The organism is Komagataeibacter diospyri (assembly GCF_043995075.1).
In the GTDB taxonomy this organism is placed as follows: domain Bacteria; phylum Pseudomonadota; class Alphaproteobacteria; order Acetobacterales; family Acetobacteraceae; genus Komagataeibacter; species Komagataeibacter diospyri.
Genome location: NZ_CP171836.1, coordinates 2,872,501 through 2,987,843, shown reverse-complemented (window position 1 = coordinate 2,987,843; position 115,343 = coordinate 2,872,501). Strand labels below are relative to the sequence as shown.

Here is a 115,343-nt window from a genome sequence, read left to right as displayed (position 1 = left end):
ATGCGCAAGCATGGGGTGGACCGTGACGCGCTGGTGGCGGAAAATGGCTTCTGGGTACTGCATCGTGAGATCGCTCCCATCCCGGCGGTCCAGCAGGTGGCCAACGTCCTGCCCGGCCTGCTGCGCCGTTTCCCGTGGCCCAAATCCATGCGCTGGGGTGTTGGCAGCGCCTTTACATGGGTGCGCCCGCTACGCCGGATCGTATGCATCCTTGATGGTGCGGTCGTGGACTTCGCGCTGGCGGAAGGCGAGGATAACGGCCATGGCCTGAAGGCTGGCAACCTGACCGAAGGCCACCGTTTCACCGCGCCCGGCGCGTTTGCCGTCAGCAGCACGAAAGAATGGCTGGATGGCCTGCGCGCCCATCAGGTCGAGCCCGACGCCGCCGCACGGCGCACCATCATTGCCGAAGGTGTGGCACGCCTTGCGGCCGAGGAAGGGCTGAGCGTCGTGACCGATCCCGGCCTGATTGACGAAGTCGCGGGCCTGACCGAATGGCCGGTGCCATTTCTGGGCCAGATCGACGACGAATTCATGACCCTGCCACCCGAAGTAATGCAGGTTTCCATGCGCGTGAACCAGCGCTACTTCGCGCTGCGCAATACCGATGGCTCTGCGGCGCCCCGTTTTGCCTTCGTCGCCAACCTGCTGCCCCGTGATGGCGGTGCGCTGACCATCGCGGGCAATGAACGCGTGCTGCGCGCGCGTTTTGCCGATGCACGGCATTTCTGGGATCTTGACCGCGCCCACACGCTGGAAAGTCGCGTGCCCGCGCTGGACAGGATCGTGTTCCATGCATCGCTTGGCAGTCAGGGTGCGCGCGTGCAGCGCATTGTTCGCCTTGCCGGGCTACTGGCCCCGCTGACAGGTGCCGACACGGCACAGGCCGAACGCGCGGCACTGCTGTGCAAAGCGGACCTGACCACCGGCATGGTAGGGGAATTCCCGGAACTGCAGGGTATCATGGGGGGCTATTACGCCCGTCATGATGGGGAAGCGGATGCGGTAGCCGATGCCATTGGCGCGCATTACATGCCCCGTGGCCCGCAGGACGACGTGCCCCATGCCCCGGTTTCGGTCACGGTCGCTCTGGCGGACAAGATCGACATGCTGGCCGCCTTCTTTGCCGTGGGTGAAAAGCCGGGTGGGTCGGGCGACCCTTACGCCCTGCGTCGCGCGGCGCTGGGGGTAATCCGCATCATCCGTGAAAACGGGCTGCGGCTGGATCTGGCCAAGGTATTCTGGGAAGCGGCACAGGGCCTGCCCGAAGCCCTGCGCCTTGCACCCGATCTGGACGTTCTGCCAGAATTCGTGGCTGACCGCCTGCGCGTGCAGCTGCGTGGCGAAGGCGCGCGGCATGACATCCTTGCTGCCGTATCGGCTGGCAACACGGATACGGACATCGTGCGCCTGCTGGCGCGTGCAAAAGCCATTGCCGACATGCTGGAGACCGAGGACGGGCGCAACATGCTGGCGGCGACCAAGCGCGCGGCCAATATCCTGCGCATCGAGGACCGCAAGGACGGCCCGCATGAGGGCACGCCCAACCCGGCGCTGTACACCCAGACCGAGGAAAAGGCGCTGGCCGAGCAGTTGCAGAAAACCATACCGGCCGTCGAGCAGGCCATCGCACAGGAACGCTACGAAGATGCGATGCGTGACGTGGCGGCCCTGCGCCCGGCCCTTGACCAGTTCTTTGACAAGGTCACTGTGAACGACACCGATCCCGCCGTGCGCGCCAACCGCCTGCGCCTGCTATCGGAACTGTGCCGCATGACGGTGCTGATCGCCGATTTCAGCCAGATTGAAGGCTGATACCAACTGATAAAAATAAAGTAGTAAAAGTTTTTGGGTGCCGCCTTTTTTCAAAAAGGCGGCATTCTTTTTAAGCTTTTTGCAAAAAGCTTAACCAAAAACTTCTTTCCTTACGCCAGATACACCAGCCGCGCGGGTCGCGTGCCATGCAGCACGACCACCGCATTCTGCCGGAACAGACGCGCAAGCCGCAGCCCGCGCGCCAGCGGCACCCGCACCGCGTAAAGCGGTTCGGACCATCGACCTGACCGCCCTTCGCCCAATGCATGGGGCACGCCACGCAGATGGCGGGCCAGTTCGCGCATCATCCGCCGGTTCCAGCCATCCGCACGCAGTCGCCCACCGGGATTACATGCGCTCAGCAGCACGATGTCACCTTTCGGTGCCCTGCCCCGCCAGCGGGGCGGCTGGTCAATACGGATAACCGGCAGGCCATGCGCATGGTACGTACTCAGCCGATAGGCACGGTGAACAGCGGCCGTAGGCGGGACAATGCCCGTCATCAGTCCCTGTTCTCCACCGTTTCGCCAAATGTATCGTTGCGATGCACCCATGCGGACATGAGCAGCCCGAAACCGAACATGACCATCAGCATGGCCGAACCGCCATAGGAAATCAGCGGCAGCGGCACGCCCCCCACGGGGATCGCACCCATCACCATGGACAGGTTGACCGCGCAGTACAAGAAGAAATTGACTGAAATGCCCAGCCCCAGCAGTCGCCCGAACTGGTTGCGGCTGCGCATGGCGATCAGCATGCCGCCAAAAACCAGCAGCAGCAGCATGCCGATAACGGTAATGCCACCGACATAACCCCATTCCTCGGCAATCATGGTGAAGATGAAGTCGGTCTGCTTTTCAGGCAGGAAATTCAGCTGCCCCTGCGTGCCATGCAGGTAGCCCTGCCCCCACATGCCTCCCGACCCCAGCGCGATCTTGGACTGGATGATGTTGTAGCCCGCCCCCAGCGGGTCACTTTCGGGATGCAGGAAGGTCGTGACACGCGCCTTCTGGTAATCATGCAGGTGGCCATAGGCAATCTTGGCCAGAAACGGCATGGGCAGGATAAGCAGCGCGATCTGCCACAGCCGCATACCTGCGGCAAAGAACATGCTGGCCCCCACCGTGCCAATGATGACGGCGGTGCCAAGGTTTGGCTCCTTGAGCACAAGGGCGACCGGCACAAGCACCATAAGGGCGGGCGGCAGCAGAAACAGCGGATTGCCCATGCGGCGGTAACTGATCTTGTGAAACCATGCCGCCAGCATGAGGACGAGGGCGATCTTGGCCAGTTCCGATGGCTGCACCTGCAGCCCCCCCAGCATGAGCCACCGCTCCGCCCCCTTGCCTACATGCCCCATGCGCAGCACGGCAACGAGCAGGATGAGCGAGAAGATATAAAGCGGCCACGCCATGCGTACCAGTATGCCGGGACTCATCAATGAAATGCCCAGCATCATGACCACGCCAAAGCAGAAGCGGATGGATTGCGGCCCCGCGAACGGACGCGACGTGCCACCGCCCGCGGAATACAGCGCCCCATACCCCACAACCGCCAGTGCGCAGATCAGCAGCACATACAGCCAGTTGACCTGCCACAGCTTGGTCAGGATCTGGAAATTGGGTTCGGCGCGCAGCAGGCGCTTCTGGAATTTCATTCCATTCTCCACAACAGGCACGGCAATGGCATGGCCCCAAGCGGGGTTACCGGCGGGTGGGTCAGTCCACCTCGGCCTGCGCCACTTCCTGCCCCGGCGGTTCACGGTGGTTGACCGGATCACGACGCAGGGTATCGGTCATGATATCACGCGCAAGGGGGGCGGCGACATCTGCACCCGCATTGCCATGCTCGATCACCACCGCCGTGGCGTAGCGCGGTGCGTCATACGGGGCATAGCAGATGAACAGCGCATGCGGGCGATATTCCCATGGCAGGTTGGCGGAATTGAAGTGCCCGCTTTCGCGCATCGCGCGCGAGACGCGACGCACCTGCGCCGACCCGGTCTTGCCCGCCATCTGTACGCCCGGAATGTCCAGCCGGGCCTTGGGGGCCGTGCCGCCTTCCTCATTCACCACGGCGAACATGCCCGCACGGATGTCCTGAAAGAAGTGGTCAGGCATGTCCATGCCCGACGCATGGCCAAGATCGGTCAGCGCCGCCGTGCGCCCCGCGATGGAACGGATCAGGTGCGGCTGCACTTCACGCCCAGTGGCGATGCGTGAGGCATAGGTCGCCAGTTGCAGCGGCGTGACCTGCACGAATCCCTGCCCGATGCCACTGACAATGGTATCACCGCCATTCCAGTGGTGCCCGTGCCTGCGCCGCCACGTCGGCGTTGGGATCAGGCCCTGGCGCACATGGGGCAGTTCGATTTCGGGCAGCTTCGCCCCCAGCCCGAACAGTTCGGACGTGGCCGCGATCGCGTCCATGCCGGTGCGGCGCGCGACTTCGTAAAAGAAGACGTCACAGGAATACTTGAGGCCCTGCCGCAGGTTGATCGACCCATGCCCATAGCGTGACCAGCAGTGGAAGCGCGTGCCGCCCACATCAATGTAGCCGGGGCAGGAAATCCGGTCGGATGGCGACAGCGTGCCCGCGCGCAGCGCCGCCATGGCCACGGCGGGCTTGAAGGTGGAACCGGGCGGGTACAGCCCCGATACCGCCTTGTTGATCAGCGGGGTCTGGCTGTTGTTGGTCCATTCGATCCACTGGGCCTGGCTTACGCCACTATCGAACAGCGAGGGGTCGAAGGACGGGTTGCTGACCATGGCCAGCACTTCGCCATTGCGGCAGTCCATCACCACCGCACTGGCTGACTGGTCGGCAATGCGGCCAAGCACCTGCTGCTGCAGGCCGCTGTCGATGGTCAGGGCGATCTCGTCACCTGCCAGTCCCTCGTCACGGTCCAGTTCGGCCATGACTCGGCCAACGGCGTTGACCTCCATCTCGACCGAGCCAACCTGCCCGCGCAGGTTGCCGTCCTGTGTCTGTTCGATCCCCGAACGGCCGACACGCATACCCGGCAGCGCCAGTTCGGCATTATGCACCACGTCCTTTTCCGCGGGCGGGGCAACATAACCCACCACATGCGCCAGCAGCGGGCCAAAGGGATAGACGCGCGTCGTGCCCACATCGATCAGCACGCCGGGCAGCGAGGGCATGTTCAGTTCCAGCCGCGCCATGTCATCCCATGACAGGAAATCACGCAGCATGATCGGGATGAACCGCCGCTTGTGCCGCAGTTCATGCTCGATACGCGTAAGGTCACGCGGTTCCAGCGGCACAAGCTGGCCAAAACGTTCCAGCGTCCCGGCAATGTCGGTGGTTTCTTCCGCCAGCAGAAGCGCGCGCCAGTTGATGCGGTTGGACGCGACCGAAATGCCGAAACGGTCCGTGATCCGCCCGCGTGGCGGCGCGAAGAAGCGTTTGCTCAGACGGTTGTTTTCCGCAAGCTTCGCATAATGGCTGCCGTTGAGAACCTGAAGCCCGTACAGGCGTTCCCCCAATGCCCCCAGCACCGCGCCCTGTGCCGCCATAAGCACAAGCGCACGACGGGTGAATACGCCACGGGAAGGGTTCTTGCCTTCCTCGGGACGGGACATGAGCCGGTTGCCGGATTTCTTCTTACGAAACTTCATTCATTTATCCGGCGCGAAGGCACGATCGCATCCGCTTCAGGAAGGGTCCGCGTTGTTGACGACAAAACGGTAGGTCCAGACAAACCCCGTATACAGGACAGGAAAACTGCCGAAGGCCAGGACTGTCTCGAAAACAAAGGGGAGAAACTCCACAATATGCAATGCCAGTGCGGAACACATTACCCATTGTAGCGCCGTAACGCCCACCATCACCACGCCAAACACAAACCAGAGTACAAAAAAATTGACCCGTGCCAGTGTGTAACGTCCCGACAGCGCGATCCCATGCACGATCAGCATCGTAAGCAGCATGACCCCCGCAGGTCCGAAGCTGAGGATATCCACCCATATGCCCAGCATGAACACGGCGATAGAGGGCATGAGCACCGGCACGAAAACCGACCACAGGAAAATCGCCGCCATGATGATGGCGGGCATCAGCTCCACCTGTCCCGGCAGGTTAAGCGGTGCGGACAGCACCAGCGCCACGAAAAACACGAACAGGCACGGCACGCTGCTGCGCATGCCATGATCGATGCGGTAACCCAGCCCTGAACGCGGGTGGATACCGGGCCGGATGGGGGGCGGCGTGAAGTTTTTCATCCATGCAGCCCCTGATCGGGACGGGACTGGAACTGTGATGGCAGGGACATGGTCCGCCCGACATTGGGCAGTGGCACGCGGCCCGGGGCATCGGGCGGGGACACGGTATCCTCATAATCGAATATGCGCAGGATATCGATATGATCCAGCGCCGCCGCCGGTACCACCACCGGCTGCCCCGGCCGCACGTAATGCACATGCCCCACCGGCAGGCCCGCCGGCAGGCTTTCGATTTCCCCGTTGGTCACGACACGTTCCCCTTCGATCGGGACGTTATCCTGCGGATAGAAGATGATGCGCGGCAGGGCGGTATTGTCCCCCGCCATGATCGCCGCCGCATGGCTGGATTCCAGCGTGACCGGCAGGCGACTGGACGAATCGGTAATCAGCAGCACGCGGACCGAACGCTTGCCGACTTCGGTCACCCGGCCCACCAGCCCCGATCCATCCAGCGCGATCCCCCCCTTGCGGACCGCCGTGTCGGGATTGATCGCCAGCAGGACAGCGCGGGCGTACAGCCCACTGGTGTCACGTACCACACGCCCGGTGACAAAGGCGGGCGCGTTATCGGGAATCCAGTGCAGGTTTGATTTCAGCGCGGCATTTTCATCCGCCAGCGCTGCCGCCACGTCATACCAGTGGCGCAGCGACACGTTTTCGGCGCGCAGGCGGATATTCTCGGCCTCAAGGTTGCGGATATCCTGCAGATTGCCTGACAGCCAGCGCAGCTTCGCCTGCGGCCACGCCACCAGCCCGTAGGCCGGGGCCAGCAGGTCAGCGGTCTGCATGCGCAGTTTCTCAATCAGTGGACGGTCCGCCTTGCCCAGCAGGATCACGCCACAGGCCACAAGAATGAGCGCGGGCAGCACCAGCTTGCCAAGCGCCTGACGGAACTGGATGGAAACAGGCATCACCTTACCCTTCCACGCGCAACGGTTACGTCACGCCTGCCGGGCCGTCCAATACTGCCTGGTCGCCGGACCTGCATCGTCCTGCGTCTCCCCCATCCGCACGCTGCCCTCCCTACGCAGCAGGCAGCGCACCTGTCCCGTTCGTCAGTACATACTTGTCAGTACGTTGCGCAGGCGCTTCATTTCCTCAAGCGCGCGGCCGGTGCCCATCGCCACACAGGACAGCGCGTCCTCACCCACCGTAACCGGCAGGCCGGTTTCACGCCGCAGCACTTCATCCAGACGGTAAAGCAGCGCCCCGCCACCGGTCAGGACAATACCCTTGTCCACAATATCGGCTGCCAGTTCCGGGGGCGTATTTTCCAGCGCGGTGGTCACCGCATCCAGAATCTGGCTGACCGGCTCTGCCAGGCTGTCGGCAATCTGCGCCTGCGACACCACGACTTCACGCGGGACACCGTTGATCAGGTCACGTCCCTTGACCTCACGCCACGGACCCGGGTCATCCGGGTCATCCGGCGGCATGGCGGAGCCGAGGTGGATCTTGATCTGCTCGGCCGAGCTTTCACCGATCAGCAGGTTGTGGTTGCGGCGGATGTAGGAAATGATCGCCTCATCCATCTTGTCGCCACCCACCCGCACGGACCGGGCGTACACGATGCCACCAAGCGAGATCACGGCTACTTCCGTCGTGCCACCGCCGATATCGACGATCATGCTGCCCGAAGGCTCGGTCACCGGCAGGCCCGCACCTATGGCGGCGGCCATGGGTTCCTCGATCAGGAAAACCTTGCGCGCGCCAGCACTTTCAGCACTTTCCTGAATGGCGCGACGTTCCACCGCGGTCGAGCCTGATGGCACACAGACGATGATGAGCGGGCTGGCAAACATGCGGCGGTTATGCACCTTGCGGATGAAATGCTTGATCATTTCTTCCGCAACTTCAAAATCCGCAATCACGCCATCACGCAGGGGGCGGATGGCCGTGATGTTGCCGGGGGTACGGCCAACCATCTGCTTGGCTTCCTCACCGACCGCAAGAACCTGCTTCTTGCCCCGTACCTCTGCCAGCGCGACGACCGACGGTTCATTCAGGACGATACCACGTCCCTTGACGTAAACCAGCGTATTCGCCGTGCCGAGGTCGATCGCCATGTCAGCGGAAAGCAGACCCAGTACACGAGCAAACATCCAGAACTCCCGACATCAACACCAGACAGGACTGTCCCACATCCCGACCGGCAGTGCATGCCCTGATGACATGCCTTGCGTACTGTCGAAAACCGTCTGGATCAGCTTGAGGGATTACCGGCGCAGACAGGGAGGGGCAAGGGGCCAGACAATTTTAATTTGTTAAAATCTTCACACTTTTGGCGATTGTTACAAAATGCCCCGCTTTCGTCATGGCCAAACCATCTATGCCATACCATTTTGTAGCGACAGGCGGCTGGGGTGTCATCGTGCCACCCATGTCCGCAATACCGGAAAAGACATACATGAAAACGACATTTCCCCGCATGACCTTCCGCCCGACGGTACTCCTTGCCGCGGGGCTGTGCCTTGGTCTTGGCGCGTGCGAGGACACCCGTGACCCCGGCCAGCGCGCCATTGGCGGCGGCCTGCTGGGGGCTGGGGGCGGTGCACTGATTGGCGGCCTGGCCGGTGGCGGACGGGGGGCGGCCATTGGCGCACTTGCCGGTGGCGCAGGCGGGGCGGCGATCGGGGCGGCGACGACGCCGCCACGCCGCCCCCGTGCCGAAGCCCCGTCCACCATATGCCCTGACGGACGCGTACTGCCGCCGGGCTATTCACCCCAGTCCTGCCCGCAGCGCGCCGCCTACCCCGCACAGCAGGGTGGATATGGCTATGCCCAGCCCGGCTATCCCCAGCAAGGCGGGTATTACGGCCAGCAGCAGGGTGGCTATTATGGCCAGTCTGGCGGATACGGTCAGGAAGGCTACCCGCAGCAGGGCGTCTACCCGCAGGAAGGTGCCTATCCCGAAGGATACGGCGGGTACTGAACGCCCCCACCTGCCCCGACAGCAAAACACCCCGCCACGGACCATTCCGTGACGGGGTGTTTTTTCATCAATGCGGCGGGATTACCCGCGCCCGCGGAGATCAGGCATCCAGGGCCGCGGGTTCGGCACGGTCACGCTTGACCAGCAGCTTGTTCAGCGCATGGACATAGGCCCGCACGGCGGACACCAGCGTATCGGCATCCGCACCCTGACCATCCACCAGCTTGCCACCTTCTTCCAGCCGGACCGAGGTCCGGGCCTGCGCATCGCTGCCTTCGGTCACGGCACCAACGGAATAAAGCTGCAGCGTGGCGTCATGGGTGACGATGGCGCGGATGGCATTGAACGCGGCGTCAACCGGCCCCTGCCCTTCGGCACGACCTTCCTCACGCTTCCCGTCGACCTCCAGCACCAGATCGGCGGTGGCGGGGCGGCGGGAACCGGCGGTCACATCCAGCGAAACGAAGCGGATGCGGGCGTGATCGCGCACTTCATCATCAACCAGGGCCACCAGATCCTCGTCGTAGATGACCTTCTTGCGGTCAGCCAGATCCTTGAAGCGTGAGAACGCTTCGTTGAACTGCGCTTCTTCCAGGTTGTCGTAGCCCATCGCCTTCAGCTTGTCGCGGAAGGCAGCGCGCCCCGAATGCTTGCCCAGCACCAGCGATGACCGGGTCCAGCCCACGCTTTCAGGCGTCATGATTTCATAGGTGGCGGCGTTTTTCAGGATACCGTCCTGATGGATGCCACTTTCATGCGCGAACGCGTTGCGGCCCACGATGGCCTTGTTGGGCTGCACGTCAAAGCCGGTAATGGTGGCCAGCATGCGCGAGGTGCGCAGCAGGCGTTCGGTATGGATGCCGGTGGTGAACGGCAGCACGTCATGGCGCGTGCGCAGCACCATGATGATTTCCTCCAGCGCCGCATTGCCCGCGCGTTCGCCAATGCCGTTGATGGTGCATTCCACCTGCCGCGCGCCCGCCTTCAGCGCCGCGACCGTGTTGGCCACACCCAGCCCCAGATCATTGTGGTTGTGGGTGGAGAAAATGACGCCATCCGCACCCGGCACGCGGGCGCGCAGGTCGGCAAAGATGCGGGCCATGTCCTCGGGCGTGGAATAACCCACGGTATCGGGGATATTGATGGTGGTCGCACCCGCGCGGATGGCGGTTTCCACACAGCGGCACAGGAAATCGGGATCGGTCCGCGAACCGTCTTCCGCCGACCACTCCACGTCATCGGTAAACTGGCGGGCAGCCCGGTTACCGGCCTCGATCACCTCCAGAACCGTTTCGGGCTCCATGCGCAGCTTGTATTTCATGTGCAGCGGCGAGGTGGAGATGAAGTTGTGGATACGCCCGCGCTTCGCCGGCCTGATCGCCTCACCTGCACTGGCGATGTCGTTCTTGCCCCCGCTGCGCGCCAGTGCGCACACGACGGTGTTCTTCACCTTCTGCGCGATCTGGTGGACGCTGTCGAAATCTCCCCTGGACGCCACGGGAAAACCCGCCTCCATCACGTCCACGCCCAGTTCCTCCAGCGCTTCGGCCATGCGCAGCTTTTCCGCGAGGTTCATGGAAAAACCGGGCGACTGTTCCCCATCACGCAGGGTGGTGTCGAAAATGATGACGCGGTTGGGGTCGATACGGCCAAAGGAAGGATGGTCGATGCTCATGGTAATAACCTCGGACTTGGTCCTGTTGTGTGACGGGAGGCGGCACGGCTGTCACGTGCCCCTGTCATATTCGTGTTCGCAAACCGGCGTGAGACGGCCTGATCAATCCCCTGGGCGCGCCGGCACGCAGCCGGCCCTGATCGCTCAGGGGCGGATAAGTCGAAGACGAAGAAGCCCGGCACCGGCACATGCGCGCGTGGACAGGTGCGCATGTGCGCCCGTTCCAGCCCCAGCAATGTGCGCTATCGTTACCATGGCGCGCACAATACAGGCCCAAACCCTGATTGCAACCGTAAAAGCACGCCCGCACCATCACGCGGATGGACGGACGGACCGCCATGCGCCATTTCAGCCCGTGGCATGGGTCACCATGCTGTCGGTCGCGAAATAGCGGTCGATCGCCTGCACCATCGCCCCCGCCACCACCATGCGGTGGGCCGCCTGCCGCAGGGCTGCCTCGTCCATATGGTTGGACATGAACCCCATCTCCACCAGCACGGAAGGGATATCGGCCGATTTCAGCACCACGAACGAGGCATGCCGCGACGGGTGCTGCAACAGCCCGATGCGCGGACGGAAGGATGTGACGATACTGCTGGCCATGTGGGCGGCGCCGTGGCGCGTTTCCTCGGTCACGAGGCTGGCGAGGATTTCCTGCACTTCGGGCGAATCCGCGTGCACCTGCGGGCCGCCATAGCGGTCGGCGCTGTTTTCCGTCTGCGCCAGCATGGCGGTCTGCCGGTCCGACGCCTTTGACGACAGGGTATAGACACTGGCCCCGCGCACGGCGCGGTTGGTCAGGGCATCGGCATGCATGGATATGAACAGCGACGCCTTGTGGGTATGGGCGATGTCCACCCTGCCTTCCAGCGGGATGAAGCGGTCATCCGCGCGGGTCATCGCAACACGGTAGCGCCCGCTGGCTTCCAGCTGGCGCTGCAGTTCGCTGGCCGCTGCTTCCGCCACATGCTTTTCATATGTCCCGGAAACGCCGATCGCGCCGGGGTCCTTGCCGCCATGGCCGGGGTCCAGCATGACCAGTGGCTTCGGCGGGGCGGCCCGGCCGACAATGGCGGGAGCATGCAGCGGCGCATGCGCCACGTGGGCGGCATGATGTGTGGCCCCGGCATGGACCGGGACATGCGCCACAACCCGCGCCAGTGCCGTCGTGGGCGCAAGCCCCGCCAGCCCGCCCACCAGCATGCGCCGCGTCAGATCGGGCACGCCTGCACCATCGTGCCGTGACATTGACTGCAGGGCATCATTTCCATCCGGCCGGCCTTTGGGCATGCATCTTGTTCCGGTCAAAACAGTTACGGGTCTGTCCGCTTTCCTTATCACCGTACGGGCTGGCAGTCAGCGGGATAAACGCAAGGCCCCTTGCAGGAATGGATTCATTGCGCCATGCTGCCCAGCCGTGATGGACCACGCCAAGTCCGGCTGCCTTGCGGGCATGTCCGAAACGGCCCGATGCCAGCTGGCATGACTTTCTCCATCCGGCATGCATCATGCATGCGCGGCATACGCTTACCGGCCTTTCATACCGGCCACGCCACGGCGTGGGGGCAGATGCCACGCACGACCTGACGCTGCCGCGCCGGTGTTCCCCATCGACAGGAAACCGGATGGCATACCAGTCGATACGGAAGGTCCCGCCCCGGCAATCAGGCCGGGCCGCGCCCTCCCCAGCCATGACCGAGGATGGATTGAACACCACGCGGGTTTCCGCCGCACATGCGATGACACCATGCCCCGCCGCGGGCGGCACGAATACGCCGCATCCGCAGGGCAGACATGGCCTGTCCGCCCGCGCGCCGCGCGGTGGTGTTCCGTCCGGGTCCGGTCGCCTGTTTTTTTATGTTTCTGTCCGTTCCCCCTGCCTCCCCCTGCCGCCACGGATCGCGCGCGCAGCCCGGATGCCGGAACGTGACATACCGGAGTGCGCCTATTTATGAGCAAACGCATGCTGATCGACACGACCCACGCGGAAGAAACCCGCGTGGTCGTGATGGATGGTAACCACCTGGAAGATTACGATGTTGAAGCTGCATCCAAGAAGCAGCTCAAGGGCAACATCTATCTGGCCAAGGTTATCCGCGTGGAACCCAGCCTGCAGGCTGCGTTCGTGGATTACGGCGGCAACCGCCACGGGTTCCTCGCCTTTAGCGAAATCCACCCCGACTATTACCAGATACCCGTAGCCGACCGCGAAAAGCTGCTGGCGCTGCAGGAAGAGGAACGCCGCGCGGAAGAAGAACGCCGCGCGCGTGATGACGAGGAAGAAGACGCCCCCCGCGCCGAGGACGAGGCCGACGCCCCGACCGGCGAGGAAGGCGACGAGCCCGAAACCGTGGGCGGTGAAAACGACACCGGCGACGAAGCACAGGCCCAGCGCCGCATCGCGCGCTTCCTGCGCAACTACAAGATCCAGGAAGTCATCCGCCGCCGCCAGATCCTGCTGGTGCAGGTGGTCAAGGAAGAACGCGGCAACAAGGGTGCCGCGCTGACCACATACGTATCGCTGGCGGGCCGTTACTGCGTGCTGATGCCCAACTCGCTGCGTGGCGGGGGCGTATCACGCAAGATCACGTCGGTTACCGACCGCCGTCGCCTGCGTGACATCATTACCGAACTGCAGATCCCGCGCGGCATGGCCATGATCGTGCGCACCGCCGGCGCCCAGCGCCCGCGCGCCGAAATCATGCGCGACTGCGAATACCTGCTGCGCCTGTGGGACGACATCCGCCAGCACACGCTGGAATCGGTCGCACCCGCGCTGATCTATGAAGAAGCCAGCCTGATCAAGCGCGCCATCCGCGACATCTATACGCGCGAAGTGGGCGAAATCCTGATCGATGGCGAGCCGGGCTGGAAGTCCGCGCGTGAGTTCATGCGCATGCTCATGCCCCAGAACGCGCAGAAGGTGCGGCTGTGGCAGGACCATGAACAGACCCTGTTCTCCCATTACAAGGTGGAGGGACTGCTGGATTCCATGCTTTCGCCGTCCGTACAGCTGAAGTCAGGTGGCTATCTGGTCATCAACCAGACCGAGGCGCTGGTTGCGATCGACGTGAACTCGGGCCGCGCCACGCGTGAGCGCAATATCGAGGAAACTGCGCTGCGCACCAACCTCGAAGCCGCCGAGGAAGTCGCCCGCCAGTTGCGCCTGCGCGATCTGGCCGGCCTGATCGTCATCGACTTCATCGACATGGAAAGCCGCAAGCACAACGGCATGGTCGAGCGGAAGCTGAAGGACGCGCTGCGCACCGACCGCGCGCGCATCCAGGTGGGCCAGATCTCGCATTTCGGCCTGCTGGAAATGTCGCGCCAGCGCCTTCGTCCCTCCATTGCCGAATCCGCCTTCATGCCCTGCCCGCACTGTCAGGGCACCGGCATCGTGCGCGGGATCGAAAGCTCGGCGCTGCATGTGCTGCGCGCGATCGAGGAAGAGGGCATGCAGCGCAAGGCCGCGGAAATTTCCGTGGGCGTCGCACCGGAAATCGCCTTCTACATCCTCAACCACAAGCGCAGCTGGCTGTCAGAAATCGAAACCCGGCACAAGATGCAGGTTGCCTTCGCACCCGACGCTGCCCTGCAGCCGCAGGAATGCAAGATCGAGCGCGTGCGCCAGCAGACGGCCCGCTTTGACGCGCCCGTAGTCGAACAGGCCCCGGCTGAAACCAGTCATGTGCGTGAAATCCAGATCCAGGCCGAACCGCCCGTGACCGACGCCGCCCCCGAGGCCCCGACCAGCACGGAAGAGGACGAGGATATCGCGTCAGGCACCGACCATCGTCGCCGTCGTCGCCGCCGTCGCCGCCGTCGCCGTCGTGGCAATGGCACCGCAGCGCAGGGCACCCAGACACAGGCAACCGAGGATACGGCACAGGAAGCACCCGCTCCGGTCGCAGCCTCCACACCCGCGCCTGAACCCGCACCGCGTGAAGCCTATCGTGGTCCTACCCCGGCCGATCCGTATGGCGATGCGATCATCGACATCTTTGACGTGATCGAACAGACGACCGCACCCAGCGAAGTGGTTGTGGAAGCCGATCCGGTCGTGGTCGAAGTGGAAGAAGCCGCTCCGGTGGCCGAGGAAGAAAGCGCCAAGCCGCGCCGTACGCGTCGCCGCACGCGCCGTCGCGCCACCCCGGTGGAAAACGAGGCGGCACCGGCAGCACAGGAAGCCGAGGCCACACCCGCCCCGGTCGCCGAGGCAGCAACCCCTGTCGTGGAACCCGAAGCCGCCCCCGCACCTGCGGAACCGGCAGCGGAAGAAGCGCCCAAGCCACGCCGCCGCCGTGCTGGCACGACCACCACGCGCCGTACCAGCACACGCCGCAAGGCCGCTGATACGGCCGTAGAGGCTGAAACCCCGGTAACGGAAGCCGAAGCGAAACCGGCAGAAGAGCCGGCAACCGAGGAAGCCGCCCCCGCCAAGCCCGCGCGCAAGCGTGCGGCCAGCCGCAGCACGGGCACGACGGCCACCACGCGCCGCCGCACCACCCGCACGGCGGCAAAGGCTGCGGACAAGGCCGAGGAACCGGCGGTGGAAACACCCGCCACGACCGAAGCCGAAGCTACGGTTACGGAAGAAGCCCCCAAGCGTCGTCGCACCACGCGCCGCAAGAAGGCTGAACCCGCGACGGAAGCGGCCCCTGTGGAAACCGTAACCGAAACGGCGGAAACCGCACCGGAAAAGGCTGCAAAGCCGGCCCCGAAAAAACGGACCACAACCCGCAAGACGGTCACGACCACGACGGCGACGGCGACCCGTCGGCGCCGCAAGAAGGCCGATGAGGGAACCGAACCCACGGCGGATACCGCCCCCGCCCCGATCGACGTGGACGCCACCCCGACCACGCACCGTCGGACGGGATGGTGGAAGCGCTGAGCAGCCTCAGCCCGCCAAAAACAGAAAACCCTGCCTTCGCAAGAAGGCAGGGTTTTTTATTGGCCCGGCATCCCTGCCGGAAACCGGTCCATCGCTTCATACACACGACAGGCAGCAGGCTTTGGCTTGGCCTGATAAGGCTTTTTCAAAACAACATATTGATAAAAATAAAAGTTTCCGGGTATCGCCTTTCCCACAAAGGCAGCGTTCTTCGAAACTTCCTGAAAAAAGCTTCACCTAAAACTTTTATTATTTTTCACCATTTCCATCCGGCATCGCAGGGGCGGTTTCCCAGCCCGGGCCGATAATGGCGGCGCTACGGCGGCCCAGCCCGTCATTACGCAGGACGATCATGTTCTGCTCCTCCAGATAGGCCAGTTGCCGCCGGGCGCGACCCAGCGAATGGGTGCCATAGGTACGGGCAATCAGGCTGTCGGACGGGCAGGGCTCGCCATGCAGGGCGGCGCGGGCAATCAGCAGGAAAATACCCTGTACATCATCAGGCAGCACGCCTGCCATCTGTTCAGCCTGCCGCCACTGCCCGCTTTCCGCGGTCTGGGCGTCTACCCCGGCCTTGGCCACCGCCAGAAGGCGGCGGAAGCGCGGCATGTCCAGCGCGTCGCGTCCCATACCCTCGATCCGGCAGCGGACAAGGAAATCCTGATACAGCACATGCACGGGACGAAAACCCGCATCCTCGTCGCGCAGGATATCACTCAGGATCTCGATGAAGCGCAGCCTCTGGGCCGCCGCGTCCACAGGTGGGACATCCGGTTCTTCTTCCACTGTGTCCACGGTCGCGGTTTCGGCGTGGGCGGCAAGCTGCGACAGGATATCGGGTGGCGGACTGAAGCTGCGCGGGGGGCGGGCGGGGATTTCGCGTTCAGGCACGGGGGTCAGGATCAGTTCACGGATCTCATCACCCGCAGGTACCGGCTCGAACGGCATGAGTGTGGGACCGGCCGAGCGGCTTTCGGTTTCCACCGGGCCGATCTTCACCGCCAGCGGTCTGCGCGATACGGCGGGGCCAAGGGCCACGAAATATCCCCGCTCCAGATCGCGGAAACTCTCGGCCTGCCGCCGTTCCATACCCAGCAGATCGGCAGCACGCATCATGTCGATATCGAGAAAGGTGCGGCCCATGAGGAAGTTCGAGGCTTCGGCCGCGACATTCTTCGCCAGCTTGGCCAGGCGCTGGGTCGCAATCACCCCGGCCAGTCCCCGCTTGCGCCCACGGCACATGAGGTTGGTCATGGCGCCCAGTGATGCCCGACGTGCCTCGTCCGATACCTCGCCCGCCGCCGCAGGCGCAAAAAGCTGGGCTTCATCCACCACGACCAGCACGGGGTACCAGTAATCGCGCGGCACCTCGAACATACCGCCGAGGAAGGCGGCGGCACGACGCATCTGCACCTCCGCGTCCACGCCTTCAAGGTTCAGCACGACGGAGGCCCGGTGCATGCGCATCCGCTCACCCGCCGCCTGCAGGGCGGCTTCGGTATGTTCGGCCGCATCAATGACCAGATGGCCGTAACGTTCGGCTATGCTGACAAAATCGCCTTCGGGGTCAATGATCGCCTGCTGCACCATACGCGCGGACTGTTCCAGCAGGCGGCGCAGCAGGTGCGACTTGCCCGACCCGGAATTGCCCTGCACCAGCAGGCGGGTAGACAGCAGTTCCGCCAGATCCATCGTCACGGGGGCATCCGTCGCCATGGCCCCGCGCCGTTCACCAATCGTGATTGCAACACTCATGGCGCTGACGGATACCGCCCGCGCTGCGAGTCACGCAACCATTCCCATGCGCCCTGCCCCGCCATGCGGCCGGTCGCAACACAGCCCTGCAACAGGTACCCGCCGGTAGGCGCCTCCCAGTCCAGCATTTCACCGGCGGCGAAAACGCCGGGCAGCGCGCGCAGCATGAAGTGATCATCCAGCGCGGACCACGCGATTCCCCCCGCCACCGAAATGGCATGGTCCAGTGCCGCCGGCGCACGCAGCACCACTGGCACGGCCTTGACCAGACGGGCAAGGGCTGCGGAATCACGCGGCGGTGGTCCTTCCTTCCCTTCACGCAGCAGGGCAACAGCCACGGGCGGCAATCGCAGCGCCTTGCGCAATGTGTTGGACAGACTTTCACGCGAGCGCACGCGGGCGATGCGGGTGGCGATTTCCGCCACATCCAGCGCAGGCCGCAGGTCGATATGGACCTGCGCATGGCCGTCACGGGCGATCCGGTCGCGAATCGCAGCCGACAGGGCATAGACCGCGCCGCCTTCAATCCCCGTGCCGGTCACCACGGCCTCACCCCGCACCGTGTCAGCGCCATCCAGCGTAAGCGCAATGCCCCGCAGCGGCGTGCCGGCAAAGCGGGCGGTGAACGGATCACTCCACCCGGTTACGAAGCCACAATTGGCAGGGGCAAAGGACGTGACATCAACACCCAGCCCCAGCAGACGTTCCCGCCATGCGCCATCCGATCCCAGCCGCGCCCAGCTTGCGCCACCCAACGCCAGTACCGTGGCGTTAACCCGCCACGACGCCGGACCACCGGGGCCTGATACAAGCAGCCTGCCATCCACGTCCCACCCATCCCAGCGGTGGCGCGTCAGCAGCCGCACGCCGCCTGCGGCAAGCCGCGCCAGCCATGCCCGCAACAGCGGCGATGCCTTCATGGCGCGGGGAAAGATACGTCCGCTGCTACCGGTAAAGCAGGGCTGGCCCAGTCCTTCGGCCCACCGCACCATGTCCTGCGGGGTAAAGGCCCGCAGGGCGCGTTCCATCATCGGGCGGGCATTACCGTAACGGGCGGCAAAAGCATCAGCCGGTTCGGAATGGGTCAGGTTGAGGCCGCCCCGCCCGGCCATGAGCAGCTTGCGCCCCATGGTAGGCATCTGTTCCACCACGCTGACGCCACACCCGTGAGCGGACAGGATTTCGGCTGCGGCAAGGCCTGCGGGGCCGCCGCCAATGACCGCCACATGTGGCCTGAAAACGAATTCGGTCATCAGATGATATAATCGATCGGCGGCAGCATCTGGTCCATGGTGAAGGCTGGCAGGCTGGAATGCCGCGTGCCCACGATACGGGCCGGATTACCCACCACGGTGGTATAGGCCGGCACGGATTCCAGCACGATGGAGCCAGCGCCAACCTTCGCCCCCTCGCCGATTTCGATATTGCCCAGGATCTTGGCCCCGGCCCCGATCAGCACGCCACGGCGCACCTTGGGGTGGCGGTCGCCCACGTTTTTGCCGGTACCGCCCAAGGTCACGCCCTGCAGCAGGGACACGTCATCTTCCAGAACCGAGGTCTCGCCTATGACGATACCCGTGCCGTGGTCCAGCAGGATACGCCGTCCCAGCCGTGCCGCGGGATGGATGTCGACGGCGAACAGTTCAGAACACCGGCTTTGCAGGTGCAGGGCAAGGTAGCTGCGGTTGTTGTGCCACAGCCAGTGCGCCACGCGGTAGCTCTGCACCGCGTGATACCCCTTGAAGAACAGAAAAGGGGTGACGTAATTGGCCGTGGCCGGGTCACGTTCACGAATGGCCACAAGGTCCGCCGCCGCCGCACTGACGATATCGGGGTCGGCATCAAATACCTCGCTCACCAGTTCGGCCAGTGCGTCATCCGCCACCGAACGGTCCCCCAGCTTGCGCCCGATCAGGGCGGCCAGCGCACAGCGGAAGGACGCATGGTTGCGGATGCCGGTAGCCAGCAGCCCCTTGACCAGCGGGTCATTGCACCCGCACGCGCCGTTCACGATTTCCTGCCACAGCGCAATGGGGTCCACATGCCCCAGTGTTGGCGGCATGACGGGGCGTGTGCGTGTATCCATGGGAATGCCAGCAGGCTGCTTTTCAGACATAAGCCATCCGTTCCGGCCCTTGGGCCTGTTAATCGTCGCGATCTCCGTTTTACAGGCCCATGGCGTGCCGGGCAAAGCTGCGGCGCAGCGGGGTGATGCGGTTGACGGTCGCAAGCCCCACGTCACGCGCCAGACGCAGGACCGGGTTATCATTGCCGAACAGGCGTTCCAGCGCATCGGTCGCCACCAGCATGAGCATGTTGGCGGGACGGCAGCGGGCCTGATACGTGCGCAGCACATCCGCAGCCCCCACATCCCCACCGCCGGCATGCACGCGGCCCAGGATATCGGCCATGGCAATCACGTCACGGAAACCGAGGTTCAGCCCCTGCCCCGCGATGGGGTGGATACCATGCGCCGCATCCCCCACCAGGGCGAGACGCGTATCAATATAACGCTGCGCGTACTGCGCGGAAAGCGGATAGACCCACCGCCGCCCCACCGGGTTGATGGCACCCAGCCAGTCGTCGCCCATGCGACGGCGGATTTCGTGCGCAAACGCGTCATGTGGCAGGTCGGCCAGACGGTGGGCGACCTTCTCGCTTTCGGTCCAGACAAGGGCGGACAGGTTGGGATGTTCGGCCGTTCCCGCCATGGGCAGTTGCGCGAACGGACCGGCGGGCAGAAAATGTTCCAGCGCGCGGCCTTCATGCGGGCGTTCATGGGCCACGGCGCACACGATGCCACACTGGTTGTAGGGCAGGCGCGTAACCGTAATGCGGGCCTGGTCACGCAGCGGGCTGCGCCGTCCTTCGGCCGCGACCACCAGGCGTGCGTGGATGACACGACCGCTGGTGGTGCGGATCACCGCGCCATCGGGGCTGCGCGTCACGACCCCTTCGTCAGGGGCGAAAACATGCAGGCCGGGCGTTGCGTGCAATGACGCATTCAGCGCCACGCGCAGGGCACGCGCCTCGATCATGGCACCGAAGGGCTGGTCGGCATCGCCACGCCCGAATTCAAGGAACAGGCGAGAGGGCGGCTGCCCCGGCCTGCCATCGGTCACGCGGATTTCGCGTATGTCGCACGATTCCATGGGCAGGCGCTGCCACACGCCGGCTTCTTCCAGCAGGCGGCGCGAACCTGCGGCGATGGCATAGGCGCGGCCATCGAAGGCGGGATGTTCCATCGGCGGCAGGGCCGCACGGTCGATGATCGCCACCTTCATGCCATCAGCGGCAAGACGGCAGGCAAGTGTCGCACCCACCGGCCCCGCCCCCACGATGCAGACATCGACCTCAAGCGGTCCGGGCGCGGTGTGGGATGGCATGTTCGCGGTCATTTCGTTTCCTGTTCTGGCCCGTGCGGGCAGGGACGGCAAGCCTGCCGGATTTACGCCCCTCCACGGGGCAGGCACAAGCGCGCTTAACACATCAGGTAAGCCAAGGCGGATGACATGCATCACCCGATCAGGGTATAGACGGGATGTTACTTTATCTTTCACACACGGTCAGCCCGGCCGGACAGCAGAATGGAGACGCGGTGAGATGAAGCTTGTCACAGCCATCATCAAGCCTTTCAAGCTCGACGATGTGCGTGAGGCCCTGACCCCGTTGGGGATACAGGGGCTGACCGTATCGGAAGTCAAGGGCTTTGGCCGACAGAAAGGCCAGACCGAAATCTATCGCGGGGCGGAATACCACGTCAGCTTCCTGCCCAAGATCAAGATCGAGGTCGCCGTGACCGACGATCTGGTGGAACAGGCGGTGGAAACGATTCTGGAAGCCGCCCACACTGGCAAGATCGGCGATGGCAAGATCTTCATCTCCCCCCTCGACAGCGTCATCCGCATCCGCACGCGGGAAACGGGCGACAGCGCCCTGTAACCTCTCTTTTTTTTACAACCATCATTTCAGGACCGACCCACTCCATGGCCACATCCTTCCGTTTCAAGGTCGCAACCGCGTCCGTACTCGCCCTCGCACTGTCCACCGGTGCGGCACACGCCCGCGAAACCTCCAAGTCATGCCACCAGAAGTTCACTACAGCCCGCACCGCAGGCACGCTGAACGGGCAGAGCTACAAGGATTTCAAGACCGCCCAGTGCGGTGACGCCGCCAACGCGGATACCAGGACCGCCGAAACGGCTGCCCCCGCAGCCAGCCCCGTCGCGGCACCAGCAGCACCCGCCCCCAAGGCTGCGGCCCCAGCTGCGGCCCCCGTATCCACCAGTGCAACGCTTCCCGACGCCATTTCCGCGAAATACAGCAAGGAAGCTGCGGGCAAGGCCCGCATGCACACCTGCCTTGACCAGTACAACGCCAACAAGGCCGCCAACGCCAATGGCGGCCTGCGCTGGATCCAGAAGGGCGGCGGCTATTACAGCGTATGCAACGCCAAGCTGAAGGGCTGATCCACCCGATCACCCCCGACGGTTATATCTCAGGCCCGGCAGAGCATGCCGGGCCTGATTTGTTTAGGGACTGCTTGAAAACAGCCTGTTTTTCAATTCATCCCTTATCTGGTGACCTGCCGTGGCGCGGGCCGGATGAAAATCTGGTTCGTGGCATAGGATATCCACACCCGGTGGGTGGCAAACCAGTCCGACCCCAGCAGCATTTCCAGATGTTCGCGCAGGGGGGCCACGGTCAACGTGACATTGCGCTCCAGTTCATGACCGACCTGCAGGCTGTCAAAACGGTGCCAGTGATAGATATCCCTGTGCCCGTCCACGCTTGCGGTCACGCCGCCGGGATCGCGGTCAAGCTGTGACTGGCTGACACCGGCGCGACGTGCGACTTCTGGCGAGACAATGCGCGACCGCGCGCCACTGTCCAGCAATGCCGTAACCGGCCTGCCATCCAGCCTGACTTCCAGCAGGAAACGGTTGTCCTGCCTGCGCAGCGGCACGGTTTCATACGGTCCGTCCCATGCCGGTGGCGGCGCGCAGGCCATGGAACCATGCTGAATGTTCCATAATGTCAGCATGCCACCGGGTACATCCATATCCAGATCGAAGCGCGACAGGATATCTCCGCCCAGCAGCCCCGCCACGGGTGGATGGATCATCGGCTGTCCCGGCAGTTCGCCCACCGGCACCGAACGTGCGCCGAAATCGACATTCCCCACCCGCAGGTCCGGCACCAGGGCGTTCGGCGTCGCCTGCGCCGTCCCGCCCGTGCCATGGATGATGGTTTCATGGTCGGGATCAAGCCGCAGCCGCAGGTAACCGACCATGTCAGGTGTCAGCAGCCCGCCATCCGATCCCGTATCCACCAGCGCGCTGAGGTCATGGCCCGCAATGCTTATGACAATGGACAGGTAACCCCCGTCATCACGCAGCGGCACCTGGGCCACGCGTTCATGGTTACACAGGCGCGGCACGGTATCCTGTGCTGCCATGGCCGATGTCACCGGCGCCCCGCAGCCCAAAAGGGCTGCGGCAATGCCCCATGTCGCAAGCCATGTACGCATTCTGGCCACTACGCCAGTCGCCCGGCCATGGTGTCGGTTGCATCCAGCAGGGCGGACAGGATACCCGGCTCAGTCATGGCGTGGGCGGCCGTATCGACAATCCGGAAATCCGCTTCGGGCCACGCGCGGTGCAGGTCCCATGCAGTGCGCATGGGCGTCGTGACATCATACCGTCCCTGCACGATGACGGCGGGAATATCGCGGATACGCCCCACATCACGGACAAGCTGGCCTTCGTCCAGCCATCCGGCATTGATGAAATAATGATTTTCGATACGTGAAAAGGCCAGCGCGTAACGCGGGTCGGCATGCTGGATGATGGTATCGGACGCAGGACGCAGGGTAATGGTGCGCCCTTCCCATACACTCCACGCAATGGCGGCCTTCATCTGCACATCCGCATCAGGACCGGTCAGCTGGCGGTGATAGGCCGCCATCAGGTCGCCACGTTCAGCCGGGGGTATAGGTGCTACAAACTGTTCCCACAGGTCAGGAAACAGCCATGATGCACCGTCCTGATAATACCACAGCAGTTCCGCCCGGCGCAGGGTGAAGATACCGCGCAGCACCAGAGCGCTGACATGGTCGGGATGTGTCTGTGCATAGGCCAGCGCCAGCGTGGACCCCCACGACCCGCCGAACACCATCCATTTTTCCGCACCGGTCATGATACGCAGCCGTTCGATATCGGCCACAAGATGCCATGTCGTGTTGTTGACCAGTGATGCATGCGGGGTTGATCGCCCGCAGCCACGCTGGTCAAACAGCAGGATGCGGTATAGCGCGGGGTCGAACATCTGGCGCTGGAAGGCCGAACAGCCGCCGCCGGGACCACCATGCAGGAAGACCACCGGGATGCCATCGGGATTGCCGCACAGCTCCCAGTAAATGCGGTGTCCCTCGCCCGTATCAAGCCAGCCGTGATCGTAGGGGGCGATCGGGGGATAGGGGAACCGCTGGGACATGGGCAATCCTGTTCATCGTGCAGTATCGGGCGGGGTATCGGTGGCATGGGGATGCGCACGTGTCCAGACATCCATAAGCCTGGCTTCGTCCGCCAGCGTATAACGCTGTGTGGTGGACAGGCTGGCATGGCCCAGCAGGTCCTGTATCACGCGCAGGTCGGCGCCACCTTCCATAAGGTGGGTGGCGAAGGAATGCCGCAGCGCATGCGGGGTTGCATGGTCGGGGAGGCCCGCCATGTGTCGCCATGTCCGCATGGCGCGCTGGGCAATACCCGCCTGCAGGCGGCCACCACGCACGCCCACGAACAGCGGCGCATCGGGCTGCGGCAACGGATGCACGCCCCGCCAGCGCGCAAGGGCCTGCATGACCTGTGGCAGCACGGGCACCATGCGCTCCTTGCCACCTTTGCCGCGTATGCGCAGCACGCCGTCGCCTTTCGCGCCATCACCAAGGGTGCGGGCCTGATCCAGATCGCGTACATCCAGCGTCAGGGCTTCGGAAATACGCAGGCCACATCCATACAGCAGCATGAACAGCGCCCCGTCGCGCACCTGCGCCATGGGGGTACGGGCGATGTCCGATACCCCTTCGGGCACCTCCAGCGCCTGTGCCTGTGGCAGCGGGCGGGGCAGCGGGCGGCGCGTGCGCGGCGTTGCCAGCAGGCCCGGCGCGGGGTTATCGACACCATGGTAACGCGCAAGATAACGGTAAAAGGACCGCAGCGCCGAAACCCGGCGTGCCCGTGTCCGCGCGGCACGATCCTGCGTGGTGGGGCGGCGGCCGCTCAGAGCCATGGCATGTTCATGGGCAAGCCACGCACGCAGGTCGGCCAGCGACAGGCCCGCCAGCGTCCCCATATCCGGTTCCGCGCCCAGATGCATGGTCAGGAACGCAAGAAACCGGTCCAGATCCCCCCGATAGGCCGTAAGCGTCAGGGCAGAGGCACGGCGTTCGGTTTCCATCCATTGCAGGAAGGCGTCACGTGCTTCGGTTGCCATCATGTCCTGCACCCTTTCATCCTGCTGCCATGTAACCCGGAACTTTCTTGAAAAACGCGATGATAAAAATAAGAAAAGTGTCCAGGCGCTACCTTTTTTCAACAAGATACTGTTTTTCGAAGCTTTCTGGAAAAAGCTTCACCAAAAACTTCCTCATGATTGCAGGATGTCTGAAAGACAGGCCTTTCACACAGTTTCTTATGACGGTGTGTGCGCCATGCGCAAATGATGGACAAGACACGGACGATGCCTGACGGTAGAAAAACACATGCCGCATCGCAATCCTTCACAACCGGACCTGCTGCCCACCCCTGTTGATGGTCGGGTGCGGGTCATGCTGACCCTGCCTTTTGCCGGGCCGCTGGACTACCTGCTACCGCCCCGTCTGGCCGATGTGCGGCCTGGTGACATCGTAAGCGTCCCACTGGGGCGCCGCACCGAAACGGGCGTGGTATGGGACGCGACATCCCGCCTGCCGCCCGAATTTACCCCCCCACCCCAAAAGGAAGTGGCGACAGCGCGCCTGAAACCCGTGGTAGCCCGTCTTGACCTGCCGCCCCTGCCCGCGCAGTTGAGACAGTTCGTGGACTGGGTGGCGGCCTATACCCTGTCGCCGCCGGGCATGGTGCTGGCCATGGCGTTACGGGCCAATGCGCTGGCCCCGCTGCCGCGTCCTGCCTCCGGGTGGGTAGCTGCCCCGGCGTTGTCTGCGGACCTGCGCCTGACACCCGCAAGGCGGAAAGTGCTGGATACCGCTGCCGAAGGCCCGCCCTTGACCACCACGGAACTGGCCCGCCGGGCAGGCGTGGGCGCTGCCGTCATACGCGGACTGGCGCAGGCGGGCGCATTGCAGGCGATTGAAATCGCCCCGCCACCGCCCTTCAGTATTCCCGATCCCACGCATTGCCCCCCGGTGCTGGAGGGCGATCAGGCGGCGGTCGCCACCGAACTGCGCGCCCGCGTGGCGGAAGATGGCTTTTCCATCACCCTGCTGGAAGGGGTAACCGGGTCCGGCAAGACCGAGATTTACATGGAAGCCATAGCCGCCTGTATCGCCGCCGGACGGCAGGCGTTGGTGCTGCTGCCGGAAATTGCGCTGTCGGCCCAGTGGACCGGGCGGTTTGCCCGCCGCTTTGGCGCGGAACCCGCCCTGTGGCATTCCGACCTTGGATCGCGCCTGCGCCGGGTAACATGGCGGGCGGTAGCCGACGGCACGGCACGGGTGGTGGTCGGCGCGCGGTCGGCGCTGTTCCTGCCCTTTCACCAGCTTGGCCTGATTATTGTTGATGAGGAGCACGAAACCGCCTTCAAACAGGAAGATGGCGTGACCTACCACGCCCGCGACATGGCGGTGGTCCGCGCGCGCATGAGCAGCGCGCCCGTCGTGCTGGTCTCGGCCACCCCCAGTCTTGAAAGTCTCGCCAATGTCGGCGCGGGCCGTTACCGGCACCTGAAGCTGGGCGCACGCCACGGTAATGCCAGCATGCCCGATGTGGAAACGCTGGACATGCGCGCGGACCCGCCTGAACGCGGGCTGTTCCTGTCGCCTGTGCTGACGGGTGCGATCAATGATGCGATCGGGCGCGGGGAACAGGCGATGCTGTTCCTCAACCGCCGGGGCTACGCGCCGCTGACGCTGTGCCGCACCTGTGGCCACCGCATGCAGTGCCCCAACTGCACCGCGTGGCTGGTGGAACACCGCGCGCGCCATATCCTGACCTGCCACCATTGCGGGTATGACGAACCCATTCCCCAGACCTGCCCCAAATGCGCCGATGCCGACAGTCTGACCCCCATCGGCCCCGGCGTGGAGCGGATAACCGAAGAAGCACGCGCCACCTTCCCCGATGCGCGGATACTGGTCATGGCCAGCGATACGCTCAATGGTCCCGCGGCCACCGCCGCCGCCGTCGAGCGCATAGCACGGCGCGAGATCGACCTTGTGATCGGCACGCAGATCGTGGCCAAGGGCTGGCATTTCCCGCACCTGACGCTGGTGGGAATCGTGGATGCAGATCTGGGCCTGGGCGGTGGCGACCTGCGCGCATCCGAACGCACGGTGCAGCTGTTGCATCAGGTCGCGGGCCGCGCGGGCCGTGCCGAGGCACCGGGCCGCGTGCTGCTGCAAAGCTACGTGCCTGACCACCCGGTCATGCAGGCGCTGGTATCGGGCGATTTCGCAAGCTTCATGGAACAGGAAGCCGAACAGCGCCGTCCCGGCTTCTGGCCACCTTATGGCCGGCTGGCGGCCCTGATCGTCAGTGCCGAAATGCCCGATGCGGCAGACCTGACCGCGCGTGCGCTGGGCCAGAATGCGCCCCGGATGGATGGCGTGCAGGTGCTTGGTCCGGCACCTGCGCCACTGGCCATCCTGCGCGGGCGGCACCGTTTCCGCCTGCTGCTGCGCGCGCGGCGCAATATCGCGGTGCAGCCGATCATGCGTGAATGGCTGTCGCGCGTGAAGCCCGAACGCGGGGCACGGATCGACGTGGATATTGATCCGGTTTCGTTTTTATAAAAAACTGAAAAAAAGAAGTTTTTGGGTGCTGCCTTTTTAAAAAAAGGCAGCGTTCTCCGAAGCTTTTTTGGGGGCTGTTGGGAATTGAGTTTTCTAAAGGGCCATGATGTGTTTCAAAGACCATATGGATCGCTTCATACTGACGGATGCCCAATGGGCGAAAATGGAACCGCTGTGCCTTGGCAAGAAGACGGATCAGGGACGCAGCGGGAAGGATAACCGCCTCTTCATCGAGGCGGTCCTGTGGATCGCCCGGACCGGTAGTCCGTGGCGGGACCTGCCGACGTATTTCGGACATTGGAACTCGGTTTATTCGCGCTACAGCGACTGGACGAAAGCCGGTGTTTTCCAGAAGATTTTCGAGGCTGTCTCCGATGATCCCGACATGGAATACGCGATGATTGACGGCACGGTGGTCCGGGTTCACCGCCACGGCCAGGGCGCAAAAGGGGGACCCGAAGCCAGGCGATAGGGCGGAGTGTAACGGGGTGGTCAACGAAGATCATCGCCATGACCGACGCCTTGGGTAATCTGGTCCGCTTCACGCTTATCCCCGGCCAGCATTACGATACGGTCGGCGTTGCGCCTCTTCTCGAACCAGCTGATTTTAAAGGAATTCTTGCTGACAAGGCTTTCGATGTCCACTGGATCGTGGACGCCATACGCGCGCAAGGGGCCTGCGTGGCCATCCCCCAGCGCAAAAACCGCCTCGACAGACGCCCGTTCGATGGGGCCCTGTTCAAAGCACGCCATCTCATTGAGAACTTCTTCTGCAAGCTCAAGGAGTTCAAGCGCATCGCCATGCGCAGCGAAAAAACAGACAGATCATTCGAAGCCATGATCTATCTCGTTGGCGCAATCATTAATTCAAGATAATTCCCAACAGGCCCTGAAAAAAGCTTCACCCAAAACTTTTATTTGTTTTCATTTACTGCGCATCGGTTGCGTGCGTCATGTCGCGCTGCATGGCCTGCTCAACCGGGCGACCAGCCAGTGACAGGGCCACAGCTTCGGCAATGCGGATACCGTCAATTCCCGCCGACAGGATGCCCCCGGCATAGCCTGCCCCTTCACCCGCCGGGAACAGGCCGCGCATGTTCACGCCCTGCCCGTCCACCCCGCGCGGGATGCGCAGGGGGGAGGACGTGCGTGTTTCCACCCCCGTCATGACGGCATCCCGCATGGAAAAGCCCGGGATCTTCCGCTCGAACGCGGGCAATGCCTCCCGCATGGCGGCCACCGCGAATTCCGGCAGGCAGCGCGCAAGGTCGGTGGGGGTAACACCGGGTTTGTACGATGGCACGACATCGCCCAGCGTGGTGGACGGCCTGCCGTCAAGAAAATCCCCCACCGTCTGCGCCGGGGCGAAATAGGCGCCGCCGCCAGCCTCGAACGCCTTGCGTTCCCACTCACGCTGGAAGGCGATACCGGCCAGCGGGCCCCCGGGATAATCGCGTTCCGGTGTCACGCCCACCACAATGCCCGCATTGGCGTTGCGTTCGGCGCGGGAATACTGGCTCATGCCATTGGTCACCACCTGCCCGACCTCCGACGTGGCTGCAACCACCGTGCCGCCGGGGCACATGCAGAACGAATAGACCCCGCGCCCGTTGGTCGCATGGTGCACCAGCCTGTAATCTGCCGCCCCCAGCAACGGCACGGTTTCGGGCTGGCCATAACGCGCGGTATTGATGACGGATTGCGGGTGTTCGATCCGCACGCCGATCGAAAACGGCTTTGCCACCATGTTCACACCTGCCGTGTGCAGGGATTCAAAGGTGTCACGCGCACTGTGGCCAATGGCCAGCACGACGTGGCCTGCCGCAATTTCATCCCCGTCCGCCAGCCGCAGGCCAGTGATACGCTGGCCACCCGTGCCATCACCCTGTGTCACGAAATCGGTCACGTGCGCGCCAAAACGGTATTCGCCGCCCAGGGCCTCGATCTCGGCACGGATATGTTCCACCATCGAGACAAGGCGGAAGGTGCCGATATGCGGGCGGGAGAGGTAGAGAATTTCCTCCGGCGCGCCCGCGCGCACGAATTCCGTCAGCACCTTGCGCCCGTAATGCCGGGGATCGCTGACCTGGCTGTACAGCTTGCCGTCCGAAAACGTTCCGGCCCCCCCTTCGCCAAACTGCACGTTACTTTCAGGGTTAAGGATGGATTTGCGCCACAGGGCAAAGGTATCGACCGTACGCTCACGCACCACCTTGCCACGCTCCAGCACCAGCGGGCGCAGTCCCATCTGCGCCAGCACCAGTGCCGCCATCAGTCCGCATGGCCCGGCACCGATCACCACCGGGCGCACGAAACCCGCCCCCCGCGCCATGGCGGGTCCATCATCCACCACGAAATGATAGGACGTATCGGGGGCGGGCATGATGTCACGCGCGCCGCCATGCGCCGCAAGGACGCTGGCTTCATCCCGCACGGTGCAGTCCACCGTATAGACCAGCACGATACGGTGCCTGCGGCGGGCGTCATGCCCCCGGCGGAATATGCATATGTCCGTAATATCCGTGACAGGCACGCCCAGCCGTTCGGCCACGGCCTGCGTCAGGGCAGCGTCATCATGGTCGATGGGCAGGCGCAGTTCGGTCAGTCGGATCATCGGGTCGCGTTTCCATGGCAATGGGGCTGTGGCGATGCCATATCACGGTGGCCCCCTGCACAAAATGCGCTAAGTGCTGGTGACGTGCCGCAACCTTCTGCTAGGAAGGCGGCACACTTTCAATCCCACTGCTGAATGGATGCTGCCCCATGGGTGAGTGCCAGCACAATCATGGCGACCATGACAGCCATGACCATAACCACGATCATGGCCATGATACCCACAGCCACAACGGCCATGCGGGCCACGACCATAATGACCATGACCACGCGGACCATGACTGCGGGCATGCCCATGGCGGACTGTTTGGCCACCATCATGTCCACACGCCTGCATCCTATGGCCGGGCGTTTGCCATCGGGATCGCGCTCAACCTTGTCTATGTCATCGGGGAAGCGGCGTGGGGCGTGCGCAGCCATGCGCTGTCGCTGCTGGCGGATGCGGGGCACAACCTGTCGGACGTGCTCGCACTCGGGGCAGCCTGGCTGGCGGAAATCCTGTCGCGCCGTTCCCCCAGCCGCAATTTCACGTACGGGCTGCGCCGGTCGTCCATCCTCGCCGCCCTTGGCAACGCGGTGGCCCTGCTGGTCGTGACCGGCGGCATCATGTGGGAAGCCGTGCTGCGCCTGATCCATCCGCACCCGGTTGCCGGCGTCGCGGTCATGGTGGTGGCAGGCATCGGCATCGCGGTCAACGGGATGACGGCCATGCTGTTCGCAAGCGGCGGGAAAACCGACCTGAACCTGCATGGCGCGTTCCTGCATATGGCGTCGGATGCACTTATGTCGCTGGCAGTAGTAGCCGGTGGGGGGCTGATCCTGATGACGGGATGGCTGCGAATCGACCCCATCATCTGCCTCGTCGTGTCAGTGTCCATTATCGTCGCGACATGGTCGCTGTTGCGGGATTCGCTGGACATGGCGCTGGACCGCGTGCCGCGTGGCATCAACGCAGCCCAGGTGGATGCCTTCCTGCGCACCCTGCCCGGCGTGTGCGACCTGCATGACCTGCATATCTGGCCGATCAGCACCACCGAAACCGCGCTGACGGTCCACCTGGTGCGCAATGCCAGTGAAAACGGCCATGCCCCCGACGGGCTGCTCAACCGCGCCGCGCGTGAACTGCGTGAACGTTTTGGCATCGTCCACCCCACTCTCCAGATCGAAACACTGGGCGATGCCGACCACTGCGTCCTTGCCGACGCCCATACCGTCTAGGTTTCAAGAGTCCCCTGTCCGATATGTTTTCCAACACCAATACCAAGATACGCGCGGCATGGTGCAGCGTTGTGGTCAGCATCATCGCGCTGGGCATGAAATACGCGGCATGGCGGGTGACAGGCAGCATCGCGCTGTATTCCGATGCGATCGAGACGATCATCAACGTGGTTTCCGCCGTGGCGGGGCTGTGGGCGCTGCGGGTGGCCAGCCTGCCGCCCGACCACAACCATACCTATGGGCATTACAAGGCCGAGTACCTGTCCGCCGTGGCGGAAGGGGTGCTGGTGGTCATCACCGCCTTTACCATCGCGCATGAGGCATGGGTGGGCTTTACGCACATGCACCCGCCCGAGGATTCGCTAACGGGCATTTCGCTCAATGGCGGGGCCGGGCTGCTCAATCTGGGGTGGGGGCTGTTTCTCATGCGCATGGGACGTGCGCATCATTCCCCCGCCCTTGTCGCCAGCGGGCACCATGTGCTGTCCGATGTGTGGACGTCGGCAGTGCTGATTGGCGGCTTCATCCTGATCCCGCTGACGGGATGGCTGTGGCTGGACCCGCTGCTGGCCGCGCTGATCGCAGTGAACGTGCTGCGCACGGGATGGGACATGATGCGCACCTCCATCGCGGGGCTTATGGACGAAGCCCCCGATTCCGGGACGCTGGCGGAAATCCGTTCGATCATTTCCCACACCGCCACCGGCGCGATCGAGGCCCATGACATCCGCGCGCGTATCGTGGGCGCCATGACATTCATCGAATTCCACCTTGTGGTGCCGGGCACCATGAGCGTAGAGGATGCCCATCATATCTGCGACCATATCGAGGACGGCCTGCGCGCGGGCGTGGGTGATGCGCTGATCAACATCCACGTCGAACCCGAACGCAAGGCCAAGCACACCGGCGTGCTGGTGCTGCCCTGATCCCCCCGTCCCATGCCCCTGACCGGGCGGCCACGGGCCGGGAAACCACAGGCCGGACGTGTCAGGAATGGCCGTCCGGGTTGCGATAAATGCTATCCTTGTCCCGCAACCGGACTGTTCCCGCCCGGTTTTAACTGTCAGTGCCGTTGCTGAAAGTACATTACCGGTAATGCGAACCGACCTTACTGAAATCCGCAGGAAGCATATGCGCCACCTGCGTCGTTCCGCCCGCATCACCACCGAACAGTGGCGGCGCAAGCTGGCGTGCTGGGCGGCGGCCGTGGTGGTCGGCGTGGTCGCGGTGGGCTTCGCCATGGCGGCGGACGCGGCGGCCACGGTGCGTAACCACATCATCGCCATCAGCCCGTGGATCATGCTGGTCCTGACACCGGGGGGGCTGGCGCTGTCCACGTGGCTGACACGCACATGGTTCCGGGGCGCGCAGGGCAGCGGCATCCCGCAGACCATCGCCTCCCTGCACCTTGAAAACTTTGCCATCATCGACCGCCTGCTGTCCCTCCGGGTGGCGGCGGGCAAGATCGTGCTGACCACGCTGGGGCTGGTGGCGGGTGGCTCCATCGGGCGTGAGGGGCCGAGCGTGCAGATCGGCGCCGCCATCATGCATGCCTGCGGGCGGTGGCTGAACCTGTCCACCGTCAGCATGCGGCGCGGGCTAATCCTGGCCGGCGGGGCGTCTGGGGTATCGGCTGCGTTCAATACGCCGCTGGCCGGTATCGTGTTCGCGATCGAGGAACTCAGCCATTCCTTCGAACAGCGCACCAGCGGCACCATGCTGACCGGGGAGATCCTGTCGGGTGTGACGGCCATCGCCCTGGTGGGAAACTACAGCTATTTCGGGCATACGGACGTGGTGGTGCCGATTGGCATAAGCTGGATCGCGGTGCCGACCTGCGGCATCCTTGGCGGGATCGGGGGCGGCGTGTTCTCCGCCATCCTGATCCGGGCCACGCGTGGCCTGCCCGGCGGACTGGGACGCTTTGCCCGTAGCAGGCCAGTGGCGTTCGCCGCCACCTGCGGGCTGCTGCTGGCGGTGATCGGCATCGCGTCGGACGGGATCACCTATGGCACCGGTTACGAACAGGCGCATGAAATCATTGAAGGCAAGACGCATTATCCTGCCTCCTTCTTCATCCTGAAGTTCATCGCCACCATCATTTCCTACTGTTCGGGCATTCCGGGTGGACTGTTTGCGCCGTCGCTTGCCATCGGGGCGGGATTTGGGGGCTGGGTCGCGCAGTTCCTGCCGCATACCACGCCGGGGGCGGTGGTACTGCTGGGCACGGTGGCCTATTTTTCCGCCGTGGTGCAGTCGCCGCTGACCGCATCCGTCATCGTGATGGAAATGTGCGACAACCAGCAGGTAACGCTGGCGCTGCTGGCCACGTCGTTCCTGGCCTATGGCGTCTCGCGCATGATCTGTTCACAGCCGCTTTACGCAGCCCTGGCCGAAGCCTTCCTTGACGGCATGGCCACTGCACCCAAGCCCCCGATCGTGACGCCCCGCCCGCCGCCTGCGCCGCCGCTACCTGTCGCGCGCTGACAGCACGCGTTCATACAGCGCAAGCCACTGTTCCGTTACGGCCTGACGGGTAAAACGCGCCTGATAATCCTGCCTGCCGCCCGCCACGATGCGTGCGGACAGCACCGGGTCATCCAGCACGCACTGTATGGCGGCAGCCAGCGCGGGCGCGTCATCAATCGGCACCAGCATGCCATTATCACCATCACGCACATGCGCCCGGGGACCGGCGGCGGCACACGCCACCAGCGGCACATCCGCCGACCATGCATCCAGAATGACGGTACCAAAAGGTTCATAACGCGACGGCAGCACGCAGATGTCGGCCGCCGCCAGCAACGCCCCGCGATCGGACCGCCAGCCAAGGAAGTGCACCCGGTCCGCAATGCCCAGACGGACCGCCTGTGCTGCAAGCGCGTCCTTCAGTTCCCCTTCCCCCGCCAGCCACACATGACAGCGCGGCAGCAGGGTCAGCCCATCCAGCAGCGTTTCCAGCCCCTTGGCCGGATGCAGCCGCGACAGCACCAGCAGCACCGGCGCATCATCCGGTGTATCCAGCGACCGGCGGGAGACCGGCTGCCGGGCCGTGACAGAGGAAAAGGTAGGCACATAGGCCACCCGGTCTTCCGGCGCGCCGCGTTCGCGCATGGACTGCGCCATGTCGGGCGTGCAGCCCACAAACCAGTCACAATGCGCGAAAGGGCGCAGGTCCTTGTAATTGCCAAACCAGCCAATAACCGGGACACCCGTATGCGCGGGCACCAGTTCCGCCGCACGGCGCAGCCAGCAATGGATCAGGTCGGGCTGCATGCGTTCGATCAGGCCCCGCAGCGCATGGCGGATCAGGGGCCGCAGCGGCAGGCGCAGCGGCCATGTCTCCACCGCCATTCCTGCCTTTTGCAGTTCCCTGCCGCGGGGGGCAGCAGGGTGCATGACCACACATTGCATAAGCCCCGCCGCATGCAGGCTGAGCATGACATCAGTGGAATACAGTTCAGCGCCACCATTGCCCCGGGCCGCCATGATATGGAGTACGCGCATAACGCCCCGCAATTCATGAAAAGTTTTTGGTGAAACTTTTTTTAGAAAGCTTCAGCGAACGCCGCCTTTTTGAAAAAAGACGGCATCCAAAAAAACTTTTATTACTTCTTATCCGGCTTTATTTGGCGCTCAGGTCCACCACGCACGCGCGGCCATCTTCCGAGCCAAAGGCAAGGCAACAGCCATCGGGGCTGAATTCCAGCGCCGTTACCGCGCCGGAACCCCCAATGCATACCGGCAGGATACGCTGTGCCCCGGTATCGGCCATCAGCACCGACCCGTCGGCAAACCCCGCCGCCACGATATCGTGGACGGGGTGGCAGGCGACACGGGTGCACATGACACCCGGCAGGCCACCGGCCTCCGCCGGGGGCTTGCCCATCGGACCGCCGCCAAAGAACGGCCACATCACGATCGTGTCCGCCCCGCTGGTCACCAGCCATTTGCCATTACGGGTAAAGGCCATGGACTGCACCTTGGACGGATAACCGCTCATGCGCATGTTGTGCCCGTCCGACAGCCGCCAGCCATGCAGTTCCGATTCCTGCATGGAGGTCACCAGCGCCTCGCCCGCCGGGTGAATGGCGATGCCGATATGGCTGCCTTTCCATTCCAGCGGCCGCACGGTGTCCACCTTAGCCTGTACAAACCACATCGACGCGCCGTTGTAATGCGAAGCCGCGATGCGCTTGCCCTTGGCGTCGAACACGATGCCGCTGACGGTGGAGGGATGATCCAGCACCTTCAGGGTCGTGTGCCCGTCGGCGTCGCGCAGTTCGACCTGCTTGCCCGATGAAAAGGCAATCACGCCGCCCTTGCCGTTGCTCCATGTCGTGATGTGCTCGACCCAGCGGCGACCTTTCGCAAGGTCGCTTACGCTGCCATCAGCAGCGACGCGGCGCAGGGCATTGTCATCGCCACCGGTCAGGAAGCCGGTAGGGGCGGCATCAGGCGCAATGGCAAGGATCGCGCCGTCATGCACGGTCATGACATTCCATGCATCCGACTGTCCCCAGTCGGCCCGGTCCGCCACGGCGATATCGCCCTCACCGGTGGCGAAGGCCACCTGCTGGCTGTCGCGTGAGATGGTGCAGCCGGTGATCTGGCCTTCCAGCTGGCGCATGGCCCCACGGCGTTCCAGCAGGCCGGTGGCGGGGATGGTATCATTCACGGTATCGCTCATTTCGCACGGCAGCTTTCAAAACCGCGGCGAAGCTGCGGACGATTGAGATTGCGGCCAATGAAAACAAGGCGGGAGACACGCGGCTCGCCTTCCTTCCATGGACCGATGAAGCCGCCATCGGCCATCATGTGCACGGCCTGAAAGGCGAAGCGCTGGTCCTCGCCCGCATAATTCAGGATCCCCTTGGCACGCAGGATATCGGCCCCCTGTTCCTGCAGCACCGCGCCGATCCATGCCTGAAACTTGGCCGCGTCCAGCGGTTCTTCCACTTCATAGGACAGGGAGGTCACGTCCGCTTCATGAGAATGGCTGGTGTCCTCAAGAAAACGCGGCGCATGTTCCAGCGCGCGCTGCAGGTCGAAGCCGCCCTGATCCAGCACATCGGACAGCGGCACGTCGCCGCGCTGCGCACGATGGAGGCGGGCGACAGCGTTGATGGACCGGATGCGCGATTCGATGGTCGCCAGCGCCACTTCATCCACAAGGTCGGTCTTGTTGAGGATGATGACATCGGCAAACGCGATCTGGTTCACCGCTTCAGGGCTTTCATCCAGCGTCTGGATGACGTTGTAGGCATCAACCACCGTAACCACGGCGTCCAGCCGGGTCTTGCCGCGCACGTCCTCGTCAACAAAGAAGGTCTGGGCGACGGGGGCGGGATCGGCCAGGCCGGTTGTCTCGACAATGATGCCGTCAAACTTCGCCCGACGTTTCATGAGGTTGCCGAGAATGCGAATCAGGTCGCCGCGCACGGTGCAGCAGATGCAGCCGTTGTTCATTTCGAACACTTCCTCATCGGCATCCACCACGAGGTCGTTGTCCACGCCGAGTTCACCGAACTCGTTCACCACCACGGCGTATTTGCGGCCATGTTGTGCCGTCAGGATATGGTTGAGCAGCGTCGTCTTGCCAGCGCCCAGGAATCCCGTCAGCACCGTAACCGGCACAAGGGTGTTCTGGGCTGCGGCGTCGGGCGACGCCTGAACGGTATCGGACATGTGGCCTCCGGTCTTTTCAAATTGCCTGCATCATGCGTGGCGTAAGCCTTGTCTGCCCAGATATAGGGCCATGGGGCGGCGTGTCCCATACCCGGCAGCACAGAAAAACGGAAAAGAAGGTCAGGCCCCGCGCCGGTGCAGGGCTGCATCGCGCATAGCCGCCCGGCATGCACGGGCGTGTTCGATACTGAAACGCGCGGCCTGCACCCGACCGCGTGCGGCAAGGTCTTCACGCGCGGGCAGGCTGTCCATCAACCCGGCCATGGCACGGGCCAGCCCCGTTGCGGGTTCGGGCGCATACAGCAGGCCGCCATTGCCCACCACTTCGGGCAGGCCGCCCACCGGGGCCGCGATCAACGCCGCGCCGGCAGCCATGGCTTCCAGCGCCGTCATGCCGAATGGTTCGGGCCAGCGGCTGGGCACGACCACGATGGCAGCCTGCCCCATGGCCGCCAGCACATCCGCATGGGGCCTGTATCCTGCCATGTCCACCCCAGCCGCCGCAGCCCCGGGCCACAGGTCGGACACGAACGGGGTCAGTGGTGCATCGGCGCGGAAACGGTCGGCGCCGATCATGCTGAAACCCCAGTCAGGATATTGGGGCGCAATCTGCGCGCAGGCCGCGACAAACAGGTCCGCTCCCTTGTCCGCCACCACGCGCCCGGCAAACAGCACCCGGCGCGCACGCTGCGCCATGGGGGGCACCATTGCAGGCAATATCACGCCATTGGGGGACAGCCCGACCTGTCGGGCGCAGGCTGCGGGCAGACCATCAAGAAACCGGCTACGCACCCAGCCAGATACGCAGGCCACATCCATCAACCGCAGCAGATCGCGGCGCGACAAAGGAGTTTCGGCCCCGCGCATACCCTGCGGGTCATTATGCAGCACCAGCAGCACGCGCTGTCCGGGTCGGTGACGGGCAATGTACCGGGCGGTATCGGGGCGGTTATGGACCTCCACAACGGCGGCACCCATGTCGGCCACCGCGCGCGCAGCAGCCGCGGCATAACGCACGCTGCGACGCCCCGGTGGCCACAATCCGGGTGTGACCGCACGGTATTCATGGTCCGGCAGCAGGGATGGCCCATCCAGCGGAGGCCCCACGATCACATCCTGCGTCCCCGCAAGGGCTGCCACCTGCAACCCGATCGCCCCCACGGCACCGGGAGAGAATCCTTCTCGCGCGGGCAGTACCACCGCCACGCGCCATGGCATGATCATGGACGGGTCTCAGCCAATGTCCTCAAAACGGGACTGCTGCCATTCCTTTGGTTCCTGCAACGCCTTCTGGTACCAGTCATCCACCAGCGGATGGGCGCGCACGGCGGTCATGTAAGCCCGCGATTCCGGTGACGGGCTGATGCCATAGGACAGGAAGCGCGATACGATGGGCGCAAACATGGCATCCGCCATGCCGAACGTCGCACCGAACAGGAAGGGACCATCCTTGCCAAAGTCCAGACGAGCCTCGGTCCAGATGGCGTCAATGCGGGCGATGTCGGCATCAATGTCCGGCGTGGTGCCCGCCGCAAGCGGTCGGTTGTCGCGGCCGATATTCATGGGCATGGCCTGCCGCACCGCGCGGAAGCCTGCATGCATTTCAGCCGAGATGCTGCGGGCATAGGCGCGCTGGCGCACATCACCCGGCCACAGGCCGGGGGCCTGTTCGGCGCAGTATTCACAGATCGCGATGCTTTCCCACACCGCAACGCCGTTATGTTCCAGATAGGGCACCTTGCCATTGGGGGAAATGGTGCGGATGGCCGGGGTTTCCCCGTTATCGGCCAGCGGGATCAGTTGTTCGCGCACGTCCAGCCCCGCCAGACGCACCGCCAGCCACCCGCGCAGCGACCATGACGAATACCGTCGCGTGCCAATGACCAGAATACCATCACTCATGACGCCGCCTTCCCTTCACTTCCGGCCTGCACAGCTTCCGCCCGGCGGATGAAGCCACCGCCCAGCACCCGTGTGCCATCATACATCACGCAGGCCTGTCCCGGTGCGGGCACGGCCCCATCATCCAGTTCCACCCGCGCGCCATTGCCGGCCGCCTGCCATACGGTGGCAGGGCGGGCGGCTTCACGCGCGCGGATCTGCACCGCACAGCGCATGCCCTGTGGTCCCGGCGGGGGCACCAGCCAGTTCATGTCACGCAGCATCAGCGTATGAGCCACGGCCTGCGCCCGCGGGCCAATCACCACGCGCCTGCTGGCGGGCTCGATTCCCACCACCATCTGGCGCGCGCCATCGCGCATGGCGGCGTTGCCCAGCCGCCTGCTCTGCCCCACGGTGTAGCGGGTCACACCTTCGTGCTGGCCCACGACATGGCCGGACTGGTCCACGATTTCACCACCCCCCATTACGTCCGGGCGCAGTTTTTCAACCAGTCCGGCATATGAGCCGTCGGTTACGAAACACAGGTCCTGACTGTCGGGCTTGGCTGCGACCGCCAGGCCAAAGCGTTCGGCTTCCGCCCGCACGGCGGCCTTATCGGGCATGTCACCCAGCGGAAAGCGCAGGAAATCAAGCTGGTCGCGGGTTGTGGCAAACAGGAACCATGACTGGTCACGCCCGGCATCAACGGGGCGGTGCATTTCCACGCCATCCGGCCCGTCCACGCGGCGGACGTAATGACCGGTCGCCATGGCGTCCACCCCAAGGTCGCGCGCCATGCCCAGCAGGTCGGTAAACTTCACGCCCTGATTGCATGCAACGCACGGCACCGGGGTTTCGCCCGCCGCATACGCATCGGCGAAGGTGCCGATGACGCTGTCATGGAAGCGACGTTCGGCATCGATGACGTAATGGGGAATGCCCAGCCGGTCGGCCACCCGCCGGGCGTCGTGAATGTCGCGACCCGCGCAGCATGCGCCCTTTTTCGTACTTTCGCGCGAATCATACAGCTGGAGGGTCGCGCCGATCACCTCGTGCCCCTCGTCCACCAGACGGGCGGCAACGACAGAGCTGTCCACCCCGCCGGACATGGCCACAAGAATGCGCATGGCTTGGTTCCACTTCCCAATGACAGGCAATGCCCGCAGGACTATCCGCCCCCGGGCATCGCACGTCAAACATCATGTTGCGCGCATCTTATGACGCGCGGTGTATCATCAGGCCGCCGGTCAGGACGTGCGCGGCAGGCGCACCACCAGACCGTCAAGTGCCTCGGTCATCACGATCTGGCAGCCCAGACGGGATGTCTTTTCCAGACCGAAGGCCAGGTCGAGCATATCTTCCTCGTCCTCGGTCGGCGGTGTCAGCTTCGGCGCCCATTCGGGGTCCACCACCACATGGCATGTGGCGCAGGCCAGCGAGCCTTCGCATGCGCCCTCAAGGTCGATCCCGTTCTTGTGGGCGATTTCCAGAACCGACAGACCCAGCGGGGCCGCAACTTCGCGGCGGGTGCCGTCACGCTCGATGAATGTTATATGCGCCATCTTTGTCATCCTGCCTGCTACCATTCGCCCGTTACTCATGGCGAAGAACTGCCATCCGCGCGGCAGCGTGCCACAGCCTGGCACAGGATCGCCGCCGCGCGATCCACGTCGGCGGCTGAGGTATAGCGTCCGACGGCCAGACGCAAGCCTCCGGCGGCCTGAACTCCATCCAGCCCCATGGCCGTCAGCACGTAGGATGGCATCATTTCGGCCGAGGAACAGGCCGATCCCGTGGACAGGCACAGCCGTGGCGCTGCCGCCATCAGGTCCAGCGCCCGCACACCGTCAAAGCGCAGGTTCAGGTTACCCGCCAGCCGCCCACCTTCCGACATCGCGCCATGGACATGCACACCGTCGCATCCCGCCCTTAACGCCGCCAGCAGCCGGTCACGCAATTGCGCAACCCGCGCGCGTTCCGCGGCGCCTTCGTCACGCGCTATGCGGCATGCCGCCCCGAATCCGATCACAAGCGGCGCGGGCAGCGTGCCCGAACGCAGCCCGCGTTCCTGCCCGCCGCCGGAAAACAGCGGGGTCAGCCGCACGCGCGGCCTGCGGCGCACGAACAGCGCCCCCACCCCTTTCGGCCCGTACAGCTTGTGTCCCGACACGGACGCCAGATCGAGATCCCATGCCCGCACGTCCACATCCACCTTGCCCACCGCCTGCGCCAGATCACTGTGCAGCAGCGCGCCCGCCCTGCGGACAATGGGCGCAAGGGCCGCGATGTCCTGGACTACCCCGGTCTCGTTATTGGCGGCCATGATGCTGACCAGTAGCGTCGGCACGGACAGCGCTTCGGCCAGCACGGCGGGGTCCAGCGTGCCATCGGGCCGGACCGGTAGGATCACCGGCTCGCATCCTTCACGCGCAAGGTCACGCACCGATTCCAGCACGCATTTATGTTCGGTCGCAACCGTGATGACCCGCCTGCGCGCATCCCCGCGCTCCAGCAGGTGACGCACCGCGCCCTTGATGGCGATGTTGTTGGCTTCCGTCGCACCGGATGTCAGCACGATTTCACGCACGTCCGCACCCAGTATCGCAGCCACGTCGGCACGGGCCTGTTCCACCGCGTCATGCGCCGCACGCCCCGCCGCGTGGTCAAGGCTGTGGGGATTGGCGAAGCTGTCGGTAAACCACGGCATCATTTCCGCCACCACGCGCGGGTCGCACGGCGTGGTGGCCTGATAATCGAGATAAATCAGGTCGGAAGATACAGTCATGCCGCCCCCGCCTGCAGCGCGGGCAACCGGGCGGCCATGGCCGTATAGGCCGCGATGAAGCCATCCACCTGCCCCTGTGTCACTGACCATGGCAGGGACACACGGATTGCGCAGCCTGCGTCATCCCCGAACCCCATGGCATCCAGCACATGTGAACGCGTGACCTTGCCCGATGAACATGCCGACCCGGCAGAGACGCAGTACCCCGCCATATCCAGCGCGATCAACTGCGTCTGCGCCCGCCGCCCTGGCAGCAGCAGGCTGGTGGTATTGGCCAGACGTGGCGCGCTTTCACCGCACACCTGCGCGCCAGCGGCCACCGCCGCCGCTTCGATCCGGTCGCGCCATGTGGCAAGCCTGCCAGCCTGCTGCGCCATGTCCGATACCGCCATTCGGGCTGCGGCAGCCATGCCGGCAATGGCGGGCAGCGCGGGAGTACCGCCGCGCCGTCCCTGTTCCTGTCCCCCCCCGGCCAGAAGCGGGGTCAGGGCATGGAACCGCGACCCGGCCAGCAACAGCGCGCCAGCCCCCTTGGGCCCGCCGAATTTATGGCCTGAGATCGCGATGCTGTCCGCGCCCAGTTCCCCGATGCTGAAGGGAATGCGCCCTGCCGCCTGCACAGCGTCCACATGCACCAGCGCGCCATGGGCATGGCACAATGCTGCGATTTCCCGCACGGGGTTGATGACGCCGGTTTCGTTATTGGCCAGCATGACACAGACCAGCGCGGGCGTGCCCCCATCGGCCTCCAGCATACGTTCCAGCGCCCCGTGCTCCAGCACGCCATCGGGCCGCACCGGCACCACCTGCGCCCGCACGGCACCGCGTACGGCGTCGTGTTCGGTCGCCCCCACCAGCACGCGCCTGCCCTGTGCCTGACCGGTAACGGCCAGCACGTTCGCCTCCGTCCCGCCGGAGGTCAGGACACAGTTTTCAGCCGCTACCCCGAACAGGGTGGCCAGATCCTCCCGCGCGGTTTCCAGCACGGCGCGCGCGGCCCGTCCCGCACGGTGAACGGATGACGGATTACCCACCACTCCAGCCGCCGACACCATGGCCGTCAGGGCCTGAGCCCGAAGCGGTTCGGACGCGTTGGCGTCAAGGTAGGTCAAACTGTCGCGTCGGGTGTTCATGCTGTCCAGCCATATGGTTACGCCAAGTCGTTTTGCGAGGTGGATTACGATTTATCTGGCATTTTGTGAATCCACACCGCTATAAGGCAGCGCAACATAATATTTATTGCAACGTGTTATGGTGGGTGTCAGCACCTTTCCCATACCGCTGCCTCAATGTCGCCCGCCCGTGATCCGGGCCATGGCAAGGAGAGCGAACCGACACGACACACCCGGCCCGACACGGAAAACCTTTCCCCCTGCCGGGTGAACACGACGCATTACCATATCTGCCCCCCGCGCAGGGCACGCCTGCCAAAGACGCACTTTATGTCAGGTAGGCAACAGGCCCATTATCTGGCGGGTTGGTATACTTTCGGTCTGGCTGACCAGACCGGATCAATTCTGTTTTTCGTGCCACCACCACCGGACGAATACACGGCGTATTCCTGCTTCCGGCACGGATGACACCGGAAGACAGCATTTTCTCTGCCTGCCGACCTGACGGGGCATCGCCGGTCGGGCGGGCTGTAACAGCAACCTTTCCCGCTGCAATGCCTGGAATGCGCGGGGAAATGCAAATGCGGGATACCTATGCCTGAGGTCATGTTTGCCGGCCCTGATGGCCGCCTGGAAGGTCGATACCATCATTCAAGCGCGCCCAACGCGCCGCTTGCGCTGGTACTTCATCCCCACCCGCTGCATGGCGGAACCATGAATAACCGCATCACCTATGCGATGTACCGCGCGTTCGAGAAAATGGGCTTCTCGGTCATGCGTTACAATTCGCGCGGCGTTGGCCGCTCGCAGGGGCGTTATGACGGTGGCATTGGCGAGATTTCGGATGCTGCAGCAGCCCTTGACTGGATGCAGATGGTCAACCCGAACGCCAGCGGCCTGTGGATCGCGGGATATTCGTTCGGTGCGTTCGTCGGCATGCAGCTGCTCATGCGCCGCCCCGAAATCACGGGCTGGATCAGCGTGGCGCCCCCCGCCAACCACTATGATTTCGGCTTCCTTGCGCCGTGCCCGTGTGGCGGGCTCATGATCGCGGGGGAAAACGACGAACTGGTGCCCGAACCCGCCGTGCGCAAGCTGGTTGACAAGCTGAACACCCAGAAGGGTGTTACCGTGGACTATCGCATATTCAAGGGTGCCGACCACGTCTTCGCCAACCATGCCGATGAGGTGGCCGAGGCGCTGGAAGACCATGTCAGCACGGTCATGAACCGCAAGGCGCTGGCGCTGGCCGCTGACTGACGCCCATAACCCATCCCGGTCGGGCCGGGCTGTTCCATGATGGGCCGTGAACATGCTAGAGGCTGGTCCGCGCCGGGGCGGCCCGGCCAGCGATGCCTATCACAGCGCGGAACAGATCATGCCCAAGAGTGAATTCCTCCGGGAAGCCGAAGCACGCGGCTTCATTTTCCAGTGCACCGACATGGATGCGCTTGACGCCGCCATGCAGGCCGGTCCGGTGGGGGGCTATATCGGTTTCGATCCCACGGCGGACAGCCTGCACGTGGGCAGCCTGATCCAGATCATGATGCTGCGCCTGATGCACCGCCATGGCCACCGCCCCGTGGCCCTGGTGGGGGGCGGCACGGCCAAGATCGGCGATCCCTCCTTCCGGGAGGAAGCGCGCAAGCTCATGACGGTGGAAACCATCGCCACCAACATGCGTGGGGTGGAAGCCTGCCTGAGGCAGTTCCTGCCGCTGGGAACAGGCCCTGCCGACCCCTTGCTGGCCAACAATGCCGACTGGCTGGACAGACTGTCCTACATCGACCTGCTGCGTGATGTGGGCATCCATTTTTCCGTCAACCGCATGCTGTCCTTCGACTCGGTCCGGTCGCGGCTGGAGCGTGAGCAGGGGCTGACGTTCCTGGAGTTCAATTACTCCATCCTGCAGTCCTACGATTTCCGTGAGCTCAACAGCCGTCATGGCGTGACCCTTCAGATGGGGGGATCGGACCAGTGGGGCAACATCGTATCGGGTATCGACCTGGTGCGCAGGATGAATGGCGCGCAGGTATTCGGCCTGACAACGCCACTGCTGACCACAAGTTCCGGCGCAAAGATGGGCAAGACGGCGCAGGGCGCTGTCTGGCTGTCGGCACAGCGGCTGCCCATATTCGATTACTGGCAGTTCTGGCGCAATGTGGAAGATGCGGATGTCGGTCGCTTCCTCAAGCTGTTCACCGAACTGCCAATCGGGGAATGTGACCGTCTGGCCGCCCTTGGGGGCGCGGAAATCAATGAAGCGAAAAAAGTCCTCGCCACCGAGGCCACCGCCCTGTGCCACGGCCGTGCCGCCGCCGAAGAAGCCGCCGAGGCCGCACGCCGCACGTTTGAAGAAGGGGCCGTGACCGCGAGCGCCCTGCCCACCGTTCATCTGCCCGCCGCCCTGCTGACCGAAGGCGTGCCCGCCTTCCGCCTGTTTGTGGAAGCCGGTTTTGCCGCAAGCAACGGGGAGGCCCGTCGCCTGATCCGTGGCGGGGGGGCGCGGGTGAATGACGTGGTGATCAAGGACGAGGCGCAGGTCGTGTCCGACAGTGACCTGATTGACGGGTCGCTCAAGCTGTCATCGGGCCGCAAGCGCCATATCCTGGTCCAGCCGGCCTGAACGGCACGGCCATGACACGCAGGCGGGCAGGACGGGACAGGGCGCAGGCGCAACAGCCCGACCTGTTCGCACCCGCCGCGCCACCGTCCCCTGCCCCACCACAAAGCCCACGCCCGGCCACGCCTGACCTGCTGTCCCTGCCTGCCGTGCCACGGGAATTGTGGGACCGACTGGCCCATTCACGTTTCCGCGCACGCTTTCACCTTGGGGCAAAGGAACGGGATTATCTGGCAAAGCGGGGACTGCCGGAAGTCATGGCGCACGCGGCGGATTTCATCGCCACCCGACTCGCCCCCGCCCACCCGGACAGGGACGGCCGGCAGACCCCGTGGCGGGGACACCCGGTCTTCATTGCCCAGCATGCCACCGGCACCTGCTGCCGGGGCTGTGTTGCCAAATGGCACGCCATGCCCGCGGGCCAGCCACTGGATACGCAGCAGCAGGCCTATATCCTGTCGGTCATACAGGAATGGATCAGACATGATGCGGCAGCCCCTACGCCCCAATCCGCGCCCAGACCTGATCCCCGCTGATCCAGCATTCGTATGATTGCGGCATCGGTCCTGCCGCCTCCATCCGGCCACCGGGGGCCTGCGCACGTCCATCGGGGCCGAAGGTCCACATATGCAGCGGGCAGACGATACGGCCATACAGCACGTAACCGGCGGAAAGCCGGGCATTGCCGTGGGGGCAGCGGTCATCCAGCACGGCAGGACGGTCGTCTTCCACCATCCACACCACCAGCGCCCGGCCATCGCATATGACCCGCCGGGGTTCTTCCCGCGCGGCGGATACTGCGCACAGGGGACGGGAACCCGGTAACGTCTGTTTCATTGAACTCATGCCTTCCGCCTGCTGCGCAGTTACCATCTTACGTGAATGGGGTGCGTCGTCTATCGTGCCTGCGCCCTGTCGCAGGCATGCGGCGTACCGGCCAACATTAACAGGATATGATGACGCATGGTTCTTTCCCCCCAGCATGAACATCTTCTGGACCGTCTGGCTGAAGTCGCCGTCCGGGTTGGCGTCAATATCGCACATGGTCAGCAGTTGCTGATTACGGCCCCGCTGGACGCCGTGCCGCTGGTCCGCCGTATAACCGAACATGCCTACAAGGCAGGCGCATCGCTGGTGACGCCATTCTATGCCGATGACGTGGCGACACTGGCCCGCTTCCATCACGCCGCCGACGATACGCTGGATACCGCCGCCGACTGGCTGCAGGATGGCATGGCCAATGCCTACCGCAAGGGGGCCGCGCGCATGGCGATCACGGGGGCCAACCCCGTGCTGCTGGCCAATGAAAACGCCGAACGCGTCTCCCGCGTTGGCCGCGCCGCATCGCGCGCGGGGCGTCCGGCCATGGAACTCATCACCCGCTTCGCCATCAACTGGAACATCGTGGCCTTCGCCACGCCCGCATGGGCGCAGCAGGTCTTTCCCGACCTGTCGGCAGATGCGGCGGTCAGCCGGTTGTGGGATGCGATTTTCCAGGCATCCCGCGTCATGGTGGATGACCCGGTGGCCGAATGGAAAACCCATAACGCCCGCCTGCACAAGCGCGCGACGTGGCTGAACGAACGTCGTTTCGCGGCCCTGCATTTCAGCGGGCCGGACACGGACCTGACCGTGGGACTGGCCGACGGGCATGCATGGGCCGGAGGCGCGGAACCTGCGGGCAACGGCATCATATGCAACCCCAACATCCCGACCGAGGAAGTGTTCACCACCCCCCACGCCCGCAAGGTCAGCGGGACAGTGCGCGCGACCAAGCCGCTGTTCCACCAGGGTACGCTGATTGACGATATCGCCGTACGTTTTGAAGACGGCCGCATTGTCAAAGCCCACGCCCGCACCGGGCAGGATGTGCTCGAACGCATACTGGATACCGATGACGGCGCGCGCAGGCTGGGTGAAGTAGCACTGGTGCCCGCGTCATCCCCCATTTCCGAAAGCGGCATCCTGTTCCGCAACACGCTGTTTGATGAAAATGCGGCAAGCCACATCGCCCTTGGCCAGTCCTATGCCAAATGCATGCTGGACACCGACAACCTGACCGAAGCCCATCTGGCGCAGCAGGGAGCCAATACCAGCTTTATCCATATTGACTGGATGATCGGGTCCAGCAAGATCGATGTGGACGCCATCAACCATGACGGCACCCGCGAACCCCTGATGAGACAGGGCGAATGGAGCAACCAGCCATGACTACTTCCTTCGTGCGCAAGGCGCTTTTGGCCACCACATGCGCCCTTGCCCTGACCCACATGCCTGCTGCCATGCACCCCGCCATGGCCCAGCAGCCCACGCAGCAGATGACGCAGCAGGCCCCCAGCGCCGCACAGCAGGCCGCCATCCAGCATGACATGGAAACCGTGGCGCGGTATAAACTGCCCAGGGATTTCTTCACACGCATGACACCGGTGATGGAACAGATCCGCAATTCGCGCATCTCGCCCCCTGAAACACCGAACATGTCGCTTGAAGACACCATCAGGCGCACGGAAGCCATGCCCCAGCTTGAGCCAATCCTGAAGCAGGGACACATGACGGCGCGTGAATTCGTCATGGGCATCACCACCTTTGGCATGACTGCCGCCGTGATGCAGCACCCCGCGCAGGACAGCAAATCAATGCCGCCGCTGAACCCGGACAATGTCAGCCTGCTCAAGTCCCATGCGGCACAGACGCAGGCGCTGATCCAGATCATGGGCGGCGGTGACAGCCAGCAGCAGCAGACCCCGGAGCGTTAAACCGAATCCTGCAGGACAATCTGTTTATAAAACACAGTAAACGTTTTTAGGTGCCGCCTCTTTTCCAAAAGGCGGCGTCTTCCTGACGCTTTTTGAAAAAGCTGCACCAAGAACTTCTTTATGACTGGCGGGATATTCCCTGATCTGCAGGACACCCCGCCGTCAGCAGGGCCGTGGTACGCACCATGATGTCGGCCTGCACATACCGCTGCAGCGCACGTATCCGCCCTGCTTCACCCATGCGCTGACGCAACGCGCCATCATGCACCATAAGGTCCAGCGCAGCAGAAAGCCGCGCGACATCGCCCGGTGGCACCAGCAGGCCGGTCTCGCCCGCCACCACCTGCTCGCACGGGCCGGAAATGTCGCTTGCCACCACCGGCAGGCCACACAACATGGCTTCGATCACGCTCATCGGCAGGCCCTCGAAATGGCTGGGCAGGACGAAGATGTCCGCAGCCGCCATGATCGACGCCACGTCCTCGCGGTATCCAAACATGACCATCCTGGCGCCAGGGGCCGCACGGGCCGCAGCAAAACATGCGCCAAGATCCACGCCGCGGTCACTGGGCAGGCGTGTGCCCACCACCCACAATACCGCGTTATCGGGCAGGCCGCGCATGGCCGCCAGCAGTTCGGGATAGCCTTTTCCCCGCACCAGACGGGAGACGGCCAGGATGACAACCTGCCCAGTTTCCACCCCCATCCGCGCCCGCATTGCCGCGCGCTGTTCGGGCATGGGGTGGAAAATGGCCGGGTCGCGTCCGTTACCAATGGCCGTGGCATGGGGGTGAATATGCAGCCTGCGGGCATCGCGGGCTTCCCTGTCCGACACGGTCAGGTAGATGTCGGTCACCCGTCCCGCCAGCCATTCCAGCGCAAGGGCCATGGCGCGCCGCGCCCCTGATCCCGGCTGGTTGAACAGGAAACCATGGCAGGTATAGGCAATGCAGGGCACACCACACCACCATGCTGCGAAACGAGCCAGCAGGCCGCTTATGGGCATGTGGGCATGGACCATATCAGGCTTTTCCGCCCGGATCAGGCGCACCAGTCCCCGCCACGCCCGCCATTGCGCAAGGGGGGACAGGGTACGTGACATGGGCACGGTTTCGACCCGCAGGCCGTGTGCCCGCACGCCATCCAGCAGGGGGCCATCGGCACAGACCCCGACTACATCATGCCCTGCGTCGCGCAGCGCCCGCATGAGAGGAAAGAGAAACTGGCGTAACGAGAAATCAACATTCGTGATTTCAAGGATCTTCATGCCAGCAGCAGCAGCTTTTCACGCCTGAGCGCCCAGCGCACCACCTGCCGCACCTTGCCCGGCGGCCCATCAGCCTGCGTGATCCGGGTGTCGTCGCCGTCCCCTTCCCCGGCCTGCCGGCGCGCGGTGGGATCAACACGCACGACCAGTTGCACGGTAGGCTGCGGGACCTGGCCGCCGGAATAGACGCTGTCCTCGATGGTGACATCACCACCCGCCGCACGGAAGCGCCAGTGCTGTTCACCCGCCTCCAGCAGGATGGAGCCATCCTGCGCATCGACCGCCGTGACCGATGGATGCAGATGCAGACGCAGGACGAAGGCGACCTCGCGCTCGCCTTCCAGCATTTCCTCCCCGCGCAGGACTTCGCCATCCCCACCCAGGTACAGCCTGCGGTAATACGTAACCCCGGCCGAGGGATGGTAGCCATCATGTGACAGGTTCAGCCAGTGCGCGCCCTCGGCCACGGCATGGTCCACGTCCACATGGGCCGGCCTGCGCCGCACCGTCCCATCCGGCCCGAATTCGGACGACGACATGTCTTCCACCACCACGACGGAATGGGCGGCTGTCTGGCGCAGGGCCTCTTTCCACGCTGGCAGCACGCCACCGCCGCAGTTGACGATCAGACGCTGGCGCGCACAGGAAAATTCGAATGAAAGCGTACCAGCATGCGCGTTACGGTCATATTCAGGGGGTGCGGGAATCCCCACATCCACCAGCAGCAGCGACCGCATGGCCTGCATGCGCATGAAACCGCCATCCGGCATGGAATGGGCCACGACGCGGGTACGCGTGGCCTGTGACAGCACCATCTCAATCAGTGTTGCGCTACGTTCATGGCTGCCGTTGAACAGGGCAAGTCCCCCGTCCCCATGCCGCATTGCACGCAGCACGGGACTCATCTTGTCCAGTGCGATGGCCACCGAATGTGGCAGCGCATGCTGCACCGCCTGCATCATGGCCCGCATTTCCGCCAGTTCCCGCACGGCGCGCAACTGCACTTCGGGGCTGCGTTCGATATGCCAGCCATCGGGCAGGATCTGGCTTTCCACCTCGTTATCGATATAGCGGCGGTACCGGGTCAGGAAACCGGTATATTCCGGCATGGCCACGGCCACAGCCAGCAGTCCCTTCAGCGCGGTCAGGGACTGCCAGCCATGCCGTTCGGGCGGCATGAGGGCGGCAATGGTGCGCCCTTCGACCAGGATGCGGGCCATGAGGCGCTGGCGGAAGGAATCGCTGGCCGACGCGGCAAAGAAATCGTAATGCCCCAGCCACGCCGCGACACGTGCGCCAATCACGCCGCATTCCAGCGCCAGCGGATCCTGCGCGGGATGGTGCAGCCAGTCATCAACCAGCGCGCGCGCCTTCAGCCGCGCGGCATCGGTGCCCACCGCGCGCAGGTCACGCAACCAGCGGAAACTGAGCAGCCCTTCGCGAAAAGCGGGTTCGAAATCAGGCGAATTCCACTGCCCGGGCCCTACGGGGTGGGTATAGCCCGCCCATGTCAGGCTGCCACGGGCAAGCTGCGCACCCGCCGCCGGGTCGCCCGGCCACAGGTCACGCACGTTATGGACGGGTGCGACAGGCAGGCGCCTGCCCCCCCCCAGCAGGGGCATCCGCGCAAAGGACAGGCGCGCGCCCCGCGCCAGACGCTTCAGCGGCATGGGGCCTTATCCCTCCGATACATCAGGGACCATACCCTCACGCCGGGTTATGCATCCCGGTCCGTAGGTTCTTTATGGCGGCGGCGTAATCATCCTGCCCGTACACGGCCGTGCCTGCGACCAGCATGTCAGCGCCAGCGGCAACAGCCAGCGGCGCGGTCTGTGGCGTGATGCCGCCATCGACCCCGATGCGGATGTCACGTCCCGTCGCATCCGCCATGCGGCGCAGGGTCTCGATCTTGCGCAGCTGGCTGGTCAGGAATTTCTGGCCACCAAAACCGGGGTTGACCGTCATGACCAGGATCATGTCCACCAGGTCCAGCACCTCACCCACCGCTTCGGGCGGGGTGGCTGGACAGATGGCGATACCGGGCTTCACCCCATGATCACGCACATGCTGGAGCGAACGGTGGGTATGGGGACCGGCTTCCACATGCAGATGGATATGGTCGGCCCCGGCCTTCGCGAAGGCTTCGATATACGGATCGACAGGTGCAATCATCAGGTGCACGTCAAACGGCAGCTTCGATTTCGGACGAAGCGCCTTGATCAGTTGCGGCCCCATGGACAGGTTGGGCACGAAATGCCCATCCATGACATCCAGATGCAGCCAGTCCGCGCCAGCATGTTCGACAGCGGCGACTTCTTCCGCCATGCGGGAGAAATCGGCCGACAGGACGCTGGGGGCAATAAGGGGTGTTTCGAGAGCAGCCATGCCTGTTTTTTAACAGCAATCAATGACTAACGCGAATCTTTCCTCATTCACCCCGTCCGGTCAGGCGCGACGGAATCGCGCGGCGAAGAAGCCGTCCATCCCACCATGATCCGCCAGCATGCCCGGATGGGTGCGCAGCCAGCCCTCCGGCGTGCGGGCCTGCGGCAGGAAGGCCAGTTCCTCTGGCGTAAAGGGATCGGGGACCAGCCCCATCGCAGCTGCGGCCAGCGCACGCTGTTCCCCTTCCTCGGGTTGCAGCGAGCATACTGCATAGACCACGCGTCCGCCCGGTCGCAGCATATCGCGGCTGGCGGCCAGCAGCCGGTCCTGTCCTTCGGTCATGGTGGTGATGTCGCGCGGGCGTTTGATCCACATGGCGTCGGGATGGCGGCGGATGGTGCCGGTGGCCGAACACGGCGCATCCAGCAGGATTGCGTCCAGCGGGGCATCTGGCCGCCACTGCGCCGCGTCTTCATGGATCACCTTCACGCCCGACAGCCCAAGGCGTGCCAGATTCGCACGCAGGCGTTCGATACGGCGGCCTTCTCGTTCAATGGCGAACACCTCCGCCCCTGTAAAGGCCAGCTGGGCGGTCTTGCCACCCGGCGCCGCGCACAGATCGGCCACGCGTTCCCCCGGCTGTGCGGCCAGCAGCCGCGCGGGCAGGCTGGCCGCCATGTCCTGCACCCAGAATGCCCCTTCGGCAAAGCCGGGCAGGTCCACGACCTTCACCGCCCCTGCCGCAAAGCGCACGCTGCCACCCGGCATGACCTCGCCACCCGGCGGGGCTTCGGCGTCGGGGCGGATGGTCAGGTCCAGCGGCGGCTCATGACCCAGCGCACGGGCGATGGGACGCGCAAGCTTCCCCCACGACTGCCACAGCCACGGCGGCACATCCAGCCGCGCCTGGTCCAGCCCCTCCAGCGCCTGCGTCCCGCCTGCGGCCACGCGCCGCAGCACCGCGTTGACCAATCCTGCGAACGGCACCAGCCCCCGCCTGCGCGCAAGGGCGACGGATGTCGCCACGGCGGCATGTGCGGGCGTATCAAGGAACAGGAGCTGCGCCACCCCGATCAGCAGCACCACGCGCACCGGTTCGGGCGGTTCACGCTTCAGGAAAGGGGACAGCACTTCATTCGCGGTGCCCATGTGCCGCAGCACGGTGGCGGCCAGCCTGTGGCCGGCTGCACGGTCACGCGGTTCCGCCGTGCGGGCGGCGACCGAGTGATCCAGTGACGTATCAAGCATGCGGCGATGGACGATCACGCCCTCGATGATATCGAAAGCGATGTCCCGCGTGGGATCAGGGGCGACCTTGCCACCGCGCCGGTCGGGGCGGCCTTTATCGGGACGGCGGCCAGCGGGGCGGGGTGACGGGGACGGGGAAGGCTTCATGTAATCCTGACCTGAAAGCTGCGACATGCGGGGGCTTGACCGGGGAGGTATTCAGGCCAAGCCTAGAGCCATGTCAACATCCACATCCATAGCGGATGCCCTGACGGGTATCCATGCCCGCATCGCCGCCAGTGCACAGGCGGCGGGCCGCGACCCTTCCACCATTGAACTCGTGGCTGTTTCCAAGTTCCATCCACAGGCCAGCGTCATCGCGGCGCTGGAGGCGGGACAGCGGATATTCGGTGAAAACCGCGTGCAGGAAGCCGCCGCGAAATTCCCTGACCTGCGCGAACGCTGGCCCGACCTGCGGCTGCACATCATCGGTGGGCTGCAGACCAACAAGGCGCTGGAGGCTGTCAGGATCGCGGACATGATCGAAAGTCTGGACCGCCCTTCCCTGGCGGACGCGATTGCGCGCGCGGGTGAGAAGGCAGGCCGCCTGCCCGACCTGCTGGTGCAGGTGAACACCGGCGACGAGACCCAGAAATCGGGCGTGAGGCTGGAAGAAGCCGATGCCTTCATCACCGCCAGCATGACACGCTTTGGCGACAGGGTGCGTGGCCTCATGTGCATCCCGCCGCATGACCAGGATCCGACAGCGCATTTCCGGCTGCTGGCGGACATGGCGGCGCGGCACGGGCTACCGGTGGTATCCATGGGCATGTCGGCCGATTTCGAACGCGCGATTGCCTGTGGCGCGACACTGGTGCGGGTGGGCAGTGCGATTTTCGGTGCCCGTCCGGCCCATGCCTGAACGTGCCTGAATGGCACCTGAGCGGAGACGGCCCTTGCTGCGCATGGGGCGAGACGGTAATGCGAAACTATCCGGTCGCGATGTGATGCCGGTTTTCTGTCTTCATTGCCGCGGAGCCGTCACGACATGACGCAACCCACGGGGCCTTCTGCCCCCGGATCCCCGACGACGCCGGATGGCGCAGGTCATCCCGCAACTGCCGTGGACAACAAGGCCACGACCGCGCCCAAGATTACCGAATATGGCGCGGACCAGCACGAACACGCGGCCAATCCCGTGGGCTTCGCCGCCCTGCTGGGCGTGCTGGGCGTGGTGTTTGGTGATATCGGCACAAGCCCGATTTACGCCCTGCGTTCGACCATCATGGTCGTATCGCAGCACCACAGGATCGAGCCGTGGGAGGTGCTGGGCGTCCTGAGCCTGATCATCTGGTCGCTGCTGCTGATCGTGACGGTGAAATACGTCATCCTGATCATGCGCGCCGATCATAATGGCGAAGGCGGGATCATCTCGCTCATGTCCCTTGCCCAACGTGTCGCGCCCAGCAACCGGCTGCGCATCGCACTGGGCATGGTTGGCATTGGCGGGGCCTGCCTGTTCTTTGGCGATGGCATGATCACCCCCGCCATTTCCGTGCTTTCGGCGGTAGAAGGGCTGGAGGTCAGCTTCCCCGCTGCCCGTGACCTTGTCATCCCCATCGCGCTGATGGTGCTGGTCGGGCTGTTTTCGGTCCAGTGCTACGGCACGGGCAAGGTGGGCACCATATTCGGGCCGATCATGCTGGTGTGGTTCAGCCTGCTGGGCATACTGGGGGGGCTGCAGATCCTGCATCACCCCGCCGTACTGCTGGCCATATCGCCCACCTATGCGGTGCAGTTCATCGTCTATCACGGGTGGCTGTCGTTCATTGCCCTGGGGTCGGTCGTGCTGTCGGTCACGGGGGCGGAAGCACTATATGCCGACATGGGGCATTTCGGCCGCCAGCCCATCCGGTATGCGTGGCTGTTCTGCGTGCTGCCCTGCCTTGCGCTGAATTATCTGGGCCAGGGCGCGCTGATCATTTCGGACCCCAAGGCGCTGGCCAACCCGTTCTTCCTGCTTGGCCCCCACTGGCTGCAGGTGCCGATGATCATCCTGTCCACCTTTGCCACCGTCATTGCCAGCCAGGCAGGCATTTCGGGCGGGTTCTCGCTGTGCCGCCAGATCATCCAGCTGGGCTACCTGCCGCGCATGCGCGTCACCCACACCAATGCGGAAGAAGAAGGCCAGATCTACCTGCCGGAATTCAACCGCTTCCTGATGGTCGGTGCCCTGCTGCTGGTGCTGGCCTTCCGCAGTTCGGACGCGCTGGCTTCGGCCTATGGCATTGCGGTGACGGGCACGTTCATGTGCACCTGCGTTCTGGCGATGGTGGTGTTCCGCAGGCTGTACCACTGGTCACGCGCCGCCTCGATCGCGACATTCGGCGGCTTCTTCCTGCTGGATACGACATTCTTCGCATCCAACGCGCTCAAGATCCCGCAGGGCGGCTGGGTGCCGGTGCTGCTGGGCATCGTGCTGACGCTTATGATGACGACGTGGAAAAAGGGCCGCCAGCTGATCATGAACCGGCAGAAGCAGGACAGCATGCCGATGAACTCGTTCCTGGCCCGCCTGCCACAATCACGCATCATCCGCGTGCCGGGCACGGCGGTGTACATGACCGGGAACCCGGATTTCGTGCCTGCCTGCCTGCTGCACAACCTCAAGCACAACAAGGTGCTGCACGACCACGTGCTGTTCGTGACCGTGCAGACGCTGGACCAGCCCGAAGCCGACCACGGCCACCGTGTGGCGTTGCAGGAACTGGCCCCCGACATCTACCGGATCATCCTGCGCTACGGTTTCATGGAAATGCCCAACCTGCCCCGCGCGCTGGAGGACCTGAAGGCCAGCGGGCTGGATTTCGATGCGTTGCAGGCATCCTATTTCACCAGCCGCGAACTGCTTGTACGCTCGTCCGTGCCCAAGCTGTCGCGGTGGCGGATGTCGCTGTTCCTGTTCATGGCGCGCAACGCGACGCCGGCTACGGAATTCTTCCGTATTCCGCCTGACCGCGTGGTGGAGCTGGGCGTGCGGCTGGCGATCTGACATTCCTGAACAGAATAATAGTTTTTGGGTGCCGTCTTTTTCCAGGGGCTGTTGGGAATTGAGTTTTCTAAAGGGCCATGATGTGTTTCAAAGACCATATGGATCGCTTCATACTGACGGATGCCCAATGGGCGAAAATGGAACCGCTGTGCCTTGGCAAGAAGACGGATCAGGGACGCAGCGGGAAGGATAACCGCCTCTTCATCGAGGCGGTCCTGTGGATCGCCCGGACCGGTAGTCCGTGGCGGGACCTGCCGACGTATTTCGGACATTGGAACTCGGTTTATTCGCGCTACAGCGACTGGACGAAAGCCGGTGTTTTCCAGAAGATTTTCGAGGCTGTCTCCGATGATCCCGACATGGAATACGCGATGATTGACGGCACGGTGGTCCGGGTTCACCGCCACGGCCAGGGCGCAAAAGGGGGACCCGAAGCCAGGCGATAGGGCGGAGTGTAACGGGGTGGTCAACGAAGATCATCGCCATGACCGACGCCTTGGGTAATCTGGTCCGCTTCACGCTTATCCCCGGCCAGCATTACGATACGGTCGGCGTTGCGCCTCTTCTCGAACCAGCTGATTTTAAAGGAATTCTTGCTGACAAGGCTTTCGATGTCCACTGGATCGTGGACGCCATACGCGCGCAAGGGGCCTGCGTGGCCATCCCCCAGCGCAAAAACCGCCTCGACAGACGCCCGTTCGATGGGGCCCTGTTCAAAGCACGCCATCTCATTGAGAACTTCTTCTGCAAGCTCAAGGAGTTCAAGCGCATCGCCATGCGCAGCGAAAAAACAGACAGATCATTCGAAGCCATGATCTATCTCGTTGGCGCAATCATTAATTCAAGATAATTCCCAACAGGCCCCAGAAAGGCGGCATTCTTTTTGAAGCTTTTTGAAAAAAGCTTCACCAAAAACTTCTGATAGTTTGCAAGGAGTCGCCTTGGCAGGGTTTTTACACAATCCCGCATCCAGCATGGCGGAACCGCTGGCGCTGTATGTGCACTGGCCGTTCTGCCTGTCCAAATGCCCGTACTGCGATTTCAACAGCCATGTGCGCGATGAAATCCCCCGTGCGCGCTTTGGCGCGGCCCTGCGGCGCGAACTGGCGCATGAGGCTGCGCGCATGGGCGACAGCCGGAGCGAACGCCCGACCATAGGCTCCATTTTCTTTGGTGGCGGCACGCCGTCGCTCATGGCGCCCGAAACGGTGGCCGGGCTGATTGGGGATGCCCGCGCCCTGTTCGGCCTGACGGACAATGTCGAAATCACGCTGGAGGCCAACCCCACCAGCGTGGAAACCGGCAGGCTGCGCGCCTTCCGTGATGCGGGGATCAACCGCATTTCCGTCGGTATCCAGAGCCTTGATGCCGAAGCCCTGCGCTTTCTGGGTCGCGAGCATGACGCATCACAGGCCATTGCCGCACTGGAGACGGCGCGCAGCCTGTTCGACCGGATATCATTCGACCTGATCTACGCCCGCCCCGGGCAGGATGAAGCCGCATGGCGCACGGAGCTGGAGGCGGCGCTGTCGCTGGTGTCTGATCACCTGTCACTGTACCAGCTGACCATTGAACCCGGCACGAGATTTGAAAGCCTGTACCGTCAGGGCCGCTTCCGCCTGCCGGATGGGGATGACGCGGCCCGGCTGTACGAACTGACGGCTGAAATAGCCGGTCGCCACGGGCTGCTGGGGTACGAAATATCCAATTACGCCCGCCCCGGTGCTGAAAGCCGCCATAACCTGACCTACTGGCGGTATGGTGACTATCTGGGCATTGGTCCGGGCGCGCATGGGCGATTGACCCGTAACGGCGTAACCTGTGCGACGCGCCGCCACCGCGCACCCGAACCGTGGGCGGAACGGGTGGAGCACACCGGCACCGGCGCCCATGCGGAAGAACGGCTGGATAACCGCGACCGGGCACGCGAAATGCTGCTGATGGGGTTACGTCTGGCGGAGGGGATTTCCACCACGCGGTTTACCCGCCGCACCGGCATGACGGTGCGCGACGCGACCGATGCCGACATCATGACGGCTGCGATCGAGGAAGGCTATCTGGTCACTGATCCCATCAAGCATACCCTGCGGGCCACGGAAGCGGGCAGGCTTCGGCTGGAAAGCCTGCTGGCCGCGCTGGTGCTTTAGCCATTTTGGCAATACGATGGCTTCCTGCCACCCGAAAGCCAATGGAGTACGCCGCGTGTTTTCATCCGCCCTTTCGCTGACCGCGCGGCTTGCCGCATGCGCCACGGCAATCATGCTGGTCACCACCTCCGCCTTTGCCGCCCCGGCTCCCGCCACGACGGGGCCGGAACTGGTGATCGAGGATAATGACTTCCTTGGTCCGGGCGGGTCGGACCAGCTTTCCATCATTCCGCTGCTGGCCAACCCGCATGTGCGCGTGCTGGGCTTCACGGTCGTAAGCGGGGATGGATGGGAAAACGCGGAATCGGCGCATCTGCGCCGCCTGCTGGAAATCATGGGTCGTACCGACGTGCCGGTGGCTGATGGCGCGGTCTATCCGCTGGTCAACACACGCGCCGAAATGAAGCTGCATGAACTGCAGTATGGCAGCATTCCGTGGAAAGGCGCATGGGGTGCGCTCGGCCCGATCGACAAGGCCCCCGATACCCAGCCCGTCATTCCGGCCATGAAGGAAGGCGCCCCGCACCTGGCCCCCGTGGCGCAGAGTGCGGCGCAGTTCCTGATCGAGCAGGTGCATGCCCACCCGCATGAGGTCACGATTGTCGCAGCAGGTCCGCTGACCAACCTTGCGCTGGCGATCCGCCAGGACCCGACCTTTGCCGAAACGGCCAGACAGCTTGTCTTCATGGGCGGCATGCTGGACACCAGCATGATGTCCATTACCGGCAATGCGGATTTCGCCTCCGATTTCAACATGATCTTTGATCCCGAGGCCGCCCATATCACACTGACCGCGCCGTGGAAGCAGATTACCGTGGTGGGCAGCGTTTCCAACGACCTCATGCTGTCGAAACAGTACCTGGCGCGGCTGACGGAAAAGAAGACCGCGCTGACCGACTATATCGGGAAATATTACGATCCCCTGCCCATGTGGGATGAAATGACGACCGCCATCGCAGCCGACCCTTCGCTGGTGACATCAGCCGTGGACGCCCGCATGGATATCGACACCAGCCGTGGCCCGCATTACGGCCATGCCTTCGTCGTTCCCGATTCGCTTGCCCCGCATGACAGCCCCATCCGCACCATGCATATCGTGCGCAGCATTGACGCCGACCGCTTCCGTGACACCTTCGCACGGCAGGCACAGGCTGACCTGCCGCTGCAGGGCCACTGAGGGGCACGCACCGCATGCTGCACATGGTCAAGCTGGCGGTTGGCATCCAGTCCATCGAGGATCTGGCCGCGCGCCAGTCCCTCCAGACCCCGCCAGTCGATGATCTGGACGGCACCAGTGCTGCCGGCATGCCATGGTTCCGCACGCGCATGTATCCCCGCCGGGCTGCGGAAATACTCGATGGAGGATCGATCTACCGCGTAATCGCGGGGCGCATCCTGTGCCGCCAGCGCATTACCGCCATCCAGCCAGATACGCGTGAAGACGGCACGCCCTGCGCGCTGGTGGTCATGGCGCCCGACATCATTCCCGTCCAGCCCCGCGCCATGCGTCCCTTTCAGGGGTGGCGCTACCTGCGGCCCGAAGACGCGCCGGCCGACCTGCTGGCCAACAGCCATACGGGCGACGTGCTGCCCGAAGCCCTACGCAACGAACTGGCGGAACTGTGCCTGATCTGAACATGCCCTTAACCTTTCCCTCCCTCCGGGGCATGACGCGCCTTGGCCTGCTGGCGCTGACCGGCATCGGCCTCGCCGCCTGCGCCAGTTCAGGGAGTGGGGGAAGCAGGACATCCCATTACAACAGCTATTACCAGGGCAAGGCCGCCTATCGCGCGCCTGGTCCCGAGACGGACCCGTGGCAGCCCTACATTGCCGATGCCTCCACCCGTTTTGCCGTGCCGCAGGAATGGATTCGCGCCGTGATCCAGAAGGAATCCGGCGGCCATGAATATATCGACGGGCACCTGACCCGTTCGGCCAGCGGGGCAATCGGCCTCATGCAGCTCATGCCACCGACCTATGCCGACATGCAGCGCCGCAACCACCTTGGTTCCGACCCGTACAACCCGCATGACAACATCCTTGCGGGCACGGCCTATATCCGCATCCTGTACGGCCTGTATGGCGCGCCGGGGTTCCTTGCGGCCTATAACGCAGGCACGCAGCGGGTGAATGACTATCTTGAAAACGGGCGTCCCCTGCCCAGCCAGACGGTGCGCTACCTGCGCATCATTACCCCCAACCTTGGCAACGAAGTGGCACTGAGCGGACCACTGGCGGTCTATGGGGGCGCAGGCCAGCGCATTGCAGCCAACCCGCCAGCACTCGGCCCGGTCAATACCAAGATCCAGCCCGACCATACCTATATCCAGTACGCCACCCTCAACCCGCCCGCTCCCGTGCAGCACCGTACCGCCTGCGTGCAGGACGCCAACCTGGCGTATGACCCTTCCAACACCACATGCCATACCGATGCCCGCACCGCCGCCGCACCCGCGCCCAGCGCCGGGACCGGTTATGGCGCATGGATGGTGCAGGTCGGGGCCTTCACCGCCGAAGGGCAGGCCCGCTTCGCCACAACCATGGCACGGCAGGGAGATTTCGCTGCCCTGCAGGGCGCGCGCAGCATGGTCATCCCGGTCAACAAGCCTGCTGGCGGCGTGATCTATCGCGCGCGCCTTGCCGGCCTGTCACAGGCAACGGCCACGCAGGCCTGCGCCACACTGAAAAACCAGGGGCTGCCCTGCGCCGTGATCCGGCCGGGACAGTAAGGGTACGCCCGAATCTAATTTATTGATGAAAAAGACAAAAGTTTTTGCCCCCTTTTCCCAAGGCGGTGTTCCTCGAAGTTTTTGAAAAAAAGCTTCTCCAGAAACTTCTTAATTTTCAAACAGACGTCGCATCAGCGCAGGCCACCTTATCGCCTATTCAGCCGTTACAGCCGGGGCGGGCGTGCTGTCCAGCGCACCGGGCACATGCAGCGCGGGCAGGTGCAGCGTCGCATGCCGCATCATCATGACGGAAGACAGCCCGAGCGAAAGGGTATAATCCCCCGCCGCCACGGTCCAGTTACCACCCGCCGGGTTCCACTGCCCCACCAGCCGCAGGCTGACCGGCACGCTCAGCCGCACTGTATGGCCCGGGGCCACCATGACGCTGCGCCAGCCGGCAAGCCTGCGACCGGCACCGGGCAGGTCATCGGGCATTTCCACATAAAGCTGCGGCACCGCGCGCACCGGCGCATCATCGGGATTGGTGACGGCGAAGCTTGCGATCATATGGTTCCCGTCACGCACGACACGCAGATCGCTTAACGTCAGGTGCCCATGCGTTGACAGGCCATAGCCAAACGGGAACAGCGGGATGACATGGGCGCGTGTGAATGCGCGATAATCAGCATCCGCCATGCCCGGCGGGTAGAATCCACCCGTCAGCGTGACCGGCAGGTGACCGGAAAAATCCTGCTGTCCCGACAGCAGGGCCGCCAGCGGCTGGGCATATTCATCCCGCCACGCCCATGCCTGCACCACGCTGTCTACTGTATCCAGCCATGGCATCTGCCGGTCAGGGTCATCAGCCACCAGCACGACGGCGACATGGCCGCCCATTTCCGCCAGCGTGGAAATCATCCGGTTGTCGTCATTACCGTCACTCAGCACCAGCGTGCGCGCGGCCTGTGCGGTGGCGGGCGGCAGGGTGCCCGGGGCGCCCGCCCCTTCCGTCGTGACGGACAACGTCACGTTCAGCCCCGTATGGCGCAGCGCGTCCGCCAGTTTTTCAGCAGCCGGGCGCAGCGCGGGACGGACCAGCATCAGGACAGGTCCCCAGGCGGGATCAAACGGCACGACCCTGTTTTCATTCTGCAGCAGGACCGCGCCCTGTGCCTCCACATCCGCCATCAGCGTATCGGCGGATGTGGACTGCGCTCCATTATGCACACTGGCGAAAGAGGGAGGATGATCGAGACTGCCCGACATGTAGAACGAGGCGAGGATATGCATGACCATGGCCTGTACCTGCGCCGGTTTCACGCTGCCATCGCGCACCGCCTGCCGCAGGGCGGCGCCGAAGACATCATGACTGCCCTCGTCCTGTGCCACCTGTTCCATATCCACCCCCGCCGCCACGGCGGCCAGCGTGGGGGCGATATCCGCATCCCTGATCATGCCGGCCCCACCGGGCGGCGTCATGACCATACCGGGAAAACGCCATGCATCATGCACCATGGCCCCAAGCCCGGTTACGGTCTGGCATGGTGCCAGGCCACCGCACAATATTGCGCCCCCATGGGCGGTTTCCAGCGCCATGGCGACGCCAAGCAGGCTCTGTGATGCAAGGCGGGCCACGGGCACCTGCGTCGTGCGGTCGGGCACGGCGCCATCGGCACGGGCATGTTCTTCCCTGGTGACCGAACCGAATACCGGCAGGACATGCCCCGCCAGCAGTCCCGCGCCGATCATGCCCACCATGCTACCGGCCAGGACCTGGTCCTCGCCTGCCTGCAGGCGTCCTGATGGCAGAAGGTCAACACCGCCAACGCGCAGCACCGCACGCGCCTGCTGCCATTCAGACCTTGCCCGTGCGCTGCCCGCACGGCGGGCGAGGTCGGGATCCCATGTCGCGGCCAGCGCCAGCCATGGCAATGGCGGGAGGGAAGCGCCAGCAGCGGGCGCGGCAGATGCTGCAAAATCAGGCATCCGCAGTACCGGCAGTCCCAGCCGGGGTACGCCCGGCCATGCCAGCAGGTCAGCGGCCCCCCCCGTCCCGGGTGCCGGGGCGGGACGGGCCTGCACCACCGCCTGCTGTTCCGCAGGTTGCATACGTCCCGCCATGTCCGCCGCGTGGGACGCCCCCGTGCCACCACCCGCCACCGCGGCCGCGTGGGACTGCATGACGTATGGCGGCAGAAAAACAGCACCCATGCACAGGGTGGCGACGTACCATTTGGCTGAATGTCTCAATTCATGTCCCATTGCTGTTGAAAGATGACGCCATTTTTGCGCCTGTGGGCACGGATTGTCACGCAACGCAGGGTAAAGTGGCCGTGCGACTTGGCGGGACAGGCGGGGCAGGATATGAAGAACGGATAACGCGACAGGCCAGAACGTACCCTGCCCGGCATGGCCGGCAGTTCAGGCGCATGGCTGGATTACCACATGCGGGGGCCATCCCCGGCGTCCATAGAGGCATCATGACCCTTCGTCCGCCCAGTTTTGCCCCTCCCGCCGCCCTTTCGGGCCACCACCTGCTGCCACGCGCGGCAGCCCCTGCACTTCTGGCCATAAGCCTGCTGGCGGGCTGTGGCAGCGCGCCACAGCACGACAAAAGCGGGCTGGCCATTCCCCAGAATCGCCTGCTGAAAGAAGACCGGGGCGCCAATGGCGGCTCAACCCCGCTGGAAAGCAACGGGGTCAATGCCTTCCTGTGGCGTGGTGCGCTGGATACGCTGTCCTTCATGCCCTTCGCTTCCGCCGATGCAGTGGCGGGCGTGATCCTGACGGACTGGTACACGCCGCCCGCGACCAAGGATGAACGGTTCAAGATCACCTGCTTCATCCTGTCGCGCAGCCTGCGTTCGGACGCGGTGCGCGTATCGGTGTTCCGTCAGGTGTTTCAGGACAACCAGTGGGTCGATACCCCGGTCGCGGCCAATACCGTATCCGACATCACCGCGCGTATCCTGACACGCGCGCGCCAGTTGCGCACCGATAGCGGGCAGCACTAATCCCCTGCCCGGCCTGTTGCCGATCCACCGGGTAGCGCGTGCGCGCAACCCGCACCTTTCCGGCGGGGATATCCCTGCCCACCGCATACCGAACCAGAAGAAGATGACCGAAACCAGCACCCCACCGGACAGCGCCACCCCCGCCTATGACTTCCACACGGCTGAACCACAGTGGCAGGAACGCTGGGCCTCGTCAGGCATCTTCAATGTCCCCGACGTCCCCCCTGCCGACCGGCCCAAATACTATGTACTGGAAATGTTCCCGTACCCGTCGGGTCAACTGCATATGGGTCATGTGCGCAACTACACGCTGGGTGACGTGGTGGCGCGTTACAAACGTGCGCGGGGTTTCAGCGTGCTGCACCCGATGGGCTGGGATGCCTTCGGCCTGCCGGCGGAAAACGCGGCGCGCGAACGCGGTGTGCATCCGGGTCAGTGGACGATGGACAACATCGCCGCCATGCGCGCGACGCTCAAGCGGCTGGGCTTTTCATTCAACTGGGACCGTGAAATCGCAACCTGCCTGCCGGAATATTATGGCAAGCAGCAGAAGCTGTTCCTCGACATGCTCAGGGGCGGACTGGTTGAACGGCGCGAAAGCTGGGTCAACTGGGACCCAGTGGACAACACCGTTCTGGCAAACGAACAGGTGGTCGATGGGCGCGGCTGGCGTTCAGGTGCGCTGATCGAACAGAAGAAGCTGTCGCAGTGGTTCCTCAAGATCACGAAATTCGCCCCGCAACTGCTTGATGGCCTGTCCACCCTGCCGCGCTGGCCCGAACGCGTGCGCACCATGCAGGAACGCTGGATTGGCCGGTCCGAAGGGGCGAAGGTCCGTTTCAGCCTGCATGAACCACCCGCCGGTTTCGATACCGATCTTGATTCGGTCGAGGTGTTCACCACCCGTCCCGATACGCTGTTCGGCATGTCCTTCCTTGCCATTGCTGCCGATCATCCACTGGCGGCCAGGGTTGCGGCGAAAAACGCGGCAGCAGGGGAATTCATTGCCGAATGCCAGCGTCTGGGCACGTCGGAAGAAGCGATCGAAACAGCGGAAAAGCGCGGCTTCGATACCGGCCTGCGGGTCAGCCACCCGTTCATGCCCGATAAGTCCTTCCCGGTCTGGATCGCGAATTTCGTGCTGATGGATTACGGCACGGGTGCGGTATTCGGCTGCCCGTGCGGCGACCAGCGCGACCTTGATTTTGCGCGCAAGTACAACCTGCCCGTCACCCCCGTCATCCTGCCGTCAGGGGCGGACGCCGCCACCTTCACCATGGCTGACAAGGCATGTGACGGGCACGGCACGTTGTTCAATTCCGGTTTCCTTGACGGTCTGGACACCGAAGCCGCGAAAAAGGAGGCGATTACCCGGCTGGAAGGCATGGGAATCGGTCAGGGCGTCGTCAACTGGCGGCTGCGTGACTGGGGCATTTCGCGCCAGCGTTACTGGGGCTGCCCCATTCCCGTCATCCATTGCACGGATTGCGGCGCACAGCCCGTGCCTGATGACCAGCTTCCGGTCAAACTGCCCGAGGACGTGACGTTTGAACGTCCCGGCAACCCGCTGGCCCACCACCCGACATGGAAACATGTGAACTGCCCCAAATGTGGCAAGCCTGCCGAGCGCGAAACCGATACCTGCGACACCTTTGTTGACAGTTCATGGTATTTCGCCCGCTTTACCGCGCCGCATGCCGCGACACCTACCGTGCCTGCCGCAGCCGATGGCTGGCTGCCGGTGGACCAGTATATCGGCGGGATCGAACATGCGATCCTGCACCTGCTCTATGCCCGCTTCTTTACCCGCGCGATGCATGAAACAGGTCACCTGCACGTGGATGAGCCCTTTAACGGGCTGTTCACGCAGGGCATGGTCAACCATGAAAGCTACCGCGACGCTGAAGGTAACTGGCTTTACCCCGAAGAAGTCGAGCGCCGGGGCGATGGGGCGGTGCGCCGCGACAATGGTGCGCCCGTCACCATCGGGCGCGTGGAAAAGATGTCCAAGTCCAAGCGCAATACGGTGGCCCCCGTCGCCATCATCGAACGCTTTGGCGCGGATACGGCGCGGTGGTTCGTGCTGTCCGACAGCCCGCCGGAACGCGACATGGAATGGACGGAATCCGGCGTTGCCGCAGCCGCCCGCTTCCTGCAGCGCCTGTTCCGTATTGTCCGCACCGTGGCGGAACAGACCCAGCCGGGCGCGGCATGCCCCGCAACACTGTCCCGCAATGCCGATGCCCTGCGCCGCGTCACCCACCGCACCATTGCGGCGGTGACCGATGCGCTGGAAACCTTCAGTGTCAACGTGGCGGTCGCGCGCCTGCATGAACTGACCTCCGCCCTGGCCGAAGCGGAAAAGACGGCGGACGAGGATGGCATGGCCTTCGCCCGGCGCGAAGCCGCCACCACGCTGGCGCTGCTGAGCGCACCGATGGTGCCCCATCAGGCGGAAACGATGATGGCGCACCTTGAACCCGGCAGCCAGCCGGTGGTGGAACGCACCTGGCCGGTCGCCATTGCCGATCTGCTGAAGGCGAATGAACTGACCATTGCGGTACAGATCATGGGCAAGCTGCGCGGCACCATTGCCGTGGCGCCCGACCTGCCTGCGGACAAGGTAATTGCCATGGCGGAAGCCGAGCCGAATGTCGCGCGCCTGCTGGAAGGGGCACGGATCGTAAAACGCATCCACGTGCCGGGCCGGATCGTCAACTTCGTGGTCGCGAAATAGTCCATGACCCGTCCTGTCCGTCATCCCGTCATTCTGGGCACCCTGCTGCTGCTGGCGGGGTGCGGCTTTTCGCCCATGTACAAGACGACGGGAAAGCATATCGGTGCGGATGGCAAACCCACCGTGACCGATGTGCTGGCGGAACTGAAGGAAGTGTACGTACCGGTCATCAAGGAACGGTACGGCCAGCAGTTGCGGCAGTTCCTGCAGCAGGACCTGAGCGGGGCGTCACCGGAAAATCCGACCCGCTATGCACTGCAGATCCGCACCTACCTCATGAACGAAGCCGTGGATATCCATGCGGACAATACCAGCGGCCGCACGCGTACAACCGCCTTCGCCCACTGGCAGCTTTACCTGCTGGGGGATACGCCGCGCCTGCTGGCGGGGGGGGACGCGTCAGTTGTGGATGGGGTGAACAATACATATGAACAGTATTTCGCCCTGACGCTGAACCTGGAAACCGTGCGCACCCGTGTGGCCAAGAACATGGCCGATCAGGTGACGCAGCAGGTTGCGACATGGTTCCGTACCCATGCCACCCCGGCGGTGGATGAAACGGCGAATGGCCAGAACCAGCCACGCTATGTCGATCCCAACAGCATCATCAATCCCAATAACCAGATGCCGTCCCAGCAGCCTGGGGCGGATGGCCTGCCAGCACTGGCGACAGGCCGGACAGATTCCCAGCTGAATGAGGAAAACAACGAAGGCAACAGCCTGACCACCGAAAGCGGGCCGATGGACAACATACCGCAATCCACCTCGGGTAGTGGCCAGGGCGGTTCGCGGTCCGGCGCCACGTCACCGGATAGCGATACCGTCCCCGGTTCGGGCATCAGCATAGGCGGTGGAGACTAGATCCGATGAAGGTCGATGCCCGCAGCACCAATGCAACCCTGCAGGCACCGGGGACGCTGCGGGCCATCATCCTGCATGGGGAAGATGCGGGCCTGATCCGTGAACGGGCCACGACAGCGGCGAAAGCGGTCTGTCCCGACCTGCAGGATCCCTTCCGCGTCGCCATTCTGGGCCGTGAGGACCATGACCGGCTGGAGGAAGAAACAACCGCTCTCGCCCTGACGGGGGGGCGGCGGGTGGTCTGGCTGCGTGAAGCGGGCGACAGTGTGCTGGCGGCATTACAGCGCAGCCTGACCCGGTCATCCGATACGCTAATCATCATGGAAGCCCCGGGGCTTGCCTCGCGCTCCAGACTGCGCGTCTTTGCAGAAAAGGACAGGCAATGCGGGGTTATTGGCTGTTACCCAGAAGAAGGACGGGCGCTGGAAGCCGCCATCCGGCAGATGCTGTCGGCGCAGGAGGTCGGTATCGACCCCGATGCGCTGGGGTGGATGGTGGAACGCGCGGGCCCGGACCGCGCGGCGACACGTAGCGAGGTAGAAAAACTGGCCCTGTTCGCGGGTAGGGGTGGCAGGCTGGGGCTGGAGGATGTGCGTGCCTGCGTTGGGGACGCGGCAGGCGTATCACTGGAAGATGCCGCCTTTGCCGCCATGGCGGGGGACCGCAGGGGGGCGGATGCCGCAGCCGAACGCGCGCTGACCACCGATGGCAGCAGCCCCATCGCCCTGACGCGCGTGCTGCTGTCGCACATCCACCGGCTACGCCGGGCACGACTTGCAATGGATGGGGGGGCCAGCCGGGTGGATGCCATGCGGCAGTTGCGTCCCCCCGTATTCTTCAAACGCACCGACAGCTTCGGGCAGGCCATGACGATATGGTCGGCCAGCGCCCTGCTGCACGCAGCCGAAGAAACACAGGCGCTGGAACTGGCCTGCAAACAGACCGGCAGCCCCGATGTCGTACTCTGCCTGCGCCATGTCGCCCGCCTGTGCGCACAGGCGCAGCAGATGCGCAGGCGACATTGAGGAACGAAAATATTCCCTTCCTGTTCGTGAAACATCTTGCCGCGTTGCACGGCCTCGTTTAGAAAAATCGGGTGTGTCCGCGTAGCTCAGCCGGATAGAGCACAGGATTCCTGGTTTGCAATTGGGCGTCACGACGGGAAACCACGTGGCGGATCTGCTCAAATTCGGGGAACGCTCTGGCAATTGCCGTGCCAATCCCGAGCCAAGGCCGGTTTTCCGGCAAGGTGTAGAGACTGGATGGGCAGCACCTGTCAACCGCATGCGGTTTATGGTGAAGGGACAGTCCAGACCACGAACGCCATACCCCTATGGCGGCGGTGAAAGCCGAAGTGGTATGAATCCTGGGGCCGTGGGTTCGAATCCCGCCGCGGACACCAACATACACTCCCAAACCGTTCCAGTTGGTCCCGAAACTGGCGTTGATATGCCATTTTCCCATGTTTCGAGTCCTGTCCGCCCTCCCCAATCCGCATCATCTGGAAGGATCGCCTGGGGCTCCGGTTTGGAAAGTGGGGGGATATAGCTGTCTTCAGCCCTGCACGGCTTCCGGTCGTCCTGCTTGACGATCATGAATGAACGAAGACCGTCTGACAGACCAATGATCGATATGATGCTGACCCATTCTTCGCGAGACAGGGTCAAAGCGAGTTATAGCCGCGCCCAACATTTTGCAGCACGGCGCGTTATCACCCGGTAGTGAACTGACCTCTTTCTTGAAGGCTTCAGACCTGCGGCCGAACGGATGCCGGGAAAGTGCCTTCCTTGATGCGTCGATAAACGGTTGTCCGCGCGATTCCAGCTCTTTCCCGGGCCTGACGGAGCGTCAGCAGATGCCCGAAAGCTCCATCATCAAAAGTAAATGTGTTCATATTCCAGAAATAGTGTGCCGTCACAGAGTGTGTCCACGCATCTGGAAACTCCTGTGGAGAACCTTCTTCAAAAAACAGAAATGCTCTACATCGTGCCTTTCCTGCCTGCCCATCCGGCAAGGGTCGCCATGGCCGTATCAAGATCCCTCAGCGTCAGTTCCAGCGTTATGTCCCTGCCATGCAGCGCAGTGAACCGCAGGTGCGCGGTCTTGCCATGACCGAATTCCGCCAGGACCGCATCGGAAAGCGCGGGATGGTTCGCAATGCATTCCGCCCCCATGCAGGTCATCCATGACAGCGGGATCGCCACCCCACCATCCACCGCGATTGTCGCGGGCTTCCCAAGCGCCAGCCCCTGCGGCAGTTCCACCATCAGCGTATAAGGCCCGAGCGAGGATGCTCCCGCCGCGCGTTCCCGGCTGAATGTCACCGCACCCATCACGACCGGCTGTTTCCGCGCGTTCTGCGCAACCAGTCGCTGCTGTACGGTGCATAACGCCGGACCACTGGTGCCCCCATGTGGATACAGGCAGCGGGCAAGCCATGGGCCCGATGTCTGTGACAGGGTTTCCATGGCGGGTGCGGCTTTCACCCCGGTTTCCACCGGGGGTGCCGAAGGCGCCGCCGCCACGTTAGTTGACCCGGCATTTTTGCCCGAACGCGCCCGCTCGGCATGGGCCACGCCCCAGCCCAGCATCCCCGAGGCAAGGACAACGACCAGCGCGGTCGTTCTTTTCATGATTTTTCCCCAACACTCTCCAACCTGTCCGGCAATGGGGCACACCGTCCCCATATGTCGGAAAAGATCAGAATTTCACCCGGATGTTCCCCGTCAGCCCGCTATCCACGGAACGGCGGCCATACTGCCCGATATAGGACAGGCCAATATCGAGAACCCGGCTGAGTTTCGCACGCAGGCCAAGCTTGATTACCGCGGTATCCTGGGCCAGCGGCACCCCGGCCACTTCAAACGCATTGCCGCCGGACATGAAGGCCTCACGCGAAGTCGGCGTGGTCAGGCCGAACGCATGGCGATATCCCAGCATTGCATTGGGCATCAGCACCACACCGCCGGCATGAAAACTGGAGGAGAAGCGCGCCCCGAAGGTTGAATAGGTCACCCCCGTATCAATCGCCCGCCCGACAAGCGCAGCGCTACCGCCATGTTCTGCAAAACGGTCCGTATGCAGGTTGACATAGGCGATATCGGCAAACGGCTCGATCCCCACCGGTCCCGCATCAAGGCGGTAGCCAAGATCCCCGAACGCCTGCGCGGTGCCCCCGTTATAGCGGCTGCTCAACCGGTCGGAAAATCCGGTAAAGCGCACGTTGCGGGTCATGGACAGCATGTCCCACGTATAGGTCGCGCCCATCCGCAGCGCGAGGTGCCCCCAATGCGTCCCGGCATAGCCGCCAAGGCTGACATTGCTGCTGTGCCCATAGGACAAGACCCCGGCGCTGTCGAAGGTGGAATGGCCATATCCGATCAGCCCGCCGACATGCCAGCCCAGCACCGGCGCATCCGCACCCAGCACGAACCCGCCGACCGAATGGCCCATGCCCGACGCATTCCCATCGCCCGCATTATGCCCGAATGATCCATAGGCCTGCATCCATAACGCCGCATGTTCCGACCGGCAGGCCCCGTCGGTCCGCTGCCCGTTGGTGGATGCCGTTTTCATGCCACTGGCTGCGCCACGCTCGCAATCCGCGCCACGCAGGCGTTCTATCGCCGCATCGCGAATATAATAGCTGTCCTGGATCAGCGCCGTACGGGCAGAGGCATGCAGTTCTCCCGACAGGCCGTTCAGGGCATGACGCGCGGTGGTGGCATCCGTCTGGACCAATGCATTGTACAGCGGGCCGCCGCTTACGGTATCCATCGCGCCACCAACGGCACGTTCGTTGCGTGTATCCCCGACGGAAGCAAAACTGACCGTATTGCGCCCCAGCAGCAGATAGACGTCATCCGCATCGTAGGTCAGGGTCGGGGTGAGGAAGGCAAGGTTCGAGGTAACGGATGAGAATTTCCCCGTCACGCCGTCAGTGGCACTGAGAATTGTGTAACGGACATTCGTGCTCCAGCCGCCATCCGCCGCGATGCCGTGGACGGTGCCACCTTCCAGTGTGGCCTTGCCCTGCACTGAAACCAAGTCATGCGCGCCGTCCTCGGACAGGTTGACCACGTAATTCGACCCTGTGGCCATCGTCAGGTTTCCCCGGACGGTCATGGTTCCCATCGCATCGCCACCATTCCCCGGCGAGAGTGTCGCCCCCGAGGCAATGGTCGTGTCACCCACAGTGCCGGTGCCTGCCAGGGTGGTGCCCGCATCCGCAACGACAGGGCTGACGATGCTGCCATCGACTTCCAGCGTGCCATCCGCGATTTCGGTTCCGCCGCTATAGGTGCTGTCCCCCGAAAGGACCAGTGTTCCCGCCCCGGTCTTGACCAGATCACCCGGCGACGTACCGTCGGAGAGCACGCCCGACAGGGTGTCCTGACCGCTGGTCACATTTACGGTGGGGTCACCGTTCAGGACAACCGCATTCGCCAGCACCAGTCCGTCCGCACCGAAATTCAGGGCCGTGCCCTGCGCCATGTTCAGCGCGCCCGTGCTTAGGGCCGAGGCATTGGCAACCGTCAGCACCCCCGCGGCAAGCGTCGTGCCACCGGTGTAGCTGTTCACGCCGGACAACGTCATGTTGCCCGTGCCGTCAACAAGCAGCGCACCGGTACCCGAAACCGCGTTCGTCAGCGTACCATCCGTTGACTGGCTGAGTTCCAGCGTGCCGTTATCGACGATGGCGCCGGTGCCGAAACTCCCCGTCGTGCCGGTCAGCGTACCAGCCTCGATCGTGGTTCCGCCCGCATAGGTGTTGTTGCCCGTCAGCGTCTCATGCCCATCGACCAGCGTCACGCCACCCGTACCTGAAATGGTGCCCGCGAAGCTTCCCGCCGCATCGGTCAGGGTCAGGGTTCCCTCCCCCAGCGATACAGCGCCGCCTGTATTGCCGGACAGGGAGGTAATCGACGTCCCGTTCGTGGTGCCGGAAATATCGAATGTGCCGCCATTGATCGTAACCGCGCCTGATGTCGCGATGCTGCCATCCCCTGACAGCGCCAGCGCGCCCGCGTTGATCGTCGTGGCCCCGGTATAGGCCTCGGCCTGCGAGATGGTAAGCGTGCCCGTTCCATCCTTGACCAGCATGCCTGTGCCCGAAACGGGGTTCGCCAGCGTCCCATCGGTTGACTGGTCGATATCCAGGGTACCGTTATCCACGATCGCACCACTGCCGAAACTCGCCGTCGTGCCGGTCAGCGTACCAGCCTCGATCGTGGTCCCACCTGTATAGGTATTGACGCCCGTCAGCGTCTCATGCCCGCCCGCCAGCGTCAGGCTACCGCCGGTTGTGCCACCCTGCGCGTCCATCTCTTCATTGAAGATGCTGTCATCGGTAATTGTGCCGGAAAAAGTATCCGATGCATTCGTCAGCAGCAGGTTCTGGCTACCCAGTGCCACGACGCCATTTCCGGCCAGCGACGTGATCGCAGTGGAATACGTCGCGATCGTCGGTTCCGTGTCATCGACATCGCCGTTTGCGTCCGTCCCGGTGGACGTCAGTATCCCATTGAGCGAGATATCAAGTATACCATTGTCCACCACACGGCTCGATGATGCGATGCTGGCCTGTTGCGGGGAATCGTCAAGCATCCCCATCATGCTCCCCGAAGCAAGCAACAGAGCGGTTCCCGTCTCGATCGTCGTCGCCCCGGTATAGGTATTCTCTCCATTCATGACAGTCGCGACGACCGATCCTGACGGATCCGGGTTCGTAAGGGTCAGTCCACCCCCAACGCCACCACTGATGCCGCCATCCACGACCGGACCGACAATCACGTTCACCACATCGCCGACGACACCGCCGGCGAGGATAATCTCGGGCGATTCCACATTCCTTGCACCGGCCCCGAGTGTCAGGGTATTGCCGCCCAGTGCGATTGAACCGCCCACGTCACTGACAGACGTGACGGATGCACCCGCGGATGTGCCGGAAATATCAAAAACGCTGCCGCTATCCATCAATAACTGACTGGAAGCCGTAATACTTCCGGAACCTGCCAGCGCCAGCGTTCCTGCCGAAATCTCCGTCTCGCCCGTATAGGTATTGACGCCCGTCAGCGTTTCGGTTCCGCCCTGCAGATTCAGGTTTCCGCTAGCCCCCCCTGCCACGCCGCCATCTGCGATGACACCATCGAATGTTCCGCTGGCATCTGTCAGCACCAGCACCTCTGGCCCCAACGCTACAGTGCCGGTACCCGAAAGGGATGTAATCGAGTTCGTCCACATGGAAGAACCTGAAATATCGAGCGTCCCGTTATCCACGACCCCGCCTGATGTCGCGATCGAACCCAGACCCGAGAGTTCCAGCGTCCCGGAACTGATCGTCGTGATGCCGGTATAGGTATTGGTGCCTTCCAGCACCAGTGTCCCGGCTCCATCCATTGTCAGTCCACCCGCGCCACCGACGGGCGCAGCCACGGACAGGGTCGTACCCGCATCGGGGCTGATTTCCCCGCCGCCCGCACCAAGCGTGATGTTGCGGGCGGTCGTGATATCTGCCGTTGTCTCCAGGCTTCCGTTATCCGTCAGGGTGATGGCGCCTGCCGTATTCCCCAACGCGGAATCCGACGAAATCGACAGGTTGCCGCCATCAATCGTGGTGCCCCCCGCGTATGAACTGGCACCATTGAGGGCCACATGCGCACCGTCCGCAACCGTAACGGTGCCCGCACCGGAGATCACGCCGGAAACATCAAGCGTGTCGCCCGATCCTTTGGCAAAAGACAGCGCGGACGACGCATCATCCATTACAATGGCATTGGCCAGTGTGTCCGTGCCCTCTGGCGCGATGGCAAGACCGGAGGACGCGGCAATTTCAACATTGCCCGACAGTGTCGAACCACTCCCCAGCAGCAGGGTGTTGCCAGCCCCGTTGGCAAGGATCGCATCGGCCTGCGTCATGCCATCACCTGACATCCCGCCGCTAATGGACCCCGAGTTGTCCACCGTATCGCCGCCCATCATGACAAGACCGACACCACCGGCACCGACCGACCCACCCGTGCCACCAGCGCCGCCCGTGATCGACCCCGCGTTGGCGAGGCTCAGTCCCTGCCCCATGAAGGCCACGCCCACGCCACCGGCACCACCGCCGCCATTCGTATTGGCCGCGCCACTGACACCTGGACCCGCGCCACCCGTGCCACCGGCGCCACCGGTAATGTTCGCGCTGTTGGTGCTGCGCGTGGTCGTGGCATTCCCACTGGCGAGTAGGTCAAGGCCGTCACCGCCACCGCCACCGCCACCGCCGCCGCCTTCGCTCGAGACGCCTGCCGCACCGCCATTCCCACCGGCCCCGCCGGTCACGGCATCAGAAACCGTGACGCTGTCGGTCGCAATGACACCGGCCCCGCCGCCACCGCCACCGCCGCCACCGCCATTCCAGGTGCTGTTCCCGCCGTTGCCGCCGCTGCCGCCCGTGATGGAGGACGTAACGGATGCACCCGCGCTTTCAACCGCACCAGCCCCGCCGCCACCGCCACCGCCTGCGTTGAAGCTGTTGTCCAGCGCCGTGGTTCCCGATGAGCCCACGGCTCCGCCCACGCCGCCCGCGCCACTTTCCTCACCAAGACTCAGCCCGTCATGCCCGGCACCACCCACGCCGCCGGACGACGCGGCCCCCGCGCCATCCAGTGAAGTGGCGGGCCAGCCACCACCAGCGCCACCGCCACCGTCACCGGCGCCGCCCACGCCACCATAACCGGCCGACGCAACCACTCCACCGGCACTCTGCCCCATGGCCATGTGCGGCATGCCCGTGCCGATAAACGCTGCGAGTATGGCAACCGACCATGGCGAAGACGACACGACACGCGACAGGCTGGTACCCGCACGCAGGACATGTTGCAGGCGCGGGCACGACCCTGGGTTACCACCCGCAGGAAAACGGGTGGCCCGGGCAGAAAAGGGGCTGTTATGCATCAAGACAAATCCTGGGTGACATCGCATTGGGAATGATGGGGAAAACGCGCATTCCCAACGATATTATGTTGCAATATCGGAACGTTTTATGTCCGGTACGGTCCCTGACTTCAGGACATGAATCCAGATCATTTCCGGACAGGAACAAATTTATGAAAAACAGGCATGAAACGGGACATCGCAGGTCGATCCCGACACCCTTCACGCGGTTGCCATGTCCCTACCTTCGGGCACACAGCATTCCATGAATTTATTTTTTCTTATACTTTTGAAAAGTTGTTCAATTTCATATTCCACACCCCTGTCGTTCCGGGATCATCGCGCACATCCGGCAGCATCCGGTTTACGGCGCGGGCATCCTGTCAATTCATGTGCGAAGTCTGCCCGCGACAGCGGATGGTGACAACCGGAAAGACGGCGGTTTTGTCAACCTGCGTTAACAAGTCGTTCCGATCAGAGAACTTTACATACTGGACGGATATATCAGCCGTTTTTTCAAACAAGGTCGAGACGGTATCCACTGCGCCGCACCGTACGGATAACCGGACGCGGCAGATCCCGCGCCGTGGCAGCCGGCGGTATTTTCCGACGCAGCCGCGTTATCAACGTATCGACCGTGCGCGCGGTGACATCGCGGTCCTCCCGTCGGCCAATCGCCTCCAGCAGCACGTCACGCGACACGACATTCCCGACCGATACGCCCATCGCCATCAGCAGCGAAAACTCCCCCGCCGTCATTGATGCCTGCTCCCCCCCGGGGGAGACAAGCTGTTTGCGCACAAGGTCAAGACGCCAGTTCCCCACCATCAGGAAAGAGGACCTGCCGCCCCTGCGCCGCAGAACGCTGCGCACCCTTGCGGCAAGTTCATCAAGTATGACCGGTTTGACCACATAATCATCGCCACCACCGTCAAGCGCCTGGATACGGTCGGCCACCTCATCGCGGGAGGTGACAAAAATCAGCGCCGCATGATCGTGTATGCGCAGCCTGCGCGTTGCCTCCCGGCTGTCGCCATCAGGCAGGTTGATATCGCACAGGACGAGATCCGGCAGGCTGGCGCTCCATTTTTCCTGCATTTCCGCCACACTGCCCGCAACGATAACCCGGTAGCCGCACCGTTCCAGATAACGCCGCATTACACCTTGCAATTCCGGGGCGTCCTCAACGAGCAGGATCGACTGCGCCTCAGCCATGGGGCCGTCGTGTTTCATGTGACTACTTTTCCAGAAAGGGTCTGTTCGGCAGGAGTGACGCGCGTAATTGTCGCCTCCAGCGCCACCATCAGGTGATGCGCCACATCCAGCCGCGCCGGATCCGCGCACAGCACTTTTTCGACGTCCATCGCAATCCGCCCGAGGCCAGCAAAACCAAAAACCGGCGCGCTGCCCCTCATCCGGTGGGCCACGCGCCGTATACGCTCACCGTCCTCGTTAGCCATGGCGTCGCGTATCTCCGACAGGCATTCCCGACACGCCGCGGCAAAGACAGGCATTTCCGCCGCGATGGAAAAACCGGCGTCCGATGTGTCCGCCCCCCTGCGCATGTCGCCACCACACAGACCGGCAATAGTGGATAAAAGCACGTCGAAGGAGACCGGCTTGGCAACGGTTTCGTTAATACCGCTCACCCGGTAACGCACGATGTCCGGCCCCATGACGTTTGCCGTCACGGCGATGATCGGCATGGCCGCCGTCGTGGCGTCGACACTCGCACGGACATGCCGGGCCACATCTTCTCCCGGCATGTCCGGCAGCACCATGTCGAGCAGCATCACGTCGAAATATCCATCCTCCAGTTGCGACAGCGCCTCCGCCCCGGACGCGGCGACGACGATATTCATCCCGTAAGGCACAAGCATTTCCAGCATGACCAGCCGGTTTTCCGGCGTGTCCTCCACCAGCAGAACCGACAGGCCGGCGCGGGGCGTCAGTGCGTCCTGCGTGGCCCCGACCGGGATCGCACCGGCCTCCCTGAGGGGAAGGGTGAAGGTAAACCTGCTGCCGCCTTCGATATTATCCAGCGAGACGCGCCCGCCCATCGCGACCGCAAGCCTGCTGACGATGGCAAGACCCAGTCCGGACCCGGGCACGAATTCCGTATCCGGGCCACGCACGAATTCATCAAACACGCGGTTCAGCACATGCGGCGGAATTCCGGGGCCGGTGTTGGTCAGTTCAAATACGACCTCCCACACGCCCGGACCACGGCGCCATGCCCGGACGACAAACCGAACTGACCCTGTTTTCGTAAACTTCAGCGCATTATCCAGAACATTCCCCAAAAGCTGATGCAGCCTTGTCGGATCGCCCGATATCGCCGTGGGCAGAAAATCGAATTCGCGGGTAAAACCCAACCCCTTTTCCGCGCACCGTTCAACCATGACGTCCGCGAACCGTGCGCACAGATTTTCAAGGTTGAAAGGCACATGGACGATCTCGATCCGGGCTGTCTCCAGACTGGACATGTCAAGTACGTCATCCAGAAGCCGCACGAGACCCGCCCCCTCGAACCGCATGAGTTCAAGCCTGCGTCTCTGGTCCTCACGCGGGCCATCACGCAGCATCAGGCTTGTCATGCCGAATATGGCGTTCAGCGGCGTCCGCACCTCATGGCTCAGATGCGCGAGAAAACGGTCCTTGTTCCGTGCATCGTTCTCCGCCCGGTCCTTGGCGCGATGCAGTTCGGCCAACGTCTGTTCGATCTGCTGCGTCCGTTCAGACACCTGCGCCTCCAGACTGGCATTCAGCAGCGCAAGGTCGTTCGAAAGGATACGGACATGGCTGAGGGACGCCACAAAACGCTGCCCGAGGATAATGATGTGAAAGAACAGCAGCATCAGCCCGCCAAGCGGCGCAAGGTCGGTTCCATACCGCCACCAGTGGGCATACATCATGCCGTCATGCAGGACGCAGGTAATGAAGATCACGACACCAAGACCGAGGATTTCGGCGCTGGTTTCCTTGTTGCGGATCGCCCTGACGACGCACCATGTGTAATACCAGGCGGAACATATCAAAAACAGGATGGAAACATCGCGAAACCGGGTAAACAGCGCCACCGGGGTCAGGATCGTCAGCAGACATCCCATCGCCGCCGAAACCTGGATAAACCGTCCCGCGAAACGATGCAGACAACCCGGAAAAAATTCCCATAGCAGCCGGAAATAGATCGGCCACGACATATAGATGGTCAGGTATTCCAGCCGATAGAGAAATGTAGCCGACAGCGAAGGAAACATCCGCGTCAGCAGGCCACTGGTACAGCCCAGCCGCGCGGCAAGGAATATGATCAGTACAAGCAGCCAGCCCCAGCCACGTGAATGGGTCGTCACGCCAAAAGCCGCGATATAGAACGCAAGGATCAGGAGCGCACCCAACACCCCGGCATCAAAGACAAGCCTGAATTCAAGGGCCTGCCAAAGGTCATCATGGGCACCGACCAGCACGGAACCAAGGATCCCGCCCTCGAAATGAAAATGATTGGAAACCTCCACGGCGAGGGTAAGCGTGGAATGCCCCGGTTCGATCGATACGAGCTGATTCAGCAGGGTACGCGGCGTTTCATTGCCCGCGCGCAGGCCCGGCGTCCCTGATTGGGAAACCACATGCCCGTCCACCCACACGCGCGAGGCCGACAGGATCTGCGGGATCTGGAGTGTCAGCTGCGGGACGTTACCCGGCAGGTGCACGACCATGCGATAGGTAATGGCCCCAAATCCAGCGGGTCGATTATCGTTGCCCTGCCGACAGACGCTACTGGCATTCCACAGGCCAGGCACACGAAGCGTTCCATCCGGCACCAGCGCATCCCCCGATGGCAGGGAAAGATGCGCCCCGTCCAGTCTGCAGAAAACCTGCCATTCACCATCAAGGGGAATGGTGTGTCGCGCATCCCACTGCTGGAGATCAATGACGCCATTGCGTACGACCGCCCGATACATATCCTCGGCCACGCCCCCCGAAGTGCGAAAGGTCGCAACCAGACCAACCGACACCAACAGGATCAATACTGACCAGAAATGCCAGCCCCGGCCATCCGGAAGATGCTGGAAATGCATCACGTCCCCTTTGCCGGCGCATTGTCGGGCGTGATCGCGTGCCCGCACATCAAAAGAACCACGGACGGACACAGGAACCCGGACGTAATCTTAAATACTTCCTGATTATGGATCGTTTTTTGTAAAAACCGCACATAACGTCCCGCAGCCCGGTATATTGCCTGACGCAGATGCACGGCCCCAATCGCCAGCACGGCCATGACAGACGCACCTGACAATCGAAATGTATCTCTGACAAAGCTTTATTTTCGGGCTCCACTTCCAGCTGATTTGTAATTACATGGTGCTGGCGCTACTGTTTCAGGAGCGCGTAGGACCTATGCAGTATGGGTATAGTCTGCCCCCGGCGCACAAGCGTGACAATCGAAAATACGGTGAGTTTGTCAACGCAGGTTGACAATTCATTCCGGCGGAGGAACTTTCCGCGACAGGCGGCACGATGGCGCGTGCTGTTTCCCGCCTGAAGCAGCCCCTGCCGTAACGGTCTACAGCCGCGTCGGGGGCCATTCATGAAGCGCTGCCCAATCCTGTACGGCCTGTCCGTCATGCTGGCATGCCAGACGTGACGAATCCCACCGACATGGTGGACGGCACAGGCGGTCCCGGACAAACCTGTCCGGGGCAGGGGCGCCAGTATAATGATCCCATCATCATGGGCTTCTCCCGGACCCACTTCTCCGGCGCGGAGCCTTTCACCGAATGCCGGCGGGCACCTGGTCTCCGTCCCTGCGCCGCCATGCGACGGGACGGACATGCAGGCCCTGCATGCAGCAGCCCTCGTTGTTCGATATCGCGCGCCAGTGCCTCAATCGATAATCCGGATTTCACGCGCCGGACGTTGGACTACGACAACACCAGCCTGCTGAAGGGAGATGTCACGAGACGAACTCAGGGTGATTTTCGGGATAGCGGTCGCCATGGCGAAAAACTCTACGACGGCCGGACAGCATGTTTCATAAGGCGGTCCTGCGGAACAAGCTGTTCTGAAAGCAGCAACCCTTTCAGGGTGCAGGTTGCCCGCAATGCATTATGTCCCCTGCACTGCTTGGGGACAGTTTAAAAAATCGATTTTGGAAATATCCTGCAATCATATGGAAGTTTCGGAAAATATTAAAAAATCAGAAACCAAAAAGTTTTATTTCTATTTTCCATAAATTTTCAAATGCTCGAAAATAATTTTTACAAAGTGCATTTAAAAAATATTATTACTTATTTTTTTAACCAGTAATTGATTATTAATATAAAGAGTATGCAATAAAAAACAAAATCAATGCATTCATAAAATTAACAAAATATTTCTATTCTGTTTTATACATAATAACCCTGTAACGAACAAAAAATACCCACCTGAACAAAGTATGCGAACAGCAGAAAAGTTCCCTGACTACAATAATTTATGAACAAAAATATCTCATGGGCCGATTCAGGGCATGGAAAACCGTCGAAAGTGTGTGATTTGTACCAGTCCCGCCATTCCTGAACCGAACTGTTTTTTTTGTGATTGTTGTCTGAGATACGGTAAATGTATGGTTAAGATGTGGCGGAACATGATGTCCGTTCTAATCATTTTCAGGTTCTGATGGGCCTGAAGCAAAAAATGTGCGCGTGTTCTGTTCACGGTGCAAATAGAAACATGCGTTTCCTGTCATTTACCAAATAACGCTCCGCTCTCGGACTTACTGGCTGGTGGACTTCTGATGAATACCGACGTAGCCATTATAGGGGCTGGCCCCTATGGACTCTCCCTCGCTGCCCATCTGCACGACAGGGGAGTAAACTTTCGTATTTTCGGACGCCCGATGGGGTTCTGGCGCGAACATGTCCCCGCCAGCCTGCGGTTGAAGGCGGAAGGGTTCGCACTGGACCTGTTCGACCCCGCCCGCCGGTCAACCCTTGCACGGTTCTGCAAGGAACGGGGATATCCCTATGCCCCCATCGGGGTGCCCATTCCCGCCGGGGTTTTCAGGGAATATGGCGAAACGTTCCAGAAAACCCATGTGCCGCAACTGCAACCATGCCATGTCACGCACCTGTCGCGCACGCTGGAAGGGTTTGTCGTGCATCTGGACAATGGGGAAACCGTCATGGCGCGTAATGTGGTCATGGCGGTGGGGATCGAACATTTCGCCTATACACCCCCGGCCGTGCGCAGCCTGCCGCCCGAGCGGATCAGCCATACATTCGATGAAATCGCGTTCGAACGCTTCGCGGGCAAACGGGTCGCCGTGATCGGGGCAGGTTCGTCAGCGGTGGATACGGCGTGTTTCCTGCATGAAGCGGGCGCACAGACCTTTATCTGTACCCGCAGGCCCAAGATCTGGATCAATCATCCCCCCCGCGACATCAGCGGCCTGAAGCTGCTGTGGACCCGGTTCAAGAAACCCATTTCAGGTCTGGGCACGGGGTGGCGGTCACGCATGGCCTGTGACCTGCCCGATGTGTTTCACATGCTGCCCGCACGCCTGCGCCTGCGCATTACGCGTGGCCATCTGGGACCGGCGGCGGGGTGGGTGACAGGTCAGGTCGTGCGCGACCAGGTGCCGATCTGGCTGAACGTCGATCTGCAATCGGCACGGATGCACGATAACGTCGTGCATCTGGAATTCCGCGATACACAGGCAGGCAAGCCACGTGTCGTGGATGTCGATCATGTTTTCCTGGGCACCGGGGTCAAAGTGGATGTGGAACGCATTCCATTCCTTGACCGCGTACTGGCCCGCGCCATCCGCACCGAAGACAACATGCCCGCCCTGTCGCACAGCTTTGAATCAAGTGTGCCCGGGCTTTACTTCATCGGCCCCATGGCGGCAGGCAGTTTTGGTCCCCTTTTACGCTTTGCCTGGGGCGCGCGCTTTGCCGCACGCCGTCTCAGCGCCCGGCTGGGGCGGCAATCCGTGCCACAGCCTGTCCCACAGCCCGCATTCGCGTCGTGACACCCATGCGCGCCTGATCCTGCATCCTGACATGAGCTGGAAAGTCCCGAAACATGAAAAACGATTTTACAGTTCTCATCATCTCTTCCGTGTGGTGGTCCGCCATTACGCGCGCCGCGGTGGAATTCATCGAAAGTGGGGTGGAGGTCCACGCCATCTGCCCGGCCGGACATTCCCTGCGCTGCCTGAAGGCGATCGAAAGCATACGGAACTATCCCTATGTCGCGCCGACCGTGGCGCTGGCTGGCGCCATTGCGCAGATCCGGCCCGACCTGATCATCCCGGCGGATGACCGGGTCGTCGTAACCCTGCACCAGGTTTATGGTGAAGCCGACCCCACAACGGCCATGGGCCGGCTGTGTCGCGATACGATCGAACGGTCACTGGGGCGACACGAATATTTCGCCTATGCTCAGACACGGCTCAGCCTGATCAATGTCCTGCGCGAACAGGATATTCCCACACCCGCCGCCACCAACCCTGCCACCATGAATGATGTCAGGCGATGGTGCGCCAGCACACCCGGACCATGGGTGTTCAAGCGCGACCGTAGCTGGGGTGGGTCCGGCGTAGTGATTGCCGATACGCAACAGGAAGCTGAAAGCGGCTTTCATCGCCTGTCACACCCGGTGCGCATGGTCTGCGCGCTGCGTGTGCTTCTGGCGGACCGCGATATCTATTCCTTCATGGAAGCGACGGAGCGCCGTCCGTTGCCTGTCATGGCACAGGCGCATGTAACCGGCATGCCCGCCAATATCATGGTGGCCTGCTGGGAAGGGGAAGTGCTTGGCACGCTTGGGGTCAATGTCGTGTCCTATCAGGGGCGCACGGGGGCGGCGACAGTCATCGAGATCACACAGTCCGCCGATATGGAACGCGCGGCACGGGTCACCTGCGCCACATTGAAACTGTCGGGTTTTTTTGGCCTGGATTTTGTACGTTGCGCAAAAACCGGCACCTATCATTTCATAGAAATGAATCCCCGACTGACCCAGATCGGGCATCTGTGCCATGGCGGCAATACCCTGATCCGCCGCCTTTTGCAGCATGTGCGTGGCAGGGCGCAGGTGGCCGTACCCTCCGCCGCCATGGAACTGCACGAACGCACCATGATCGCCCTGTTCCCGCAGATCCTGCGCACCGAGCCAGAGACACTGAACAGCACGGCTGCATGGATCGACATTCCGTGGCGATACCCTGAACTGGTGGAAGAACTGCTGCGCCGTCCGTGGCCCCGGCGCGGGTCGGTCGCGCGGCTGGAGGAACGCCTGCGGCCCAACATGCCCTATGGCAAGTCTGTGGACCGGGGGGAAGCTCTGGGCAAACTGTCCACGCTGCTGCGGGCAGGCATGGTCACGGACATGCCCATGGCCGCCCTGTGAAATATTAAAAGTTTCTGGGTGCCGCCTTTTTTCAGAAAGGCGGCGTCTTCTGAAGCTTTTTGAAAAAAGCTTCACCAGAAATTTCCTTACGTTTCACAGACAGGCTTTTGAAACAGTTCAGGCATGTGAAAGGATGGACTGACGGATCATGTCGGATGGCTGTGGCCGACCCAGCAGGAAGCCCTGAACCTGATTGCACCCAAGATCATTAAGGTGCGCCCACTGATCATGTGTTTCCACCCCTTCCGCCGTGATGGGGATATCCATGCTCTGCGCAAGGCTGATAATGGCCTGTATGATGCCCGATGCGCTGCGTTCGGGCAGTTCCTGCACGAAGGAACGATCGATCTTGATTTTCTGGAACTGGAAGGAACGCAGGTATCCCAGCGAGGAATAGCCCGTGCCGAAATCATCCAGCACGATACTGCATCCGATCCGGCCCAGTTGTTTCAGGATGTCGCGGTTGGTGGCGCTGTTCTGGACAAAGATGTTTTCCGTAATCTCGATTTCCAGCCGATGTGGCGCAAGACCTGAACACGCCAGCGCATTTTCGACGATGCTGAGGAAACGTGGATTACGTAACTGGATGGGGGACACATTCACCGCGATCTTGACCTGTGCGGGCCAGTCCACCGCTTCCATGCAGGCCGCCCGCAGGACCCACTCCCCCAGATCATGAATCAGGCCGTTTTCTTCCGCCAGTCCCACAAACTGGTCCGGCGGGATCATACCGTGCGTGGGATGGTACCAGCGCACCAGCGCTTCACATGCGCTGATCCGGTTACCCGGCATTGAATACAGGGGCTGGAAATGCAGGCTGATTTCGCTGCTGGCAATGGCGGCACGCAATTCATTGCCCAGCCGCACACGCGTCTGGATTTCATCACGTAATGCCGCATCAAAGAACTGGAAACCATTCCGCCCCTGTGATTTGGCGCGATACAGGGCTATATCGGCATATTGCAGCAGGGTTTCAGCGTTATCCGCATCCTGCGGGTACAGCGCCGAACCCACGCTGGCGCCAATGACAATATGATGGCCGTCAATGATATAGGGTTTACTGACGGTTTCGACAATTTCACGTGCCCGGCCTGTCAGTTCCACCGGTTCGGGAACAAGCGGCCAGATAATGGCGAATTCATCCCCACCCAGCCGGGCCACCAGATCTTCGGGCCGGCTGCATGCCCGCAGCCGTTCCGCCACCAGCCGCAGCAGCGCATCCCCTGCGGCATGGCCATACACGTCATTGACCGTCTTGAAGTAATCAAGATCGATACACAGTAATGTGGCCCCCTGCCCGCCCGCACACAGCGCATCCAGCCGGGAACTGAATAGCGCACGGTTGGCAAGGCCGGTCAGCGGGTCATAATGCGCAAGCTGTTCGACCTGATGCTGGGCATTGCGTCTTTCCGTGACATCATCGGCCACGCACAGTTCCCAGCGCGGCCCCCCGCGTTCATCCGTAATCGTGACATGGCGGGTGGAAATGGCGCGCTGTTCGCCGTGCTGGTTGCACAGGACCTGTTCACGCACGCCCTGCTGTTCCGCATCGGGGCGGCTGACCAGCAGAAACCCGATTTCATCCGCACAAAAAACCTGCGCGGTATCCTTTTCAAGCAGCAGGTCACGCCTGCATCCCATCATCTCCTCGGCCGCACGGTTGACCAGCACGGGATGCCCGTGCCGCACGGAACGGACAACAAGGGCGGATGGGATATTTTCTACAATCGTATCAATGAATAACTTGTCGCGTAATATCTTTTTATTTGCCCGGCGCAGTTCTTCCGCTGCATTTTCAAGGCTGGCGGCGGACGCCACCGCATGGGAATGGGATGCGTTAATCAGGTCCAGCGCCGATCCCGTCCCCCGGTAATATCCATTTTCCGTAACAATATAACCGCGTATCAGGTCGGATGGCTGACCCATCAATGTCTGGGCCGTAAAATCGGATGCCGATACCCGTGCATCAATCATGACCGGGCTGGCGTCCATCAGTAAGGCGACGGGGCGGCGGTTGAAAAGCGCGTGCCCGAATTTGCCTGATACTTTCAGAAAAAAAGCCTGCCGCTCAACCAGACCGACAGGCACATCATCCTCACCCACAACTGCAACCAGCATCAGTTCAGGGTCTGCATGAAAAAGATCGAAAAGACATTCCCCCAGATCAGAAGGCCTGATGACGGGACCCTTCCTGGCGATGTCCCCCATGACAAGAAAGGGAGACGGCCCTGTCTGTGCAGAAATATCCATTATTCCATTCCCCACATCAATTACTTATTGTTGTATTTTTTTTATTTAATAATTTATTGCTGAACAAAACCTGGGCATTATGAAAAAGCAGCCTGCCAGTACCCGTATGGCACTGGCAGGCATGACATCATGAAATGATGGAAAGCGTTTTAGAACGCTGCCTGGATACGTCCGGCGACGGAGTTGCCGTGACGGCCCATGATGTCATAAAGCGAGGTGCTGCCACTGCTCGCCTTGTTATCATCGCTGACAATGAAGTGGTTGAAGTCAAGCATGAAGCGGAAGTGACGGTTGGGATACCAGTTCAGCCCGGCCGACCAGACCGTCTGCTGGCCGCCGCGGATGGCGTTGGCCGAGTTCAGGTTGCTGTTCAGGTCGGTCACGCTGTAACGCGCGGAGACTTCCAGCGCGCCCCAGTACCCATTTGCGGGATCAAAGGCATGATCCACGCCGGGCGCCGCAAATGCGCCTTCCTTGATGTTATAGGAACGCGGCTTGCCGAAAATGGTGTAGTTGGCCGCACCATAGTAACCGGTGAAGTTGACCGTACCCTGATCGGCAGCACTGGCGCTGGAATTGTTTCCGCGCGTGACCCCGATATTATAGTACTCACCCTTCAGCACCAGCCGCTTCCAGCGGAAGCCCAGTTCCGGGCCTGCCGACCAGATGCTGCCTACGTTGCCAACAGTTGCACTCAGCAGCTTGGTGGTGGTCAGGTCAACTTCCGGCTGTTCGGCGAATGTCGCCGAACGGTCATCAGACGCCGTCGTCTGCGCCACCTTGAAGGCGCTGATCGCCGACACGCCGACATGCACATCTATGTCCTTGGACACATAGGGGCGGCCCGCGACACGGAAGGTGCCGCCCGTCTGGCTGTCATACCCGGCGGCACGCTTGCCGTAACTCTGCCCCGTCAGGTAACCCGCGATCCACCAGCGCTTGCCATAATGCAGGGCGCCCACGCTCATACGGGCGTCACCGGCTGCGATGTTACGGACGATATCGGTAATGGCGGGACGTTCCATCATCTCGAATTCGTTCGAGCTTTCGGAATCTTCTTCCGTCACGCGCGGCTGGAAATAACCTGCAGTGATGACTGTGTTATGGAAGCCGGCATAGTTCAGGTTCGCCTCATACAGCGTGGCCGAACCATCTGCATTGGACGACCCGAAATCCGGGGTGATGTTCGCAATCCAGTTCTTGTACCGGAACGAGATGGGGATACGCAGGCGGCGGGCGTTTTCAGTCAGGCCTTCGTAATCGCCCTTCTTTTCCCCACCACGCGGGGACATGCCCATGAAACCACCAATATCTTCATGGAAGGCCAGGCCGATGGACATGGCATACATGCCGTCATCAGATGAAATGGTCGGGCGCCCGCCGGGGAAACCCACCATCATGCCACCCATATGCAGGGCTTCTTCCTTTTCCGTCGCGGCGCGAAACGATTCCCAGGACGACGTCACGCCACGGTCAGACGGGGGCGTGCCCAGATCGGCCCGCTTCATAAGGCTGCCCATTCCGGTGCCCGTGCCGCTATCGCCACCGATATGGATATCACGTGCGTAGCTGTCGGGCAGCGGCTCACCCTTGCCTGCTGCAACCCGACGGGCCTGTGCCGCGTTAGCTGCGGGGGTATTGCGGGCTTCGGCACGGACCAGACGCTGGCGCAGCACACTGATCTGGCCAGACATTTCACGACGCATTTCCTGCATCTCACGCTGCAGGGCCTGTATCTGCTGGGCATCCGACGCGGATGCCGCATGAGCCTGATGGAAGGAGGATGCGCCCCAAAGGGCAGATGAACCAAGCAACAGCGAAACAGCGGACCGGCGGATCATATTAATCATTCCGTAATGAAGGGTGAGTTCATTTAGAATGGGCGCACAGTTTTGTGTGTTATGTTTCCGATACAGTTTTATTAAGGATTTATGACAGTCCTGAATGCACAAAAGCCGCCCGGAAACCGGGCGGCTTCATACTGTCATTACTCTGCGGTTATATTATTTGGCCGCATCCCACTGCTGCAGGATATCGGTTTTCACATTCGCCGGCACCGGCACATAATCAAGGCGGTAGGCAGCGGCGTCCCCGTTTTTCAGCGCATAACCAAAGAATTTGCGCACTGCGGGTCCATGTTCGGTCTTGTTCGTCGGCACTGGCACCAGCACATAGGTGGGGGAAACAATCGGCCATGCCCCCGCCCCACTGGTATCCAGCAGATCAACGGCGAAATGCGATGCATCCTTCCAGTCCGCGGCTTCGGCCGCACGGCTGAAGCTGTCCATGCCGGGGGCAACATAGGCGCCGCTGTGGTTCTTCAGCTTGACGGTGGTCATGTGCGCATTGGCGGCAAAGGCATATTCGACATAACCAATCGCCCCTTCCGTATTGCGCACGGATGCAGCCACGCCGTCATTGCCACGTGCGCCAATCCCGCCGGGCCATGAAATGGAAGCGCCTGCCCCCTGCCCTTCACGCCATTCCGGAGACACGCGGGCCAGATAACCGGTGAAAACCGCCGTCGTACCCGATCCGTCCGCACGATGCACGGTGGCGACGGGGGTATCAGGCAGCTTCAGGCCGGGGTTGAGGGCCGCGATCTTCGGATCATTCCACTGTTCAATCTCGCCACGGTAAATGGCGGCCAGTGTCGGGCCATCAAGCTGGATCTGGTTGGCGGCGATGCCTGGCAGGTTGATGACCGGCACGATCCCGCCCATGACGGTCGGGAACTGGAACAGGTGTGCATTTTCCAGCTTCTGGCGATCCATGGGCACATCGGATGCGCCAAAATCAACCGTGCCCGCCAGAATCTGGTTCTGTCCGGCGCTGGACCCCACGGTCTGGTAATTCAGGTTGACGCCAGCAGCGCTCCGTCCGTCAGCCCCCCATGCCCCGTAAATGGGCGCGGCAAAACTGGAGCCGGCACCGGTAATATCCGCAGCATGCGCCATGACCGGCAATGCGGTCGCCAGCAGGGCACATGTAAGAATTCGAGCAGGAAAGTACATAATACTCATGTTCTCCGACATGAAGAAGACAGACGTGTCTGGCTATCCAACAGACATGGAGGGAACATTAGGAAACTGCTGAAACAAATAACAATGATATGTCCATGACAGTTTTATGAAGGATTAATGAAATTTCCTGCCCCACTGAGGGCACTACAAAATAAAAAGGCATGGAATGACCGCAGCCACTCCATGCCCCACACAGGATCGTTTTCGTTTACCTGACTGAACGGATCAGGGACGGCTGTACGCGTCTTCCAGCCTGACGATGTCATCCTCGCCCAGATAGGGGCCGGACTGCACCTCGATCAGGGTCAGGGGAATACGTCCGGGATTTTCCAGACGGTGCACGGCCCCCAGCGGCAGGTAAACACTTTCGTTTTCACGTACCAGGATCATTTCCTCATTCCGCGTCACCTGCGCCGTCCCTTCCACCACCACCCAGTGCTCGGCACGGTGATAATGTTTCTGCAGCGACAGTTTCTCCCCCGGTTCCACCACGATCCGCTTGACCTGAAAACGGCTGCCTTCGATCAGGGTCTCATAAAAACCCCACGGGCGGTAACAGCGGCTGTGAGTGGTCGCTTCCTTACGGCCATTCTTTTTCAGCCGGGACACGATGGCCTTTACATCCTGCGCATGGTCGCGATGTGTCACCAGCACCGCATCGTCATTGACCACCACCAGCAGGTCTTCAACCCCGGTTACGGCCGTCAGGACGCCATCAGTGCGCACGTAGCTGTTGGATGTGTTGAACACCGCGACGTCACCAATGGTCACGTTGCCATGGTCGTCTTTCGGCCCCAGTTCCCATAATGCGTCCCAGCTTCCCACATCGGACCAGCCGAAATCACCGGGGATCACGGTCATGAGACTGGTACGCTCGGCCACCGCGTAATCAATGGAGATATCGGGCGAACTGGCAAAGGCTGTCGCATCCAGCCGTTCAAAATCAATATCCGACTTCCGTTCCTGCACGGCCTGCCGCACGGCGGTCAGGATGGCAGGTTCGTATTTTTCCATTTCCTGCAACATGGTGCGCGCAGTGAACACGAACATGCCGGAATTCCATAGGAACTGCCCTGATTCCAGCATGCGGGCGGCATTCGCGGCATCAGGTTTTTCAACAAAGCGTGCAACGCTGCAGGCACCATCATACCCGTCCAGCGGCGCGCCCTTTTCAATATAGCCATACCCCGTTTCCGCCTTGGTAGGCGTCATGCCGAATGTCACGATCCGGCCCGCACGCGCCACCCTGACCGCAATATCCAGCGCAGACGCGACATTCTCCGGTTTCTGGATCGCGGCATCCGCAGCCATGACCCACAGCACGGCGTCGGGATCGGTTTCAGCAGCCAGCAGGGCAGCCGCGGCAATGGCGGGGGCCGAGTTACGGCCAACGGGTTCCAGCAGGATGCGCGGCGCGGTAATGCCGACTTCCTTCAGCTGTTCGGCCATGACGAAGCGGTGTTCGTTATTGCAGACGATAATGGGCATGGCAAACCCTGCGCCCTGACTGCGCAGCGCAGTTTCCTGCACCATCGTCCGCTGCGAGACCAGCGGCCAGAACTGCTTGGGGTATGAACTGCGTGAAACCGGCCACAACCGGCTGCCACTGCCACCGGACAGGATAACGGGTATCACTGGTGTGGAGGGAGGCTGCGATGTTGCATGCGTGACGGAAACGACCATTCTCACTCCTGAAAAACCAGTAATCGGGGCATGATGCGGCCCGCAGGAAACGCCTAGTGAACTTTCTGTGCCGTCGCACGCAGCATGTCCAGGGAGTCACGCAACTGCATTGCTTTTTCAAAATTGGCCATTTCCTGACGCTTGGCGGCGAACAGGATGGCATCAACATGAATGACCAGCTTGCGCAGGCGCCAGAACTGCTCGGCATCGACAATCAACGTGCGCGACATGTCTTCCAGCGCACCCACCTGTACGTATTTGGTATGGCGGACGGGATCATCATGCAGTTCCTCGACAAAAATCGGAACGAAGCATAGCTGCACGGAACAGGGCGCCGGGACAAAGGGACGCGTTTCGTGCCCGTCATAGACCTTGACGCGGCTGATATCGAATTTGCGATATTCCTGCAAAAGCCACGCCATCTGTACCGGGGGGGCAATGCTGGCGAAATCGGCGCGCGTGATATCAAGGAAGACACGGCGGTCGCGTATGATCGTCGCATCATAGTCCGCAAGCTGCCGGGCGTAGGCTGCTTCTTCCTGTGAATGCTTCATCAGGACATTATGTCTGGCGAAATTGGCGTCGCTTTGGCTGCTCCAGCCCAGATAAACACCAAAACCCGCCACCAGGCACAACAGGACCGGCAGGGCCATGCACATCCACCAGTGCCGCCTCATGAACGCCCACATACCCGTGCGCTCCAGTGCCTGCACCGGATGATAGATCATCATCCACCGGTTCTCCCTGACTGTATGCCCCGCCCTGACAGGAATGCATCATGCGTCAGGCAGTTTCCTGCCCCTTGCAGACAAGGCCGTTTTTCTGCGCTGACATACTAGCAGAACCGGCATGTTGCTGTCATGCAGGGATATATTCCCTGCCCCCCGATCTGGATCGTGCCCGCATGTCCCGCCTGTTCCGCGACCTTGCCATCCTGTCCTGCATCTGGCTGCAGGCGGGCAGCGCACAGGCGGCGACACCCGCGTCGCAGCCTGCCGCACCCATACTGGAACGCGTGGTGCTGGTCGCGCGCCACGGCATACGCAGCCCCACCCACCCGATTGCGGAACTGGATGCCCATACCCACAGGCAATGGCAGGCATGGCCCGTGGCCCCGGGCCAGCTGACCACGCATGGACAGCGCGACCTGGCGTTGATGGGGGCGGCGCTGGGGCAACATTACCGGCAGGCGGGCGTGCTGCCTGCACGGGGATGTACTGCGGGGGTGCTGGCGGTCTGGTCTGATGCGGCGGACCAGCGCACGCTGCAGACCGGAAACATCATGGCCCATGCCCTGTTACCCGGCTGTCCGGTCACACCCGGCAGTCTGCCCCCCGGCACGCATGACCCGGTCTTCAATGACCTGCCCACGCAGGCCGGTCCCGCGCTGCAGCATGCCATCATGACTGAACTGTCCACCACGCTGGCACAGGATCAGAAAACACGCCCGGCCAATGTGCGCCAGGCGCAGGCAATGGCGCAGGCCGTGGTACAGCCCGCCGGATGCAGCACTACGGACTCGCCCTGCTTCACGCAGCCGGATCGGGCCACATGGCACAAGGGCGCCCCGCACCTGTCCGGTGGGCTGTCACAGTCGGCCGATGTGGCGGAAGACATGCTGCTGGAATATGCGCAGGGCATGTCATGCGCGGATATCGGCTGGGGATATCCGGACATGCGCCATGTCATTGATGTCCTGCAGCCCGCCCATAACCATGCCAGCCGACTGGTCCGCCGCCTGCCCGTCCTGGCCTTTCCGCGCGGGCATGTTCTGGCGGGCATGATAACGGACCTGCTGACAGGCGGGTCCGTGCATGGGCCCGCTGGCGACATGATTGCGGTCACCACGCCGATTATCCTGTTTGCGGGACATGACAGCACGCTGGACATGCTGGCGGCGATTTTTGGTCTGGACTGGTCCTTTTCAGACCTGCCGGACCCTACCGGCCCCGACACCACGCTGGGGTTCGAGACATGGCGCATGCCCGATGGCCAGCGCCGGGTGCGGGCCGTCATATTCCATCAGGGGCTGGATGCCCTGCGCACGGAACAGTCAATGACGGCGGAACCTGAAACCCTGCCCCTGCCGGCCTGCCACCCCGGACAGGATGGCAGTTGTACGCTGGGTGATTTCACGCGGACCTTTACCGAACGCCTTGATGCCTATCAGCACAGGTGACGCTGCCTGTCATGCAATCTGAAAATCAAGGAATTACCTGGCAAGATTATTCAGGGCATTCCCAGCCGACAGAACCGGAACCCCGCCCCCGGCCGGGCATGACGCGCCAGTACATGCGCAAGGCGGGGCTGGGTCACGGTCGTGGCGATCCGTTCATCCATTTCCATCACGACAAAACGGCGTGTGCCGCCATCCGCCGCGTTCAGGTCCATGACGGCCTGCGCTGTCGTGCCTGAACCGCCAAAGGCATCCAGCACCACCGCATCGGGGGCGGGACACAATGCGCGCAGCAGGTAGGTCACCAGCGAAAGCGGTTTGGGATAATCAAAGCACACGCCACATTGCGCCAGTTCGGTTGCGGCCTGCTGCACCGTCCCCATGCCTTCCAGCACGGTCAGGATATGGCTGGGCTGCGCCTGCCGGTCCTTTTCCATGAAGACCGCCCCGCTGGGGGTCAGGTAAAAACGGGTTTTCAGGCCCTGCCGGTCGGTGATGTCACGAAACCCCGCCGCGATGAAGGCCGCGCACTGGCGGCGCGAACTCCAGCCACTGCGCAGGGTCACGGCCTGTGCCAGACGCCCGTTCCTGACTACGATCGGCATGTCAAAACGCGGCCAGAAGCCGGGATCGGTGGGGACGGGAATAACGCCATCGTCAAAACGGGCGGGAAAGCCTGCGGGCAGCACAAGGTCGGATACCGGATTGCGTGGTCCGTTCTTGATGATGGTATTACGGATGACCGGCCGTCGCAGCTTGCTGCGCGCACCGACCTGCGGGGCCAGCACGCAGCCGGGCACGAAGCGTCTGGCATCACGCGCGAACACCACCACATATTCATGGTTGGTCTTGATGCGACTGTGGTTGTCGATATTGCCGGTATTGACCCAGACAAACGTCGCCAGAAAATTTCCGGGTCCGAATACCTCCTCCATCAACAGGCGCAGGCGGGGGTATTCACGGTCATCAATACAGCAGGCAATCACGCCATTTTCAGCCATAAGCTGCCGCAATCGCAGCAGGCGCGGATACATGAGACACAGCCAGCGGTCCTGTCGTGACAGGCTGGCCGCCCGCTGCTGGCCAAGCACGTCCCCCAGCCAGTGCAGGGCGGCGGGATTACTGACGCTGTCATCATACAGCCAGTCGCGCCGCCCGGTATTATAAGGGGGATCAATCAGCACCATGTCCACCTGCCCTTCATGATCGGGCATGAGCGCGCCAAGGGCTGCCAGATTATCCCCCAGAATGACCATATCGGTCCCCTCCGCCGCCCCACGGCACAGGGCGGGATCAACCTGCAGCACACCCGCGCGCATCCGGTCCAGACAGGCCGTAACGGCGTGCTTGCCCTCCCATTCCAGCGTGGCCACGTGTCCTCCCGTTCCTGCCTTATGCCGGTCCCACTATCCCGCAATGCGAACCGGAAGGGGAGAGCAACCTGCGCACAGCGCGCCAGGACCGGACATAGCCGGATGTAAACGGGTCTTTTTCCATATATGTTACAGTCGATAATAACAAAAAAGATTATGGTCCGGACACAGGTGCTGGCCCGCAATTCGGGCGACAGCACAGAATATGCCGTTGCCATCACGCCCTTTCATCCCGCCAGTCCTGACAGGATCGCGACAGATCATGCACCTCTTTCAATCAGACTTTATCTGTCTGGACAGACCAGCGGAAAGCACAGGGAACCCGGATATTCCTGCCATCAATACAGACTGCGCCGGTTTCATTTTGTGGATGGGTGTCCGCACATCTCAAAAAAGACCGTTTGAAAAGCCGGTCTTTGAAATACCCCGCAATTCATAAAAAAATCCGGGTGCCGGTTTTTCTGGAAACAGGTGACGTTCTTTGACGCTTAAAAAAAAGCGTCACCAAAACTTCTTTATGTTTGGCCAAACGCCCTGTTGCGACGCGGGAACCCGTCTGCCTTCATTCTGGATAACGGCCGCTACGACCCTGCTTGATGCGGCTGCGATGCTGTTTGTTGTCCATCCGTTTTTTACGCTGCGTGCGTGAAGGACGGGTGGGCACGCGGTAAGCCTGCACCGTGCTGGCCTGTGCAATCATGTCCTGCAGGCGGGCGACCGCGTCCTCGCGGTTGCGGATCTGGCTGCGGAAACGCCGGGCCGTCAGCACGATCACGCCGTCGGCTGTCATCCGGCTGCCCGCCACCTCGATCAACCTGTGCTTGACCCGGCCAGACAGGGTGGGAGAATTGCGGGCATCAAAACGAAGCTGGGCCGCTGTTGCAACCTTGTTGACATTCTGCCCGCCGGGGCCGGATGCCAGTATGTAGGTCACATGTAATTCATCATCGGGTATGATGGGGGATGACATGGCGGTTTACGGTCCTGTCGGGCGGAAGGTATATCGTAAGCTTATGGGCGGCCCTGCATGGGCAGCATTGCTGTGCCGGCCGTTTGCTATCACCATGCCTGCCGCACGATGACAAGAGCGGAGTAGCACAATCATGAACGATGAGGCTGTCACGGACCAGTTGCGCAAGGCCCTTGCGCAGGCAGCGGGCGATGCGGCACAGGCCAAGGTGATGCCCGTGGTCAAGATGATTGCGGCCCAGCAGCTTGTGGTCATGGACCTTATGCAGATGCTGGTGGATGCCAAGGTACTGCATGCGGATGAAATTGCCGCACGCATGCGTCATCATATCGACCATACCGATGCAAAGGACATGGCGGCGCGGACCCTGTTTGAACAGGTGCGCGCCCGGTTTGCATCCGGTGTCAAACCCTCCTGATATCATAAGGAAGTGTGCAGATGGCTGATCATCCCCCCGCCCTGCGGGCCGAAATCGCGGCGCTGAAGACGGAACTGGCGCGTGTACGTGACGAACTGGCCGTGGCGCGCAAGACGATACAGGACCTTAACCTGAAACTGCGGCGTGAGCAGACACGTCCCCCCACCGCGCGCTGACACGGTAGCATGACAAGGTATTTCCCATCATGAATGAAGAACGCGATGCAGCCGGTCGGGCTGTGGTCTACCCCACCGTCAGTTGCGGTGCCGAAGCGGTGCAGGATTCCATCGTGGTCATGGATCTGTTCATGGCAACGTCACCCGAACACATGCCCAAGGGTAACAGACGTGTTGTGACCGTACTGCCGCCGGAACTGGCCCTTAACCTTGCCGAACAGTTGCGCAATGCCGCGGAACGCGTGCAGGCGGCACGTACAGACAAAAAAGGCTGAGAGGCTGTTAAAAAACAATAAAAGTTTTTGAGTGCTGCTTTCTTAAAAGCAGCGTTCTTCGAAGCTTTTTGAAAAAAGCTTCACCAAAAACTTTCCAATGATAACGGGATGTTTCCTGAGCGGACTTTTTTAAACAATCTCTGACCTGTTCCGCCAGAACTGACGCATGCCAGCATAACGCAGGTTGACCGCCACCTGCCCACCCTGAACGGTGGGAATGGTCATGGTATTTTCCAGCGCGCTGCGCATGGCCTTCTGGGACGCCATGTGCACGATGCCCACGGGCGGATGGGGAAAAAACAGGTTGGCAAGTTGCCCGGTGGTTTCGTCCAGCAGCCAGGGACCAAGGTAGTTGTGGCTGTTATCAAGGAAGGTGACGGGCTGGCCATCGATATAGACCGCCAGCGCCATGCATAGCTGGTCCTGTGTAAAGGCCATGCCGCGCCGTGGCAGGATCAGCGCCTGCCACCGTCGCAGCACAGGCCAGATCGTGGCATTGCGATGCAGGCAGAATACGCCTGCATTCAGCAGGGGCTTTGCGCCGATGCGCTTGCGGATATGGAAGGGCAGCCGGGCGCGACTGGCGTTCTTGTAAAGGAAAGAACGGATCTGCATCCACCCCGGACAGATCCAGCGCACCCCCAGCAGGTTGGCGATCTTGGCGCCGATTTCCGGTACGATGGCCAGTGCTCTCCCCTCACCCGCAGCAAATACCTGTTCCAGCGCACGTCCATCCTGCACCCATGTATCGGCATCCAGCCACGCGATCAGGTCGAATTCCGGCAGCATCTGGTCCAGCCACAGCTTGCTTATGTTAATGGCAAGGCTGGGCCGATTCCGGATGGCGCGTCCTGGGGCATAATCAGGGATATGGGGCGCGATGATCTGTATGCCCTGTCCCTGTAACCGGGCTACCTGTTCCGCTGTCATCCCGCAATCGATTACCCCGATGGGGGTATCGGCATGATCGCGTATGGAAGCAACCAGTTCGTCCACCAGATGGAAATAGGTGTGGTCGCATCCGGTGACGATAATCCGGCGACCGATGGCGGGAGGTGTGGCACAGGGGGCATGCAGCGTCATGCCCGGCATCATAGGGATAAGCCGGGACGGCGGAAATATCCCTTTGTCAAAAGCTGTTTTCAGCACCCGCCTTGAGATATCAGGCAAATTACAGAAGGTTTTTGCGTGCTGCCTTTTTCCAAAAATGCGGCATGCTTCGAAGCTTTTTGAAAAAAGCGTCACCAGAAACTTTTATTGCTTTTTTATCCTTCATGGCTTCGCGGCAGGAAGCAGATGATAGCGTGCGCTGAGTTCAGGGTGACGGAAGGCCATGATGGCACGCAGGCTTTCATGGGCGGCCCATGCATCGTTCGTGGTACGCGAATTGCCATGCATGCGGTAGCGGCACAGGATTTCGGGCACATAAGCGGCCTCGAAACCATGGTCGATGAATTTCAGCCAGAAATCATAATCTTCCCAGCCCTGGTCAATATGGCTGTAGCCATCCACATCCATCCATGCCTGTCGGCGGATCAGGGCCATCACATCAACATAATTCTCGCGCGCCATCTGGGCGGGGTCCCATATGTCGGCCGATCCGATGCGCTGTTCCTTGCCGAAATATTCAAGCTGGCTGTAGGTGGCGTCGAACCCGCCATCGCGCGCGGCATCATGCAGCCGGGCTATGGCGCGGGGATAGATGGTGTTATCCGCGTCCATCACGAACACAAACGCGCCGACGGCATGTTTGAAGGCGGTATTGCGGGCTTCGGATGGTCCCTGATTACGGGAATGCACGATCAGGGTGCAACGCCAGAAACGCTCACGGTTTTCTTCCATCCATGCGGTAATCAGGGCTGCGGATTCATCCCTGTCCGAATGGTCATCCACCACGATCAGATCAAGGGCCGCATGCGTCTGGGCCATGACTGAATCAAGGGCTTCGAGAACATACCGGCCATAATTGAAATTGGTGATGCATATGCTGACAAGGTCAGCCGGTTTCTTGCGGCGGCTGCGGAATGTAAACGCTGTCTGGCCCGTGGCCATCCATGGGGCGGTGATGCTCATGCCTCCGGCGTGCTCCATACATGCGAAATGAACCCGCGTATCCGTGTGCAGCGCGCACGGTTAAGGGCAGGGGTCTCGATTGCCTGCATGGCGGCAAGGCGCACTTCTTCCGCCTTTGCCTGACCATCGGGCGTGTTCAGCAGCCATTCGATCAGGTTGGGAATGTGGCGACCGCTTTCTTCAAGAAAATGCACATTGGGGCGAAAGACCGGGTGCGGCAGGCAGGGCTCGGATACCACCACACTGCCATTGGCCATCGCACCCTTGACGATGCGGTGCCATTCGAAAAATCCGTAATCATCACGGTGAATGTTCAGCGCGATACGGGAATGCCCCGCAACATGCGACGCAAGGCGTGAGAGGGGATTATCCCGTGGACTGCTGTCGATCGGTGTGGTGAATTTACGATAATAGAAGTAATTGCAGAATTGTGCAAAGAACCCGGCATTACGGGAAAAGAATTTCTCCCGGTGTTCCGATACGCCGCCAAAGAAACTGACATCCAGTTGCCGGTCGGCAAAGGGCGTATACCGGTCAGGACGCCTGCGACACGCAGGCGGCAGGATGCGCACCATGGCATGCTGCATGTCACCTTTTTGCAGGTAATCCCGTTCCGTGCCGATATTGGGGGTGAAATGGATGGCGGGCAACCCGGCCTGCCGGAAGCCTTCCGCCATCTGGTGACAGATGTCGATCACGCCTGCCGCCATCAGCAGGAAGGGAATGCCGCGTTCAAACCACAGGGTCTGTGGCTGTTCGGTATTGAACATGATGGCGTCACGGATAATGGCGCCCGTGGCCCAGCCCTGGCCCTGTCCCAGATGGAAGAATTCATGCGGGGCCACGAAAATGCATAGTTCGGGCCGGTCATCGGGATTGCCGGTTTCATCCAGCAGGACACAGTTCAGGCCGCTTTCGCGCAAAGTTGTGCAAAGATCGGATGCGATTTCATGAATGAATACATTCCCGTGGGAATTGTAAAAGACCCCGATACTGTCGGGCACCGGCCCATCGGGGGCCATGTAATCTGCATCATCCAGCCCCTTGGCCGCGCACAGCGCGCCCAGTGTGCGTGAGACATGCAGGGCACCGAAAATACGCCGCCCTTCCGGCACGCCATACAACAGGGCATGTTCGGCCATATCCGTGGTCGTACGTTCAATGTCGCGATTGATGTCGTGATAGAGATCAGGGGCGAAGAACGGCAACTGTTCCAGCGTTCTTGCACCAACACTCAGGTCTTCCAGATGGAAGCGGGGCAACAACCCATGATGGGCGATATGGCAACCACCATGTGTTTTCAGGAAATGGATGAAGGGGTTGCGGTTTTTTGTGCCTGCGTCGGGATACTGACGCAGGTATGATGCGGGACGAAAATTGCGGTTGGGCTGGCGTCCTTCCCGGAAGCCGTATCTGACGTAATGGAGCAGGGGATCGATGTTCGACCCGGCAACATCCTGATGCACCGAAAGATAGAAATCAGCATCAAACAGACCTGATTTCTCTATGGTTTCAAGATCCTGTTGCTCGGTCGGGGTCAATGTCAGGAGCGGCTCCGCGGACAATGTCTTTACCTTGGCTGGGACGGGATGGAATAACGGGCGGCAACACCGCCAGTCGGGCGCGCACAGTCATTCTGCTAGGGCAGATCAATTAATAATTGATTATCCGGCCCGCTTATTTTTTACCCGGATCACAGGTGAAGCGTAGGTTACAGGGCGTATCCTGTACCGGCATTACATAAATCACACTGTCGGAATGCAGGTGCGCCGGGCATATCCTTCAGCCTGCCACCCCATAAGGGGAGGGCTGACAGGTAGCATGGACAATACCCGGTCAGGGAATGCTAGATGACAATCAGACCAAGCGAGATGGCCTTGAGCACGGTCGTGACGCGGTTGGTGCATTCCAGCTTGCGCTGTGCGTTCTTGAGATGAAATTTTACGGTATTTTCATTTAGCGTCAGGATATCCGCGATATCCACTGTAGTCTTGCCATTCGCCACCCATGACAGACATTCGCATTCACGTTGTGTCAGCGGCGGGGCTTCCGGTTCCGGTGACGCCGTCAGATAATGATAATGCTGGTAATACTGCATGGTCAGCATTGAAAGGGCCGCCTGCACACGCCGCGACACCATCTTGCGTGCCAGTTGTCCGAAATTGACCAGAAAAACCGAAGAATCCGGCCCATGGATTGGCATGACAAACCCGTCCTGCATGCCCAGGTCATGCATGTCGGCGACCAGCGCCTTTTCCTGCTTCCTCACCGGATCGCATGCATGCCACCCGAACCCTGTATGGCTGGTCATGGCGCGGCGTATCACCGGATCCACCCGTCCGTAATTGCTACCCATATAATGACTGGTCCAGTGGGTGGGATAGCTGGATGTGGTGGGACGCAGGCCGCCGGGCCGGAATTTCTTTATGATACCCGCAACGCAGTAGAAATCCCCGATCTGGCTGACGGCCTTGTGGAACTGGGCTGCCAGTTCATCCACGGTGCGCGTGTTCAGCATCGCGTCCAGCGTATCCATGGCCTGGCTGTTAAAAAGGTCGCGATTCAAAAAACGTATCCTGCAATCAGTCTGGTTATGAAATTGTCTCCCTCTGCACGCCTATCATACCCGCAGGCATGACACCAATACCCAGTAATGCGCGATAAGGAGGCACCCGTGATAATGCAATCAAAGGCTTGCAGAACAGAAAAGGGCATCAGACCCTGTGGGGAAAATGGCCCCCACGCCCTGTCCGGGCACATTGGGCCATTCCGGATGGAATGGGCAGAATAACAGCGTGTGCATGATGCCTCTCCGTTGAACTGCGTGCGAAAGTTTTTAGGTATTATTTTTTAAATATGATATTTTCTGAATATTTTAAAAAAACTTTCCTCAAAAATTTTTCTTATTTCAAGATGTCATCATAAACTGAACAATCAAACAATCTATTATTATTTTGGTCTGAACGATTTTTTACAGCCGGTTCCATTATTATGGAAAAATCCTGATCTTCCGGGACGCAGTTTTGTCCGTGACATGCCGGGGACAGAACACAGGCCCGACCGACAGATATTGTCGCCCCGATCGTGTCAGACAGGAAAGGATATACGCGCGTGGGCAGGACGCATTGCCGTACCTGTCTCCATTTTTTGACGCTGCCGGAAATTAATTCTATCATTATCTGTTTATGATTTTAACCATTTGTGCTTCCGGTTTCAGGTCAGGTTATATGAATTCCCAGCCGCCCTCTCTGCCTCGTCTTGCCATTGTTGTTCCCTGTTACAATGAATCGGAAGTCTTTTCTTATTGCCTGATGGAACTGGACGGCTATCTTGGTAAGATGATCGGTGATGGGATGATCAGTCCCAACAGCTATCTATTATTCGTGGATGATGGCAGCCTTGATGATACGTGGCAGCAGATCAGTGTCGCAACCCGGAACCATGCCCACGTCCGTGGCCTGAAACTGTCATGTAACAAGGGTCATCAGGCCGCATTGCTGACAGGTCTGGCCAATGCCGATGATGCCGATGCCATTATCAGTATAGATGCTGATCTGCAGGATGACATCAACGCCATTGGGGAAATGGTGAAGTCTTATGCCACCGGACATGATGTCGTGTATGGGGTGCGGGCTTCGCGCCAGACGGACACGGCCTTCAAGCGCATGACGGCGGAAGTTTTTTACCGGCTCATGACCGTAATGGGGGTCAAGCAGGTCTTCAATCACGCGGATTTCCGTCTTTTAAGCAGCCGGGCGCGTGATGCGCTGCTGGAATATCATGAGCGTAATATCTATATCCGCGGCCTTGTACCACTGATCGGTTTCCCGTCGGCAGAAGTCTATTACGATCGCAGGGAACGTACGGTGGGTGTTTCCAAATACCCGCTGCACAAGATGATGGCACTGGCACTGGAAGGTATTACTTCCATGACCGTCATGCCCCTCAGGATCATTACGCTGACTGGCTTTTCCATCAGTCTCATCTCCATTCTGGCCATTATGGTAGTGCTGATCAACAAGATGATTGGCAATCCCATTCAGGGTTGGGCATCGGTTATTGTCGCCCTGTTCTTCATGGGAGGGGTACAGATGCTCTGCCTTGGAATTATCGGGGAATATCTGGGCAAGATATACCTGGAAACCAAGCGGCGTCCCCGGTCCCATATTGAAGAAAAAGAGGGTTTCAATAAATCATAGTTATTATGTCTTGGGAGGGATAATATATTTTCATTGCGTAAAAAGCCGGAGAAAACATGAAGCGCTATTTTCTGGATTTTAAAGAATATATAGACAGGAGTAGCATAGCATTTCTTGTTTTCGTTTTTGCGCTATGCGGACTTAATTTTGGTTTTCTTTCCCTGATTGCCCATTTTTCCCATTATGCCGATATCGCACACGCGACATGCCAGTGGGACTGTAAATGGTACACGGGTATTGTCCGCAATGGGTACGACAGATTACCACAGCTACACGGTAGTGATGGACTGACACAGGCGAACTGGGCATTTTTTCCACTTTACCCCCTGATGTCCTACGCAACACAGATGGGCCTGCATATCAGTACGTTGTGGGCCGAACTACTGGTTAACCTGGCTCTATGGCCGGTGCTGATTTATCTGTGTTACAGGGAACTTGCAGCACGCGCAGTTGATGTGGACCGGATCGGCTTCACCCTTTTCTGTGTCATATATCCTTTCAATATCTGGTATACGTCACAGTATTCGGAAGGGATTTATGGTGTATTCCTGATCGGCACGCTAATCCTGCTCCGGAAAAACCATATATTAGGGGCAGCATTTGCCTGTTTCCTGCTTAGTTTTTCCCGTCCAACCGGGTTTCCCACTGCGGTCATGATTGCAGGCTGGTGGTTTTTCAGACGTACTGGCATCACCCTCCGGACACGTTCCATTGCCTGGGAGCGTATGGCTGTTCCCCTGCAGGAGAGTTTTCTGCTGATTTCCGCAGCCGGGGCGGGACTGTCGATTTTCGTGATCTATCTTTATCATCTCATGGGGGACGGGTTTGCGTTTTCTCATGTGGAAGTAGGGTGGGAAAAGCATTTCAGCTTTTTCCTGACCAATTTTATTAATTCATTCCTGCAGGCAAAGAAAATAAAGCTGGGCCTCTATTTTATAGCTTCCTGCTATTTCATTTATGGAATGCTGGCAAAAAAATGGTACCTGAATTTTTCCATCATGTCATTTGTTGCATTGATGGTGGGATCGACAGGTCTGGATTCAATCGAACGCTATGTCTTTTCAAACCCATTGATGATTGAATTTCTGGCCTTCCTGACCCTGACGCAGGCCCGGGTCCGGCGTTGGTCAATCTTGACGTTACTGTTTGCCCTGCATATCGTTGTTATTGAACTGTGGTTCCATGGACATATTGCCCTCATTTAAATGAAGAAATATACATATCTTGCAATCATATTATTCGCATTCGATGTATTTGCGTTCATTCTGGGCATGAGGCCACAGGTGTCACCTGATTATCGGCATTATTATATTGATCATACCATAAGCATGAATACATACATCCAGCATATGCTGGGCAGATAAATCATGTGGTAACGACAGTGTCAGGCAGGGGTTCTGTATGTACCGCAGGGGCTAGGGCATACCCTTGCACGGTAACCTATGAACCTGCAGCAGAAGAACATCTGACCGTCAAAAGAGGATATATTGGGATAAGACCGGAGCAATCGGCGCTCCATTACTGAGAACATATAAAAAATATTTTTTGATGAGTGTTTTTTAGACGTTCGAAGGGTGCCGCCTTTTTCAAAAAAGCGGCGCCAAAAAAACTTTCATTTTTATCGGGGCTGACATCCTGATTGGAATGCTCGGGGCGTCTTCTTACCTATGCCAGCCCCAACAGTTTTTTATGCCGCTGCCTGCTTCTGTTCCGCCCTGATGCGCTGAAGCAGTGGCACGAATTCCGACAGATGCCCGATACGGATCAACCCCGGCCACTCAGGCGCGGGCCGCGACAGATCCCTTAGCAGCACACAGGCCATGCCCGCACGGCGGGCGGCTTCGGCACCGGCATCGGAATCTTCCAGTACGATACAGTTACCCGGCGGAATGTTGTCCTGTTCAGCCGCATACAGGTACAGATCAGGCCGTGGTTTAGGCATGTTCAGATCACGCCCGGAATGGATGCGGTCTTCATCCAGCATCCTGTCCAGACCCGTGCTGCTGAATTTTGCGTCCATTTCCGCCATGGACGAATTGGACCCGATACGCACCGGCAGGCCCAGATCAAGTGTGGCCTTCAGCATGTCTTCCGCGCCATCCACGGTCTGGGCGTCGGTTTTCATCATGGTGACAATGCGGTTCTGCACCTGCATGTCCCAGTCATCAGGCAGTGTCCTGCCACTTTCATGCGCGATGCGGTCACGGATCTTGGCCAGTTCGCCGCCGGTAAACAGTTTGTTTGCCTGCTCGTCCGTAATGTCCCAGCCATATTTTCGCGCTTCCTGCGCCATGATGCAGGTGGACAGGTATTCCCCATCGACCAGAACGCCATCACAATCGAAAATAACCATGCGCAACTTCCCATCGGGACGCACGGCAGCGGGCAGTTGATTATCGGATTTGCTATGTAAATTCAAAGTTCAGACCCTACCTTTCATGCACTTCCTGTACGCCGAAACAAAAACATATTGCGCCAGAAGCCATAATTTAAGGATATGATATGATTTTTTATATTGAAAGAACAAAATTTACATTTTTTCGTAATCAACAAAACATAAACATATGATATTATTTATTTATATTTTAAATTTATTTGGCATTTTAATTTAAATAATACAGAGTATTCTATTAATATATTTAAGTATTTCTTTTGTGTTACTTTAACGCCATTACGGCCCGACATGTATGCAACATGTCCGAACCGTAATGTATCGTACATATCCTGAAGACTACGCCCTATCCCTTGTGTGTGGCCTTCTGTCCTTTGGCAGGTTGGGGGGCGGGGGTATGTTCAGTCCAGCCGCCACCCAACGCGCGATATAGCGTCACAAGGTTCTGGTAACGCGACACTGCGATGGATATCTGCCACTGCTGCGCCTGCAGATAGTTACGCTGCGAGACAAGGGATGTGATGTAGGAATCCGTCCCTGCCCTGTAGCGCAGCATCGCCAGCCGGTAGGCATCCCCCGTTGTGGAGACATAACGGTCCATCTGCGCGGTTTCATCACGGTAGGTATCGCGCGCGGCCAGCGCATCCGCCACTTCACGGAAGGCGGACTGCACCGTTTTTTCATATGCGGCTGCCTTGGATGCCCGCATGGCGCGCGACGCTTTCAGGTTGCCGCTGTTCTGTCCCCAGTTCAGCAGGGGTACCTGCAGTTGTGGTGAAACACCCCACGTCGTAGCTGCCGAAGTGAACAGCTTGTGCGGCTGCAGGCTGCTGATCCCGTCCGATGCGGTCAGGGTAATACGGGGATAGAACGCAGCCTTGGCCGCTCCGATATCCGCATTGGCCGCCAGCAGGTCATGTTCGGCCGACATGATGTCGGGCCGATGTTCCAGCACATCAGCCGGCAGGCCCGGCGGCAGGTCCTGCATGATGGTCTGCTGCCCCAGCGGGTGCGCGGGGGGCAGGTTATCGGGGATCGGCTGGCCGATCAGCAGGGTCAGCAGGTTTTCATCCTGCGCCACGTGCCTGCGCGATTCATCACGGAAGGCGCCGCTCTGCGCAACCTGCGTTTCGGTCTGGCGCACATTCATCTCATCCGTTTCACCATGCGCGAAACGGGCCTTGACCATATCCAGTGTCTGCTGCTGGGACGCCATGGTTTCATCCGACAGGCGCAGCTGCGCCTGATCGCCCAGCCATGAAATATAGGCCGTAGCCACCTGCGATATGATGCTGATCAGCATCGCACGGGCATTTTCGCGCTGCATGAGCGCATGTTCCGCGGCTTCCCGCGACATGCTGCGGATACGCCCGAACAGGTCGATTTCGTAGGATGAGACGCCAATGCCCATCTGGTAATATTTGAACATGGGCGGGTTACCGGTATCCAGACCCGGCGCGAAGCTCAGACCGGCAGCATCCGAAGGTCCCTGAAATATCGCCTCGCCCCCGCCGCTGATGGCGGGGAACAGGGTGGCGTGCTGGATATCGTACTGCCCCTGTGCCCGGCGGATATCAGCCGCGGCCTGCCGCAGGTCACGGTTTTGCCGAATGGCGATGGCAATCAGCGCCCTGAGCCGGGGGTCGGTAAAGAATTCCGCCCAGCCCAGATTAGCCGCCAGCGGATTTTCCTGCACCGGATCGCCGGTATTGGCATAGGCAGGCCACGTCTTGGCCAATGGCGGCGTGGGACGCTTGTAGTGCGGGATCATGGTACATCCCGCCAGCAGCACTGCCGCCATGCCAGCCGTGGCGGCGCGCCTGAGTGTGGGGAGAACGGTCATCTGCATTACTCTCCCTTTGTCCGTTCGGACATACGCTGCACACGGAACAGGCGCAGCACGACCACAAAGAACAGCGGCACGAAATAGACAGCCAGCAACGTCGCCGTCACCATGCCGCCGACCACCGCCGTGCCGATCGCGACACGCGCCGCCGACCCTGCCCCCGTGGCGATCGCCAGCGGGAACACACCCACCACGAAGGCAATGGATGTCATGAGGATGGGACGCAGGCGTTCACGCCCGGCTTCCAGCACGGATTCCTCCAGCGTTGCACCATTTTCGAAGAAGGCCTTGGCGAATTCCACGATCAGGATGGCGTTCTTGACCGCCAGCCCCACGGTGGTCAGCAGCCCCACCTGGAAATACACGTCATTGGCAAGCCCACGCCCCAGGGTCGCGACAATCGCGCCCAGCACGCCCAGCGGAATGACCAGCAGCACGGCAAAGGGGATGGCCCAGCTTTCATACAGCGCGGCAAGGCAGAACAGGATGACGATCATGGCCAGCGCATAAAGCGGCCCGGTGGAAGAACCTGACGCCATCTGTTCAAAGGACAGGCCCGTCCATTCGTAGCCGACACCCTTGGGCAGCCTGGCCAGGATTTCCTTCATCGCGGCGATCGAATCACCCGAACTGTAGCCCGCTGCAGGCTGGCCAAGGATTTCAAAGGCGTTGAGGCCGTTATAGTCCTCCACCTTCTGCGGTCCCATGATCCACTCACCGGACACAAAGGCATTGAACGGCACCATGCCTCCCGTGGCGTTGCGGATATACCACCTGTTCAGGTCGTCGGGGATCATGCGGGCATCCGGTTCGCCCTGAATATAAACCTGCTTCACACGGTCATCGCGCAGGAACTGGTTGACGTAGATCGACCCCAGCGCGCCTTCGATCGTGGTGTTGATATCCGCGATGGTGATGCCCAGCGCATTGGCCTTTTCACGGTCAATGTTCAGGTGGAACTGCGGCGCGTCTTCCATGCCATTGGGACGCACGGCCGTCAGGCGGTGATCCTTCGCCGCCATGCCCAGCACCATGTTGCGCGCTTCCAGCATCCTGGCATGGCCAAGGTGGCCACGGTCTTCCAGTTCAAGATCGAAGCCGGTGGCGTTGCCCAGTTCCAGCACGGCGGGCGGGTTGATGGCAAAGATCTGCGCCACCGGATCCATCCAGAAATGCATCATGATGCGCATGGCGATCGCAGCCGATGTCTGGCTGGCGGCGGGCCGTTCGTCCCAGTCCTTCAACCGGATGAAGAAGGCGCCTGCACTCTGTCCCTGCCCCGCGAAGTTGAACCCGTTCATGGAATAGACGGATATGACATTCTTGCCCTCGGTCTTGAGGATATAGTCGGCAACCTTGCGGTTGACCGCTGCCGTCTCCTCCAGCGTGGACCCGGCGGGCATTGTGACCTGACCAAAGATCAGGCCCTGGTCCTCATCGGGCAGGAAGCCACCAGGCAGGCGCATGAACAGCCAGCCCACGCCCACGGTAATCAGTACGAACACCAGCATGGACAGGCCGACATGGCCCAGCACACGGGACACGCCCTTCTGGTAGCTGTTGGTCAGGCGACTGAAATGACGGTTGAACCAGCCAGCGAAACCAGTGGTCTTTTCATGACTGCCGGGCTTGAGCATCGTGGCGCACAGGGCTGGCGTCATGACCATGGCCACCAGCACCGACAGCCACATGGCCGCGACAATGGTGATGGAAAACTGGCGATAGATCACCCCGGTTGACCCGCTGAAGGCCGCCATGGGCAGGAAGACCGCCGTCAGCACCAGCACGATACCGACCAGCGCACCCGAAATCTCATCCATCGACTGGCGGGCGGCTTCCTTGGGCGAAAGCTTTTTTTCCGTCATGACGCGCTCGACATTTTCCACCACCACGATGGCGTCATCCACCAGCAGGCCGACCGCCAGCACCATGGCCAGCATGGTCAGCGTATTGATGGAAAAACCAAGAGCGGCAAGAATGCCGAACGTACCCAGCAGCACCACCGGCACCGCAATGGTCGGGATCAGGGTGGCGCGGAAATTCTGCAGGAACACCAGCATCACCAGGAACACCAGCGCGATCGCCTCGATCAGGGTAATGATCACATCCTTGATCGACAGGACAATAAAGGGTTCCGTATCCAGTGGATAAACGGTCTTCAGCCCCGGCGGGAAGAACTGTTCCAGTTCCTTGATCTGCTCGCGCACCGCCGTTTCGGTCTGAAGCTGGTTGGCCCCGGGCGCCAGTTTCAGCGCCATGCCCGACGCTGGCATGTTGTTATAGAAGGAGTGGGTATTGTAGGTCTGCGGCCCCAGTTCCACATGGGCAACATCGCGGATACGCACCTGTGATCCGTCCTGCTGCACCTTGAGCAGGATCTTCTCGAATTCCTCGGGGGAGCGCAGACGCGTCGGCCCGATGATGGTGGCATCCAGACGCGCGCCCTTCACGGCAGGCACGCCGCCAAGTTCACCGGACGAAACCTGAATGTTCTGTGTCTGGATGCCGGCCTGCACATCGCCCACCGTCAGGCCATATTTGTACAGCTTCGACGGATCAAGCCAGATGCGCATGGCATATTCAGAACCGAACAGCGTATGGTCACCCACACCCGTCACACGACTGAGCGGATCGGAAATGTTGGACGCCACGTAATCGGCGATATCCGCACCGCTCATGCTGTTATCAGTCGAAATGAATGCGATGACCATCATGAAGTTCTTGACGGCCTTCGTGATGCTCAGTCCCTGTGCCGTCACTTCCTGCGGCAGCTTGGGCTGCGCAAGCTGCAGCTTGTTCTGCACCTGCACCTGCGCGATGTCGGGATTGGTTCCCTGTGCGAAGGTCAGGTCGATTTCCATCTGTCCTGATGCGTAAGACTGCGAGGAAATATATTCCAGATGATCAAGCCCGAACATCTGCTGCAGGATGGGGCGCACGACCGTATCGTTCACCGTATCGGCCGAAGCGCCGGGATAGGTGACCGAAATCGCGATCTGTGGCGGGGCGATGCTGGGATACTGGGCGATTGGCAGGCGGAAGATCGAAACCGCGCCCACCAGCATGATGATCAGCCCGATCACCCATGCGAAAACGGGCCGGTCAATAAAAAAGCGCGACAGAGACATGGGGGCTTATCCTGCCTTGGACGGGGCGGACACATCCGCTGGGGTCACGGTATCGCCGGGATGGATCTTCTGCAGGCCCTCGACGACCACACGGTCGCCACCCTTCAGGCCGTCCGTCACCAGCCAGTTCGTGCCGATGGCCTGACTGACGGTGATGGGCCGCAGATTTACCTTGTTGTCGGCGTCAACCACCCATACCTGCGGGTCACCATGGGAGTTACGCTGCACCGCCTGCTGCGGCACCAGCAGGGCGTTGGGGTCTGTTCCCTCGGCCAGCTGGGCATGGACATACATGCCCGGCAGCAGAAGGCGGTCAGGATTGGGCATGACAGCACGCACCACGACCGTGGCGGTCGATTCGTCAACATTCACTTCCGAAAATTCCATCCGACCGGAGTGTTCGTACGTAGTACCGTCTTCCAGCGAAATGGTAATGGCGGCGGCGTTATCGCCTGCACGCGTCAGCCGACCCTGCGCCAGTTCACGCTTGAAGCGCAGCAGTTCGGTCGCGGGCAGGTTCACGTCCACGTAAATCGGGTCAAGCCGGGTCACGATGGCAACGTTATTCGTCTGGTTGGCGGTCACCAGCGCACCCACGGTCAGGATGGAACGGCCGATACGCCCGGTGATCGGCGCATTCATGTGGGTATAGCCCAGATCGACCGTCGCACGTTCCAGCTGCCCCCTGGCGGTCAGGACATCACCCTGTGCTGCGCGTTCTGCGGCCAGCGCATCATCATATTCCTGCTGGCTGACGGCATGGGCCTTGAGCAATGGCCCATAGCGGTTCAGCTTGGCACGGGCGGTGACTTCACTGCCCTGTGCGTGCAGGAGCTGACCCTGTGCGCTATCCACTGCCGCCTGATACACACGGGGATCGATCTGGTACAGCTGCTGCCCTGCCTGCACATCGGTACCTTCGACAAACAGGCGCTGCTGGATGACACCGCTGACCTGTGGGCGGACCTGCGCGATTTCAAAGGCTTCGGTACGCCCCGGCAGCATCGTGTGGATTTCCACCGGTTCCGCCTTGAGCGTCACGATCTTGACCGGCTGTGGCGGAAGCTTGGGGGGAGCAGCATGCCGCTGACATGCTGCCAGAGCAAGTATCAAAGCCGCCGGGGCTACGACACGGGAATAATGCATCATGGTCACCAACCGGCTTGTAGGCCGTTATATATAAAATGTTTCTGAATCACGGGTATGCCGTTTTCCCGCACATAGCCGCCATAAGAAAGCCAAATAACGAAACCATTTGGTTTTCAATGAATAGAAAACTATATCGTATCCATAAGCCGGTCAAGCAGGACACCCACACAAAAGCGGTCGGAGCATATTACGAATGAGCAAGAATGAACATAACGCCCCCGCGACTGCGCCGCACGATTGCGAAAACCGCCGACGTGGACCGGGCCGACCGCCAGAAATGGAAGAGTGCGAACGTCGGGAACGAATCCTGGATGCCGCAAGCGAGGTGCTGCAGCAATGCGGCTACCATGCGGCCTCGATGGACAAGGTGGCGCAGCATTCCGCCATGTCCAAGCGCACGCTGTACCAGATGTTCCATTCCAAGCAGGACCTGTTTCATGCCCTGATTAACAGCCGGCTGTTCAACGTCACGCCGGATGAGTGCCACTACCGTGAGAACCCGGCAGAGGAACTGACGGAACTGCTGATGAACCTTGGCCGGATCATTCTCCGTCCCGACCGGATCAGCCTGATCCGTGCCCTGATTACCGAATCACAGGAATCAGCGGATATCCGGCAGATCCTGACCAGCCTGCGCGCGGGGGGAAAGGGAAACGTGCTGACCAGCTGGCTGGAACGTTATGTACGCCAGCACCATTATGTGGTGGAAGACATATATATGTACAGCAACATGCTGTTTGGCATGAGCATAGGCGACCTGATGCTGCAGAGCCTGGCCTGCGCATCCGAATCCTCATGGATTGAAGAAAACATGCGCCCGCGCTTTCACCGTGCGGCGCGAATTTTCCTGGCAGGTTTCCAGCAGGACTGTAATACGTTCGCTACTTCATTCCGACAGGAATCCTAAAGCTTCTGGCGCATTTCCTGCCGGATCGCGTTACACTTTTTAGTAAAGACGCTGGCTTGTGATGCCGTCATGAAGTTGATGATAAATGCTCCGATGAGCGAGCAGAATGACAGGGAAATAACTATTTTTCCTGTCGTGCCAATGACGACATCATAATATTCTGCTGAATACCATAGCAAAAACATGCTGAGGACAGCGCCCAGAAAACCAAGAATGCCAGTAGAATGAATAAGGGAATCTTCTTCATTACTGAAGGCGGATGATTCCTTCCACAGCATATACAGCTTCTCGTTCATTTCATCCACCTGGCAGTCATGTTCCAGCTGTGCCGCACTGGTCACCTTGCCCGGTGCAGAACGATGCATGTCCAGTTCCTGCTGCGCCTTTGCAAACACCCGCCGACGCTCTTTTATGGCGGGCAGACTGATATCTACAAAGCTGAGAATCGCCACATTCAAGCCTGCTGATAACTGGACAACCGCCTGAAAATCGCCCCATGTCTGATTCATGTGGCTTCCCCTTTCCCACACATACCTGCCTTCACGATACTGTAAGGAAAAGCAGAGCAGGAGATCGCAAAACCGTTAGGCAGGGCTGCATTTGGCTACATAAGGACTTTTGGAGACCAAATACAAAAAGCCACCCTTGAGGGTGGCTTTTTTTGTGTCTTTTCAGACGTTTATTGTTGGTTGCGGGGATAGGATTTGAACCTATGACCTTCAGGTTATGAGCCTGACGAGCTACCGGGCTGCTCCACCCCGCGGTGGTGAGGGGTGACTGGAAGACCTGGCGGCGACCGACTTTCCCGTGCCTTAAGGCACAGTATCATGGGCGCTGGGGTGTTTCACGGCCGAGTTCGGGATGGGATCGGGTGGATCATTCCCCGCCATGGCCACCAGGTCATCCAGTCATCCCTGGTTAGGGGCTGAGAGGATGTGATGGGTTGGTGCTTTTTGTAAGTATTGAAGAGTGGATGACTGCTGTGCATGTGTGTTGCCACTGTTGTGGCGATGGAATGAGCCTGTTGGGCGATTAGGACCAGTTAGCTGCACGCATTACTGCGCTTCCACACCTGGCCTATTGACGTGATGGTCTATCACGGCCCTCGGGGAGACCTTGTTTTGAGGTGGGTTTCCCGCTTAGATGCTTTCAGCGGTTATCCCGTCCACACTTAGCTACCCGGCTGTGCCGCTGGCGCGACAACCGGTGCACCAGAGGTATGTTCATCCCGGTCCTCTCGTACTAGGGACAAATCCTCTCAAGTCTCCAACACCCACGGCAGATAGGGACCGAACTGTCTCACGACGTTCTAAACCCAGCTCACGTACCACTTTAATCGGCGAACAGCCGAACCCTTGGGACCTGCTCCAGCCCCAGGATGTGATGAGCCGACATCGAGGTGCCAAACCTCCCCGTCGATGTGGACTCTTGGGGGAGATCAGCCTGTTATCCCTAGAGTACCTTTTATCCGTTGAGCGATGGCCCTTCCACGCGGGACCACCGGATCACTATGGCCGACTTTCGTCTCTGATCGAGCTGTCACTCTCACAGTCAGGCGGGCTTATGCCATTGCACTCGACAGCCGGTTTCCGACCGGCCTGAGCCCACCATCGCGCGCCTCCGTTACACTTTGGGAGGCGACCGCCCCAGTCAAACTGCCCACCATGCAGGGTCCCGGACCTGGCTAACAGGCCTCGGTTAGACATCAGAAACAGTCAGGGTGGTATTTCAAGGATGGCTCCACCGGAACTGGCGCCCCGGTTTCAAAGCCTCCCACCTATCCTACACAGAATGTCTCTGATGCCACTGCAAAGCTGCAGTAAAGGTTCATAGGGTCTTTCCGTCTGACCGCGGGTACCCCGCATCTTCACGGGGAATTCAATTTCGCTGAGCCGATGCTGGAGACAGCGGGGAAGTCGTTACGCCATTCGTGCAGGTCGGAACTTACCCGACAAGGAATTTCGCTACCTTAGGACCGTTATAGTTACGGCCGCCGTTTACCGGGGCTTCAATTCGGTGCTTGCACACCTCCTCTTAACCTTCCGGCACCGGGCAGGCGTCAGGCCGTATACGTCGTCTCTCGACTTCGCACAGCCCTGTGTTTTTACTAAACAGTCGCTACCCCCTGGTCTGTGCCACCCGCCAATGGTTGCCCACTGACGGGTCTTGCTTATCCCGAAGTTACGCAAGTAATTTGCCTAGTTCCTTCAGCATCGTTCTCTCAAGCGCCTTGGTATTCTCTACCAGTCCACCTGTGTCGGTTTCGGGTACGGTCTATATGCCAGAGCTATTTCCTGGAATACTCCAAAAGCCGGATCAATCCGATAAGACCCGACAACATATTGTATTCGTCACTTCTGGCAGGCCCGGGAATATTTGCCCGGTTTCCATCGACTACGGCTTTCGCCCTCGCCTTAGGGGCCGGCTCACCCTGCGCGGATTAACCTTGCGCAGGAACCCTTGGACTTTCGGCGACAGTGTTTCTCGCACTGTTTGTCGCTACTCATGTCAGCATTCGCACTTCCGATATCTCCAGAGAGGGTCACCCCGTCTCCTTCACAGACCTACGGAACGCTCCGCTACCGCGCATACATAGTATGCACCCACAGCTTCGGCACGTGGCTTGAGCCCCGTTACATTTTCGGCGCAGGGTTTCTATTAGACCAGTGAGCTATTACGCTTTCTTTAAAGGATGGCTGCTTCTAAGCCAACCTCCTGGTTGTTTTGGAATCCCCACATCCTTTCCCACTTAGCCACGATTTGGGGGCCTTAGCTGGTGGTCTGGGCTGTTTCCCTCTCGACAATGGACCTTAGCACCCACTGTCTGTCTGCCTGGCTCATACTTCCGGGTATTCGGAGTTTGGTTAGGTTTGGTAAGGCTTTGGGCCCCCCTAGCCCATCCAGTGCTCTACCCCCCGGGGTAATACCAGACGGTCTACCTCAATAGATTTCGCGGAGAACCAGCTATTTCCGAGTTTGATTGGCCTTTCACCCCTAGCCACAGCTCATCCCCGACTTTTTCAACAGGCGTGGGTTCGGCCCTCCAGTGCGTGTTACCGCACCTTCAGCCTGGCCATGGCTAGATCACTCGGTTTCGGGTCTTCTGCCAGCAACTCGTCGCCCTATTCAGACTCGCTTTCGCTGCGCCTACACCTATCGGCTTAAGCTTGCTGCAAACAGAAACTCGCTGACCCATTATACAAAAGGTACGCCGTCACCCCATAAGAGGCTCCGACTGCTTGTAGGCATTCGGTTTCAGGTCTCTTTCACTCCCCTCGTCGGGGTGCTTTTCACCTTTCCCTCACGGTACTTGTTCACTATCGGTCACCAGGGAGTATTTAGGCTTGGAGGGTGGTCCCCCCATGTTCAGACAGGATTTCACGTGTCCCGCCCTACTCAAGGATCATTCCTGACACTACGCATACGGGGCTATCACCCGCTATGGCCGGACTTTCCATTCCGTTCTGCTTCTTCAAAAATGACCACTGGCCTGTTCCGCGTTCGCTCGCCACTACTAGCAGAATCTCAATTGATGTCTTTTCCTCCGGGTACTTAGATGTTTCAGTTCCCCGGGTTCGCCTCATGCCCCTATGTATTCAGGACATGATACCCATCGCTGGGTGGGTTGCCCCATT

The 115,343-nt window shown here is 61.4% G+C and carries 89 protein-coding genes, 1 tRNA gene and 2 rRNA genes (2 of these 92 only partly in view); 35 read left to right on the top strand and 57 right to left on the bottom strand.

Annotation, left to right across the window (positions count from 1 at the left end):
- Positions 1-1,815 carry the 3' portion of a glycine--tRNA ligase subunit beta gene (gene glyS / locus ACE2AA_RS13975; protein ID WP_395370191.1) on the top strand. Its footprint begins 246 nt before the window's first position, so the window shows 1,815 of its 2,061 coding nt (coding positions 247-2,061); the start codon falls outside the window, past its left edge; its stop codon occupies positions 1,813-1,815.
- A 110-nt stretch (positions 1,816-1,925) separates the two neighbouring features.
- Here the strand turns inward: glyS and ACE2AA_RS13970 are convergent, their stop codons facing one another.
- The 6 genes from ACE2AA_RS13970 to ACE2AA_RS13945 all read right to left on the bottom strand — a co-directional run bounded on the left by ACE2AA_RS13970 (position 1,926) and on the right by ACE2AA_RS13945 (position 8,158).
- Entirely contained in the window at positions 1,926-2,318 is a 393-nt protein-coding gene (locus ACE2AA_RS13970) for a DUF3293 domain-containing protein (RefSeq protein WP_141262048.1), read from the bottom strand.
- Positions 2,318-3,472 (bottom strand): rod shape-determining protein RodA, encoded by a 1,155-nt coding sequence (gene rodA, locus ACE2AA_RS13965; protein WP_141262047.1) that lies wholly within the window; start codon positions 3,470-3,472, stop codon positions 2,318-2,320. Before rodA ends, ACE2AA_RS13970 begins: the two co-directional genes overlap by 1 nt.
- A 61-nt stretch (positions 3,473-3,533) precedes the next feature.
- The gene (mrdA, locus tag ACE2AA_RS13960; protein WP_141262046.1) at positions 3,534-5,453 is read right to left on the bottom strand and encodes a penicillin-binding protein 2; all 1,920 of its coding nucleotides are present in this window, start codon (positions 5,451-5,453) and stop codon (positions 3,534-3,536) included.
- 36 nt (positions 5,454-5,489) lie between these two features.
- On the bottom strand, positions 5,490-6,056 hold the full coding sequence (locus tag ACE2AA_RS13955; RefSeq protein ID WP_395370188.1) for a rod shape-determining protein: 567 nt from the start codon (positions 6,054-6,056) through the stop codon (positions 5,490-5,492).
- Positions 6,053-6,967, bottom strand: coding sequence for a rod shape-determining protein MreC (gene mreC / locus ACE2AA_RS13950; RefSeq protein WP_141262044.1), 915 nt, complete (start codon positions 6,965-6,967; stop codon positions 6,053-6,055). Before mreC ends, ACE2AA_RS13955 begins: the two co-directional genes overlap by 4 nt.
- 144 nt (positions 6,968-7,111) lie before the next feature.
- A complete protein-coding gene (locus ACE2AA_RS13945; RefSeq protein WP_010515049.1) occupies positions 7,112-8,158 on the bottom strand; it encodes a rod shape-determining protein in 1,047 nt (348 codons plus the stop codon).
- A 305-nt stretch (positions 8,159-8,463) separates the two neighbouring features.
- On the opposite strand from ACE2AA_RS13945, the gene ACE2AA_RS13940 reads away from it, so the two are divergent.
- On the top strand, positions 8,464-8,988 hold the full coding sequence (locus ACE2AA_RS13940; protein WP_141302200.1) for a hypothetical protein: 525 nt from the start codon (positions 8,464-8,466) through the stop codon (positions 8,986-8,988).
- Positions 8,989-9,088: 100 nt separating this feature from the next.
- Here ACE2AA_RS13940 and ACE2AA_RS13935 read toward each other — a convergent pair whose 3' ends face one another.
- The 3 genes from ACE2AA_RS13935 to ACE2AA_RS13925 all read right to left on the bottom strand — a co-directional run bounded on the left by ACE2AA_RS13935 (position 9,089) and on the right by ACE2AA_RS13925 (position 12,431).
- A complete protein-coding gene (locus ACE2AA_RS13935; RefSeq protein WP_395370186.1) occupies positions 9,089-10,663 on the bottom strand; it encodes a 2-isopropylmalate synthase in 1,575 nt (524 codons plus the stop codon).
- Between the two features lie 348 nt (positions 10,664-11,011).
- Positions 11,012-11,953, bottom strand: a complete 942-nt coding sequence (locus ACE2AA_RS13930; protein WP_395370185.1) for an N-acetylmuramoyl-L-alanine amidase — start codon at positions 11,951-11,953, stop codon at positions 11,012-11,014.
- Positions 11,925-12,431, bottom strand: a complete 507-nt coding sequence (locus tag ACE2AA_RS13925; protein WP_395370183.1) for a hypothetical protein — start codon at positions 12,429-12,431, stop codon at positions 11,925-11,927. Before ACE2AA_RS13925 ends, ACE2AA_RS13930 begins: the two co-directional genes overlap by 29 nt.
- Before the next feature lie 183 nt (positions 12,432-12,614).
- On the opposite strand from ACE2AA_RS13925, the gene ACE2AA_RS13920 reads away from it, so the two are divergent.
- The gene (locus tag ACE2AA_RS13920; protein WP_395370181.1) at positions 12,615-15,557 is read left to right on the top strand and encodes a ribonuclease E/G; all 2,943 of its coding nucleotides are present in this window, start codon (positions 12,615-12,617) and stop codon (positions 15,555-15,557) included.
- A gap of 249 nt (positions 15,558-15,806) precedes the next feature.
- Here ACE2AA_RS13920 and ACE2AA_RS13915 read toward each other — a convergent pair whose 3' ends face one another.
- The 4 genes from ACE2AA_RS13915 to ACE2AA_RS13900 all read right to left on the bottom strand — a co-directional run bounded on the left by ACE2AA_RS13915 (position 15,807) and on the right by ACE2AA_RS13900 (position 20,710).
- Positions 15,807-17,312: a helicase HerA domain-containing protein gene (locus tag ACE2AA_RS13915; protein WP_395370180.1), complete on the bottom strand. Its 1,506-nt coding sequence runs from the start codon at positions 17,310-17,312 to the stop codon at positions 15,807-15,809.
- Positions 17,309-18,565, bottom strand: coding sequence for a TIGR03862 family flavoprotein (locus ACE2AA_RS13910; RefSeq protein ID WP_395370179.1), 1,257 nt, complete (start codon positions 18,563-18,565; stop codon positions 17,309-17,311). Before ACE2AA_RS13910 ends, ACE2AA_RS13915 begins: the two co-directional genes overlap by 4 nt.
- Positions 18,565-19,374, bottom strand: a complete 810-nt coding sequence (gene cysE, locus ACE2AA_RS13905) for a serine O-acetyltransferase (RefSeq protein WP_227002512.1) — start codon at positions 19,372-19,374, stop codon at positions 18,565-18,567. Before cysE ends, ACE2AA_RS13910 begins: the two co-directional genes overlap by 1 nt.
- Positions 19,375-19,477: 103 nt before the next feature.
- Complete coding sequence (locus tag ACE2AA_RS13900; RefSeq protein WP_141262036.1) at positions 19,478-20,710, bottom strand: UbiH/UbiF/VisC/COQ6 family ubiquinone biosynthesis hydroxylase; 1,233 nt, start codon at positions 20,708-20,710, stop codon at positions 19,478-19,480.
- A gap of 205 nt (positions 20,711-20,915) precedes the next feature.
- Between ACE2AA_RS13900 and ACE2AA_RS13895 the strand changes: the two genes are divergently transcribed.
- Together ACE2AA_RS13895 and ACE2AA_RS13890 are read left to right on the top strand one after the other, a co-directional pair.
- Complete coding sequence (locus ACE2AA_RS13895; protein ID WP_010507216.1) at positions 20,916-21,254, top strand: P-II family nitrogen regulator; 339 nt, start codon at positions 20,916-20,918, stop codon at positions 21,252-21,254.
- A 44-nt stretch (positions 21,255-21,298) separates the two neighbouring features.
- The gene (locus ACE2AA_RS13890) at positions 21,299-21,781 is read left to right on the top strand and encodes a hypothetical protein (RefSeq protein WP_395370177.1); all 483 of its coding nucleotides are present in this window, start codon (positions 21,299-21,301) and stop codon (positions 21,779-21,781) included.
- Between the two features lie 104 nt (positions 21,782-21,885).
- Here the strand turns inward: ACE2AA_RS13890 and ACE2AA_RS13885 are convergent, their stop codons facing one another.
- The 3 genes from ACE2AA_RS13885 to ACE2AA_RS13875 are packed head-to-tail and all read right to left on the bottom strand — an operon-like array spanning position 21,886 to position 24,809.
- On the bottom strand, positions 21,886-22,842 hold the full coding sequence (locus ACE2AA_RS13885; protein WP_141302172.1) for an aspartyl protease family protein: 957 nt from the start codon (positions 22,840-22,842) through the stop codon (positions 21,886-21,888).
- 8 nt (positions 22,843-22,850) lie between these two features.
- Positions 22,851-23,807, bottom strand: coding sequence for a prolyl aminopeptidase (gene pip / locus ACE2AA_RS13880; protein ID WP_141262033.1), 957 nt, complete (start codon positions 23,805-23,807; stop codon positions 22,851-22,853).
- A 12-nt stretch (positions 23,808-23,819) separates the two neighbouring features.
- The gene (locus tag ACE2AA_RS13875; RefSeq protein WP_395370175.1) at positions 23,820-24,809 is read right to left on the bottom strand and encodes a tyrosine recombinase XerC; all 990 of its coding nucleotides are present in this window, start codon (positions 24,807-24,809) and stop codon (positions 23,820-23,822) included.
- A gap of 265 nt (positions 24,810-25,074) precedes the next feature.
- Between ACE2AA_RS13875 and ACE2AA_RS13870 the strand changes: the two genes are divergently transcribed.
- Positions 25,075-27,324: a primosomal protein N' gene (locus ACE2AA_RS13870; RefSeq protein ID WP_395370173.1), complete on the top strand. Its 2,250-nt coding sequence runs from the start codon at positions 25,075-25,077 to the stop codon at positions 27,322-27,324.
- A 124-nt stretch (positions 27,325-27,448) separates the two neighbouring features.
- A protein-coding gene (locus ACE2AA_RS13865; RefSeq protein WP_395372112.1) for an IS5 family transposase occupies positions 27,449-28,200 on the top strand; the annotation gives its coding sequence in 2 pieces (ribosomal slippage) (positions 27,449-27,779 and positions 27,779-28,200; 753 coding nt in all).
- A gap of 52 nt (positions 28,201-28,252) precedes the next feature.
- Here the strand turns inward: ACE2AA_RS13865 and ACE2AA_RS13860 are convergent.
- Positions 28,253-29,938, bottom strand: a complete 1,686-nt coding sequence (locus tag ACE2AA_RS13860) for an NAD(P)/FAD-dependent oxidoreductase (RefSeq protein WP_395370171.1) — start codon at positions 29,936-29,938, stop codon at positions 28,253-28,255.
- Between the two features lie 149 nt (positions 29,939-30,087).
- On the opposite strand from ACE2AA_RS13860, the gene ACE2AA_RS13855 reads away from it, so the two are divergent.
- The 3 genes from ACE2AA_RS13855 to ACE2AA_RS13845 all read left to right on the top strand — a co-directional run bounded on the left by ACE2AA_RS13855 (position 30,088) and on the right by ACE2AA_RS13845 (position 33,642).
- Positions 30,088-31,155 (top strand): cation diffusion facilitator family transporter, encoded by a 1,068-nt coding sequence (locus ACE2AA_RS13855; RefSeq protein ID WP_141262029.1) that lies wholly within the window; start codon positions 30,088-30,090, stop codon positions 31,153-31,155.
- A 23-nt stretch (positions 31,156-31,178) separates the two neighbouring features.
- Positions 31,179-32,081, top strand: coding sequence for a cation diffusion facilitator family transporter (locus ACE2AA_RS13850; RefSeq protein WP_141262028.1), 903 nt, complete (start codon positions 31,179-31,181; stop codon positions 32,079-32,081).
- Positions 32,082-32,286: 205 nt separating this feature from the next.
- The gene (locus ACE2AA_RS13845; protein ID WP_395370169.1) at positions 32,287-33,642 is read left to right on the top strand and encodes a chloride channel protein; all 1,356 of its coding nucleotides are present in this window, start codon (positions 32,287-32,289) and stop codon (positions 33,640-33,642) included.
- Here the strand turns inward: ACE2AA_RS13845 and ACE2AA_RS13840 are convergent.
- The 9 genes from ACE2AA_RS13840 to ACE2AA_RS13800 all read right to left on the bottom strand — a co-directional run bounded on the left by ACE2AA_RS13840 (position 33,625) and on the right by ACE2AA_RS13800 (position 42,642).
- Entirely contained in the window at positions 33,625-34,662 is a 1,038-nt protein-coding gene (locus ACE2AA_RS13840; RefSeq protein WP_395370168.1) for a glycosyltransferase, read from the bottom strand. The two genes, ACE2AA_RS13845 and ACE2AA_RS13840, sit on opposite strands and share 18 nt — an antisense overlap.
- Positions 34,663-34,780: 118 nt before the next feature.
- The gene (locus tag ACE2AA_RS13835) at positions 34,781-35,845 is read right to left on the bottom strand and encodes a WD40 repeat domain-containing protein (protein ID WP_141262025.1); all 1,065 of its coding nucleotides are present in this window, start codon (positions 35,843-35,845) and stop codon (positions 34,781-34,783) included.
- Positions 35,842-36,843, bottom strand: a complete 1,002-nt coding sequence (locus tag ACE2AA_RS13830) for a GTP-binding protein (protein ID WP_141262024.1) — start codon at positions 36,841-36,843, stop codon at positions 35,842-35,844. Before ACE2AA_RS13830 ends, ACE2AA_RS13835 begins: the two co-directional genes overlap by 4 nt.
- A gap of 120 nt (positions 36,844-36,963) precedes the next feature.
- Positions 36,964-38,061 (bottom strand): glycosyltransferase family 4 protein, encoded by a 1,098-nt coding sequence (locus ACE2AA_RS13825; protein WP_395372220.1) that lies wholly within the window; start codon positions 38,059-38,061, stop codon positions 36,964-36,966.
- A gap of 15 nt (positions 38,062-38,076) precedes the next feature.
- Entirely contained in the window at positions 38,077-38,745 is a 669-nt protein-coding gene (locus ACE2AA_RS13820) for a glutathione S-transferase family protein (protein WP_395370166.1), read from the bottom strand.
- Complete coding sequence (gene mnmA, locus ACE2AA_RS13815) at positions 38,742-39,851, bottom strand: tRNA 2-thiouridine(34) synthase MnmA (RefSeq protein WP_141262022.1); 1,110 nt, start codon at positions 39,849-39,851, stop codon at positions 38,742-38,744. Before mnmA ends, ACE2AA_RS13820 begins: the two co-directional genes overlap by 4 nt.
- A 120-nt stretch (positions 39,852-39,971) precedes the next feature.
- Positions 39,972-40,286 (bottom strand): ferredoxin family 2Fe-2S iron-sulfur cluster binding protein, encoded by a 315-nt coding sequence (locus ACE2AA_RS13810; protein WP_025437399.1) that lies wholly within the window; start codon positions 40,284-40,286, stop codon positions 39,972-39,974.
- Between the two features lie 35 nt (positions 40,287-40,321).
- On the bottom strand, positions 40,322-41,509 hold the full coding sequence (locus ACE2AA_RS13805; protein WP_141302164.1) for a cysteine desulfurase family protein: 1,188 nt from the start codon (positions 41,507-41,509) through the stop codon (positions 40,322-40,324).
- Complete coding sequence (locus ACE2AA_RS13800) at positions 41,506-42,642, bottom strand: cysteine desulfurase family protein (protein WP_395370164.1); 1,137 nt, start codon at positions 42,640-42,642, stop codon at positions 41,506-41,508. Before ACE2AA_RS13800 ends, ACE2AA_RS13805 begins: the two co-directional genes overlap by 4 nt.
- A gap of 573 nt (positions 42,643-43,215) precedes the next feature.
- Between ACE2AA_RS13800 and ACE2AA_RS13795 the strand changes: the two genes are divergently transcribed.
- The 3 genes from ACE2AA_RS13795 to ACE2AA_RS13785 all read left to right on the top strand — a co-directional run bounded on the left by ACE2AA_RS13795 (position 43,216) and on the right by ACE2AA_RS13785 (position 45,780).
- Positions 43,216-43,881, top strand: a complete 666-nt coding sequence (locus tag ACE2AA_RS13795) for an alpha/beta hydrolase (protein WP_141262019.1) — start codon at positions 43,216-43,218, stop codon at positions 43,879-43,881.
- A gap of 118 nt (positions 43,882-43,999) precedes the next feature.
- Positions 44,000-45,247 (top strand): tyrosine--tRNA ligase, encoded by a 1,248-nt coding sequence (gene tyrS, locus ACE2AA_RS13790; protein WP_395372219.1) that lies wholly within the window; start codon positions 44,000-44,002, stop codon positions 45,245-45,247.
- 11 nt (positions 45,248-45,258) lie between these two features.
- Positions 45,259-45,780, top strand: a complete 522-nt coding sequence (locus ACE2AA_RS13785) for a DUF4186 domain-containing protein (RefSeq protein WP_395370163.1) — start codon at positions 45,259-45,261, stop codon at positions 45,778-45,780.
- Here the strand turns inward: ACE2AA_RS13785 and ACE2AA_RS13780 are convergent.
- Entirely contained in the window at positions 45,743-46,081 is a 339-nt protein-coding gene (locus ACE2AA_RS13780; protein WP_141262017.1) for a Rieske (2Fe-2S) protein, read from the bottom strand. The genes ACE2AA_RS13785 and ACE2AA_RS13780 overlap by 38 nt on opposite strands.
- Before the next feature lie 126 nt (positions 46,082-46,207).
- On the opposite strand from ACE2AA_RS13780, the gene ACE2AA_RS13775 reads away from it, so the two are divergent.
- Complete coding sequence (locus tag ACE2AA_RS13775; protein ID WP_141262016.1) at positions 46,208-47,455, top strand: aminopeptidase; 1,248 nt, start codon at positions 46,208-46,210, stop codon at positions 47,453-47,455.
- A complete protein-coding gene (locus ACE2AA_RS13770) occupies positions 47,452-48,000 on the top strand; it encodes a hypothetical protein (protein ID WP_395370162.1) in 549 nt (182 codons plus the stop codon). The genes ACE2AA_RS13775 and ACE2AA_RS13770 overlap by 4 nt, the downstream gene beginning before the upstream one ends.
- A 118-nt stretch (positions 48,001-48,118) precedes the next feature.
- Here ACE2AA_RS13770 and ACE2AA_RS13765 read toward each other — a convergent pair whose 3' ends face one another.
- Genes ACE2AA_RS13765 through ACE2AA_RS13750 form a run of 4 tightly spaced genes read right to left on the bottom strand, consistent with a single transcriptional unit; the run spans position 48,119 to position 53,047 of the window.
- On the bottom strand, positions 48,119-49,267 hold the full coding sequence (locus ACE2AA_RS13765) for a glycosyltransferase family 4 protein (protein WP_395370160.1): 1,149 nt from the start codon (positions 49,265-49,267) through the stop codon (positions 48,119-48,121).
- The gene (locus ACE2AA_RS13760) at positions 49,264-50,937 is read right to left on the bottom strand and encodes a heparinase II/III family protein (RefSeq protein ID WP_395370157.1); all 1,674 of its coding nucleotides are present in this window, start codon (positions 50,935-50,937) and stop codon (positions 49,264-49,266) included. The genes ACE2AA_RS13765 and ACE2AA_RS13760 overlap by 4 nt, the downstream gene beginning before the upstream one ends.
- Positions 50,938-50,974: 37 nt before the next feature.
- Positions 50,975-51,652, bottom strand: coding sequence for a ribulose-phosphate 3-epimerase (rpe, locus tag ACE2AA_RS13755; RefSeq protein WP_395370156.1), 678 nt, complete (start codon positions 51,650-51,652; stop codon positions 50,975-50,977).
- A 60-nt stretch (positions 51,653-51,712) separates the two neighbouring features.
- Entirely contained in the window at positions 51,713-53,047 is a 1,335-nt protein-coding gene (locus ACE2AA_RS13750) for an RsmB/NOP family class I SAM-dependent RNA methyltransferase (protein ID WP_193557713.1), read from the bottom strand.
- 70 nt (positions 53,048-53,117) lie between these two features.
- On the opposite strand from ACE2AA_RS13750, the gene ACE2AA_RS13745 reads away from it, so the two are divergent.
- The 7 genes from ACE2AA_RS13745 to ACE2AA_RS13715 all read left to right on the top strand — a co-directional run bounded on the left by ACE2AA_RS13745 (position 53,118) and on the right by ACE2AA_RS13715 (position 60,807).
- The gene (locus ACE2AA_RS13745; RefSeq protein ID WP_395370154.1) at positions 53,118-53,801 is read left to right on the top strand and encodes a YggS family pyridoxal phosphate-dependent enzyme; all 684 of its coding nucleotides are present in this window, start codon (positions 53,118-53,120) and stop codon (positions 53,799-53,801) included.
- A gap of 126 nt (positions 53,802-53,927) precedes the next feature.
- Positions 53,928-55,931 (top strand): potassium transporter Kup, encoded by a 2,004-nt coding sequence (locus ACE2AA_RS13740; protein WP_141262009.1) that lies wholly within the window; start codon positions 53,928-53,930, stop codon positions 55,929-55,931.
- Positions 55,932-56,029: 98 nt separating this feature from the next.
- A protein-coding gene (locus ACE2AA_RS13735) for an IS5 family transposase (RefSeq protein WP_395372112.1) occupies positions 56,030-56,781 on the top strand; the annotation gives its coding sequence in 2 pieces (ribosomal slippage) (positions 56,030-56,360 and positions 56,360-56,781; 753 coding nt in all).
- Positions 56,782-56,905: 124 nt separating this feature from the next.
- Positions 56,906-58,078, top strand: a complete 1,173-nt coding sequence (hemW, locus tag ACE2AA_RS13730) for a radical SAM family heme chaperone HemW (RefSeq protein WP_395372218.1) — start codon at positions 56,906-56,908, stop codon at positions 58,076-58,078.
- A gap of 112 nt (positions 58,079-58,190) precedes the next feature.
- Positions 58,191-59,255 (top strand): nucleoside hydrolase, encoded by a 1,065-nt coding sequence (locus tag ACE2AA_RS13725; RefSeq protein ID WP_395372217.1) that lies wholly within the window; start codon positions 58,191-58,193, stop codon positions 59,253-59,255.
- 14 nt (positions 59,256-59,269) lie between these two features.
- A complete protein-coding gene (locus tag ACE2AA_RS13720) occupies positions 59,270-59,713 on the top strand; it encodes a DUF1489 family protein (RefSeq protein WP_141262001.1) in 444 nt (147 codons plus the stop codon).
- A gap of 32 nt (positions 59,714-59,745) precedes the next feature.
- On the top strand, positions 59,746-60,807 hold the full coding sequence (locus ACE2AA_RS13715) for a transglycosylase SLT domain-containing protein (protein ID WP_395372216.1): 1,062 nt from the start codon (positions 59,746-59,748) through the stop codon (positions 60,805-60,807).
- A 153-nt stretch (positions 60,808-60,960) separates the two neighbouring features.
- Here ACE2AA_RS13715 and ACE2AA_RS13710 read toward each other — a convergent pair whose 3' ends face one another.
- Positions 60,961-63,009, bottom strand: a complete 2,049-nt coding sequence (locus ACE2AA_RS13710; protein ID WP_395370152.1) for a fibronectin type III-like domain-contianing protein — start codon at positions 63,007-63,009, stop codon at positions 60,961-60,963.
- A 218-nt stretch (positions 63,010-63,227) separates the two neighbouring features.
- Between ACE2AA_RS13710 and ACE2AA_RS13705 the strand changes: the two genes are divergently transcribed.
- The 4 genes from ACE2AA_RS13705 (at position 63,228) to holA (ending at position 68,384) form a co-directional block, all read left to right on the top strand.
- A complete protein-coding gene (locus tag ACE2AA_RS13705; RefSeq protein ID WP_141261999.1) occupies positions 63,228-63,761 on the top strand; it encodes a DUF3576 domain-containing protein in 534 nt (177 codons plus the stop codon).
- A 103-nt stretch (positions 63,762-63,864) separates the two neighbouring features.
- Entirely contained in the window at positions 63,865-66,498 is a 2,634-nt protein-coding gene (leuS, locus tag ACE2AA_RS13700) for a leucine--tRNA ligase (RefSeq protein WP_395370151.1), read from the top strand.
- Between the two features lie 3 nt (positions 66,499-66,501).
- Positions 66,502-67,359: a hypothetical protein gene (locus ACE2AA_RS13695; RefSeq protein ID WP_141261997.1), complete on the top strand. Its 858-nt coding sequence runs from the start codon at positions 66,502-66,504 to the stop codon at positions 67,357-67,359.
- A gap of 5 nt (positions 67,360-67,364) precedes the next feature.
- The gene (gene holA, locus ACE2AA_RS13690) at positions 67,365-68,384 is read left to right on the top strand and encodes a DNA polymerase III subunit delta (RefSeq protein WP_395370148.1); all 1,020 of its coding nucleotides are present in this window, start codon (positions 67,365-67,367) and stop codon (positions 68,382-68,384) included.
- A gap of 722 nt (positions 68,385-69,106) precedes the next feature.
- Here the strand turns inward: holA and ACE2AA_RS13685 are convergent.
- The 6 genes from ACE2AA_RS13685 to ACE2AA_RS13660 form a co-directional block, all read right to left on the bottom strand.
- Positions 69,107-69,253, bottom strand: coding sequence for an AlpA family phage regulatory protein (locus ACE2AA_RS13685; RefSeq protein WP_141302144.1), 147 nt, complete (start codon positions 69,251-69,253; stop codon positions 69,107-69,109).
- 85 nt (positions 69,254-69,338) lie between these two features.
- Positions 69,339-69,992: an invasion associated locus B family protein gene (locus ACE2AA_RS13680; RefSeq protein ID WP_162515847.1), complete on the bottom strand. Its 654-nt coding sequence runs from the start codon at positions 69,990-69,992 to the stop codon at positions 69,339-69,341.
- Positions 69,993-70,059: 67 nt separating this feature from the next.
- Positions 70,060-75,297: an autotransporter domain-containing protein gene (locus ACE2AA_RS13675; protein ID WP_395370146.1), complete on the bottom strand. Its 5,238-nt coding sequence runs from the start codon at positions 75,295-75,297 to the stop codon at positions 70,060-70,062.
- A 495-nt stretch (positions 75,298-75,792) separates the two neighbouring features.
- Complete coding sequence (locus ACE2AA_RS13670; RefSeq protein WP_395370144.1) at positions 75,793-76,509, bottom strand: response regulator transcription factor; 717 nt, start codon at positions 76,507-76,509, stop codon at positions 75,793-75,795.
- Entirely contained in the window at positions 76,506-79,355 is a 2,850-nt protein-coding gene (locus ACE2AA_RS13665) for an ATP-binding protein (protein WP_395370141.1), read from the bottom strand. Before ACE2AA_RS13665 ends, ACE2AA_RS13670 begins: the two co-directional genes overlap by 4 nt.
- Positions 79,355-79,555 (bottom strand): hypothetical protein, encoded by a 201-nt coding sequence (locus ACE2AA_RS13660; protein WP_141302138.1) that lies wholly within the window; start codon positions 79,553-79,555, stop codon positions 79,355-79,357. Before ACE2AA_RS13660 ends, ACE2AA_RS13665 begins: the two co-directional genes overlap by 1 nt.
- A 1,497-nt stretch (positions 79,556-81,052) precedes the next feature.
- On the opposite strand from ACE2AA_RS13660, the gene ACE2AA_RS13655 reads away from it, so the two are divergent.
- Together ACE2AA_RS13655 and ACE2AA_RS13650 are read left to right on the top strand one after the other, a co-directional pair.
- Positions 81,053-82,288, top strand: a complete 1,236-nt coding sequence (locus ACE2AA_RS13655; RefSeq protein ID WP_141261987.1) for an NAD(P)-binding domain-containing protein — start codon at positions 81,053-81,055, stop codon at positions 82,286-82,288.
- A 53-nt stretch (positions 82,289-82,341) separates the two neighbouring features.
- The gene (locus tag ACE2AA_RS13650; protein WP_395370138.1) at positions 82,342-83,670 is read left to right on the top strand and encodes an ATP-grasp domain-containing protein; all 1,329 of its coding nucleotides are present in this window, start codon (positions 82,342-82,344) and stop codon (positions 83,668-83,670) included.
- Positions 83,671-83,787: 117 nt separating this feature from the next.
- Here the strand turns inward: ACE2AA_RS13650 and ACE2AA_RS13645 are convergent, their stop codons facing one another.
- The 5 genes from ACE2AA_RS13645 to ACE2AA_RS13625 all read right to left on the bottom strand — a co-directional run bounded on the left by ACE2AA_RS13645 (position 83,788) and on the right by ACE2AA_RS13625 (position 91,357).
- Positions 83,788-85,920, bottom strand: a complete 2,133-nt coding sequence (locus ACE2AA_RS13645) for an EAL domain-containing protein (RefSeq protein WP_395370137.1) — start codon at positions 85,918-85,920, stop codon at positions 83,788-83,790.
- A gap of 149 nt (positions 85,921-86,069) precedes the next feature.
- Entirely contained in the window at positions 86,070-87,761 is a 1,692-nt protein-coding gene (locus ACE2AA_RS13640; protein ID WP_141302131.1) for an OprO/OprP family phosphate-selective porin, read from the bottom strand.
- Between the two features lie 162 nt (positions 87,762-87,923).
- Positions 87,924-88,934 carry a phosphate ABC transporter substrate-binding protein PstS gene (gene pstS / locus ACE2AA_RS13635; RefSeq protein WP_162851962.1) on the bottom strand — a complete coding sequence of 337 codons (1,011 nt, stop codon included), beginning with the start codon at positions 88,932-88,934 and terminating at the stop codon, positions 87,924-87,926.
- Positions 88,935-89,168: 234 nt separating this feature from the next.
- Positions 89,169-90,626, bottom strand: a complete 1,458-nt coding sequence (locus tag ACE2AA_RS13630; RefSeq protein ID WP_141261984.1) for a mannose-1-phosphate guanylyltransferase/mannose-6-phosphate isomerase — start codon at positions 90,624-90,626, stop codon at positions 89,169-89,171.
- A gap of 53 nt (positions 90,627-90,679) precedes the next feature.
- Positions 90,680-91,357, bottom strand: coding sequence for a hypothetical protein (locus tag ACE2AA_RS13625; protein ID WP_395370136.1), 678 nt, complete (start codon positions 91,355-91,357; stop codon positions 90,680-90,682).
- Positions 91,358-91,530: 173 nt separating this feature from the next.
- Between ACE2AA_RS13625 and ACE2AA_RS13620 the strand changes: the two genes are divergently transcribed.
- The gene (locus ACE2AA_RS13620) at positions 91,531-92,805 is read left to right on the top strand and encodes a histidine-type phosphatase (RefSeq protein WP_395370134.1); all 1,275 of its coding nucleotides are present in this window, start codon (positions 91,531-91,533) and stop codon (positions 92,803-92,805) included.
- A 50-nt stretch (positions 92,806-92,855) separates the two neighbouring features.
- Here ACE2AA_RS13620 and ACE2AA_RS13615 read toward each other — a convergent pair whose 3' ends face one another.
- Both ACE2AA_RS13615 and arfB read right to left on the bottom strand, forming a co-directional pair.
- The gene (locus tag ACE2AA_RS13615) at positions 92,856-94,175 is read right to left on the bottom strand and encodes a site-specific DNA-methyltransferase (RefSeq protein ID WP_395370133.1); all 1,320 of its coding nucleotides are present in this window, start codon (positions 94,173-94,175) and stop codon (positions 92,856-92,858) included.
- 562 nt (positions 94,176-94,737) lie between these two features.
- Positions 94,738-95,145 carry an alternative ribosome rescue aminoacyl-tRNA hydrolase ArfB gene (arfB, locus tag ACE2AA_RS13610; RefSeq protein ID WP_141261981.1) on the bottom strand — a complete coding sequence of 136 codons (408 nt, stop codon included), beginning with the start codon at positions 95,143-95,145 and terminating at the stop codon, positions 94,738-94,740.
- A 133-nt stretch (positions 95,146-95,278) separates the two neighbouring features.
- Between arfB and ACE2AA_RS13605 the strand changes: the two genes are divergently transcribed.
- The 3 genes from ACE2AA_RS13605 to ACE2AA_RS13595 are packed head-to-tail and all read left to right on the top strand — an operon-like array spanning position 95,279 to position 96,014.
- Positions 95,279-95,563 carry a hypothetical protein gene (locus ACE2AA_RS13605; RefSeq protein ID WP_141261980.1) on the top strand — a complete coding sequence of 95 codons (285 nt, stop codon included), beginning with the start codon at positions 95,279-95,281 and terminating at the stop codon, positions 95,561-95,563.
- Between the two features lie 20 nt (positions 95,564-95,583).
- The gene (locus ACE2AA_RS13600) at positions 95,584-95,739 is read left to right on the top strand and encodes a hypothetical protein (protein ID WP_162851960.1); all 156 of its coding nucleotides are present in this window, start codon (positions 95,584-95,586) and stop codon (positions 95,737-95,739) included.
- A gap of 29 nt (positions 95,740-95,768) precedes the next feature.
- The gene (locus tag ACE2AA_RS13595; RefSeq protein ID WP_141261979.1) at positions 95,769-96,014 is read left to right on the top strand and encodes a hypothetical protein; all 246 of its coding nucleotides are present in this window, start codon (positions 95,769-95,771) and stop codon (positions 96,012-96,014) included.
- Positions 96,015-96,143: 129 nt separating this feature from the next.
- Here the strand turns inward: ACE2AA_RS13595 and ACE2AA_RS13590 are convergent, their stop codons facing one another.
- The 4 genes from ACE2AA_RS13590 to ACE2AA_RS13575 all read right to left on the bottom strand — a co-directional run bounded on the left by ACE2AA_RS13590 (position 96,144) and on the right by ACE2AA_RS13575 (position 100,653).
- Positions 96,144-97,109 (bottom strand): glycosyl transferase, encoded by a 966-nt coding sequence (locus tag ACE2AA_RS13590; protein ID WP_395370130.1) that lies wholly within the window; start codon positions 97,107-97,109, stop codon positions 96,144-96,146.
- A gap of 177 nt (positions 97,110-97,286) precedes the next feature.
- Positions 97,287-98,087, bottom strand: a complete 801-nt coding sequence (locus tag ACE2AA_RS13585) for a glycosyltransferase family 2 protein (protein WP_395370128.1) — start codon at positions 98,085-98,087, stop codon at positions 97,287-97,289.
- Positions 98,084-99,652 (bottom strand): hypothetical protein, encoded by a 1,569-nt coding sequence (locus ACE2AA_RS13580; protein WP_162853824.1) that lies wholly within the window; start codon positions 99,650-99,652, stop codon positions 98,084-98,086. Before ACE2AA_RS13580 ends, ACE2AA_RS13585 begins: the two co-directional genes overlap by 4 nt.
- Before the next feature lie 281 nt (positions 99,653-99,933).
- Entirely contained in the window at positions 99,934-100,653 is a 720-nt protein-coding gene (locus ACE2AA_RS13575; protein ID WP_141261976.1) for an autoinducer binding domain-containing protein, read from the bottom strand.
- A gap of 661 nt (positions 100,654-101,314) precedes the next feature.
- Between ACE2AA_RS13575 and ACE2AA_RS13570 the strand changes: the two genes are divergently transcribed.
- The gene (locus ACE2AA_RS13570) at positions 101,315-102,286 is read left to right on the top strand and encodes a glycosyltransferase family 2 protein (RefSeq protein ID WP_141261975.1); all 972 of its coding nucleotides are present in this window, start codon (positions 101,315-101,317) and stop codon (positions 102,284-102,286) included.
- Between the two features lie 56 nt (positions 102,287-102,342).
- Positions 102,343-103,491: a hypothetical protein gene (locus ACE2AA_RS13565; protein WP_395370126.1), complete on the top strand. Its 1,149-nt coding sequence runs from the start codon at positions 102,343-102,345 to the stop codon at positions 103,489-103,491.
- A gap of 482 nt (positions 103,492-103,973) precedes the next feature.
- On the opposite strand, the gene ACE2AA_RS13560 is transcribed toward ACE2AA_RS13565, so the two are convergent.
- From ACE2AA_RS13560 to ACE2AA_RS13545, 4 genes are all read right to left on the bottom strand, one after another.
- The gene (locus ACE2AA_RS13560) at positions 103,974-104,639 is read right to left on the bottom strand and encodes an HAD family phosphatase (RefSeq protein ID WP_141261973.1); all 666 of its coding nucleotides are present in this window, start codon (positions 104,637-104,639) and stop codon (positions 103,974-103,976) included.
- Between the two features lie 385 nt (positions 104,640-105,024).
- Positions 105,025-106,527, bottom strand: coding sequence for an efflux transporter outer membrane subunit (locus ACE2AA_RS13555; protein WP_141302119.1), 1,503 nt, complete (start codon positions 106,525-106,527; stop codon positions 105,025-105,027).
- Positions 106,527-109,652, bottom strand: coding sequence for an efflux RND transporter permease subunit (locus ACE2AA_RS13550; protein ID WP_141261971.1), 3,126 nt, complete (start codon positions 109,650-109,652; stop codon positions 106,527-106,529). The genes ACE2AA_RS13555 and ACE2AA_RS13550 overlap by 1 nt, the downstream gene beginning before the upstream one ends.
- Positions 109,653-109,658: 6 nt before the next feature.
- A complete protein-coding gene (locus ACE2AA_RS13545) occupies positions 109,659-110,801 on the bottom strand; it encodes an efflux RND transporter periplasmic adaptor subunit (protein ID WP_141261970.1) in 1,143 nt (380 codons plus the stop codon).
- A gap of 193 nt (positions 110,802-110,994) precedes the next feature.
- Here ACE2AA_RS13545 and ACE2AA_RS13540 point away from each other — a divergent pair, with 193 nt between their 5' ends.
- The gene (locus ACE2AA_RS13540) at positions 110,995-111,708 is read left to right on the top strand and encodes a TetR/AcrR family transcriptional regulator (protein WP_227001092.1); all 714 of its coding nucleotides are present in this window, start codon (positions 110,995-110,997) and stop codon (positions 111,706-111,708) included.
- Here ACE2AA_RS13540 and ACE2AA_RS13535 read toward each other — a convergent pair.
- The 4 genes from ACE2AA_RS13535 to ACE2AA_RS13520 all read right to left on the bottom strand — a co-directional run.
- On the bottom strand, positions 111,705-112,217 hold the full coding sequence (locus ACE2AA_RS13535; protein ID WP_141261969.1) for a hypothetical protein: 513 nt from the start codon (positions 112,215-112,217) through the stop codon (positions 111,705-111,707). The genes ACE2AA_RS13540 and ACE2AA_RS13535 overlap by 4 nt on opposite strands.
- Positions 112,218-112,394: 177 nt before the next feature.
- Positions 112,395-112,471 (bottom strand) — tRNA-Met (locus ACE2AA_RS13530).
- A 21-nt stretch (positions 112,472-112,492) separates the two neighbouring features.
- Positions 112,493-112,608 (bottom strand): 5S ribosomal RNA (rrf, locus tag ACE2AA_RS13525).
- Positions 112,609-112,719: 111 nt separating this feature from the next.
- Positions 112,720-115,343: ribosomal RNA gene (locus tag ACE2AA_RS13520) — 23S ribosomal RNA — on the bottom strand; it runs 117 nt beyond the window's last position.

Bases quoted from the DNA above. Each gene is read 5' to 3' on its own strand.
- ACE2AA_RS13970 (WP_141262048.1), bottom strand. From the start codon at position 2,318: ATGACGGGCATTGTCCCGCCTACGGCCGCTGTTCACCGTGCCTATCGG.
- rodA (WP_141262047.1), bottom strand. From the start codon at position 3,472: ATGAAATTCCAGAAGCGCCTGCTGCGCGCCGAACCCAATTTCCAGATC.
- mrdA (WP_141262046.1), bottom strand. From the start codon at position 5,453: ATGAAGTTTCGTAAGAAGAAATCCGGCAACCGGCTCATGTCCCGTCCC.
- ACE2AA_RS13955 (WP_395370188.1), bottom strand. From the start codon at position 6,056: ATGAAAAACTTCACGCCGCCCCCCATCCGGCCCGGTATCCACCCGCGT.
- mreC (WP_141262044.1), bottom strand. From the start codon at position 6,967: ATGCCTGTTTCCATCCAGTTCCGTCAGGCGCTTGGCAAGCTGGTGCTG.
- ACE2AA_RS13945 (WP_010515049.1), bottom strand. From the start codon at position 8,158: ATGTTTGCTCGTGTACTGGGTCTGCTTTCCGCTGACATGGCGATCGAC.
- ACE2AA_RS13940 (WP_141302200.1), top strand. From the start codon at position 8,464: ATGAAAACGACATTTCCCCGCATGACCTTCCGCCCGACGGTACTCCTT.
- ACE2AA_RS13935 (WP_395370186.1), bottom strand. From the start codon at position 10,663: ATGAGCATCGACCATCCTTCCTTTGGCCGTATCGACCCCAACCGCGTC.
- ACE2AA_RS13930 (WP_395370185.1), bottom strand. From the start codon at position 11,953: ATGCCCAAAGGCCGGCCGGATGGAAATGATGCCCTGCAGTCAATGTCA.
- ACE2AA_RS13920 (WP_395370181.1), top strand. From the start codon at position 12,615: ATGAGCAAACGCATGCTGATCGACACGACCCACGCGGAAGAAACCCGC.
- ACE2AA_RS13915 (WP_395370180.1), bottom strand. From the start codon at position 17,312: ATGAGTGTTGCAATCACGATTGGTGAACGGCGCGGGGCCATGGCGACG.
- ACE2AA_RS13910 (WP_395370179.1), bottom strand. From the start codon at position 18,565: ATGACCGAATTCGTTTTCAGGCCACATGTGGCGGTCATTGGCGGCGGC.
- cysE (WP_227002512.1), bottom strand. From the start codon at position 19,374: ATGCCGCCAACACTGGGGCATGTGGACCCCATTGCGCTGTGGCAGGAA.
- ACE2AA_RS13900 (WP_141262036.1), bottom strand. From the start codon at position 20,710: ATGACCGCGAACATGCCATCCCACACCGCGCCCGGACCGCTTGAGGTC.
- ACE2AA_RS13895 (WP_010507216.1), top strand. From the start codon at position 20,916: ATGAAGCTTGTCACAGCCATCATCAAGCCTTTCAAGCTCGACGATGTG.
- ACE2AA_RS13890 (WP_395370177.1), top strand. From the start codon at position 21,299: ATGGCCACATCCTTCCGTTTCAAGGTCGCAACCGCGTCCGTACTCGCC.
- ACE2AA_RS13885 (WP_141302172.1), bottom strand. From the start codon at position 22,842: ATGCGTACATGGCTTGCGACATGGGGCATTGCCGCAGCCCTTTTGGGC.
- pip (WP_141262033.1), bottom strand. From the start codon at position 23,807: ATGTCCCAGCGGTTCCCCTATCCCCCGATCGCCCCCTACGATCACGGC.
- ACE2AA_RS13875 (WP_395370175.1), bottom strand. From the start codon at position 24,809: ATGATGGCAACCGAAGCACGTGACGCCTTCCTGCAATGGATGGAAACC.
- ACE2AA_RS13870 (WP_395370173.1), top strand. From the start codon at position 25,075: ATGCCGCATCGCAATCCTTCACAACCGGACCTGCTGCCCACCCCTGTT.
- ACE2AA_RS13860 (WP_395370171.1), bottom strand. From the start codon at position 29,938: ATGATCCGACTGACCGAACTGCGCCTGCCCATCGACCATGATGACGCT.
- ACE2AA_RS13855 (WP_141262029.1), top strand. From the start codon at position 30,088: ATGGGTGAGTGCCAGCACAATCATGGCGACCATGACAGCCATGACCAT.
- ACE2AA_RS13850 (WP_141262028.1), top strand. From the start codon at position 31,179: ATGTTTTCCAACACCAATACCAAGATACGCGCGGCATGGTGCAGCGTT.
- ACE2AA_RS13845 (WP_395370169.1), top strand. From the start codon at position 32,287: ATGCGCCACCTGCGTCGTTCCGCCCGCATCACCACCGAACAGTGGCGG.
- ACE2AA_RS13840 (WP_395370168.1), bottom strand. From the start codon at position 34,662: ATGCGCGTACTCCATATCATGGCGGCCCGGGGCAATGGTGGCGCTGAA.
- ACE2AA_RS13835 (WP_141262025.1), bottom strand. From the start codon at position 35,845: ATGAGCGATACCGTGAATGATACCATCCCCGCCACCGGCCTGCTGGAA.
- ACE2AA_RS13830 (WP_141262024.1), bottom strand. From the start codon at position 36,843: ATGTCCGATACCGTTCAGGCGTCGCCCGACGCCGCAGCCCAGAACACC.
- ACE2AA_RS13825 (WP_395372220.1), bottom strand. From the start codon at position 38,061: ATGCCATGGCGCGTGGCGGTGGTACTGCCCGCGCGAGAAGGATTCTCT.
- ACE2AA_RS13820 (WP_395370166.1), bottom strand. From the start codon at position 38,745: ATGAGTGATGGTATTCTGGTCATTGGCACGCGACGGTATTCGTCATGG.
- mnmA (WP_141262022.1), bottom strand. From the start codon at position 39,851: ATGCGCATTCTTGTGGCCATGTCCGGCGGGGTGGACAGCTCTGTCGTT.
- ACE2AA_RS13810 (WP_025437399.1), bottom strand. From the start codon at position 40,286: ATGGCGCATATAACATTCATCGAGCGTGACGGCACCCGCCGCGAAGTT.
- ACE2AA_RS13805 (WP_141302164.1), bottom strand. From the start codon at position 41,509: ATGACTGTATCTTCCGACCTGATTTATCTCGATTATCAGGCCACCACG.
- ACE2AA_RS13800 (WP_395370164.1), bottom strand. From the start codon at position 42,642: ATGAACACCCGACGCGACAGTTTGACCTACCTTGACGCCAACGCGTCC.
- ACE2AA_RS13795 (WP_141262019.1), top strand. From the start codon at position 43,216: ATGCCTGAGGTCATGTTTGCCGGCCCTGATGGCCGCCTGGAAGGTCGA.
- tyrS (WP_395372219.1), top strand. From the start codon at position 44,000: ATGCCCAAGAGTGAATTCCTCCGGGAAGCCGAAGCACGCGGCTTCATT.
- ACE2AA_RS13785 (WP_395370163.1), top strand. From the start codon at position 45,259: ATGACACGCAGGCGGGCAGGACGGGACAGGGCGCAGGCGCAACAGCCC.
- ACE2AA_RS13780 (WP_141262017.1), bottom strand. From the start codon at position 46,081: ATGAAACAGACGTTACCGGGTTCCCGTCCCCTGTGCGCAGTATCCGCC.
- ACE2AA_RS13775 (WP_141262016.1), top strand. From the start codon at position 46,208: ATGGTTCTTTCCCCCCAGCATGAACATCTTCTGGACCGTCTGGCTGAA.
- ACE2AA_RS13770 (WP_395370162.1), top strand. From the start codon at position 47,452: ATGACTACTTCCTTCGTGCGCAAGGCGCTTTTGGCCACCACATGCGCC.
- ACE2AA_RS13765 (WP_395370160.1), bottom strand. From the start codon at position 49,267: ATGAAGATCCTTGAAATCACGAATGTTGATTTCTCGTTACGCCAGTTT.
- ACE2AA_RS13760 (WP_395370157.1), bottom strand. From the start codon at position 50,937: ATGCCGCTGAAGCGTCTGGCGCGGGGCGCGCGCCTGTCCTTTGCGCGG.
- rpe (WP_395370156.1), bottom strand. From the start codon at position 51,652: ATGGCTGCTCTCGAAACACCCCTTATTGCCCCCAGCGTCCTGTCGGCC.
- ACE2AA_RS13750 (WP_193557713.1), bottom strand. From the start codon at position 53,047: ATGAAGCCTTCCCCGTCCCCGTCACCCCGCCCCGCTGGCCGCCGTCCC.
- ACE2AA_RS13745 (WP_395370154.1), top strand. From the start codon at position 53,118: ATGTCAACATCCACATCCATAGCGGATGCCCTGACGGGTATCCATGCC.
- ACE2AA_RS13740 (WP_141262009.1), top strand. From the start codon at position 53,928: ATGACGCAACCCACGGGGCCTTCTGCCCCCGGATCCCCGACGACGCCG.
- hemW (WP_395372218.1), top strand. From the start codon at position 56,906: ATGGCGGAACCGCTGGCGCTGTATGTGCACTGGCCGTTCTGCCTGTCC.
- ACE2AA_RS13725 (WP_395372217.1), top strand. From the start codon at position 58,191: ATGCTGGTCACCACCTCCGCCTTTGCCGCCCCGGCTCCCGCCACGACG.
- ACE2AA_RS13720 (WP_141262001.1), top strand. From the start codon at position 59,270: ATGCTGCACATGGTCAAGCTGGCGGTTGGCATCCAGTCCATCGAGGAT.
- ACE2AA_RS13715 (WP_395372216.1), top strand. From the start codon at position 59,746: ATGACGCGCCTTGGCCTGCTGGCGCTGACCGGCATCGGCCTCGCCGCC.
- ACE2AA_RS13710 (WP_395370152.1), bottom strand. From the start codon at position 63,009: ATGGGACATGAATTGAGACATTCAGCCAAATGGTACGTCGCCACCCTG.
- ACE2AA_RS13705 (WP_141261999.1), top strand. From the start codon at position 63,228: ATGACCCTTCGTCCGCCCAGTTTTGCCCCTCCCGCCGCCCTTTCGGGC.
- leuS (WP_395370151.1), top strand. From the start codon at position 63,865: ATGACCGAAACCAGCACCCCACCGGACAGCGCCACCCCCGCCTATGAC.
- ACE2AA_RS13695 (WP_141261997.1), top strand. From the start codon at position 66,502: ATGACCCGTCCTGTCCGTCATCCCGTCATTCTGGGCACCCTGCTGCTG.
- holA (WP_395370148.1), top strand. From the start codon at position 67,365: ATGAAGGTCGATGCCCGCAGCACCAATGCAACCCTGCAGGCACCGGGG.
- ACE2AA_RS13685 (WP_141302144.1), bottom strand. From the start codon at position 69,253: ATGAACACATTTACTTTTGATGATGGAGCTTTCGGGCATCTGCTGACG.
- ACE2AA_RS13680 (WP_162515847.1), bottom strand. From the start codon at position 69,992: ATGAAAAGAACGACCGCGCTGGTCGTTGTCCTTGCCTCGGGGATGCTG.
- ACE2AA_RS13675 (WP_395370146.1), bottom strand. From the start codon at position 75,297: ATGCATAACAGCCCCTTTTCTGCCCGGGCCACCCGTTTTCCTGCGGGT.
- ACE2AA_RS13670 (WP_395370144.1), bottom strand. From the start codon at position 76,509: ATGAAACACGACGGCCCCATGGCTGAGGCGCAGTCGATCCTGCTCGTT.
- ACE2AA_RS13665 (WP_395370141.1), bottom strand. From the start codon at position 79,355: ATGCATTTCCAGCATCTTCCGGATGGCCGGGGCTGGCATTTCTGGTCA.
- ACE2AA_RS13660 (WP_141302138.1), bottom strand. From the start codon at position 79,555: ATGGCCGTGCTGGCGATTGGGGCCGTGCATCTGCGTCAGGCAATATAC.
- ACE2AA_RS13655 (WP_141261987.1), top strand. From the start codon at position 81,053: ATGAATACCGACGTAGCCATTATAGGGGCTGGCCCCTATGGACTCTCC.
- ACE2AA_RS13650 (WP_395370138.1), top strand. From the start codon at position 82,342: ATGAAAAACGATTTTACAGTTCTCATCATCTCTTCCGTGTGGTGGTCC.
- ACE2AA_RS13645 (WP_395370137.1), bottom strand. From the start codon at position 85,920: ATGGATATTTCTGCACAGACAGGGCCGTCTCCCTTTCTTGTCATGGGG.
- ACE2AA_RS13640 (WP_141302131.1), bottom strand. From the start codon at position 87,761: ATGATCCGCCGGTCCGCTGTTTCGCTGTTGCTTGGTTCATCTGCCCTT.
- pstS (WP_162851962.1), bottom strand. From the start codon at position 88,934: ATGTACTTTCCTGCTCGAATTCTTACATGTGCCCTGCTGGCGACCGCA.
- ACE2AA_RS13630 (WP_141261984.1), bottom strand. From the start codon at position 90,626: ATGGTCGTTTCCGTCACGCATGCAACATCGCAGCCTCCCTCCACACCA.
- ACE2AA_RS13625 (WP_395370136.1), bottom strand. From the start codon at position 91,357: ATGATGATCTATCATCCGGTGCAGGCACTGGAGCGCACGGGTATGTGG.
- ACE2AA_RS13620 (WP_395370134.1), top strand. From the start codon at position 91,531: ATGTCCCGCCTGTTCCGCGACCTTGCCATCCTGTCCTGCATCTGGCTG.
- arfB (WP_141261981.1), bottom strand. From the start codon at position 95,145: ATGTCATCCCCCATCATACCCGATGATGAATTACATGTGACCTACATA.
- ACE2AA_RS13605 (WP_141261980.1), top strand. From the start codon at position 95,279: ATGAACGATGAGGCTGTCACGGACCAGTTGCGCAAGGCCCTTGCGCAG.
- ACE2AA_RS13600 (WP_162851960.1), top strand. From the start codon at position 95,584: ATGGCTGATCATCCCCCCGCCCTGCGGGCCGAAATCGCGGCGCTGAAG.
- ACE2AA_RS13595 (WP_141261979.1), top strand. From the start codon at position 95,769: ATGAATGAAGAACGCGATGCAGCCGGTCGGGCTGTGGTCTACCCCACC.
- ACE2AA_RS13590 (WP_395370130.1), bottom strand. From the start codon at position 97,109: ATGATGCCGGGCATGACGCTGCATGCCCCCTGTGCCACACCTCCCGCC.
- ACE2AA_RS13585 (WP_395370128.1), bottom strand. From the start codon at position 98,087: ATGAGCATCACCGCCCCATGGATGGCCACGGGCCAGACAGCGTTTACA.
- ACE2AA_RS13570 (WP_141261975.1), top strand. From the start codon at position 101,315: ATGAATTCCCAGCCGCCCTCTCTGCCTCGTCTTGCCATTGTTGTTCCC.
- ACE2AA_RS13565 (WP_395370126.1), top strand. From the start codon at position 102,343: ATGAAGCGCTATTTTCTGGATTTTAAAGAATATATAGACAGGAGTAGC.
- ACE2AA_RS13560 (WP_141261973.1), bottom strand. From the start codon at position 104,639: ATGGTTATTTTCGATTGTGATGGCGTTCTGGTCGATGGGGAATACCTG.
- ACE2AA_RS13555 (WP_141302119.1), bottom strand. From the start codon at position 106,527: ATGCAGATGACCGTTCTCCCCACACTCAGGCGCGCCGCCACGGCTGGC.
- ACE2AA_RS13550 (WP_141261971.1), bottom strand. From the start codon at position 109,652: ATGTCTCTGTCGCGCTTTTTTATTGACCGGCCCGTTTTCGCATGGGTG.
- ACE2AA_RS13545 (WP_141261970.1), bottom strand. From the start codon at position 110,801: ATGATGCATTATTCCCGTGTCGTAGCCCCGGCGGCTTTGATACTTGCT.
- ACE2AA_RS13540 (WP_227001092.1), top strand. From the start codon at position 110,995: ATGAGCAAGAATGAACATAACGCCCCCGCGACTGCGCCGCACGATTGC.
- ACE2AA_RS13535 (WP_141261969.1), bottom strand. From the start codon at position 112,217: ATGAATCAGACATGGGGCGATTTTCAGGCGGTTGTCCAGTTATCAGCA.